Source organism: Lysobacter dokdonensis DS-58, assembly GCF_000770795.1.
In the GTDB taxonomy this organism is placed as follows: domain Bacteria; phylum Pseudomonadota; class Gammaproteobacteria; order Xanthomonadales; family Xanthomonadaceae; genus Noviluteimonas; species Noviluteimonas dokdonensis.
In genome coordinates this window covers 1-113,254 of record NZ_JRKJ01000006.1, presented here as the reverse complement: position 1 = coordinate 113,254, position 113,254 = coordinate 1, and the positions used below count along the sequence as shown (strand labels likewise).

102 protein-coding genes (1 of these 102 cut by a window edge) are annotated in these 113,254 nt (G+C 67.9%); 39 read left to right on the top strand and 63 right to left on the bottom strand.

From position 1 onward, the window contains the following. The 19 genes from LF41_RS06100 to rlmE form a co-directional block, all read right to left on the bottom strand. A protein-coding gene (locus LF41_RS06100) for an AfsR/SARP family transcriptional regulator (protein WP_036167346.1) crosses the window boundary here: on the bottom strand, window positions 1-1,029 show its 5' portion. The gene continues 2,133 nt to the left of window position 1, outside the view; only the first 1,029 of its 3,162 coding nucleotides appear in the window; it begins with the start codon at window positions 1,027-1,029; its stop codon lies off the left edge, out of view. A gap of 40 nt (window positions 1,030-1,069) precedes the next feature. After that, window positions 1,070-3,157 carry a mechanosensitive ion channel domain-containing protein gene (locus LF41_RS06095; protein WP_036167343.1) on the bottom strand — a complete coding sequence of 696 codons (2,088 nt, stop codon included), beginning with the start codon at window positions 3,155-3,157 and terminating at the stop codon, window positions 1,070-1,072. Then, the gene (locus LF41_RS06090) at window positions 3,154-3,627 is read right to left on the bottom strand and encodes a GNAT family N-acetyltransferase (protein WP_052116188.1); all 474 of its coding nucleotides are present in this window, start codon (window positions 3,625-3,627) and stop codon (window positions 3,154-3,156) included. The genes LF41_RS06095 and LF41_RS06090 overlap by 4 nt, the downstream gene beginning before the upstream one ends. A gap of 114 nt (window positions 3,628-3,741) precedes the next feature. Beyond that, a complete protein-coding gene (locus tag LF41_RS06085; protein ID WP_036167340.1) occupies window positions 3,742-6,396 on the bottom strand; it encodes a M1 family metallopeptidase in 2,655 nt (884 codons plus the stop codon). A 91-nt stretch (window positions 6,397-6,487) separates the two neighbouring features. Beyond that, on the bottom strand, window positions 6,488-9,142 hold the full coding sequence (locus LF41_RS06080) for an excinuclease ABC subunit UvrA (RefSeq protein ID WP_052116187.1): 2,655 nt from the start codon (window positions 9,140-9,142) through the stop codon (window positions 6,488-6,490). Between the two features lie 44 nt (window positions 9,143-9,186). Further along, a complete protein-coding gene (locus tag LF41_RS06075) occupies window positions 9,187-10,398 on the bottom strand; it encodes an NAD(P)/FAD-dependent oxidoreductase (RefSeq protein ID WP_036167337.1) in 1,212 nt (403 codons plus the stop codon). A gap of 36 nt (window positions 10,399-10,434) precedes the next feature. Then, window positions 10,435-11,727 carry an adenylosuccinate synthase gene (locus tag LF41_RS06070; protein ID WP_036167597.1) on the bottom strand — a complete coding sequence of 431 codons (1,293 nt, stop codon included), beginning with the start codon at window positions 11,725-11,727 and terminating at the stop codon, window positions 10,435-10,437. 114 nt (window positions 11,728-11,841) lie between these two features. Then, the gene (hflC, locus tag LF41_RS06065; RefSeq protein ID WP_036167334.1) at window positions 11,842-12,705 is read right to left on the bottom strand and encodes a protease modulator HflC; all 864 of its coding nucleotides are present in this window, start codon (window positions 12,703-12,705) and stop codon (window positions 11,842-11,844) included. After that, entirely contained in the window at window positions 12,702-13,793 is a 1,092-nt protein-coding gene (hflK, locus tag LF41_RS06060) for an FtsH protease activity modulator HflK (protein ID WP_036167331.1), read from the bottom strand. The genes hflC and hflK overlap by 4 nt, the downstream gene beginning before the upstream one ends. 75 nt (window positions 13,794-13,868) lie before the next feature. Continuing rightward, a complete protein-coding gene (hflX, locus tag LF41_RS06055) occupies window positions 13,869-15,197 on the bottom strand; it encodes a ribosome rescue GTPase HflX (RefSeq protein ID WP_036167328.1) in 1,329 nt (442 codons plus the stop codon). Window positions 15,198-15,239: 42 nt separating this feature from the next. Next, window positions 15,240-15,518, bottom strand: a complete 279-nt coding sequence (gene hfq, locus LF41_RS06050; protein ID WP_036167326.1) for an RNA chaperone Hfq — start codon at window positions 15,516-15,518, stop codon at window positions 15,240-15,242. Window positions 15,519-15,704: 186 nt separating this feature from the next. Next, complete coding sequence (miaA, locus tag LF41_RS06045; RefSeq protein WP_036167323.1) at window positions 15,705-16,652, bottom strand: tRNA (adenosine(37)-N6)-dimethylallyltransferase MiaA; 948 nt, start codon at window positions 16,650-16,652, stop codon at window positions 15,705-15,707. A gap of 3 nt (window positions 16,653-16,655) precedes the next feature. After that, window positions 16,656-18,161, bottom strand: a complete 1,506-nt coding sequence (gene putP, locus LF41_RS06040; protein ID WP_036167320.1) for a sodium/proline symporter PutP — start codon at window positions 18,159-18,161, stop codon at window positions 16,656-16,658. A gap of 76 nt (window positions 18,162-18,237) precedes the next feature. Continuing rightward, complete coding sequence (locus LF41_RS06035) at window positions 18,238-20,796, bottom strand: TonB-dependent receptor (RefSeq protein WP_052116186.1); 2,559 nt, start codon at window positions 20,794-20,796, stop codon at window positions 18,238-18,240. Between the two features lie 45 nt (window positions 20,797-20,841). Beyond that, entirely contained in the window at window positions 20,842-22,869 is a 2,028-nt protein-coding gene (locus LF41_RS06030; protein WP_036167316.1) for a tetratricopeptide repeat-containing sulfotransferase family protein, read from the bottom strand. Window positions 22,870-22,993: 124 nt separating this feature from the next. After that, window positions 22,994-23,893 (bottom strand): dihydropteroate synthase, encoded by a 900-nt coding sequence (gene folP, locus LF41_RS06025; protein WP_036167313.1) that lies wholly within the window; start codon window positions 23,891-23,893, stop codon window positions 22,994-22,996. A 26-nt stretch (window positions 23,894-23,919) separates the two neighbouring features. Continuing rightward, window positions 23,920-25,548, bottom strand: coding sequence for a tetratricopeptide repeat protein (locus LF41_RS06020; protein WP_036167311.1), 1,629 nt, complete (start codon window positions 25,546-25,548; stop codon window positions 23,920-23,922). Window positions 25,549-25,622: 74 nt separating this feature from the next. Continuing rightward, on the bottom strand, window positions 25,623-27,512 hold the full coding sequence (gene ftsH / locus LF41_RS06015; protein WP_036167308.1) for an ATP-dependent zinc metalloprotease FtsH: 1,890 nt from the start codon (window positions 27,510-27,512) through the stop codon (window positions 25,623-25,625). Window positions 27,513-27,543: 31 nt separating this feature from the next. Beyond that, window positions 27,544-28,212 (bottom strand): 23S rRNA (uridine(2552)-2'-O)-methyltransferase RlmE, encoded by a 669-nt coding sequence (gene rlmE, locus LF41_RS06010; protein WP_036167305.1) that lies wholly within the window; start codon window positions 28,210-28,212, stop codon window positions 27,544-27,546. A 68-nt stretch (window positions 28,213-28,280) separates the two neighbouring features. Here rlmE and yhbY point away from each other — a divergent pair, with 68 nt between their 5' ends. Further along, entirely contained in the window at window positions 28,281-28,592 is a 312-nt protein-coding gene (gene yhbY / locus LF41_RS06005) for a ribosome assembly RNA-binding protein YhbY (RefSeq protein ID WP_036167302.1), read from the top strand. A gap of 12 nt (window positions 28,593-28,604) precedes the next feature. Next, complete coding sequence (locus LF41_RS06000) at window positions 28,605-28,979, top strand: Mth938-like domain-containing protein (RefSeq protein ID WP_036167299.1); 375 nt, start codon at window positions 28,605-28,607, stop codon at window positions 28,977-28,979. Here the strand turns inward: LF41_RS06000 and LF41_RS05995 are convergent. From LF41_RS05995 to surE, 4 genes are read right to left on the bottom strand one after another with little or no spacing between them, the layout of a single operon-like run. After that, on the bottom strand, window positions 28,976-29,740 hold the full coding sequence (locus tag LF41_RS05995; protein ID WP_052116204.1) for a peptidoglycan DD-metalloendopeptidase family protein: 765 nt from the start codon (window positions 29,738-29,740) through the stop codon (window positions 28,976-28,978). The genes LF41_RS06000 and LF41_RS05995 overlap by 4 nt on opposite strands. Continuing rightward, entirely contained in the window at window positions 29,740-30,354 is a 615-nt protein-coding gene (locus LF41_RS05990; RefSeq protein ID WP_036167296.1) for a YqaA family protein, read from the bottom strand. The genes LF41_RS05995 and LF41_RS05990 overlap by 1 nt, the downstream gene beginning before the upstream one ends. Window positions 30,355-30,358: 4 nt before the next feature. Continuing rightward, window positions 30,359-31,054 carry a protein-L-isoaspartate(D-aspartate) O-methyltransferase gene (locus LF41_RS05985; RefSeq protein WP_036167293.1) on the bottom strand — a complete coding sequence of 232 codons (696 nt, stop codon included), beginning with the start codon at window positions 31,052-31,054 and terminating at the stop codon, window positions 30,359-30,361. Continuing rightward, on the bottom strand, window positions 31,051-31,848 hold the full coding sequence (gene surE / locus LF41_RS05980) for a 5'/3'-nucleotidase SurE (RefSeq protein ID WP_036167290.1): 798 nt from the start codon (window positions 31,846-31,848) through the stop codon (window positions 31,051-31,053). Before surE ends, LF41_RS05985 begins: the two co-directional genes overlap by 4 nt. Before the next feature lie 62 nt (window positions 31,849-31,910). Here surE and LF41_RS05975 point away from each other — a divergent pair, with 62 nt between their 5' ends. Then, the gene (locus LF41_RS05975) at window positions 31,911-32,468 is read left to right on the top strand and encodes a Smr/MutS family protein (protein WP_036167287.1); all 558 of its coding nucleotides are present in this window, start codon (window positions 31,911-31,913) and stop codon (window positions 32,466-32,468) included. On the opposite strand, the gene truD is transcribed toward LF41_RS05975, so the two are convergent. From truD to LF41_RS05935, 8 genes are all read right to left on the bottom strand, one after another. After that, window positions 32,465-33,475 carry a tRNA pseudouridine(13) synthase TruD gene (gene truD / locus LF41_RS05970; protein WP_036167284.1) on the bottom strand — a complete coding sequence of 337 codons (1,011 nt, stop codon included), beginning with the start codon at window positions 33,473-33,475 and terminating at the stop codon, window positions 32,465-32,467. The two genes, LF41_RS05975 and truD, sit on opposite strands and share 4 nt — an antisense overlap. After that, the gene (gene ispF, locus LF41_RS05965) at window positions 33,472-33,951 is read right to left on the bottom strand and encodes a 2-C-methyl-D-erythritol 2,4-cyclodiphosphate synthase (RefSeq protein WP_036167282.1); all 480 of its coding nucleotides are present in this window, start codon (window positions 33,949-33,951) and stop codon (window positions 33,472-33,474) included. Before ispF ends, truD begins: the two co-directional genes overlap by 4 nt. Beyond that, entirely contained in the window at window positions 33,948-34,661 is a 714-nt protein-coding gene (ispD, locus tag LF41_RS05960; protein WP_036167277.1) for a 2-C-methyl-D-erythritol 4-phosphate cytidylyltransferase, read from the bottom strand. The genes ispF and ispD overlap by 4 nt, the downstream gene beginning before the upstream one ends. Next, entirely contained in the window at window positions 34,658-34,984 is a 327-nt protein-coding gene (gene ftsB, locus LF41_RS05955) for a cell division protein FtsB (protein ID WP_338037848.1), read from the bottom strand. The genes ispD and ftsB overlap by 4 nt, the downstream gene beginning before the upstream one ends. Before the next feature lie 26 nt (window positions 34,985-35,010). Further along, a complete protein-coding gene (eno, locus tag LF41_RS05950; protein WP_036167273.1) occupies window positions 35,011-36,294 on the bottom strand; it encodes a phosphopyruvate hydratase in 1,284 nt (427 codons plus the stop codon). 5 nt (window positions 36,295-36,299) lie between these two features. Then, the gene (gene kdsA, locus LF41_RS05945; protein WP_036167271.1) at window positions 36,300-37,130 is read right to left on the bottom strand and encodes a 3-deoxy-8-phosphooctulonate synthase; all 831 of its coding nucleotides are present in this window, start codon (window positions 37,128-37,130) and stop codon (window positions 36,300-36,302) included. Beyond that, window positions 37,127-38,809, bottom strand: coding sequence for a CTP synthase (gene pyrG / locus LF41_RS05940; protein WP_036167269.1), 1,683 nt, complete (start codon window positions 38,807-38,809; stop codon window positions 37,127-37,129). Before pyrG ends, kdsA begins: the two co-directional genes overlap by 4 nt. 135 nt (window positions 38,810-38,944) lie before the next feature. After that, a complete protein-coding gene (locus tag LF41_RS05935) occupies window positions 38,945-39,418 on the bottom strand; it encodes a hypothetical protein (RefSeq protein ID WP_036167267.1) in 474 nt (157 codons plus the stop codon). Between the two features lie 174 nt (window positions 39,419-39,592). Between LF41_RS05935 and parE the strand changes: the two genes are divergently transcribed. Both parE and LF41_RS05925 read left to right on the top strand, forming a co-directional pair. Beyond that, window positions 39,593-41,491 carry a DNA topoisomerase IV subunit B gene (gene parE / locus LF41_RS05930; protein ID WP_036167265.1) on the top strand — a complete coding sequence of 633 codons (1,899 nt, stop codon included), beginning with the start codon at window positions 39,593-39,595 and terminating at the stop codon, window positions 41,489-41,491. A gap of 115 nt (window positions 41,492-41,606) precedes the next feature. Beyond that, entirely contained in the window at window positions 41,607-43,571 is a 1,965-nt protein-coding gene (locus tag LF41_RS05925) for an alpha/beta hydrolase family protein (protein WP_036167263.1), read from the top strand. A 52-nt stretch (window positions 43,572-43,623) separates the two neighbouring features. On the opposite strand, the gene hutG is transcribed toward LF41_RS05925, so the two are convergent. Further along, window positions 43,624-44,406, bottom strand: coding sequence for an N-formylglutamate deformylase (gene hutG / locus LF41_RS05920; RefSeq protein ID WP_036167261.1), 783 nt, complete (start codon window positions 44,404-44,406; stop codon window positions 43,624-43,626). Window positions 44,407-44,423: 17 nt separating this feature from the next. Further along, window positions 44,424-45,686: an NAD(P)/FAD-dependent oxidoreductase gene (locus LF41_RS05915; RefSeq protein ID WP_036167259.1), complete on the bottom strand. Its 1,263-nt coding sequence runs from the start codon at window positions 45,684-45,686 to the stop codon at window positions 44,424-44,426. 197 nt (window positions 45,687-45,883) lie between these two features. Here LF41_RS05915 and LF41_RS05910 point away from each other — a divergent pair, with 197 nt between their 5' ends. Continuing rightward, window positions 45,884-47,488 (top strand): M4 family metallopeptidase, encoded by a 1,605-nt coding sequence (locus tag LF41_RS05910; protein WP_036167256.1) that lies wholly within the window; start codon window positions 45,884-45,886, stop codon window positions 47,486-47,488. 57 nt (window positions 47,489-47,545) lie between these two features. Here the strand turns inward: LF41_RS05910 and LF41_RS05905 are convergent, their stop codons facing one another. Further along, window positions 47,546-49,015, bottom strand: a complete 1,470-nt coding sequence (locus tag LF41_RS05905) for a DUF418 domain-containing protein (protein ID WP_036167253.1) — start codon at window positions 49,013-49,015, stop codon at window positions 47,546-47,548. Between the two features lie 107 nt (window positions 49,016-49,122). Then, window positions 49,123-49,617, bottom strand: a complete 495-nt coding sequence (locus LF41_RS05900; RefSeq protein ID WP_036167250.1) for an FKBP-type peptidyl-prolyl cis-trans isomerase — start codon at window positions 49,615-49,617, stop codon at window positions 49,123-49,125. 61 nt (window positions 49,618-49,678) lie between these two features. On the opposite strand from LF41_RS05900, the gene LF41_RS05895 reads away from it, so the two are divergent. Then, window positions 49,679-50,263: a C40 family peptidase gene (locus LF41_RS05895; RefSeq protein ID WP_036167247.1), complete on the top strand. Its 585-nt coding sequence runs from the start codon at window positions 49,679-49,681 to the stop codon at window positions 50,261-50,263. A gap of 208 nt (window positions 50,264-50,471) precedes the next feature. Further along, the gene (locus LF41_RS17355; protein ID WP_425599468.1) at window positions 50,472-51,074 is read left to right on the top strand and encodes a C40 family peptidase; all 603 of its coding nucleotides are present in this window, start codon (window positions 50,472-50,474) and stop codon (window positions 51,072-51,074) included. Between the two features lie 53 nt (window positions 51,075-51,127). On the opposite strand, the gene LF41_RS05885 is transcribed toward LF41_RS17355, so the two are convergent. After that, window positions 51,128-51,589 carry an acyl-CoA thioesterase gene (locus LF41_RS05885; RefSeq protein WP_036167242.1) on the bottom strand — a complete coding sequence of 154 codons (462 nt, stop codon included), beginning with the start codon at window positions 51,587-51,589 and terminating at the stop codon, window positions 51,128-51,130. Window positions 51,590-51,706: 117 nt separating this feature from the next. Here LF41_RS05885 and LF41_RS05880 point away from each other — a divergent pair, with 117 nt between their 5' ends. Together LF41_RS05880 and bla are read left to right on the top strand one after the other, a co-directional pair. Beyond that, a complete protein-coding gene (locus tag LF41_RS05880) occupies window positions 51,707-52,138 on the top strand; it encodes a hypothetical protein (RefSeq protein WP_036167240.1) in 432 nt (143 codons plus the stop codon). Window positions 52,139-52,160: 22 nt separating this feature from the next. Then, window positions 52,161-53,048, top strand: coding sequence for a subclass B3 metallo-beta-lactamase (gene bla, locus LF41_RS05875; protein WP_052116200.1), 888 nt, complete (start codon window positions 52,161-52,163; stop codon window positions 53,046-53,048). A gap of 712 nt (window positions 53,049-53,760) precedes the next feature. Here the strand turns inward: bla and LF41_RS05865 are convergent. Further along, window positions 53,761-54,231 (bottom strand): GNAT family N-acetyltransferase, encoded by a 471-nt coding sequence (locus LF41_RS05865; RefSeq protein WP_084073421.1) that lies wholly within the window; start codon window positions 54,229-54,231, stop codon window positions 53,761-53,763. Next, the gene (locus LF41_RS05860) at window positions 54,228-55,568 is read right to left on the bottom strand and encodes a dicarboxylate/amino acid:cation symporter (protein WP_036167233.1); all 1,341 of its coding nucleotides are present in this window, start codon (window positions 55,566-55,568) and stop codon (window positions 54,228-54,230) included. Before LF41_RS05860 ends, LF41_RS05865 begins: the two co-directional genes overlap by 4 nt. A gap of 119 nt (window positions 55,569-55,687) precedes the next feature. Between LF41_RS05860 and LF41_RS05855 the strand changes: the two genes are divergently transcribed. Further along, window positions 55,688-57,304, top strand: a complete 1,617-nt coding sequence (locus LF41_RS05855; RefSeq protein ID WP_036167231.1) for an alkaline phosphatase — start codon at window positions 55,688-55,690, stop codon at window positions 57,302-57,304. Here LF41_RS05855 and LF41_RS05850 read toward each other — a convergent pair. Continuing rightward, window positions 57,301-57,891: a methyltransferase gene (locus LF41_RS05850; RefSeq protein WP_036167229.1), complete on the bottom strand. Its 591-nt coding sequence runs from the start codon at window positions 57,889-57,891 to the stop codon at window positions 57,301-57,303. The two genes, LF41_RS05855 and LF41_RS05850, sit on opposite strands and share 4 nt — an antisense overlap. An 18-nt stretch (window positions 57,892-57,909) precedes the next feature. On the opposite strand from LF41_RS05850, the gene LF41_RS05845 reads away from it, so the two are divergent. After that, window positions 57,910-58,329, top strand: coding sequence for a CopD family protein (locus LF41_RS05845; protein WP_036167227.1), 420 nt, complete (start codon window positions 57,910-57,912; stop codon window positions 58,327-58,329). Window positions 58,330-58,344: 15 nt separating this feature from the next. On the opposite strand, the gene LF41_RS05840 is transcribed toward LF41_RS05845, so the two are convergent. From LF41_RS05840 to LF41_RS05830, 3 genes are all read right to left on the bottom strand, one after another. Next, window positions 58,345-59,319, bottom strand: a complete 975-nt coding sequence (locus LF41_RS05840) for a sensor domain-containing protein (RefSeq protein ID WP_052116185.1) — start codon at window positions 59,317-59,319, stop codon at window positions 58,345-58,347. Beyond that, complete coding sequence (locus LF41_RS05835) at window positions 59,316-59,696, bottom strand: PadR family transcriptional regulator (protein WP_036167224.1); 381 nt, start codon at window positions 59,694-59,696, stop codon at window positions 59,316-59,318. Before LF41_RS05835 ends, LF41_RS05840 begins: the two co-directional genes overlap by 4 nt. 86 nt (window positions 59,697-59,782) lie before the next feature. After that, window positions 59,783-60,481, bottom strand: coding sequence for an arylesterase (locus LF41_RS05830; protein WP_237577657.1), 699 nt, complete (start codon window positions 60,479-60,481; stop codon window positions 59,783-59,785). 66 nt (window positions 60,482-60,547) lie between these two features. Between LF41_RS05830 and LF41_RS05825 the strand changes: the two genes are divergently transcribed. The 4 genes from LF41_RS05825 (at window position 60,548) to LF41_RS05810 (ending at window position 65,062) form a co-directional block, all read left to right on the top strand. After that, complete coding sequence (locus LF41_RS05825; protein WP_036167221.1) at window positions 60,548-61,234, top strand: ABC transporter ATP-binding protein; 687 nt, start codon at window positions 60,548-60,550, stop codon at window positions 61,232-61,234. Beyond that, the gene (locus LF41_RS05820) at window positions 61,231-63,729 is read left to right on the top strand and encodes an ABC transporter permease (protein WP_036167218.1); all 2,499 of its coding nucleotides are present in this window, start codon (window positions 61,231-61,233) and stop codon (window positions 63,727-63,729) included. Before LF41_RS05825 ends, LF41_RS05820 begins: the two co-directional genes overlap by 4 nt. 43 nt (window positions 63,730-63,772) lie before the next feature. Continuing rightward, window positions 63,773-64,687, top strand: a complete 915-nt coding sequence (locus tag LF41_RS05815; RefSeq protein WP_036167215.1) for a peptidylprolyl isomerase — start codon at window positions 63,773-63,775, stop codon at window positions 64,685-64,687. Between the two features lie 81 nt (window positions 64,688-64,768). Beyond that, window positions 64,769-65,062, top strand: coding sequence for a hypothetical protein (locus LF41_RS05810; RefSeq protein WP_036167212.1), 294 nt, complete (start codon window positions 64,769-64,771; stop codon window positions 65,060-65,062). A 32-nt stretch (window positions 65,063-65,094) separates the two neighbouring features. On the opposite strand, the gene LF41_RS05805 is transcribed toward LF41_RS05810, so the two are convergent. After that, window positions 65,095-65,979, bottom strand: a complete 885-nt coding sequence (locus LF41_RS05805; RefSeq protein ID WP_036167208.1) for a DUF2785 domain-containing protein — start codon at window positions 65,977-65,979, stop codon at window positions 65,095-65,097. A 97-nt stretch (window positions 65,980-66,076) separates the two neighbouring features. On the opposite strand from LF41_RS05805, the gene LF41_RS05800 reads away from it, so the two are divergent. Further along, window positions 66,077-67,885 carry a DUF885 domain-containing protein gene (locus LF41_RS05800; RefSeq protein WP_036167207.1) on the top strand — a complete coding sequence of 603 codons (1,809 nt, stop codon included), beginning with the start codon at window positions 66,077-66,079 and terminating at the stop codon, window positions 67,883-67,885. A 9-nt stretch (window positions 67,886-67,894) separates the two neighbouring features. On the opposite strand, the gene LF41_RS05795 is transcribed toward LF41_RS05800, so the two are convergent. Beyond that, window positions 67,895-69,526 (bottom strand): serine hydrolase, encoded by a 1,632-nt coding sequence (locus LF41_RS05795; protein WP_084073416.1) that lies wholly within the window; start codon window positions 69,524-69,526, stop codon window positions 67,895-67,897. Between the two features lie 91 nt (window positions 69,527-69,617). Between LF41_RS05795 and LF41_RS05790 the strand changes: the two genes are divergently transcribed. The 3 genes from LF41_RS05790 to LF41_RS05780 are packed head-to-tail and all read left to right on the top strand — an operon-like array spanning window position 69,618 to window position 74,533. Continuing rightward, entirely contained in the window at window positions 69,618-70,460 is an 843-nt protein-coding gene (locus tag LF41_RS05790) for a DUF72 domain-containing protein (protein WP_036167205.1), read from the top strand. Window positions 70,461-70,490: 30 nt separating this feature from the next. Then, window positions 70,491-73,172, top strand: a complete 2,682-nt coding sequence (locus tag LF41_RS05785; RefSeq protein WP_237577655.1) for a DUF2339 domain-containing protein — start codon at window positions 70,491-70,493, stop codon at window positions 73,170-73,172. Beyond that, a complete protein-coding gene (locus tag LF41_RS05780) occupies window positions 73,169-74,533 on the top strand; it encodes a DUF3999 domain-containing protein (protein ID WP_036167203.1) in 1,365 nt (454 codons plus the stop codon). Before LF41_RS05785 ends, LF41_RS05780 begins: the two co-directional genes overlap by 4 nt. Window positions 74,534-74,539: 6 nt before the next feature. On the opposite strand, the gene LF41_RS05775 is transcribed toward LF41_RS05780, so the two are convergent. Continuing rightward, complete coding sequence (locus LF41_RS05775; protein ID WP_052116182.1) at window positions 74,540-75,433, bottom strand: DMT family transporter; 894 nt, start codon at window positions 75,431-75,433, stop codon at window positions 74,540-74,542. 111 nt (window positions 75,434-75,544) lie between these two features. Between LF41_RS05775 and LF41_RS05770 the strand changes: the two genes are divergently transcribed. Continuing rightward, on the top strand, window positions 75,545-76,429 hold the full coding sequence (locus LF41_RS05770) for a LysR substrate-binding domain-containing protein (protein ID WP_036167197.1): 885 nt from the start codon (window positions 75,545-75,547) through the stop codon (window positions 76,427-76,429). Here the strand turns inward: LF41_RS05770 and LF41_RS05765 are convergent. After that, window positions 76,426-76,779: a TfoX/Sxy family protein gene (locus LF41_RS05765; protein ID WP_052116181.1), complete on the bottom strand. Its 354-nt coding sequence runs from the start codon at window positions 76,777-76,779 to the stop codon at window positions 76,426-76,428. The genes LF41_RS05770 and LF41_RS05765 overlap by 4 nt on opposite strands. Before the next feature lie 17 nt (window positions 76,780-76,796). Between LF41_RS05765 and LF41_RS05760 the strand changes: the two genes are divergently transcribed. The 6 genes from LF41_RS05760 (at window position 76,797) to LF41_RS05735 (ending at window position 83,826) form a co-directional block, all read left to right on the top strand. Further along, window positions 76,797-77,780 (top strand): DMT family transporter, encoded by a 984-nt coding sequence (locus LF41_RS05760; RefSeq protein ID WP_036167194.1) that lies wholly within the window; start codon window positions 76,797-76,799, stop codon window positions 77,778-77,780. A 35-nt stretch (window positions 77,781-77,815) separates the two neighbouring features. Continuing rightward, the gene (locus tag LF41_RS05755) at window positions 77,816-79,420 is read left to right on the top strand and encodes an ExeA family protein (protein ID WP_036167192.1); all 1,605 of its coding nucleotides are present in this window, start codon (window positions 77,816-77,818) and stop codon (window positions 79,418-79,420) included. A 6-nt stretch (window positions 79,421-79,426) separates the two neighbouring features. Then, window positions 79,427-80,068, top strand: a complete 642-nt coding sequence (locus LF41_RS17265) for a general secretion pathway protein GspB (protein WP_036167190.1) — start codon at window positions 79,427-79,429, stop codon at window positions 80,066-80,068. 172 nt (window positions 80,069-80,240) lie between these two features. After that, a complete protein-coding gene (locus LF41_RS05745) occupies window positions 80,241-80,636 on the top strand; it encodes a DoxX family protein (protein WP_036167186.1) in 396 nt (131 codons plus the stop codon). Window positions 80,637-80,647: 11 nt separating this feature from the next. Beyond that, entirely contained in the window at window positions 80,648-82,861 is a 2,214-nt protein-coding gene (locus tag LF41_RS05740) for a M1 family metallopeptidase (protein WP_161786932.1), read from the top strand. Further along, entirely contained in the window at window positions 82,858-83,826 is a 969-nt protein-coding gene (locus LF41_RS05735; RefSeq protein ID WP_052116180.1) for a hypothetical protein, read from the top strand. Before LF41_RS05740 ends, LF41_RS05735 begins: the two co-directional genes overlap by 4 nt. An 85-nt stretch (window positions 83,827-83,911) precedes the next feature. On the opposite strand, the gene LF41_RS05730 is transcribed toward LF41_RS05735, so the two are convergent. Next, window positions 83,912-85,705: a DEAD/DEAH box helicase gene (locus LF41_RS05730; protein ID WP_052116179.1), complete on the bottom strand. Its 1,794-nt coding sequence runs from the start codon at window positions 85,703-85,705 to the stop codon at window positions 83,912-83,914. 77 nt (window positions 85,706-85,782) lie between these two features. Here LF41_RS05730 and LF41_RS05725 point away from each other — a divergent pair, with 77 nt between their 5' ends. Then, window positions 85,783-86,001, top strand: coding sequence for an RNA-binding S4 domain-containing protein (locus tag LF41_RS05725; RefSeq protein ID WP_036167183.1), 219 nt, complete (start codon window positions 85,783-85,785; stop codon window positions 85,999-86,001). A gap of 33 nt (window positions 86,002-86,034) precedes the next feature. Here LF41_RS05725 and LF41_RS05720 read toward each other — a convergent pair whose 3' ends face one another. Together LF41_RS05720 and LF41_RS05715 are read right to left on the bottom strand one after the other, a co-directional pair. After that, complete coding sequence (locus tag LF41_RS05720; RefSeq protein WP_036167181.1) at window positions 86,035-87,471, bottom strand: hypothetical protein; 1,437 nt, start codon at window positions 87,469-87,471, stop codon at window positions 86,035-86,037. Window positions 87,472-87,521: 50 nt separating this feature from the next. After that, window positions 87,522-88,670 (bottom strand): COG3904 family protein, encoded by a 1,149-nt coding sequence (locus LF41_RS05715; protein ID WP_052116178.1) that lies wholly within the window; start codon window positions 88,668-88,670, stop codon window positions 87,522-87,524. Window positions 88,671-88,842: 172 nt separating this feature from the next. On the opposite strand from LF41_RS05715, the gene LF41_RS05710 reads away from it, so the two are divergent. After that, on the top strand, window positions 88,843-90,144 hold the full coding sequence (locus LF41_RS05710) for an aminotransferase class V-fold PLP-dependent enzyme (RefSeq protein WP_052116177.1): 1,302 nt from the start codon (window positions 88,843-88,845) through the stop codon (window positions 90,142-90,144). A gap of 3 nt (window positions 90,145-90,147) precedes the next feature. Here LF41_RS05710 and LF41_RS05705 read toward each other — a convergent pair whose 3' ends face one another. Next, entirely contained in the window at window positions 90,148-90,612 is a 465-nt protein-coding gene (locus tag LF41_RS05705; protein WP_036167179.1) for a hypothetical protein, read from the bottom strand. Between the two features lie 159 nt (window positions 90,613-90,771). Then, window positions 90,772-90,966 (bottom strand): hypothetical protein, encoded by a 195-nt coding sequence (locus LF41_RS05700; protein WP_152599909.1) that lies wholly within the window; start codon window positions 90,964-90,966, stop codon window positions 90,772-90,774. A gap of 223 nt (window positions 90,967-91,189) precedes the next feature. On the opposite strand from LF41_RS05700, the gene LF41_RS05695 reads away from it, so the two are divergent. Then, window positions 91,190-91,714, top strand: a complete 525-nt coding sequence (locus LF41_RS05695) for an EF-hand domain-containing protein (RefSeq protein ID WP_052116176.1) — start codon at window positions 91,190-91,192, stop codon at window positions 91,712-91,714. 7 nt (window positions 91,715-91,721) lie between these two features. On the opposite strand, the gene LF41_RS05690 is transcribed toward LF41_RS05695, so the two are convergent. Beyond that, window positions 91,722-92,945: an alkaline phosphatase family protein gene (locus LF41_RS05690; RefSeq protein WP_084073413.1), complete on the bottom strand. Its 1,224-nt coding sequence runs from the start codon at window positions 92,943-92,945 to the stop codon at window positions 91,722-91,724. 129 nt (window positions 92,946-93,074) lie between these two features. Between LF41_RS05690 and LF41_RS05685 the strand changes: the two genes are divergently transcribed. The 4 genes from LF41_RS05685 (at window position 93,075) to LF41_RS05670 (ending at window position 96,708) form a co-directional block, all read left to right on the top strand. Further along, window positions 93,075-93,611, top strand: coding sequence for a YybH family protein (locus LF41_RS05685; protein WP_084073429.1), 537 nt, complete (start codon window positions 93,075-93,077; stop codon window positions 93,609-93,611). 39 nt (window positions 93,612-93,650) lie between these two features. Further along, complete coding sequence (gene hutU, locus LF41_RS05680; RefSeq protein ID WP_036167174.1) at window positions 93,651-95,315, top strand: urocanate hydratase; 1,665 nt, start codon at window positions 93,651-93,653, stop codon at window positions 95,313-95,315. Window positions 95,316-95,339: 24 nt separating this feature from the next. Next, entirely contained in the window at window positions 95,340-95,801 is a 462-nt protein-coding gene (locus tag LF41_RS05675) for an OsmC family protein (RefSeq protein WP_052116175.1), read from the top strand. 76 nt (window positions 95,802-95,877) lie between these two features. After that, window positions 95,878-96,708 (top strand): DUF4349 domain-containing protein, encoded by an 831-nt coding sequence (locus tag LF41_RS05670; RefSeq protein WP_052116174.1) that lies wholly within the window; start codon window positions 95,878-95,880, stop codon window positions 96,706-96,708. On the opposite strand, the gene LF41_RS05665 is transcribed toward LF41_RS05670, so the two are convergent. Next, window positions 96,638-97,654 (bottom strand): transglutaminase family protein, encoded by a 1,017-nt coding sequence (locus tag LF41_RS05665; RefSeq protein WP_036167170.1) that lies wholly within the window; start codon window positions 97,652-97,654, stop codon window positions 96,638-96,640. The genes LF41_RS05670 and LF41_RS05665 overlap by 71 nt on opposite strands. Before the next feature lie 177 nt (window positions 97,655-97,831). Between LF41_RS05665 and LF41_RS05660 the strand changes: the two genes are divergently transcribed. Beyond that, on the top strand, window positions 97,832-99,295 hold the full coding sequence (locus LF41_RS05660) for an amidohydrolase family protein (protein ID WP_036167168.1): 1,464 nt from the start codon (window positions 97,832-97,834) through the stop codon (window positions 99,293-99,295). Window positions 99,296-99,300: 5 nt separating this feature from the next. Here LF41_RS05660 and LF41_RS05655 read toward each other — a convergent pair whose 3' ends face one another. The 3 genes from LF41_RS05655 to LF41_RS05645 all read right to left on the bottom strand — a co-directional run bounded on the left by LF41_RS05655 (window position 99,301) and on the right by LF41_RS05645 (window position 102,554). Beyond that, complete coding sequence (locus tag LF41_RS05655) at window positions 99,301-99,957, bottom strand: dioxygenase family protein (protein ID WP_084073411.1); 657 nt, start codon at window positions 99,955-99,957, stop codon at window positions 99,301-99,303. Window positions 99,958-100,020: 63 nt separating this feature from the next. Further along, window positions 100,021-101,160, bottom strand: coding sequence for an App1 family protein phosphatidate phosphatase (locus tag LF41_RS05650; RefSeq protein ID WP_052116172.1), 1,140 nt, complete (start codon window positions 101,158-101,160; stop codon window positions 100,021-100,023). Between the two features lie 50 nt (window positions 101,161-101,210). Beyond that, window positions 101,211-102,554, bottom strand: a complete 1,344-nt coding sequence (locus LF41_RS05645) for a formimidoylglutamate deiminase (protein ID WP_036167165.1) — start codon at window positions 102,552-102,554, stop codon at window positions 101,211-101,213. 44 nt (window positions 102,555-102,598) lie between these two features. On the opposite strand from LF41_RS05645, the gene hutI reads away from it, so the two are divergent. Together hutI and LF41_RS05635 are read left to right on the top strand one after the other, a co-directional pair. Beyond that, a complete protein-coding gene (gene hutI / locus LF41_RS05640) occupies window positions 102,599-103,825 on the top strand; it encodes an imidazolonepropionase (RefSeq protein WP_036167161.1) in 1,227 nt (408 codons plus the stop codon). A 28-nt stretch (window positions 103,826-103,853) separates the two neighbouring features. Further along, a complete protein-coding gene (locus LF41_RS05635) occupies window positions 103,854-105,029 on the top strand; it encodes a dipeptidase (protein WP_036167158.1) in 1,176 nt (391 codons plus the stop codon). Between the two features lie 58 nt (window positions 105,030-105,087). On the opposite strand, the gene LF41_RS05630 is transcribed toward LF41_RS05635, so the two are convergent. Together LF41_RS05630 and LF41_RS05625 are read right to left on the bottom strand one after the other, a co-directional pair. Then, window positions 105,088-105,282 carry a 30S ribosomal protein THX gene (locus tag LF41_RS05630; RefSeq protein WP_036167154.1) on the bottom strand — a complete coding sequence of 65 codons (195 nt, stop codon included), beginning with the start codon at window positions 105,280-105,282 and terminating at the stop codon, window positions 105,088-105,090. A 70-nt stretch (window positions 105,283-105,352) separates the two neighbouring features. Beyond that, complete coding sequence (locus LF41_RS05625; RefSeq protein ID WP_036167151.1) at window positions 105,353-105,760, bottom strand: MerC domain-containing protein; 408 nt, start codon at window positions 105,758-105,760, stop codon at window positions 105,353-105,355. A gap of 97 nt (window positions 105,761-105,857) precedes the next feature. Here LF41_RS05625 and LF41_RS05620 point away from each other — a divergent pair, with 97 nt between their 5' ends. Beyond that, a complete protein-coding gene (locus tag LF41_RS05620; protein ID WP_036167148.1) occupies window positions 105,858-107,846 on the top strand; it encodes a TonB-dependent receptor in 1,989 nt (662 codons plus the stop codon). On the opposite strand, the gene LF41_RS05615 is transcribed toward LF41_RS05620, so the two are convergent. Then, window positions 107,847-108,332: a Fur family transcriptional regulator gene (locus LF41_RS05615; RefSeq protein ID WP_036167145.1), complete on the bottom strand. Its 486-nt coding sequence runs from the start codon at window positions 108,330-108,332 to the stop codon at window positions 107,847-107,849. A 9-nt stretch (window positions 108,333-108,341) separates the two neighbouring features. Further along, on the bottom strand, window positions 108,342-109,748 hold the full coding sequence (gltX, locus tag LF41_RS05610; RefSeq protein ID WP_036167142.1) for a glutamate--tRNA ligase: 1,407 nt from the start codon (window positions 109,746-109,748) through the stop codon (window positions 108,342-108,344). A gap of 63 nt (window positions 109,749-109,811) precedes the next feature. Here gltX and LF41_RS05605 point away from each other — a divergent pair, with 63 nt between their 5' ends. After that, window positions 109,812-110,534 (top strand): UDP-2,3-diacylglucosamine diphosphatase, encoded by a 723-nt coding sequence (locus LF41_RS05605; RefSeq protein ID WP_036167140.1) that lies wholly within the window; start codon window positions 109,812-109,814, stop codon window positions 110,532-110,534. On the opposite strand, the gene LF41_RS05600 is transcribed toward LF41_RS05605, so the two are convergent. The 3 genes from LF41_RS05600 to LF41_RS05590 all read right to left on the bottom strand — a co-directional run. Further along, the gene (locus tag LF41_RS05600) at window positions 110,531-111,343 is read right to left on the bottom strand and encodes a ferritin-like domain-containing protein (protein WP_036167137.1); all 813 of its coding nucleotides are present in this window, start codon (window positions 111,341-111,343) and stop codon (window positions 110,531-110,533) included. The genes LF41_RS05605 and LF41_RS05600 overlap by 4 nt on opposite strands. A 4-nt stretch (window positions 111,344-111,347) precedes the next feature. Continuing rightward, entirely contained in the window at window positions 111,348-112,817 is a 1,470-nt protein-coding gene (purF, locus tag LF41_RS05595) for an amidophosphoribosyltransferase (protein WP_036167134.1), read from the bottom strand. 21 nt (window positions 112,818-112,838) lie between these two features. Then, window positions 112,839-113,254, bottom strand: a 416-nt coding sequence (locus LF41_RS05590; RefSeq protein ID WP_036167132.1) for an SPOR domain-containing protein, incomplete at its 5' end; no start/stop codon positions are given.

Here is a 113,254-nt window from a genome sequence, read left to right as displayed (position 1 = left end):
CTGCGACAACAGCACGATGGCCGCGCGGCGCACTTCGGCCAACGCCTCGGGCGGCATCGCGTGCTGCAGGCGCTCGAGAAGGAACGCGCGGAACAGATCGTGGAACTGATACGCCTCGCCGCGGCGCTCGACGAACAGGCGCCGCCGATACAGCGAATCGAGCAAGTGCCCTGCCCCGGGGTCGCCCGCGATCATCGCCGCCTGCGCGGCGGTGGCCCGCGGCAGGAGTGCGATGCGCATCAGCTGCACCTGCACCGCCGGCGACAGTGCATCGAGGATCTGGCCGGCGAAATAGCCGAACAACACTTCGCGGCCCTGCGATTGCGCGGCGCTCGCATCGACGTGTCCGCGCTTGACCTGTTCGAGGGTCAGCACGAGGCCGACCGGCCAGCCATCCGACTGGGCGTGCACCGCGCGCAGGGTCGTGTCGTCGAGGTGCTGGCGCAGCGCGGCGATGCCGCAGGTTTCGTCGAACGTCAGGCGCAACTCGTCCCAGTCGAGCAGCGCGACGCGGTCCATCGCGCGCAGCGCCGCGCATTCCGGCGGTGGTTCGCCGCGACTGGTGGCGACGATGACGACACGCTCGGGGATCTCCCGCGCGATCGCATCGAGCAACGCATGCAATGGCGCGCCCGCGGGGAGCTCGTGGTAGTTGTCGAACACCAGCGCAGCCGGCGGCTTGAACCGCTCGAACAGCGCGCGGAAATACAGCCGCGCGAACGCCGCCGGATCGGCGCCATGCTCGGGCGTGAAGGTGGGCAACGGTGCATCGCGCTTGCGCGCGGGCGGCGCGGCGCGACCGAGGTAGTGGAAGAACGTGGACAGGTCGCGGTCGCCCGCGTCCACCTGGTACCAGACGCCGCCGACCTTGTGCTGCTGCAACCAACTGGCGACCAGCGCCGTCTTGCCCGCACCGGGCGGGCCGACGACCCAGACGATGGGCCGCGCGGCGTCATCCAGGCGCGCGAACAGGCGCTCGCGCGGCAACACCTGGTGCAACTTCGGGCGCGTGAGCTTGGCGAGCGGCACCGGCGCAGCCTCCTTCCAAACGCGGATCGATTGTACGCCTCTAACGCACGATGGGCGGCGGCGGTGCCATCTTGATGCCGGCGTCCTCGAACGCGCCGAGGATCATCATGCGCAGGTCGCTCGACACGCGCCGCCGGTCCATGCCAGGCACCAACTCGATCCAGTAATGCAGCACGAAGCGCAGCCCGTTGTCGGCGAAGTCTTCCAGCAGCACCGTCGGCTCGGGATCGTCGACGAGTTGGCCATGGCGCTGCGCCGCGGTGCGCATCGCCTCGATGACGGCGCGCGGTTCGGAATCGCCATCCACCACGACGGGCAGCGTCTGGCGCTGCATGCGGGTGCGGTAGGTGACGTTCTTGACGTTCTCCTCCATCAGCACGGAATTGGGGATCAGCGTGTCCGCGCCATCGGCGTCGCGCACGACCGACGTGCGCAGGTCGATGTCGACGACCATCCCGCGCATCGTGCCGACTTCGATCACATCGCCCAGGCGGAAGGGGCGCTCGATCAGCACGAGCACGCCGCTGATGAGGTTCTTGAACAAGGCCTGCATCCCGAAGCCGATGCCGATGGCCACGGCGCCGCCGATGAACGCGAACGCGGCGAGCGGGATGCCCGCGATTGCGAGGCTTGCAAGCACGCAGGCCGCGACGAGCAACGCCAGCGCCCAGCGCCGCAACAATCGCGCGCGGCCTTCGTCCATGCCACGGCGGCGATGCAGCCAGCGCTCCCACCACGACGTGAGCTTGGCCGCGAGGAACAGGCTCAACACCAGCAGCAGGGGCGCCTTCACGATCTTGCCGACCGTCACGCCGCGCGGCACCTGCGTCTTTCGGCCGTCGACCTCGACGGTCTGGTTCACGGTGAAGACCTCGAAGTTCCACGCGCGCAACACCGCATCGCGGACGAAGGCCCACGCGAGATTGACGCGCTCGCGGAATCCGTATGCGCTGGCGCGCGCGTCGAAGTCCTCGCGCATGCGCGCGATCAGATCGATCAGGCGGGATTCGTCGAAGCGCGCCCGCTGCACCATCTGCAGGCGCTGGTCGAAGACGTCGCGCAGGGCGCGCTTGTCGGCGGCGTCCGAAGCGCCCGGGTTCTGCGCAAGCTCGGTCGAGAGCATCCCGCTGCGCATCAGGATCTGGTCGGACATCGAGGCGAGGAAATCGCGACGGCGTTCCAGGCGTTCGACCAGCATCGGCCCATGTCGCCGCGCTTCGACGATCGCGCTTTCGTCGCGATCGCGGTAGATGCGGACCGCCGTCTGCCAGGCGAGTTGTTCGGTCGCGAGGTTCGTGCGCGCTTCGCGCGTGAGCTCCATGTCGATGTCGGCGTTGGCGACGCGCTCCTTCATCGCTTCCAGTTGCAACGGCGTCGCCGTCGCGCCGTTGCGCGCGAGTTCGGCACGCGCGCGTGCGCGCTGCGTCGTCGCGGCCGCCATCTGGCGCGCCAGGGCTTCGCCGCGGGCGCGCAGTCGGGCGTTGACGTCGGCCGCATCGCGGTCGGTCACCGTGACGTCGCGGGTACTCGATGCCGCCAAGGCCGTCGCAATGGCATCGCGCTGCGCCTGCGCGAACGTCTGCTGCACGCGCAGCAGGCGCAGCATCATGTCGGTCTCGGCGGTGACCGATTCGGTGAGTGCGGTTTCGAGCTTTGCCATCGCGATGGCGTCGGGTTCGGCGCGTGCGTCCAGCAACGTGCGTTCGGCCGCCACTTTCTCCGTGAGTTGCGTGGCCATCACGGTGCGTTCCTGCTCGAGCAGCGACATGCGGCGCCGGCCGCTGTCGAGGTCCGCATCGAGGCGCTGGATCTCGCGACGGAGGTCGTCGAGCGCGAGCAGGCTCCGGGGCGCGGCCACGCGCGCGGGTTGGCCCGAGAGGCGCTCGACATCGTGGATGGCGCGCACCATGTCCTGGCGACGATCGAGCGAGGCGAGCAACTGGCGCCGCAGGAAATCGGCGCGGTCCTCGGTGATCGACTCCGTGGCCGTGCCCAGTTGCGCGCGGATGGCGTCGGCCTGCGCGGCGAGCGCGCGCGTCGAATTGGGCGCCTGCGCGAGCGATACGCACGCGCACAGCGACAACACGCCGGCGGCGAGCAAGCGCAGCGCCGACGCGCGCCCGGTCATGGCGGTGCGCCGTCGCGGACGAGGTGGAGGATCGGATACGGTTGGCCCTGGCCGTCGAGCGGTGAACGCGACGACAAGCGGAAACCGAGGCGGCGATAGAAGCCGACGCCCTGTACGTTCTGCTCGTTCACGTCGACCCGGTCGGCCGACAACGCGTCCAGGGCGTGTTCGACCAAGCGCCGCCCCGCGCCGCATCCGCGATGATCGGCATGCACGAAGAGCATTTCGATGCTGCCTTCCGCCACGCCGAGGAACGCGAATACCTGCCCGCGCGCATCGCGCAGGACATGCAGTGGTTCGAAGGCGCCCAGCGCATCGCGCACCAGGGGACGCAAGCGGTCGATCTCGCCCGCGGGCAGGAAGTCGTGGGTGGCCCGCACGGCGGTCTCCCAGACCTCCAGCAAACGCGGGAGGTCGGCGGGCGTGGCGCGGGTGATGGCAGTGGTGCTGGCGGTGGCGACGGCGTTCATGACAGGAGCGTGGACCTGCCCAGGAACGGATGGACTATTTATTCCCTAACGCAGGGCCAGCGCAGCCCCGGCCGGAAGGAGGGCGCGCCGTCCGGCGCACCCTCCGGTCTTGCATCAACCGCCGTTCTTCGCCAGCCATGCATCGATCTGCGCCAGGCGGTCCTTGCGGATCTTCAGGCGGTACTCGATGTTGGCGATGGCCGTGTCGGTCGGGCGGCGCGAGCTGGCGGCGATGTGCTTGTCGGCGTACGAACGCAACTTGCCGACCATCGCCGGGTCCAGCGAGGAACTCGCCAGACTCGGGTAATAACGGCTCTGCGACGTGGTGTCGACGCGCTTGCCGACCTGCGCCTGGTGCGCCAGCGCGAAGTCGAACGCCTTGTCCGGGTGTTGCTGCGCGACGTACGAGATCATGCTCGCGCTGTTGGTCTCGCCCGGTTCGTCGGTGAGCGCCAGGTCCAGCGCACGCTGCGCGACGTCCGGATCCTGCGCGATCGAGAGCATCGTGTAGAGCTGGTCGCGCACGAGCGGCGTCTTTTCGTTCTTCGCCATCGTGTGCAGCTTCTCCCACGTTTCGGCATCCGCGTGCGCGGCGACCACGCCGAGGATCGTGCGGCGCAGCGGCGCGGGCATCGCATTGGCATCGGTTTCCGACGCGGCGAAGCGACGGCGCGCTTCGGCGATCACCTGTTCGTCGCCGAGCTGCGAGAGCGTGCCGATCAGCGTCGTGCGCTGGATCGCGACCGGGTCGGCCTCGCCCGGCTTCGCTTCCCAGCCCACGCGTGCCATCACCGGCTGCAAGGTCTTCACCGCGAACTTGCGGAAACGCGCCTGGCGCTGCGCATCGCCGCGGTAGTAGTTGTCGAGCGAGGCGAAGCTGTCGGCGATGTCGCCCCAGATCTGCGGGTCGGCATCGGCCGGCACGCGCATCGCGAGGTCGAGGTAATCGGACGACGACTGCAGGCCGGCCATGCCGAGCGCCCACACGTCGTTCATCACGCCGAGCTGGTCGATCGGCGCGACCTTCGCGAAGCCGTCGCGCAGCGTCGCGAACTGCTGCGGCGTATACAGCGTGCGGTAGTAACCGCTCTGGCCCGCGTTGACGACCACCGGCCCGCACCCCGGCACTTCGAGCGAACCCGCGCCGCCCTGCACCAGCGTGCGCGCCGGCTGTCCGCCGACGCTCTGCGCGATGACCGGCACGCGCCAGGTCAGCGGCTGCTTGTCGGCGCGGTCGCGCGTGAATTCGCCCTGCTTGAACTGCAGCGTGGTCTTGCCCGCGCTGCACGTCGCCGATTCCACGCGGATCAGCGGGATGCCCGGCTGCAGCGTGAAGTCGTGCGCGATGTCGAGGATCGGCACACCCGAGGCGTCCTGCACTGCGCGCCACAGGTCGTCGGACTTCGTGTTGCCGTACGCGTGCGTCTTCATGTATGCGCGCACGCCGTCGCGCCACTTGTCGCCGCCGACGTAGCCTTCCAGCATGCCGATGACGGCGCTGCCCTTCTGGTAGGTGATCGAGTCGAACGCCTGCGCGGCCTGTTCGACGGTCTCGACCTTCTGCACCACCGGGTGCGTGGTGGCCACCGCGTCCAGGCCCATCGCCGCTTCGCGCTGACCGACCTTGCCCAGCACCGTGTTCCATTCCGGATGCAGCTTCTGCGTGGTGCGCGCGGCCATCCACGTGGCGAAGCCTTCGTTGAGCCACAGGTCGTCCCACCAGCTCATCGTCACCAGGTCGCCGAACCATTGGTGCGCGATTTCATGCGCGGCGATGGAGAACACGCCCTGCTTGTCGGATTGCGTGGAGATCGACGGATCGAGCAGCAGCGCGTATTCGAAGGTGTAGATCGCGCCCCAGTTCTCCATCGCGCCGAAGAATTGGCTGCGGCCGGGGGAGGCGACGTTGTCGAGCTTCGGCAGCGGATACGGCGTCGCGAAGTAGTCGTTGTATTCCTTCAGCACGTCGGCCGAGGAATCCAGCGCAAACTTCGCCTGGTCCGTCACGCCGCGCTGCGTGACCACGCCGACTTCGGTCGGGCCCTGCATCTTCGTCGCGCGCTCGAAATCACCCACGCCGAAGAACAACAGATAGGTCGACATCTTCGGAGACGTCTGGAACTTCACGCGCTTCAGGCCATTGCCGAGATCCTTCGAGTCGGCGACCGGCATGTTGCTGACGGCCATCTGGTCGGACGGCACGTCGGCGCTGAGGTCGAACACCGCCTTGTGGTTCGGCTCGTCGAACGACGGGATGAACTTGCGGGCATCGGACGCCTCGAACTGCGTGTAAAGCGCTCGCTGCTTGCCGGCCTTGTTTTCGTAGTCGATCGCGAACAGGCCGTTGGCCTGCGTGCCGATCTTGCCGGTGTAATCGGTCGACAGCAGGTACTGGCCAGCGGGCAGCGGCGCGTCGAAGGTGAACGTCACGGTCTGCGAAGCGGCGTCGATGGCGACCTTCGGCTTCTGCACCTTGCCGTTGCGCGGGTTGAGCACCGTGTTCGCGAACGTCATGTCGACCGCGTTCAACACGATCTTGTCGGTCGGTTCCAGCACGTCGACCGCGATGGCGATCTTGCCATCGAAGGTCATCTTGTCGGCGTGCGGCACCACCGCGATGGTGTAGTTGGTGGGGCGCACGTTGCGCGGCAATTGCGTCGTCGCATCGGTGACGGGCGGCGCGACGTGGGGCGTGGCCGATTGCGCGGCGACGTCGAGGGTGGCGCCGGCGAGCGCGAGCGCAATGGCGGAAACGAGGAGACGACGCATGCGTGGATCCCTGATGAGTGCCGCCCCCTGCGGGCGGATTCGCCGATGGTGCAGGCGCAGGCGACCGCGCCCCACCGCCGGAAGTCATGATTCACGTCGCCGTCATGCGTAAGTGCTTGTTCGGTTTGGCGCCGACCGACAGCACGGCGCGCAGGTACGCGGCAGTACGGCTGTCTTTCGCCTTGGCGACGGCCTCGGGCGTGCCTTCGGCGACGATGCGCCCGCCTGCCTCGCCCGCCCCGGGCCCGACATCGACGACCCAATCGGCGTCGGCGACGACGCGCATTTCGTGTTCGACGACGACGACCGTGTTGCCCGCATCGACGAGCCCGTGCAGTTGGCGCATCAGCCGATCGACGTCGGCAGGATGCAGGCCGGTCGTCGGTTCATCGAGCACGTACAACGTATCGCCGCGCTGGCTGCGTTGCAGTTCGGTGGCGAGCTTGATGCGCTGCGCTTCGCCGCCGGAGAGTTCGGTCGCGGGTTGCCCGAGGCGCAGGTAGCCCAGTCCGATATCGTGCAGCAAAGCGAGCGGGCGATGCAGGGCCGCTTCGTTTTCGAAGAACGACAGCGCTTCATCGACCGTCATCCCGAGGATCTGCGCGATGTTCTTCCCGTTGAATTCGATCTCGAGCGTCTTCGCGTCGTAGCGCGCGCCGTGGCACGTCGGGCACGGCGCGAACACGCTCGGCATGAAGAGCAGCTCGACGCTCACGAAGCCCTCGCCTTCGCACGTCGGGCAGCGGCCCTTCGCGACGTTGAAGGAAAACTGGCCGGCGTCGTACTTGCGCGCCTTCGCGGCTTTCGTCGCGGCGAAGAGCTTGCGCACGTGGTCGAACAGGCCGGTGTACGTCGCCAGGTTCGAACGCGGCGTGCGGCCGATGGGCTTCTGGTCGACATTGACCAGGCGACGAATGGCCTCGGCGCCCGAGGCGATGCGGCCCGTCGTCAGTTGCACGACCGTGGGAACTTCGCTCTCCTCTTCCTCGGCTTCGGGCGCGGTGCCGAGATGCGCGCAGATCAGGTCGACCAACGCCTGGCTCACGAGGCTCGACTTCCCCGAACCGGAGATGCCGGTGACCGCGGTGAATACGCCGAGCGGGAAGCGTGCGTCCAGCGCATGCAGGTTGTTGCGCGAGACGTGCGCGAGTGCGAGCCATCCCGCGGGCGCACGGCGGTCGCGATGCACGGGCGCGGCTTCGCCGAACAGATAACGGCGCGTGCGCGATTCGTCGATCTTCGACAGCCCGTCGGGCGGACCGCTGTAGAGGATCGTGCCGCCATGCTGGCCCGCTTCGGGCCCGACGTCGATGAGCCAGTCGGCGCGCCGCATCATCTCCAGATCATGTTCGACGACGAAGATCGTGTTGCCCGCTGCGCGCAGTTGATCCAGCGCGGTGTGCAACGCCTCGCTGTCCGCGGGATGCAATCCGGCGGAGGGTTCGTCCAGGACGTACACGACACCGAACAGGTGCGAGCGGATCTGCGTGGCCAGGCGCAGGCGTTGCAGTTCGCCGGGGGACAGCGTCGGCGTCGTGCGATCCATCGCGAGGTATCCGAGGCCGAGCGCCTGCAACGTGGCGATGCGGTCCACGAGGTCTTCGCTGAGGCGTTGCGCGGCGATGCGCTTTTCCTCCGAGAGATTGGGCGTGCGCCGGACGTCCGAAGAGCCGGTGTGTGCCGAACCGCCGGCGGCGACGCGGCGTGCGGTGTCGCGCTTGGCGCTCGCGCGATCGAGCGTCTTGCTCGACACTGCTTCGTTGAAACGTCCTTCCGCCGCAGGCCGCAGGACATCGGCCATGCGATCGAGCGACAGGGCGGTGAGTTCGGCGATGTCGAGCCCGGCGAACGTCACCGACAGCGCCTCGCGCTTCAACCGCTTTCCGTCGCACACCGGACAGACACTGCCGACCATGAAACGCGCCACGCGCTTTTTCATCGTCGCGCTCTGCGTGGTCGCGAACGTGTGCCGCACATACTTGCGCGCACCCATGAACGTGCCCATGTACGCGGGCTCTTCCTTGCGACGCACCGCCGCACGCGTTTCCTTCGGCGTGAAGCCGGGATACACCGGCACCGTCGGCTGCTCTTCGGTGAAGAGGATCCAGTCGCGGTCCTTCTTCGGCAGGTCGCGCCACGGCGTGTCGACGTCGTACCCGAGCGTCACCAGGATGTCGCGCAGGTTCTGCCCATGCCATGCGGGCGGCCATGCGGCGATGGCCTTCTCGCGGATCGTCAGCGACGGATCGGGCACCATCGACCGCTCTGTCACCGCATACACGTTGCCGAGGCCGTGGCACTCGGGGCACGCACCGTTGGCCGTATTGGGCGAGAAGTCCTCGGCGTAGAGCATCGGCTGCTTCGGCGGATATTCGCCTGCGCGCGAATACAGCATGCGCACGAGGCTCGAGAGCGTCGTGACGCTGCCCACCGACGACCGCACGCTCGGCGTGCCCCGCTGCTGCTGCAATGCCACCGCGGGCGGCAAGCCTTCGATACTGTCGACATCGGGGATGCCGACCTGGTCGATCAACCGCCGCGCATACGGATTGACCGATTCGAAATACCGCCGCTGCGCCTCCGCGTACAACGTGCCGAACGCGAGCGACGACTTCCCCGACCCCGACACCCCCGAGAACACGACGAGCGCGTCGCGCGGAATGTCGACGTCGACGTCCTTGAGATTGTGTTCCCGCGCCCCGCGGACGCGGACGAAGTCGTCGGGGGTGCGTTTGCGTTGGGCCATTGGCCAATGCAAACAGCCGGGGGTGGGAGTTGGGGTGAAGAGACTTAGCTCAGCCGCCCAAACCCGAACAATCGCTTCAACGGATGCGCACGCCGCTCCACGTGCGCGCGCAGCAACCCCGCGCCGATCATCGAATACGTGATGCCGTTGCCGCCGTAGGCCATCGCGAATTGCACGCGCGGGCCGTGTTGTGCGTGCGGGCCGAAGAACGGGAGGCCGTCTTCGGTTTCGGCGAAGGTGCCGGCCCAGGAGAACGCCGGGCGCGGGTCGAGGTGCGGGAGGAGTTCGCGGGTGCGTTCGACGAGCTTGCGGGCCTTCTTGTCGACGCGCTTGTCGCGCCGCGACGGCACATCGCACGCATCGTCTTCGCCGCCGACGAGCAGGCGGCCGTCCTCGGTGTTGCGCAGATAAAGATATGGCCGCGCGGTCTCCCATGCGATGGTGTCGTCGAACGCGCCCAGCATGCCCGCATCGAAGGGGTCGGTGATGTACGCATAGCTGCTGCGGTTCTTCGCCACGCGTTTGTCGAGCCAGTGTTGCGAGGCATAACCGGCGGCGATGACGACGTGCTTGGCGTCGATGCGTGCGCCGCAGTCGCAGTCGAGCACCACGCGGCGCGACGTCGGGTGCATCGCCGTCACCACGGTGCGGTCGTGGATGCGCACGCCGCGTTTTTCTAGGCGCTTGAACAGGCGGCTCGCGAGCCGATACGGATCCACACGGCCTGCCTGCCTGCTGAGGATCGCCGCGGGCGAGTCGAATCCGTAGCGTTCGCGGATCGCGCCGGCGTCGAGCCATTGCACGTCCAGGCCGATGTGTGCGCGCGCCGCATGTTCGTCGCGCATCGCGGGCACGTCGCGCTTCCGGCTCGCGTAGTAGAGGCTCGCGACGCGGGCGAAGCCGACGTCACGCACTTCGTGCGCAAGGTCCGTCAATTGTTCGACGGCGGTGTTGCATGCGCCGTAGGCGAGGATCGCCGCGTCCGCGCCGTAACGTTCGGCGAGATCCACCAGGTGCGTGTCGATCTCGTACTGCAACAGCGCGGTGCTCGCCGCCGTGCTGCCCCACGCGATGTCGCGTTGTTCGAGGACGAGCGTGTCGTAACCGTGCGCCGCGAATTCGCGCGCGATCAGTGCGCCGGTGATGCCGCCGCCGATGATGGCGACGTCGCACGACGCGTCGTCGCGCAGCCGCGGGAACGTCGCCATCAGGCCGTTTTTCACGGCCCAGTAGGGATATCCGGATTTCAGGTCCATCGGCAGAGCCTGCTGGCCCTGCCGTGAGGACGATGCTTACGCGAAGGGATCGCGCAGGATCATGGTGTGGTCGCGGTCCGGGCCGGTCGAGACGATCGCGAGCGGGCAGCCGGCGAGCTCTTCCAGTGCGCGCAGGTAGGCGCGCGCGGCGGCGGGCAGCTTGTCCCATTCGGTGACGCCGTGCGTGTTCTCTTCCCAGCCGGGGAATTCGAGGTACACGGGCGTGCATTCTTCCCAACCGCCGGCGTCGAGCGGTGCGTACTCGGTGCGCTTGCCGCGGTATTCGTAGGCGATGCAGATCTTCAGCGTCTTCATCCCGTCGAGGACGTCGAGCTTGGTGATGCACAGGCCCGTGATGCCGTTGATGGCGACCGCGCGCTTGAGCGCGACGATGTCCATCCAGCCGCAGCGGCGCGGGCGGCCGGTGGTGGCGCCGTATTCCTGGCCGCGGTCGCGGATGCCCTGCCCGACTTCGTCGTTGAGTTCGGTCGGGAACGGGCCGCCGCCGACGCGCGTGGCGTACGCCTTCGCGATGCCGAGCACGTAGTCGATCGCATCGGCGCCCACGCCGGTACCGGCGAGCGCGCCGCCGACCGTGGTGTTCGACGAGGTGACGTACGGATAGGTGCCGTGGTCGATGTCGAGCAGCGACCCCTGCGCGCCTTCGAACAGCACGCGCTTGCCCTGCTTGCGCAGCTCGTGGAGGATGCCGGCGACGTCGGACTTCATCGGTTCGACGTATTCGCCGAACGCGAGCGCTTCGTCGAGCGTCTTCTGGAAGTCGACCGCTTCGACCTTCAGGTAATTGGTCAGCACGAAGTTGTGGTAGTCGAGCGTTTCGCGCAGCTTCTCCGCGAGTTCCTTCGGATAGCTGAGGTCGGCCACGCGGATGCCGCGGCGCGCGACCTTGTCTTCGTACGCCGGACCGATGCCGCGGCCGGTGGTGCCGATGGCCTTGCCGCCGGCGGCCTTTTCGCGGGCCTGATCCAGCGCGATGTGGTACGGCATGATCACCGGCGTGGCCGGGCTGATCTTCAGGCGCGAACGCACGTCGACGCCGGTGGCTTCGAGCTCGTCGATCTCCTTGCGCAGCGCGCCCGGATGCAGCACGACGCCATTGCCGATCAGGCACAGCGCGTCGGCGCGCAGGATACCCGAGGGGATCAGGTGCAGGACGGTCTTCTTGCCGTTGATGACGAGGGTATGGCCGGCGTTGTGCCCGCCCTGGAAGCGCACGACGGCGCCGATTTCCTCGGTGAGCAGATCGACGATCTTGCCCTTGCCTTCATCGCCCCATTGGGCCCCGAGAACGACGACTGACTGGCCCACGGTTTCGCTCCTGTCCATTGACGGAAAAAGCCGGAGGGCTGGGGGCCCGTCCGGCTTTTGTGGATTATCCGGGATTCGGCGGCTCGCCGGAACCCCGGAAGATGTGAAGGCGACTCAGCGGTCGTCCCGCATGTACTGCAGGAAGGGGTCGTCCTTGTCGAGCGCGATCACCGTCGAGCCATCGCGGAAGGCCGCGCGGTAGGCCTCGAGGCTGCGCTGGAAGGCGTAGAACCCCGGATCGCGGTTGGCGGCCCCGGCGTAGATGCGGGCGGCTTCGGCATCGCCTTCGCCGCGCAGCTTCTGCGCGTCGCGCTCGGCGTCGGCCACCAGGACCACCTGGTCGCGGTCGGCGTTCGCCTTGATCTGGCGCGCCTGCTCCTCGCCCTCGGCGCGCAGGCGGCTGGCGACCTGCTGCCGTTGGGCCCGCATGCGGCTGTAGACGTTGGTGATGACGTCGCTGTCGGTGGGCAGGTCGATCTTCTTGATGCGCAGGTCGACGATGCGCACGCCCAGCGCGGCGGCGCCGCGGTTGATCGCCACGAGCTGCTTGCCGACGATCTGCGTGCGGTCGCCCGATACCACCTGCGAGAGCGTGCGCGCGTTGATCTCGTTGCGCAGCGAGTCGCGGATGATCGGCGCAAGGCGCAGGACCGCGGTCTGCTCGTCGCCGTTGGTCGCGCGATAGAACGTGCGCAGGTCCTCGATGCGCCCGATCGCGAAGAAGTCGACGCTGATGTCCTTCTTCTCGGCGGTGAGGTAACGCTCCGGCTCGGAGTCGAGCACGGTCAGGCGGCGGTCGAAGATCAGCTTGGACTCGACCAGCGGCCACTTGAAGTGCAGGCCGGGGCCGATGTCGGCGCGCGCGACGCGGCCGAGGTTGAGCACCAGCGCAGCCTCGCCTTCGCGAACGGTGTAGACCGAACCGAGCAGCGCGAGCACCGCGACGACGGCCACCGGGATCCAGATGGGGTACCTCATCGCGATTCCTCCTCGCGGCCGCGCGGATTCCGCGTCGGGCGGCCCTCGGGGCCGAGCGTTTCGACGGTGGGCGCCACCGATTCCATCGGCACGATGGCCGGCGCGGCCGTGCTGGCCGGTGCGTTCGGCGCACCCAGCGGCACGTACATCAGCTGGCGGCCGTCGCCGACGATCTTGCGGTTCTTCGCGAAGACCTCCTGCAACGTCTCCAGCCACAGGCGCTTGCGCGTGACGTCCGGCGCGCCCTTGTATTGCTCGACGAGCAGCGAGAAGCGCTCGGCGTCGCCCGTGGCGCGCGCGATGATCGCGGTGCGGTAACCCTGCGCGCTGGTGCGGATCTGCGCCGCCTGGCCGCGCGCTTCGGGCACGACCTTCGCAGCGTAGGCCTGCGCTTCGCTCGTCGTGCGGTCCTTGTCCTGCTGCGCGCTGTTGACGTCGTCGAAGGCGGGCTTCACTTCATCCGGCGGACGCGCGTTGGGCAGGTTGAGTTCGGAGACGAACAAGCCGGTCTTGTAGGCGTCGAGCGAGGCCTGCAGGCGCTGCTTGGCCGCGACCGACAACGCGCTGCGCGCACCGAGCACGGTGTCGAGCGTGGAGCGGCCGACCTGTTCGCGCACGGTGCTCAGCGCGGCCTGTTCCAGCACCTGGGCGGCGTCGCGCGTGCTGAACAGGTACAGGCGCGCGTCGGCGACGGTGTACTGCACGTTGATTTCCACGCGGACGATGTTCTCGTCGCGGGTGAGCACCGGCACGGTCTGCGTGAAGGTGCGGACCTGCGTGGCCTCGACCTTGCTGACGCGCTCGATCGGCCAGGGCCACTTGAAGTGCGGGCCCGGCTGCAGCACGCGGGCGAACTGGCCGAAACGCAGCACGACGCCGCGCTGTTGTTCGGTCACCAGCACGAATGTGTTGAACGCGAGCCACAGGACGAGCAGCACGGCGATCCAGCGGCCGATACCGCCGCCGTTGCCCCCGAAGAGGCCGCGCAGCGGTTCGAGGAAGCGGTCGATCCCGCCGCCGCCGCCGCGTTTTTGCCAGGGGTTGCGGCCGTCCTTGTTCGACGAACCGCCGGGGGTATTCCAGGCCATGCACGCTCCTGTGGGGCCGCGGGGAGACTCCCCCGCAAGAGGCCGGCGCGAATTGCGCGCACGAACCGGTCGATTCTAGGTGGGGGCCGACGCCCCCTCAAGCAAGAGCGGCCGTAGCGGTTCGCCGTAGGCGTGGGCCACGATGCGCGCGGCATCGGCCTCCGCGAGGTCCAGGCTCAGGGTCCAGCCGTGTTCGTCGTGGTGTTCGGCGAGCACCGCGCCCAGTTCGTGGAGGCGCGCGCGCAGGCGGCCCGCCCCCGGCGGAAGCTGCACTTCGCCCGAGACGCGCCGCAGGCCCAGGCGCGCGCCGAGGGCGTCGCGCAGCAGGCCCAGGCCGTCGCGATCGCGCGCGGAGAGCCAGACGCGTTCACGCGCGGCTTTCGGATGCGCGTGGTCGTGGCCGTCGGTCGGCAGGTCGTGGCGCGCTTGGGCGCCTTCGATCCGATCGATCTTGTTGTACACGAGCAATTGCGGGATCTCGCCTGCACCGATTTCCTCGAGCACGGCGTCGACCTGCGCGATGCGCTCGTCGCGCAGCGGGTCGGCGGCGTCGATGACGTGCAGGAGGAGATCGGCCTCTCGCGCTTCGGCGAGGGTGGATCGGAATGCGGCGACCAGCTCATGCGGCAGGTCGCGCACGAAGCCGACGGTGTCGGCGAGCACGACCGATCCGCCGGGCAACGCGATGCGGCGCACCGTGGGATCGAGCGTGGCGAACAGCAGGTCCGCGGCGTATGCATCGGCGCCGGTGAGTGCGTTGAACAACGTCGATTTGCCGGCGTTGGTGTAGCCGACCAGCGCGACGCGCGGCAGCTCGCTGCGCACGCGCGCACGGCGCATCTGCGTGCGCTGCACTTCGACTTTTTCCAGGCGCCGCTGCAATTGCTCGACGCGCTTCTGCAGCAAGCGCCGGTCGGTTTCCAGCTGCGTTTCGCCGGGGCCGCGCAGGCCGATGGAACCGCCGCGCTGGCGCTCCAGGTGGGTCCACCCGCGCACGAGGCGCGTGGCCATGTGGCGCAACTGCGCAAGCTCCACCTGCAACTTGCCTTCGTGGCTGCGCGCGCGCTGCGCGAAGATGTCGAGGATCAGGCCCGTGCGGTCGACCACGCGCCGTTCCAGCGCCTTTTCCAGGTTGCGTTCCTGGCCGGGGCTGAGCGGATGGTTGACGAGGATGAGATCCGCGCCCGTCGCATCGGCCGCGGCCTTCACTTCCTCGAGCTTGCCGCTGCCGATGAGCGTCGCCGGGTTGGGCCGGTCCACGCGCGCGGTGAGCATGTGCGCGACCGTGGCGCCGGCCGAGCGCGCGAGGTCCGCGAACTCTTCCACGGCGCCATCGTCCGGCGGGCCGCCCGCATGGGGTTGGATCAGCAGGGCGGTCTCGCCCTTCTTGCTACGTTCGAACATGCCCGCCTTTTACACCACGCCGCGCGAAATGCGCGGATGGGTTCATTGTTCCTCGTCGGAACCGGCGCCTTCGCTGCCATCGGCGGCCTGCACGTAGCCGCCGCCCGGGCCCACGCGCACGTTGCGCGCCGGCACGACGGTGGAGATCGCGTGCTTGTAGACCATCTGGCTGACGGTGTTGCGCAGCAGGACGACGAATTGGTCGAACGACTCGATCGTGCCCTGGAGCTTGATGCCGTTGACGAGATAGATGGAGACCGGGACGCGCTCGCGGCGCAGCGCGTTCAGGAAAGGATCTTGCAAGGACTGGCCCTTCGACATGGGTGTTTCCCCAATTGTTGTTGTGGTGTGCCCAACGCGGCGGACCGCGCATCGCCCGACCCGCACTCCCCGCGGCGGCGACAGGCCGAATCGTACACGGCCCGTGGGCCGGGGCGCGCATGACGGAGGTCCCGGTTCGGGGGCGGCGGCGTCATCCCCGCGAATGCGGGGATCCAGGCAAGCGCGTCAGCCCAGGAAATGTTCGGTGAGGGCGCGCAGGTCGCGCTGGTCGCTCATCGGATCGCGCCAGACGGCGTCGAGTTCGCCGCGCAGCCAGGTCCATTGGCGTTTGGCGAGTTGGCGGGTGGCGGCGATGGCGCGTTCGCGGAAGTCGGCGGCATCGCCCTGCCCGTCGAGGAATTCCCATGCCTGGCGGTAGCCGACGGCGCGGATGGCAGGGAGGTCGAGGGGCGCGGGGTGGCACCGGAGTTCGGGCAGCGCGCGCAGGGACCGCACTTCGTCGAGGAAGCCGGCCTCGAGCATCACATCGAACCGACGCGCGATGCGTTCGTGCAGCACCGCGCGATCGCGTGGGGCGAGCGCGAGCTTCAGCACGCGCACGGGCGCGCGGTCGCGCACGTGCAGGCGTTGCCATTCGGAAATCGTGCGGCCGCTGGCGCGATGGACCTCGAGCGCGCGCTGGATGCGCTGCGGATCGGTCGCATGGATGCGGCGCGCGGCGTCGGGGTCGATGCGCGCCAGTTGCGCGTGCATCGCGGGCCAGCCAACGCGCGCGGCTTCCTCGGCGATCTGCGCGCGCAAGACCGGATCGGCCTCCGGCATCGGCGCGAGGCCATGCAGCAGCGCATGGAAATACAGGCCCGTGCCGCCGGCGAGGATCGGCGTCTTGCCGCGCGCGATGATGTCGTCGATGGCGGCGCGGGCATCGCGCGCGAAATCGGCGGCCGAATACGTCTGCCACGGATCGCGCACGTCGATGAGGTGATGCACGACCTGCGCGCGTTCGTCCGGCGTCGGTTTCGCGGCGCCGATGTCGAGGCCGCGATAAACGAGCGCCGAATCCACGCTGACGATCTCGCCGTTCCACCGCGTCGCGCATTCCAGCGCGAACGCGGTCTTTCCCGACGCCGTCGGCCCCGCGATGGCGAGCGCGCGCGGGCGCCGGTCTTCCATCGGTCAGTAGCCGTTCTCGCCGAGTGCGGCGTGGACCTGCGCGTGCGTGGCGCGCACCGAGTCGACGGGCAAGCGATCCAGCAGGCTGGCGGCGACGATGGCCACGCACGCCGCGGCGAATCCCGGCACCATTTCGTACAGCTTGCTGCCGTAGACGTCGACGGCGAACTGCTTCCACAGCATCACCGTGACCGCGCCGACCACCATGCCCGCGAGCGCGCCGTTGCGCGTCATGCGCGACCAGAACAACGAGAACAGCACGACCGGCCCGAACGCGGCGCCGAAACCTGCCCACGCATAGCTCACCAAGCCCAGCACGCGCGATTCGGGATCGCGTGCGATCCAGATCGCGAGCAACGAGACCGCGAGCACCATCGCGCGGCCGAACCACACCAGTTCGCGCTGCGAGGCCTTCGGCCGCAGGAAGCCCTTGTAGAAGTCTTCCGTCAGCGCGCTCGAGCACACGAGCAACTGGCACGACAGCGTGCTCATGATCGCCGCGAGGATCGCCGACAGCAGCACGCCCGCGACCCACGGATTGAAGAGCAGGTTCGACAGCACGATGAACACGCGCTCGGGGTTCGCCGTCACCGGTTCGACGCCCGGGTGGTGCGCGAAGTACGCGATGCCGAAGAAGCCCACCGCCATCGCGCCGAACAGGCACAGGATCATCCACGTCATGCCGATGCGGCGCGCCTTGGGGATCGACCGCAGGTCGTCGGCGGCCATGAAGCGCGCCAGGATGTGCGGCTGCCCGAAATACCCCAGGCCCCATGCGAGCAGGGAGATGATGCCGACGAAGCCGAGCGTGCCGCCCTTGAACGGATCCAGGCGCGCCGGATCGATGGCGCGGATGGCGGCGATCGATTCGTCGAAGCCGCCGGTGCTCATGATCACGACGACCGGCGTCAGCACGAGCGCGAATATCATCAGCGAGGCCTGTACCGTGTCGGTCCAGCTCACCGCGAGGAAGCCGCCGATCAGCGTATAGAGGATGGTCGCCGCCGCGCCCCACCACAGGGCTTGCGCATACGGCACGCCGAAGACGCTTTCGAACAGGCGCGCGCCGGCAACGATGCCGCTCGCGCAATACACCGCGAAGAACACGAGGATCACCAGCGCCGAGAGCACGCGCAGGATGCGCGAGCGGTCGTCGAAGCGATGCGTGAAGTAATCGGGCAGCGTGAGCGCGTTCTTCGTGCGCTCGGTGTACACGCGCAGCGGGCCCGCGACGAATTTCCAGTTGGCCCACGCGCCGAGGATCAGCCCGACCGCGATCCAGCCTTCCGACAGCCCGCCGAGGTACAGCGCGCCCGGTAACCCGAGCAGCAACCACCCGCTCATGTCGGAGGCGCCGGCGGACAACGCGGTGACGTAACTGCCCAGCGAACGCCCGCCGAGGATGTAGTCGTCGAAACTCTTGGTCGAACGCCACGCGACGAAGCCGATGACGACCATCGCGAGCAGGTAGATGGCGAAAGTGACGACGAGCGGTGTGCTGGCGGTCATGCGTGGCTCCCCTGTGATTGGGGGAGTGTAGCCGGGGGAACCCCGCCGGCAACGCCGGCGGGGCCCGATCCTGACATCAGAAGTCGCGGGACCAGCGCACGCCGAACGTCCGCGGCGGCGTGCTTACCGTGTACGGCTGGCCGCCGCAGGTGCCGATGTTGCACTCGGCGAAGTGGGTCAGGTCGCCCAATTCGTTCGTCGCGTTCCGGACGAAGAAATCGAGTTTCCACGACCCGCGTTGCCAGCCCATCGACACGTCGAGCGTCGTGTAGGCGTCGAGGTGCTGGTACGGCGTGTAGTTGATGCTCGGGTCTCCGAGGATGCCGCGCTCGAGGTCGCGCAGGTCGACCGTGCGATCGCCCACGTGGAAGACCGCGCCCTGCACGTACGCTTCGTACTGGCCGACATCCCACGTGTAACGGCCCGTGAGGTTGCCCTTGAAGCGCGGCGTGATCGGCAACCGGTCGCCCTCGACCGCCTGCGGGCCGACGGTGTTGATGTCGCCCGTCGTCGGAATGACCGAGCCCGCCGGACACACCGTGATCGGATTGCCCGCGAGATCGCCGTAGCCGCAATAGTCTTCGGTCAGCTTCGCGTCGTACCAGGCGACGCCACCGGTGAGCCGGAAGTTGTAGGTCACGGCCCACTGCAGTTCCATTTCCACGCCATCGATGCGCGCGGCGCCCGCGTTGCGGATTTCGGTCAGGCCGTTCGCGCCGAGATAGGAGAACTGGAAGTCGTCCCAATCCTGGCGGAACACCGCGCCGTTCCACGCCAGGCGGTTGTCGAGCCACATCGTCTTCCACCCGAACTCGTAATTCTTCAGGTAGTCCGACACGTACGGCGGCACCGTGCCGCGGCGATTGATGCCGCCCGGGCGATAGCCTTCCGAATACGTCGCGTACAACAACTTGGTGTCGCTGAGGTCCCACGTGACGTTGAAGCGGCCGAGCGAACCGGACTCGCGCACCTGGCGATCATTGACCAGGCACGGTGCGCCTTCGTACGGGATCCAGTTGGCCTTGTCGGCGCCGTATTGGGCGACGCACGCGCCTTCGCCGTACGGCGGATCGCCACCGTCGGAATAGCCGTAGCCGAACCCGTAGTAGCCCTTCAGGCTGTTGTTCGCGCGGAACCAGCGCCCGCCCGCGGTGACATGCCAGGCATCGGTGATGTCGAAGGTGAGTTCACCGAAGACCGCCTCGTCCTTGTCCTGCCGGTCCTGCTCGGTCAGCCAGATCGTGTCCGGCCATCCCGTGTTTTCCAGGTCGGCCGCGAGGCCATCGATGCGGTAACGCTGTTCGATGTCGTGCTTGTTCTGCTGCCAGAACAAACCGCCGACGAACCGCAGCCGCGCATCGCCGGGCGAGGCCACGCGCAGCTCGTGGCTGGTCATGCGATAGGCATCCTTCGCCTGGATGTATTGCGAGGGATTGACGAAGTTGCCGTTGTCGTCGACGAAAGTGTACCCGGCCAGCGTGTCGTACCAATACCCGTAATCGCTGTAGTCGGCTTCCGACTCGACGTTGCGGTTGAGGTGGCCGAAGGCGTAGGTGATGTCGAAGTTGCCGATCTTGCCCTGCACCGTCAGCGCGGCCTGGTTCCAGGTGTCGCGCGAGGATTCGGGATACGCGTGGTTGACCTGCAGCTCGCCCACGCTCGGGTCCCAGCCGGTGCTGCCGCGCGCCGTCTGGCGCTGTCCCATGATGCTCGGCGTGATCGACCACTCGTCGGTGATGTCCCACTTCAACGCAGCGCGCGCGCCGGTGGCGTTGGCGGTGTTGTAGTTGTCGTCGGCGAGGATGTCGTTGTTCTGCGTGATGCCCGAGTTCGGGAAGAAGCGCGTGCCCGGCCGGTTGTCGACATAGCCCGCGTCGTGGCGGTTCCAGCCCACCACGCGCACGGCGGCGTTGCTGGCGAGCGGGATGTTGACCATGCCTTCTAGCACGTGGCCGATGCCGCCGTCCTCGATCGCGCTGACCTCGGCCGCGGCGCTGGCGGCGAAGGCCGACGCATCCGGCTTGTTGGTGATGATGCGCAGCGTGCCCGACTGCGAGCTCGCGCCGTACAGCGTGCCCTGCGGGCCGGCCAGCGCCTCGACGCGGGCGATGTCGTACATGTGCACGTCGAGCGCGCCGGTGATCGTGGTGATCGGTTGCTCGTCGAGGTACACGCCGACGCTGGGCTGCGGACCGGAATGGTTGCCGTCGCCGCCGCTGGCCACGCCGCGCATGTACACCTGCAGGAAGCCCGGGCCGGAGAAGACGCCGCCGCCCGCGGTGCCGAAGGCGACGCTCGGCAACAGCTTCACGTAATCCTGGAAGTTCGAGACCTGGTGTTGTTCCAGCGTCTCGGCGCTGACCGCCTGGATGCTGATCGGCACCTTCTGCAGGTCTTCCGTGCGCTTCTGCGCGGTGACGGTGACCGTCTCCAGCGTCGCGGTGCGCGGCTTGGCTTGCGCGGGCTGCGTCTGTTGCGCCGCCTGGTCGGCCTGCGCCTGCGCCGCTTGCGCGGCTTCAGCCGGATCCTGCGCGAGTGCGATGCCCGACTGGCACCCGATGATCACCGCCATTGCGAGCGCGTGCCTGGCCAGCGGACGGCGCGTGTTCGCGCGCCGGGTCTTCGAAATTCCCATTTCCCCTTCCCTCCCTTGGTGTGGAATGCAAACTTCTGTTCGAACTCAGTCCAGCAGGCGCGGCGGGACGGACGGATACGCCGCCAGCACCGGGCCCAACGCAGCCTCCAGCGGCCCCAACCACGGCGCGTAATGGCGCCATTGGTCGAGGCCCTCGCGATAAATCGGTTGGCGCACCTGTTCCGAGCTCGCCGTCCGGACCGGGCGGTCGTTCTCGAAGAAGCGCAGGCACGCGGGATCGAAGGACAGCCCGCAGTAATCGAGCAGGCGACGCACTTCCTGCTCGGTGTCCTCGACCATCGTTTCGTAATGCACGCGATGCACCCGGCCGGGCAGCACGGCGTCGAAATGGGCCATCAGCGCAACGTAGTCGCGGTAGTACGCGCCGATGTCCTCCAGCCGGAAGCTGAAGTCCTGACCGCGCGCGAACTGTTGCTTGAACAACGAGAATCCGCAGGCCAGCGGATGACGGCGCGCGTCGATGATCTTCGCGTTGGGCAACGCGAGGTGGATCAGGCCGACGTGCTGGAAGTTGTTCGGCATCTTGTCGATGAACAACGGCGCGCCGCCCTTGCGATGGATCCGCGTGCGCTCCAGGTAGTCCTCGCCGATGGCGCGCAGTTCATCGAGATCCAGCGACGGCACCACGTCGTGGTAGTGCCGCGCGCCCGAGGCTTCGCCGCGGCGGCGCAGGTCGCGCGTCAACGACAGCAAGTCCGGCAACTCCATCGTCCCTTCGACTTCGGGATGACTGGAGAGGATCTGCTCGACGAGCGTGGATCCGGCGCGCGGCATGCCCACGATGAAGATCGGGTCGCGCGCATCGGCGCCGCTGCCTGCCCGTTGCGCGAAGAAGTCCGGCGTGTAGGTCGCGATGGCCTTGCGCACGCGCGCGGTGTTGTCCACGGCGAAATACGGCACCTGTGCGACGCGCTGCGCGTTGCCGCGCCGGTAATGCTCGAACGACGCAGCGTACTCGCCCGCGTCTTCCAGCGCCTTGCCGAGCGCGAAGTCCAGGTGCAGGCGGTCTTCCGGCGCGACATCGGCGCGCGCGAGCTGCGTGCGGATGGTGGCGATGTCGTCGGCCGTGAAACGGAACGTCTTGAGGTTCGCCAGGCTCCACCATGCATCGCCGAAGCGCGGTTCGATGCGCGCCGCTTCGCGGTAAGCGGCGATGGCGCGCGCGGTGTGGCCTGCGGTTTTCAGCGCGTGGCCGAAGCTGAGCCACAGGCGGGGCTGGTGCGGGTATTCGCGGACGAGCGCGTCGTAGACGGGGATTGCGGCGTCGTAATCGCCGACGCGGCACAGCACCACTGCGCGCAGGTTGCGAAAGCCGGCGTTGGCCGGATCTTTCGCGAGCAGCGCATCGACTTCGGCAAGCGCTTCGACGGGTTTGTTGGCGCGATGCAGGACCATCGCGTAGTGATGGCGTGCGGCGTCGAAGCCGGGCACGAGCTCGACGCACCGCGCGAGGAGCGACTCGGCTTCTTCGATGCGGCCCATGCGCGCCTGCGATTCGGCGAGCATGCGCAGTGCCGCGGCATCGGTGGGCGATGTGCGCAGATGGTCGCGCAACAGCGATTCGGCTTCCGGCAGGCGGTTGGCCTGCAACGCGTTTGCGGCGCGCAGCAGCCGCGGGTCGCGCACCGAATGCACCAGGTGCGTGGCGTAGGCGGCTTCGGCGGCGGCGCGGTCGCCGACCGCGGACAAATGGTCGCCGAGCGCCAGCCATGCGCGCGGCAGTTCGGGCTTCAATGCGACCGCGCGGCGCAGGGCCGCCACCGCATCGTCGCCGCGGCCGCTGCGGCCCAGCGCGATCCCGAGTTCGAGTTGCACCGCCGGCGCGTTGGGTTGCTCGCGCGCGAGGGGTTCGAGGATTTGCGCCGCGCCTTCGGCATCGCCGCACGCGCTGCGCGAGGCGCCGAGCAGCAGGCGGGCCACGGGGTGGTCGCCGATGACACGCAGGACTTCCGCGGCCTGCAGTCCCGCCATGGCCGGATCCGACGCCAGCAGCTTCGACGCGTGCGCCAGCGCGGCTTCGACGGAAGCCGTGGGCTCTTGCGCGTGCGTCATGCGTCGACCGTGGCCATGCGACCCCCCAACCGGGTGAAGCCTGAGACTAGGCTGCGTACGGCGGCGCACGCAAGGGTCGGAAGCGGTTACAGGCCGCTTTTGTCGCGCGATTGCCGGGAAGTGCTCATTCGTCGTCGGGCCAGCGGATCGCGGGCCCGGCCTCGCGCGCCCGCACCGCCGGTTGTGCAGCCACCGCAGCCCAGACCTTCAGCGCATCGACGGTTGGCGCGACATCGTGCACGCGCACCAGCTTCGCGCCGCGCTGGGCGGCGACCAGGTGCGCAGCCACGGAACCGGCGACGCGTTCGTGCGGGTCGTCGCGCCCGGTCAGATCGCCGATGGTGCGCTTGCGCGACAGCCCCGCGAGCACGGGCACGCCGAGTTCGGCGATGGCCTCCAGGCGTGCGAGCAACGCGATGTTGTGCTCCCGATTCTTGCCGAACCCGAATCCGGGATCGACGACGATCCGCGACTTCACGATGCCCGCCATTTCCGCCGCGAAGATCCGCTCGGCGAGGAAGCGATGCACGTCCGACACGACATCGTCGTACTGCGGCGACTCCTGCATCGAGCGCGGTTCACCGAGCATGTGCATCAACACGACGGGGACGCCGAGCGACGCGGCCGCATCGAGCGCGCCTTCGCGACGCAACGCGTACACGTCGTTGATCATGCCCGCCCCCGCGGCGACGGCGGCACGCATGACTTCGGGCTTGGAGGTATCGACGCTGATCGGAACCGACGTCGCGGCCACGAGGCCTTCGATCACCGGGATGACGCGATGCAGTTCTTCTTCGACGGACACTTCATCGGCGCCGGGCCGCGTGGACTCACCGCCGACATCGAGCACATCCGCGCCCTCCTCCGCCAAGCGCACGCCGTGCGCGATGGCGGCTGCGGTGGTCGCATGCTCGCCGCCGTCGGAGAACGAGTCCGGCGTGACGTTGACGATACCCATGACGCGCGTGCGGTCGAGGCGCAGCACGCGGCCGTTGCAGTCGAGCTGGGGGGTGGTGTCGAACATGCGCGGAAGCGTACCCCACTCCGGCCCTACTTCTGCAATCGCGCCACGATCGCCTGGAACCGCGGATTGCCGCGCAGCACCCACAGGTCCGAATCATGTTCGATCCACTCCAGCGAGCCTTCACCGTGTTGCACGGCGCGCTCCAGCAGGTCGATCGCCTTTTCTCCGTCGCCGTCGAGTGCATGGAAGCACGCGCCGTTGTAGAGCACGTCGAAATCGTTCGGGCGGATGCGCAGCGCGTATTCCATTTCCGAGTGGCCGTGGTCGCCGACGCGCAGGTGCTGCATCAGGCCGGCGGTCATGTAGTGCGCGCGCGCGTTCTCGGGATCGATCTGCGCCTGGTGGCTCGCGCAGGCCAGGCCTTCGATGGCGAGCTTCTTCTTGCGATCGTCGTCGCCGGCGGCGTCGGCGGCGTTGACCGCGAGCGCAAGCGCCTGGAATTCGTCGGGTTGCACGCGATGCGCGGCGACGAACAGATCCACCGCGCGTGGATAGTTGCCCTGCGTGAAGCAGTGTCGCCCGTAGAAGTAGTACGCGACGTACAGTTCCGGGTCGAGCGTGATCGCGTGTTCGAACGCTTCGGTCGCGCCGTCGTGGTCGCCGGCGATCATCAGCGAATGGCCCTTCGCGACGTGCGCCTCGGCCAGGTCCGGGTCGAGTTCGAGCGCTTTGTGCGCGGCGTCGCGCGCTTCTACCAGCGCACCGCCCTTCGGGTCGGCCATGCGCCAGAGCATCAGTTCGCACAGCGAATCCGACAGCCCCGCGTACGCCTGGCCGTATTCGGGATCGAGCTCGATCGCGCGGCGGAACATCGTGGGCGCCTGCTTCATCGTGATTTCGGTCATGCGCGCGCTCGCCTGCCGCCCCCGCAGGTAGAACTCGTATGCGCGCATGTCGCGCGGTGCGCGCTTCTGCAGGTCGAAGGCGACGGGCGCCTGCAGCGCGGGCCGCACCGCGTTGACGACGTTGCGCGCGATCTCTTCCTGGATCTCGAAGATGTCTTCCAGGTTGCGGTCGAAATTCTCCGACCACAGGTGATAACCGTTCGACGCGTTCACCAATTGCGCAGTGACGCGCACGCGGTCGCCGGACTTGCGCACGCTGCCTTCCATGATCGCGGCGACGTGCAGCTCGCGGCCGATGTCGGACGGCGTGGCGGTGCCGTCGCGGAAGCGGAACGACGCCGTGCGCGAGGCCACGTGCAGGCCGCGCACTTTCGCCAGGGCGTTGAGGATCTCTTCGGCCAGGCCGTCGCAGAAATAATCCTGGTCGCCGGCTTCGCTCATGTCGGAGAACGGCAGGATCGCGACCGACGCATCCGGCGGCGGCAACGCGACCGGTTGCGGCGCGAGGTCGCTGGCGCGGCGCGACGGGGTGTCGCCATCGCGCGCGTCGGGCAACGCGGGCGTGCGTTCGATCCCGTGCGGCTGGATGTCGTAGATCCACGCCAACGCCATCGCGAGCACGAAGCCCAGGAGCAGCAACACGATCAGCAGGCGCGGCGCCCATTGCGGCAGGCCCAGCGGTTCGAACGTCGCGTCCGCGACCTGCACGAGCAACCAGCCCACGACCGCGTACACCACCGCCACGCGGAACACGCGCCGACGACGGAATTCGGAGAACGTAGTGCGCAGGCGGGCGGCGATGTCGGGCATCGAACCTCCGAAACGACAAGGGCCCCCGAAGGAGCCCTGTCTTGGTTGCAACGCATTTCCCGCAGGTTTGCGGCCTAGGTCTGCGCCGCCGGACCGCCGATCGGCGGCAGCGGACGCGCCTCGCCCTTGCTGTTGCGGGTCCAGCCCTGCGGCGGCGGCGGCTCGCGGCCTTCCATGATCGCGTCGATCTGCGGCACGTCGATGGTTTCGTACTCGAGCAGCGTCTTGGCCATCACGTGCAGCTTGTCGAGGTTCTCGGTCAGGATCTGCTTGGTGCGGTTGTAGGCCTTGTCGAGGATGCCGTGCACGACTTCGTCGATCTTGCGCGCGGTGTCGTCGGAGACGTTCTTGTGTTGCGTGACCGAGCGGCCCAGGAACACTTCGTCTTCTTCCTCGCCGTACGCGATCGGGCCGAGCTCATCGGACAGGCCCCACTTCGTCGCCATGTTGCGCGCCATCTTGGTCGCGCGTTCGATGTCGTTCGACGCCCCCGTGGTGACCTTGTCGTTGCCGAAGATCAGCTCCTCGGCGACGCGCCCGCCGTACAGCGAGCACAGCATCGATTCGATGGCAGTGCGGTTGTACGAATACTTGTCGCCTTCGGGCAGGTACATCGTCACGCCCAGCGCGCGGCCGCGCGGAATGATCGTGACCTTGTAGACCGGGTCGTGCTCGGGCACGAGGCGGCCGACGATGGCGTGGCCGGCTTCGTGGTAGGCGGTGAGCGTCTTTTCCTGCTCGCTCATCGCCATCGAACGGCGCTCGGTGCCCATCAGGATCTTGTCGCGCGCGCGGTCAAAGTGGTCCATGCGGACGTCCTTGCCGTTCTCGCGCGCGGCGAACAGCGCCGCTTCGTTCACGAGGTTGGCGAGGTCCGCGCCGCTGAAGCCCGGCGTGCCGCGCGCGATGGTCATCGCGTCGACGTCGTCGGCGAGCGGCACGCGGCGCATGTGCACGCGCAGGATCTGTTCGCGGCCCTTGACGTCCGGCAGGCCGACGGTGACCTGGCGGTCGAAGCGGCCCGGGCGCAGCAGCGCCGGATCGAGCACGTCGGGGCGGTTGGTCGCGGCGATCACGATGACGCCTTCGCCGCCCTCGAACCCGTCCATCTCGACGAGCAACTGGTTGAGCGTCTGCTCGCGCTCATCGTGCCCACCGCCGAGGCCCGCGCCGCGATGGCGGCCGACCGCGTCGATTTCGTCGATGAAGATGATGCACGGCGCGTGCTTCTTGGCCTGCTCGAACATGTCGCGCACGCGGCTGGCGCCGACGCCGACGAACATCTCGACGAAGTCCGAGCCGGAAATGGAGAAGAACGGCACCTTGGCTTCGCCGGCGATCGCCTTGGCGAGCAACGTCTTGCCGGTGCCGGGCGGGCCGACCATCAGCACGCCGCGCGGAATCTTGCCGCCGAGCTTCTGGAACTTGCCCGGGTCGCGCAGGAATTCGACGAGCTCGGCGACTTCTTCCTTCGCCTCGTCGCAACCGGCGACGTCCGCGAAGGTGGCCTTCGTCTGGTCTTCGTTGAGCAGCTTGGCGCGCGAACGGCCGAAGGACATCGCGCCCTTGCCGCCACCTTGCTGCATCTGCCGCATGAAATAGATCCAGATGCCGATGAACAGCAGCAACGGACCCACGTTGAGCAGGATGCTGAGGAGCGAGAAGCCGCTGGACGGCGGCGCCTGCTTGATCTCGACCTTGTGGTTGATCAGGTCGTCCATCAGGCGGCTGTCGCGGCGCGGGGCGACGGTCTTGCCTTCGGTGTTGTCCTTGCGCTGGAACTCGATCGTCGTCTCGTCGTTGCCGATCGCGACGGACTTGACCTTGTCGTCGACCACTTCCTGCTGGAACTGGGAATAGACGACTTCCTTGCCGCCCGTGGACGGCTTGAAGCTCTGGAACACCACCATCAGCACGACGGCGACGACCACCCACAACATCAGATTCTTGGCCAAGTCGTTCATCCTGTACTCCACCCGGGAGTCGTCTCTCTCTTTATCCGTCGGTGACCGGCCTTCCGGCCAGCTTGCCCTGCGCCAGGGCGTAAACCTCCGGCGACCGCTTGCGCGATGCCGCCGGCTTGCGGATCACCACCTTGGCATAACGCCGCCGCAGCTGCCGCACGTATTCGTCGAAGCCCACGCCCTGGAACAGCTTGATCAGGAACGTACCGCCGGGCTTCAGGTGGCCGTCGGCGAAGTCCATCGCCAGTTCGGCCAGGTGCATGGCCCGCGGCTGATCCACCGCGTCCACGCCACTCTTGTTGGGGGCCATGTCGCTCAACACAAGGTCGACGGGCTTGCCCCCGAGGGAGTCTTCCAGTGCCGATAACACGGCATCCTCCCTGAAATCGCCATGAAGGAACTCCACCCCGGCGAGCGTCGGCATCTCCAGGATGTCCAGCGCGATCACGCGGCCGGGGTCCTGGGCGCCGCCGTGCGACAGCCGGTCGAGCTCCGCGCGGACCCACTGCGACCACCCGCCGGGCGCCGCGCCGAGGTCCACCACCACCATCCCCGGCTTCAGCAGCCGGTCGCGTTCCACCAGCTCTTCGAGCTTGTAGGCCGCGCGCGACCGCAAGCCTTCGGCCTGGGCCTTCTTCACGAAGGGGTCGGAAAAATGTTCCTTCAACCAGCGCTGGCTGGACTTGCTGCGGGTCGCCATGCGTGGAAGGTCCTCTCGGGCGGCCATGATACCCTGCCCCTCCCCCGTTCATCCCCGCCACTTCCCCAATGCCGTCCGCAGTTCAGTTGACCAGCGCGCAAGTCCGTTTCCTCCGCGGCCAGGCGCACGACCTCCACGCGATGCTGCAGGTCGGGGGCAAGGGCATCACGCAGTCCCTCGTGGCGGAAGTCGCCAACGCCCTGGAGCAGCACGAGCTGATCAAGGTGAAGGTGGCGGCCGAGGATCGCGAGGCGCGCGACGCGATGATCGGCGAGCTCGCCGCCCAGGCCGGCGCCGCGCTCGTGCAGCGCATCGGCCATGTCGCCGTGCTGTACCGCCCCAGCAAGGACAAGCGGCAGATCGTGCTGCCCCGCGCCTGATCGACGCGCTGCATGCAGCTGAACCTCGAACGCCCGGACTACACCTGGTACCTGCGCGGCGCCGACGGGACGCATGCCCTCGTCAATGAACGCCAGATCAGCAGCAGCTTCGCGATCGCGCCGGAAGCCTTGATCGAAGACTGGCCCGTGACCGACGCCAAGGCGATGACGCCCGGCGACCTCGCTCCGCTGATCGCATTGCAACCCGAATTGATCGTCCTCGGCACGGGCGCGCGTCAAACCTTTCCCGCGCCCGCCGTCCTGCATGCCTGCCTGTCGCAGGGCATCGGCATCGAAGTGATGGACAACGCCGCAGCCGCGCGCACGTACAGCGTGCTGGCCGGCGAAGGGCGGAAGGTCGTCGCCGGATTCCTCTTCCCGCTCTAGCGCTTCGGCAGATAGAACTGCGGGTCGACGGGCTTGCCGTTGTAGCGGATCTCGAAGTGCACCATCTCGCGTGCGGCGCCGGTGCGGCCGAGTTCTGCGATCTGCTGGCCGGCTTTCACGATCTGGCCTTCGTTGACCAGGCGCTTGCGGTTGTGGCCGTACGCGGACAGCCACGCGTCGTTGTGCTTGATGATGATCAGCTCGCCGTAGCCGACGAGGCCCGCACCGGAATACACGACGACGCCATCGCCGGCCGCGCGCACGGGGTCACCGCTGCCGCCGCCGATGTCGATGCCCTGCTTGGTGGGTTCACCGGCGACGTAACCGTTGAGGATCGGGCCGTTGGCGGGCCACGTCCATGCGATGGGGCTCGCAGCGGGCGGTGGCGGCACGGGACGCGGTGCGGGCGTGACGGGTCTCGGCGTCGTCGGCTTCGGCGTGGTCGGCTTCGCAGGCGTGGTCGTCGCGACCGTCGAAGACCCACCCTTCGAGTACAGCTTCAAATGCTGCCCCGGGTAGATCGTGTACGGCGGGCCGATGCCGTTCCACGACGCGAGGTCGCGCACGTCGATGCCATTGCGGAACGCGATGCCGTACAGCGTGTCGCCCCGGTTCACGACGACGGTTTGCCCCGGCTTCGGCACCGACACACGCGGCGGCGCCGCCGATGGCGCGTTGCTCCGGTACACGGTGCTGCTGCCGCACGCGGCGAGCGCGAACGCGCAGGCCGCTGTCATCGCGACTCGAATCGTCGAATGCATCATCCGCCGCGCGCCTTCCACACGAGGAATCCGACCAAAGCGGCGAGCAACACCAGTGCGAACCAACCGATGGGCTCGATGTATTTGTGCAGCATGCGCTCGGCGCGCTCGCCGCCGAGGCGGATGATCAGCGCGAGCAGGAACACGCGCTTGCCGCGCCCGACGAACATGCTGGCCAGGTAAGGCAGCATCGGCACGCCGACGACGCCCGACGACCAGGTGAACACCTTCATCGGGATCGGCGAGAACCCGGCGAGCACCAGCATCCAGAACACCGCCCACGGCGACTCGAGCATCTTCGCCTGCACCAGCGCGATGCCCGATTCGATGCCGTGCAACATGCCGAGCGAGGCGAACATCGGCTTCAACGCCTCGAACGCGTAATGGCCGAGGTAGTAGCCGACCACCGCGCCAACCATCGAACCGGCCAGGCTCAACGTCGCGAACCAGAACCCGCGCCGCGGCGCCGCCACGCACATCGGCAGCAGCATCACTTCCGGCATGACCGGGAAGATGATGGCTTCGAAGAACGACAGCACCACCAGCCACGCCTGTGCGTGCTTGTGGCGCGCGAGCGCGATCGTGCGTTCGTAGAGCGGCCCGAACAACTTCATGCGTTCAATCCACCATCCCTGGCAACAGCGGTACGAATACCACGGGCGCGAGTTGCGCCTCGTCGACGGTGCCCGCTTCGTCCTTGCGCAGCCGGATCAGCGTCTGCCCGCCGCTGCCACCGACCGGGCACACCAGCGTGCCGTTGGGCGCGAGCTGCGCGGTGAGCGCATCGACCAGCGCGGGCGCCGCCGCGGTGACGATGATCGCGTCGAAGGGCCCGAGTTCCGGCCAGCCGATGCGGCCGTCGTCGTGCTTGCTGCGGATGTTGAAACCGAGCGAGCGGAAGCGCTTGCGCGCGGTGCGCAGCAATTCGCCGATGCGCTCGACGGTGAAGACTTCCAGCCCCAGGGCGGCGAGGATCGCAGCCTGGTACCCCGAGCCGGTGCCGATTTCCAGCACGCGCATCGGCGGCGCGCCGGCGGGGCGCGGCGTCTCGAGCAATGTTTCGGTCATCTTGGCGACGACCCACGGTTGCGAAATCGTCTGCCCGTGGCCGATGGGCAATGCGGTGTCTTCGTACGCGCGCGTGGCGAGCGCTTCGTCGACGAACAGATGGCGCGGCACGGCGCGGATGGCGTTGAGCACGCGGTCGTCGGAAATGCCGGTCGATTGCAGGCGTTCGATCAAGCGGTCGCGCACGCGCTGCGACGTCATGCCCATGCCGATGGCCTCGGGCTGCAAACGGATGCGCGCGGTCACTTGCGATCCTCCTGCAACGCATGCGCCAAACCGCCGACCCAACTGGCGACCTGGTCGAGCGCCTGGTAGCGCGTGAGGTCGACGTGGATCGGCGTGATCGAAATGTGGCCGGTGCGCACCGAATGGAAATCCGTGCCGGGGCCGGCGTCCTGTTCCGGGCCGGCCGCGCCGATCCACCACCACGTGCGGCCGCGCGGATCCTTCTGCGGCACGCACGGTTCGGCGCGATGGCGGTTGCCCAGGCGCGTGACTTCGAAGCCGCGCACGGCATCCCATGCCAGGTCGGGCACGTTGACGTTGAGGATCGTATCGGCCGGGAGCGGATCGACCGCCAGGCGCGCGATGATTTCCACCGCGGCGCGCGCGGCGGTTTCGTAATGCTTGCCGTCATGGTCGGCGGCCGCGAGCGACATCGCGACCGCGGGCAGGCCGAGGAAGCGGCCTTCCATCGCGGCGGCCACGGTGCCCGAATAGATGACGTCGTCGCCCATGTTCGCCGTCGTGTTGATGCCCGAGACGACGATGTCGGGCTCTTCTTCGAGCATCCCGGTGATGGCGACATGCACGCAGTCGGTCGGCGTGCCGTACACGCGCCAACGCTGGATGGCACCGGGGCCGTCCTCCATCTTCAGCACGCGCACCGGCCCGTCGAGCGTGAGCGAATTGCTGGCGCCGCTGCGGTCGCGGTCGGGCGCGACCACCGTGACGGTGTGCCCCGCGTCGCGCAGCCCCTGTGCGAGGATCCGGATGCCGGGGGCGTCGACACCGTCGTCGTTGCTGACCAGTACGCGCAATGCAGTTGTCCTTCCGGCGACGTGAGCATCATAGCCGATGACTCGCGCTAGGCTTGGCACGCATGGCACGAAAGCCGCCCGACCCGCCGCCAGCCGAGGATCCCGACGACGCCGCGTTGTTCCGCGACGCGATCGGCCCCGTGCGCGAACTGCCCGCGCCCCCGTTGCCGCCGTCGAAACCGCGCCCCCGCCCCACCCCGCGCATGGCCGCGCGCGACGAGGCCGAGGCGGTGAGCGAGTTCCGCCGCGCGATGACGGCCGACGCGCTGGAAGCCGGCGATGCGTTGTCCTATCGCCGGGATACGGTCGCGCCGCGCACCCTGCAGCGCTTGCGTCGCGGTGAATTCGCCGCGCAGGAAGAACTCGACCTGCATTGGGCAGACGCGAAGACCGCCGAGGCGATGCTGCGCGAGTTCCTCGTGCACGCGCGGCAGCATGGCCTGGGCTGCGTGCGGATCATCCACGGCAAGGGGCTGAACAGCGACAGCAAGACGCCGATGCTCAAGAACCTGGTGGACCGGATGCTGCGGCATCGGTCGGAGGTGGTGGCCTTCGCGAGTGCGCCGGCGAACCAGGGCGGCACGGGCGCGGTGTTGGTGTTGTTGGCGCAGAAGCGCTAACCCGCGTCCCCGAGCTGCTCGACGACGGTCGTCGCGTAACTCCCCGGCGGGAGTTCGAATGCGAGGCGCAACACATCGTCCGCCACCCATTCCCACTGCATTTCCTTCGGCAACAACCGCAACCCGCGGCGTTCCTGTTTGAGCCGCGCCGCTTCGAGTCCCGCGCGCAACGCGCGCGACTCCGCGTCATCCAACACCGCCGATTCCAGCGCGCGCGCCTCGCCCGTCGTGCGCAGCTCGCCTTCGCCCCACAGCGGCCCGGTCGGATGGATATCGAACGCCGCAAGCCTGGCCGCGAGCGCATCGTCGAACGGTTCCGGCCCGAAAACGCTGCGCGAGCCATCGAGCATCCAGACCTCGCCGTCGATCGCGCGATCCCACGTCCCGTCGGCCACGCGCTGTTCCAGCACGCGGTTGAACAACGCCGATCGCGCGGCCGACAGCAACATTGTCCGCTGCTCGCGCTTCACGCGGCGCCCGGCGAACATCTGCAGCGCGTGTGCGACGTTGCCGCCTTCGCGGCCGAAGCGTTGCTCGCCGAAGAAATTGGGTACGCCGCGCGTCTGGATCGCGCGCAGGCGTTCATCGATCGCATCGCGTTCGCCTTCGACTTCACGCAGCGTCAGCACGAAGCGGTTCCCCGCCAGCGCGCCGCGCGGCAACTTGCGCGAATGCCACGTCGAATGCAGGACGCGCATCTCGTCCGACTCGAGCGCCGCAAGATCGGGGGCCACCTTCTTCGGCAAATGCACGCTGAAACGTTGTGTCGTCACCGCGTGGCGATCCTTCAGCCCCGCATAGCTCACGCCCAGTTCGGGAATCCCCGCCCACTGCGCGAGGCGCTTGGCGGCGAACGCGGTGTTCATGCCGCGCTTCTCGATCGTCAGCAGCAGGTGTTCGCCGGCGCCGCTGGCTTCGAATGCATCGATCTCGTCGACGCGGAAATCGGCCGGCGTCGCGCGCATCCGCGCCCGCAGCACGGGCGCGCCGAAGGCATGCACGCTCACTCGCGCACGAGCAGGCACACGGCCTGCGCGGCGATGCCTTCGCCGCGGCCGGTGAACCCGAGGGTTTCGGTGGTCGTCGCCTTGATCGAGATCGCATCGACGGCCACGCCCAGGTCGGCGGCGATCAGCCCCCGCATCGCACCCGCGTGCGGGCCGATGCGCGGCCGCTCGCAGATCACCGTGATGTCGGCATTGCCGAGCGTCCAGCCATGTTCGGCGAGCAGGGCTTTGCAATGGCGGACGAACACGCGGCTGTCCGCATCCTTCCAGCGGGGATCGCTCGGCGGGAAATGCTTGCCGATGTCGCCGAGCGCCATCGCGCCGAGCATTGCATCGCACAGCGCGTGCAGGACCACGTCGCCATCGGAATGCGCGATCACGCCGCGGTCGTGCGGCACGTGCACGCCGCCCAGCATCACATGGTCGCCCGGCCCGAAGGCGTGCACGTCGAAACCGCTGCCGATGCGGCAATTCATGGACGTGCTCCCGTCATGTCGCGTTCGCGCGCCAGGCGCAGGAGGAATTCGGCCAGCGGCAGATCGGCCGGCGTCGTCACTTTCAGGTTGTCGTCGCTGCCTTCCACCAACAACGGCCGATGGCCCTGGCGCTCCATCGCCATCGATTCGTCGGTGACCACCACGCCCGCGTTGCGCGCCGCTTCCAGCGCGCGCGTGAGCTGCAGGCGGCGGAACAATTGCGGCGTCAATGCGCGCCACAGGCGCTCGCGCGATTCGGTGCCGTCGACACCGCCATCGTTGCCCGCGCGTTTGAGCGTGTCGCGCACCGGTGCGGCGAGGATCGCGCCGACGGGATCGCCGCGGCCGAGATCGAGCAGGCGTTCGAGATCCGATGCGCGCAGGTGCGGACGCGCCGCATCGTGCACGAGCACGAACTCGTCGGGACGCACGTCGTCGGGCAGCGCGGCCAACCCCGCCAGCACCGAATCGCAACGCTCCGCGCCACCGATGCACGTGCGCACCGGCTTGCCGTCGATTTCGGTGTAGCCCGGCCACGAGGCGTCGTCTTCCGACAACACGACCATTGCGCCGCCGACCGACGGATGCGCGAGTACCGCGCGCAGCGAATACGCGATCAGCGGCAGGCCCGCGATGTCGAGGTATTGCTTCGGCACGTCGCCGCCGTAACGCGAGCCGCGCCCGGCGGCGGGCACGATGGCCCAGATCATTCGCCGTCCTCGTCGGCCGCCGGCGGCGCCGCGGCCGTGGATTGCGAAGCGGGCTCCACCACCCGATAGAACGATTCGCCCGGCTTAATCATGCCCAGTTCGCTGCGTGCGCGTTCCTCGACGGCGGCTTCGCCGGACTTGAGGTCCTCGACTTCCGCGGCCACCTCCGCATTGCGCTGGCGCAGGCCCGTGTTGTCGCGGGCCTGGTGTTCGACCTGCGTGGACAGCGCCTGCACCTGGCCTGCGCCGCCCTGCCCGAACCACAACTTGTATTGCAGCCACGCGAGCAGTGCGAGCAGCAGCACGATCAGCGCCGCGATCACACGCGAGGTGCCCACGCGCATCGCGTTCAGCGCCTGAGGGACACGAAGGCGTTGCGGCCGGCGTAACGCGCCGCGCTGCCGAGTTGTTCTTCGATGCGCAGCAGCTGGTTGTACTTCGCCACGCGATCGGAACGGCACAGCGAACCGGTCTTGATCTGCGTCGCCGTGGTGGCGACCGCGATGTCGGCGATCGTCGTGTCCTCGGTTTCGCCCGAACGATGCGACACGATGGCCGCGTAGCGCGCCTTGTCCGCCATCGCGATGGCTTCCAGCGTTTCGGTCAGCGTGCCGATCTGGTTGACCTTGATCAGGATCGCGTTGGCCACGCCCTGCTCGATGCCGTCCTTGAAGATGCGCGGGTTGGTGACGAACAGATCGTCGCCGACCAATTGCACCTTTTCGCCCAGGCGCTGCGTGAGCTGCTTCCAGCCGGCCCAGTCGTGTTCGCCCATGCCGTCTTCGATCGTGATGATCGGGTACTGCGCGCACCAGCCGGCGAGGAAGTCGACGAACTGTTCCGACGTCAGGCGCTTGCCTTCGCCGGTGAGGTTGTACTTGCCGTTCTCGAAGAATTCGCTGGAGGCGACATCGAGGCCGAGCAGCACGTCTTCGCCCGCCTTGCAGCCGGCCTTGCCGATCGCTTCGAGGATGGTTTCGAGCGCTTCTTCGTTGGAACGCAGGTCCGGCGCGAAGCCGCCTTCGTCGCCGACGGCCGTGCTCAGGCCGCGGCCTTTCAACACCGACTTGAGCGCATGGAAGATCTCGGTGCCGGCGCGCAGCGATTCGGCGAACGAATCGAAGCCCACGGGCAGCACCATGAATTCCTGCAGGTCGACGTTGTTGTCGGCATGCGCGCCGCCGTTGACGATGTTCATCATCGGCACGGGCAGCTCGACGTTGGTGCCGTTCGACAGCCAGCGCCACAGCGGCATCTTGTTCGACTGCGCGACCGCGTGCGCGTTTGCCAGCGAAACACCGAGCAGTGCGTTGGCGCCCAGGCGGCCCTTGTTCTCGGTGCCGTCGAGGTCGATCAGGCGGCGGTCGAGCGCTTCCTGGTCGCCGTCGAAACCGTGCAGCGCGTTGGCGATCGTCGTGTTGACGTTGGCCACCGCGGTCTTGACGCCCTTGCCGAGGTAACGCGTCTTGTCGCCGTCGCGCAGTTCGACGGCTTCCTTCGTGCCGGTCGACGCGCCCGAGGGCACCATCGCGCGGCCGAAGCTGCCGTCGGACAGGGTGACTTCCGCTTCGAGGGTGGGATTGCCGCGGCTGTCGAGGATCTCGCGCGCGTGGATCTTGCTGATCGTGGCCATGTAGGTCAGTTGGTTTCCAGAAATCCGTTTTTCTTGGTGATCTGGTCGAGCGCCTTCAGCGTCTCGAGCAGCGCGCGCATCTTCGGCAGCGGCCACGCATTGGGGCCGTCGCTGAGCGCCTTGTCGGGATCGGGGTGCGTTTCCATGAAGATGCCCGCGATGCCCACGGCCATCGCCGCGCGCGAAAGCACGGGGACGAATTCGCGCTGCCCGCCGCTCTTGCCGTCCGCGCCGCCGGGCAACTGCACCGAATGCGTCGCGTCGAACACCACGGGGCAACCGGTATCGCGCATCACCGACAGCGACCGCATGTCGCTGACCAGGTTGTTGTAGCCGAAACTGGCGCCGCGCTCGCAGACCATGATCTGCTCGTTGCCGGTCGCCTTCGCCTTCGCGGCGACGTGCTTCATTTCCCACGGCGAAAGGAACTGGCCCTTCTTGATGTTCACCGGCTTGCCGGCGCGCGCGACGTTCTGGATGAAGTCGGTCTGGCGGCAGAGGAACGCAGGCGTCTGCAACACGTCGACGACGCTGGCGACTTCGTCCATCGGCGTGTACTCGTGCACGTCGGTGAGCACGGGCACGCCGAGCTGGCGCTTCACTTCGCTCAACACCTTCAGGCCTTCTTCCAGGCCCGGGCCGCGGAAGCTCGTGCCCGAGGTGCGGTTGGCCTTGTCGAAGCTCGACTTGAAGATGAAGGGGATCCCGAGTTCGCTCGTGATTTCCTTCAGCGTGCCGGCGGTGTCGAGCTGCAACTGCATCGACTCGATGACGCAGGGACCCGCGATGAGGAAGAACGGTTTGTCGAGGCCAGCCTCGAAATGCGCGAGCTTCATGCGCTCGCCTCCTTCAGCAGGCGGCCGCCGGCCTTGTGTTCGCGCGCGGCGCGAATGAAGCCGACGAACAGCGGGTGGCCGTCGCGCGGCGTGGACAGGAATTCCGGATGCGCCTGGCACGCGAGGAACCAGGGATGCGCGGACTGCGGCAGTTCGACCATTTCGACCAGCAGGTCGTCCATCGACTTCGCGCTGATGACCAGGCCGGCATCCTCGAGCTGCGTGCGATAGCGGTTGTTGAACTCGTAGCGGTGGCGATGGCGCTCGCCGACGACGTCCTTGCCGTAGACCTTGTGCGCGAGCGTGCCCGGCTTGATGCGCTGGTCCTGCAAGCCCAGGCGCATCGTGCCGCCGAGGTCGCTCTCTTCGCTGCGGCGTTCGACGTCGCCCGTCGCCGTGCGCCATTCGGTGATCAGGCCGATCACCGGGTGCGCGCTGCGCTTGTCGTTCTCGGTGGAATTGGCGTCCGGCAGGTTGAGCACGTGGCGCGCGTAATCCACCACCGCCGCCTGCATGCCGTAGCAGATGCCGAAATACGGGACCTGCTTTTCGCGCGCGTACCGCGCGGTCATGACCTTGCCTTCGAACCCGCGGTCGCCGAAGCCGCCCGGCACGAGGATGCCGTCGACGCCTTCGAGCGCCTTGCCGCCGTCCTTCTCGACGTCGGAGGATTCCATCCACTTCAGGCGCACGCGCGTGCGCTGGCGCAGGCCGCCGTGCTTGAGCGCTTCGGCCAGCGACTTGTATGCATCCTGGTGGTCGACGTATTTGCCGACGACCGCGATGGTGACGTCGTCCACCGGATGTTCGGCGGCATCGACGACGGCTTCCCACTCGGAGAGGTCGGCTTCGGCCGCGGCCTTGGCCAGGCCCAGGCGCTCGACGACGATGCGGTCGAGGCCCTGCGCGTGCAGCCACATCGGGATCTTGTAGATGTTGTCCAGGTCGACGGCCGAGATGACCGCCTTCTCCGGCACGTTGGTGAACAGCGCGATCTTGCGGCGCTCGCCGTCGGGCAGCGGTTGCTCGCTGCGGCACAACAGGATGTCCGGCTGGATACCGATCGACCGCAGTTCCTTCACCGAGTGCTGCGTCGGCTTGGTCTTCAACTCGCCGGCGGCGGCGATGAAGGGCACCAGCGTGAGGTGCATGAACTGCGCGCACTCGGGGCCGCGCTCGGTGCGGATCTGGCGGATGGCCTCGAGGAAGGGCAGCGACTCGATGTCGCCCACCGTGCCGCCGATTTCCACCAGGCCGACGTCGAAGCCGGCGGTGGCCTCGTCGATGCAGCGCTTGATTTCATCCGTGATGTGCGGGATGACCTGCACGGTGCCGCCGAGGTAGTCGCCGCGGCGCTCCTTGCGGATCACGTTCTCGTAGATGCGGCCGGTGGTGACCGAATGCGCACGCGAGAGGCGCACGCGGACGAAGCGTTCGTAGTGGCCGAGGTCGAGGTCGGTCTCGGCGCCGTCGTCGGTGACGTACACCTCGCCGTGCTGGAACGGGCTCATCGTGCCCGGATCGACGTTGATGTAGGGGTCGAGCTTCATCATCGTCACGCGCAGACCGCGCGCTTCGAGGATGGCGGCCAGCGAGGCCGCGGCGATGCCCTTGCCGAGCGAGGACACCACGCCGCCGGTGACGAACACGAGCGGCGTCCTGGAAACTGGAGGCGTCATGGGAAACAGGGCTTCCGGAAAGCCGTAGTCTACCGGGAGCGGCCCGAACCCGCGACCTTCATCGAAAAAATGGGGACGCCGAAGCGTCCCCAATCCCCTTGCGGGCGCTCGGCGTCAGGGCGCCGATGCGGCTTCTCAACGGGCCGGCTTGCCGGCGCCATCGCCCTTCGCGCCCGCCCCGACTTCGGCCGAAGCCTTGCCCGAGGCCTTCACGTTGGTGTCGACCGCGTCCGTCGCGGCCTTCGCATCCACGGCGCCCTTGGCACCGGCGTCGACGGAACGGCTGGCGACGTCGACCGACGCGGCGGGGGCGGCCGAGGCTTGGGCCGCCGCCTTGGCGGCGGCATCCAGGCGCGCGGCTTCCGCGGCCTTGGCGCGGGCGGCGGTGGCCGAGTTGCGCACCGAATTGCCGACGCCGTCGAGCGTCCGCGTGCTTTCCGTGAGGCCGCCGACGTTGCCCCCGACATTGCCCGACCCGTGCCCGCCGACGTTCACCGGGCCGGCCTGGATCCCGCCACCGCCATTTCCGCCGAGGCCGAGGACCTGGGCATGGGCGGCGGGCATGGCGAAGACGCCTGCGAGTGCGAGGAGCAGAAAGGAATTGCGCATTCGTGTATCTCCGGTTGTGGCCGCATCGATGCGACGCAACCGACCGTAGGAACGTGCGCCACTCCGGGAACTGAATTCACGCATGGGGAAAATCACCCACGCACGGGGCCCATGATCACCGGCCGTTCACGCTATCCTGCGCGGACGACGCACGACTGAGCGAACACGCACGCGATGAATTCCCGCTACAACGCCGCAGACATCGAAGTCCTGTCCGGGCTCGATCCGGTCAAGCGCCGCCCCGGCATGTACACCGACACCGCGCGCCCCAACCACCTCGCGCAGGAAGTGATCGACAACGCGGTGGACGAAGCGCTCGCCGGCCACGCTGATTCGATCGACGTCGTGCTGCACGCCGACGGCAGCGCCGAGGTGGCCGACAACGGCCGCGGCATGCCGGTGGACATCCACCCGGAGGAAAAGATCCCGGGCGTCGAACTGATCCTCACGCGCCTGCACGCGGGCGGCAAGTTCAGCAACAAGAACTACACCTTCTCCGGCGGCCTGCACGGCGTGGGCGTGAGCGTGGTCAATGCGTTGTCCAAGCGCGTGGATGTCTTCATCAAGCGCGAAGGCAACGAATACAAGATGGGCTTCGCCGACGGCGACCGCGTCTCGAAGCTCGAAGTGGTCGGCACTGTCGGCAAGAAGAACACCGGCACGCGCCTGCGCTTCTGGCCGGACGCGAAGTATTTCGATACGCCGAAGTTCAACCTGCGCTCGCTCAAGCACCTGCTGCGCGCCAAGGCGGTGCTGTGCCCCGGCCTGAACGTCTCGCTGTTCGACGAAGCCACGGGCGAGCGCGCCAACTGGCTGTACGAGGATGGCCTGCGCGATTACCTGCGGGGCGAACTCCACGCTGAGGGCCAGCGCGAGATCCTGCCGCCGGAGTTGTTCGTCGGCGCGCTGAAGAAAGAGAACGAAGTCGTCGATTGGGCGGTGGCCTGGGTGCCCGAAGGCGAGCTCGTGCAGGAAAGCTACGTCAACCTCATTCCCACCGCGCAGCACGGCACGCACGTCAACGGCCTGCGCACGGGGTTCACCGATGCGCTGCGCGAGTTCTGCGACTTCCGCAATCTGTTGCCGCGCGGCGTGAAGCTCGCGCCGGAAGACGTGTGGGACCGCGTCGCTTTCGTCCTGTCGGTGAAGATGACCGACCCGCAGTTCAGCGGTCAGACCAAGGAACGTCTGTCGTCGCGCCAGGCCGCCGCGTTCGTCGAAGGCGCCGCGCACGATGCGTTCTCGCTGTGGCTCAACCAGCACGTCGAGATGGGCACGCGCATCGCGCAGCTCGCCATCGAACGCGCCAGCGCACGGCTGAAGACCGAAAAGCAGATCGTCCGCAAGAAGGTCACACAAGGCCCCGCACTGCCCGGCAAGCTCGCAGACTGCATCTCGCAGGATCTGTCGCGCACGGAGTTGTTCCTCGTCGAAGGCGATTCGGCCGGCGGCAGCGCGCGCCAGGCGCGCGACAAGGATTTCCAGGCGATCCTCCCGCTGCGCGGCAAGATCCTCAACACGTGGGAAGTCGCCTCCGGCAGCGTGCTCGCTTCGACCGAAGTGCACGACCTCGCGGTCGCCATCGGTTGCGACCCCGGCAAGGACGACATCACCGGCCTGCGCTACGGCAAGGTGATCATCCTCGCCGACGCCGACTCCGACGGGTTGCACATCGCCACGTTGCTCACGGCGCTGTTCCTCAAGCACTTCCCGGCGCTGGTGGCCGCGGGCCACGTGTTCGTCGCGATGCCGCCGCTGTTCCGCGTCGACGTGGGCAAGCAGGTCTTCTACGCGCTGGACGAGGAAGAAAAACGCCTGCTGCTCGAAAAGATCGAACGCGAAAAGATGAAGGGCGCCGTGCACGTCACGCGTTTCAAGGGCCTGGGCGAGATGAACCCGCAGCAGTTGCGCGAGTCCACCATCCACCCCGACACCCGCCGCCTGGTGCAACTGACCGTGGACGACGACGGCGAAACCCGGTCGCTCATGGACATGCTGCTGGCGAAGAAACGTGCCGGCGATCGCAAGACATGGCTCGAAGCCAAGGGCGATCTCGCTACCCTCGAGGTCTGATCCGCCACCGGAAGCGGACAACCACGCGGAAAGGACCTTCGACACGTGGTGCGTGACGCGGGGCTTCGGTAACCTGCGCACGCCTCGGGGAGAGGCCAAGCACAGGAAGTACGCAATGCAACGCAAGCAATTCGCGCGCTGGCTCGGCGCGCTCGCGCTCGTCGCCGCCGCACCCGCGATGGCCCAGACCAGCGCCAACGATTTCGCCAAGCGCCCCGAGGCGTGGGGCGCCAGCCTCTCACCGACCGGCGAGTACGTCGCGATCGAAGTGCCGTCGGCCGACGGCCTCGAAACGCAACTCCAGATCGTCAAGCTCGATGGCAGCGGGAAGACGCAGACCTTGCGCTTCGGCCGCATGGAACACGTCTCCGACGTGACGTGGACGGCCGACGACCGCGTCGTCGTCGCGCGCGCCAAGATGGCGCCGCTCGACCCGCGCCCGTATTCGACGGGCCAGCTGATGACCTCCGACGTCAACGGCAAGGGCCAGGACACCCTGTTCGGCTACGTCGCCGACAAGGGACAGATCCGCGGCCGCCGCAAGGACGAAGGCTGGGCGAACCTGGTCAAGGTGCTCGACCAGGAACCCGGCATGGCGCTGGTGGACTTCACCTGCGGCACGTGCGGTGAAGAACCCGACACCGTCATCTACCGCGTCGACACGCGCACCGGCGTCCGCAAGGAAGTCGAACGCGGCGGCGAATTGGCGTGGTACCAGTTCGACCGCACGGGCGAAGCGCGCATCCGCCGCACGCTCGATAACCAGGACGAACCCGTGCTGGCCTACCGCCCCGTGAAGGGCGGGCCGTGGCAGCCGATGCCCAAGTCGATCGCCGGTCGCTCGATCTGGGGCTCGGTGTGGGAGGCGGACAACAACGTGCTGTACGCCTTCGTCGCCGATGGCATGGAAGCGAACAAGCCGTATCGCATCGACCTGGCCGCCGGCACGCGCACCAAGCTCGACGACCGCGAGGGCATCGAACCGTCGGGCTGGTTCCGTGAAGGCCGCGAAGGCGTGCCGTTCGCCGTGTACTACAACACCGACAAGCCGTCGCTGAAGATCGTCAAGCCCGAGTCGGAGTACGCCAAGCTCTACACGAGCATCCTGAAGTCCTTCCCGGGCCAGATGGTGTACTTCCAGAGCTTCAGCCGCGACAACGACCGCGTGTTGTTCTCGGTGTTCTCCGACCGCAATGCCGGCGACTGGTACTTCTACGACCGCACCGCCAAGAAAGCGCAGAAGGTCATCGAATACCGTCCGTGGCTGAAGCCCGAATCGATGGCGCCCACGCGCCCGATCACCTTCACCACGCGCGACGGTACCCAGTTGTACGGCCTGTACACGGCCAACGGCACGGGCCCGAAGCCGACGGTCGTCATTCCGCACGGTGGTCCGTACGGCGTCGCCGACCAGTGGGGCTTCGACAGCGATGCGCAGTTCTTCGCCAGCCGCGGTTACGCGGTGCTGCAGATCAACTTCCGCGGCTCCGACGGGCGCGGCGAAGGCTTCATCAAGTCGGGCTGGAAGGGCTGGGGCGACAAGATCCAGAACGACATCACCGATGGCTTGAAGTACGCGATCGACAACAAGCTCGTCGACCCGGCGCGCGTGTGCATGTACGGCGCCAGCTTCGGGGGCTACTCGGCGCTGATGCAGCCGGTCCTCAACCCCGGCATGTACAAGTGCGCGATCGGCTACGTCGGCGTGTACGACCTGCCGCTGATGCGCAAGACCGACATCAACCAGGGCGAATCCGACCGTGGCGAGCGTTGGTGGACGCGCACCGTCGGCACCGACATGGACGCGCTGGCGAAGATTTCCCCGGCGCTGCGCGCGAAGGAAATCAACGTGCCGGTGATGCTGGTGCACGGCAAGGCCGACAACACCGCCGACTTCAACCAGTTCAAGGTGATGTCCGCGGCGCTGAAGAACATCGGCCGCCCGGCCGAGGAAATGGTGGTGGAAGGCGAAGGCCACGGCTTCGTGAAGCCGGAAAACGTGGCGGAGCTGTACCGCCGCATGGAAGCCTTCCTCGACAAGCACATCGGTGCGAAGTCCAACGTCGCGGCCACGCCGTAACGTTTGCACCCGCGTTACGAAAAGGGCGGCCCCGTGGCCGCCCTTTTTCGTTTCAGCCGATCGCCGCCTGCAGCAACCGGGCGATCACCGCCTGTGCGCGCGGGGCTTTGTCTTCGTCGTAATCGAACGACGCCTCGTCCATGTACAGGCGCTGGCTCATCTCGAGCTGCACGGCGTCGATTTTGTCGTCGGGCGCGGCGTAGTGGCGCGTGATGTAACCGCCCTTGAAGCGCCCGTTGCTCACCCAGTCGAATTCCTGCTGCGCGGCGAGCACGCCTTCGAGTCTGGCCTGCAGCGCCGGCGAACAACTCGCGCCCGCGGACGTGCCGAGATTGAGGTCCGGCAATCGCCCCTCGAACAGGAAGGACAGGTCGCTGCCCTTGATCGTGTGGCCTTCCCACAACACGGCGCGTCCGTGGCGTTCGTGGATGCGGTACAGCTCGTCCTGCAACGCGTCGTGGTACGGACGCCAATACTTGTCGACGCGCAGCGCGATTTCCTCCGCGTCCGGCGCCTGCCCGTCGAGATACACCGGCTCGCCGGTGAACTGCACGGCGGGACACAGGCCCGTCGTGTTCTGCCCCGGATACAACGAAACGTCATCCGGCGGCCGGTTGAGATCGACGACGTAGCGCGAATAGCGCGGCCGCAGGATCGACGCACCGAGGCCGCGCGCGACTTCGTACAGGCGCGACACGTGCCAGTCGGTATCCGGCGCGATGCGCGCGCGCTCGACCATGCGCGCGGCCAGCGCCGGCGGGATCTCGCTGCCGTCGTGCGGCAGGCTCACCAGCAGCGGCGCGGTGCCGCGATGCAGCTCGTACATGCCTTTCATGGCACGGGAGTGTAGGCCTAGGCGAAGCGGGATGGGGCGTAGGGAGCCGGATCGATCGCGGGCGCGCGGCCGGTGACCAGGTCCGCGACGAGCTGCCCCGTCCCCGTACTCATGCCGATGCCCATCATGCCGTGGCCCGTCGCGAGCCAAAGGCCCTCGCGATTCGGTATCGGACCGATGATCGGAATGTCGTCGCACGTCATCGGGCGCCAGCCGAACCAGCGTTCGCGCACGACGGGGCCGACGGGTTCGTGCAGGTATTGCGCGGCGCCGCGTTCCAATGCCGACAGGCGTCGTTCGTTGAGCGTGTCGTCGAAGCCGGAGAACTCCATCGTGCTGCCAAGGCGGTAGCCGCTCGGCCACGCGGTCACGCACACCTGGCGTTCGCGCAGCACCAGCGGATGTTTCGGCACGCGCGCCGGCGGATCGTAGGTGATCGAGTAGCCCTTGCCCGGTTGCATCGCACCGCGCAGGCCACGCAGGCCGATGGCGTCGGCCATGCGCGCCGACCACGCGCCCATCGCGAACACGACATGGCGCGCACGCACCGTGCCCGTGGACGTGCGGGCGCGCCAGGCATCGCCGTCGCGTTCGATCGCCTGCAGTGCGACGCCTTCGAGGATCTCGCCCCCCTTCCCGCGCAACGCGCGCGCGAGTTCATCGACGTAGCGATCGGGCCGCAACGCCGCATCGCCCGCGAAACGGATCGCACCGGCGACGCCGGGTTTCAGCGCGGGCTCGATGGCTTCGTAGTCGCGGCCTTCGAACACGTCGACCTGCACGCCGAGATCGCGCAGCAGCGGCGCCTCCGCGTAGTCGTGCGCCATGCGGCGCGCATCGCGGAACACGTAGTCCTCGCCGGATTCGACGAACTCGCAGTCCAGCGCGAGATCGCGGATCCACTCGCCCAGGCGGACGCGTGAATCGTTCAGGAGCGCGCCCTTCGCGCGCGCGCTGGCTTCGAAGTCGCGCACGTTGCAACGCGCGGCGAAGCGCATCAACCAGCGCCACAGCACCGGATCCACGCGCGGCTTGATGTACAGCGGCGCATCGGGCTGCAACATCATGCGCATCGCGGTCTGGATCATCCCCGGCTGCGCGAGCGGGCCCGCATGGCTGGGCGTGATCGTGCCGCAGTTGCCGTGCGAAGCGCCGGCGCCGACGTGGCTGGCTTCGATCAGCAGCACGTCGCGCCCTGCTTCGCGCAGTGCGATCGCGCAACACAGCCCTACCGCACCGCCCCCGACGACGAGGGTGTCGACCGCCCTGGTGTCCTGCATTGGAGTGACGCCACCGAGAATTCGTGTGTGGAAGCGCGTTGACCGACGTGAAGGCTTCAGCGCGATGTTGTCTTGCAGCATGACATCTGCGCGCTTTGCGCAACAGAGTCGGCGACCGGGCGCGCCACAGGCCCGGCACACAGGCCCGGACCACGAACCGGGCCCACATCGCAAATCGACTCAGGGGTTCCAACCGAATGCAAAGCAACGCCCGTGTGCTCCACCTGGCCGTGCTCGCCGGCCTGACCGCCCTCTCCGCCCCGGCCTTCGCCGGCAAAGCCAACCCCGCCGCCACCCTCCGCGCCAACGACCTGCTCGCCTCGCACGGCACCGCCGCGCAGCGTGCGACCGACGACGCCTTCGCGGTGCGCGACATCGTCGTCGACAACGACGGCACCGAGCACGTCCGCTTCGATCGCACCTTCCGGGGCCTCCCCGTGATCGGCGGCGACGTCGTGATGCATTCCCGCAATGGCGCGTTCAAGGCGGCGTCGCTGTCGCTGAAGACGCGCGAACGTCCCGGCCTGCGCGCTACCAAGTCCGCCGACGACGCGATCCTCGCCGCCGGCGCCGACTTCAACGGCACGCTTTCGGACATCGGCAGCCTGGGCCTGGTGGTCTACGCCCGCGGCGCGCGCCCGGTGCTTGCGTACGAAATTCGCGTGCGCGGCGTGTCGAAGCGCGACGGCGAAGCCGACATGCGCTACTTCGTGGATGCGAAGACCGGCAAGGTGCTCGACAAGTGGAACCGCATCCACACTGCCGCGGCGACGGGCGTGGGGCAGACGCTGTTCCTCGGCGATGTGTCGATGGTCACCAACTCGGTCAGCGGCGGCTACCAGCTCGTCGATCCGACCCGCGGCAGCGGCAACACGCGCGACGGCAAGGGCAAGGTGATCGACACCGTGTACAACACGGCCGCGATCATGACCGACACCGACAACAATTGGGGCAACAACGCCGAGTCGAGCGTCGCGTCCGAAGCCTCCGACGCGCACGTCGGCGTGGCCACCACGTGGGACTTCTACAAGACGGTGTTCAACCGCAGCGGCATCTACAACGACGGCGTCGGCGTGAAGAGCGTCGTCAACGTGACCTTCCGCAATGGCGGCCCGGCGACGGGCGGCAACGCGGCGTGGTATGGCGCCCCGTACAAGTTCATGGCCTATGGCCTGGGCACGTCGTCGTGGTTCCCGGTCGTCGCCATCGACGTCGCCGGCCACGAGATGACGCACGGCGTGACCGAAGCCACGTCCAATCTCGCCTATTCGAACGACGCCGGCGGCCTCAACGAAGCCTCCTCCGACATCATGGGCACGATGGTCGAGTTCTTCGCCAACAACGCCGCCGACACGCCGGACTACATGATCGGCGAGAAGATCTACCGCTCGAACCCGACCGGCAAGACGGCGCTGCGTTACATGTTCCGCCCGGGCGATGCCGACGGCGGGCGTTCGTACAACTGCTATCCGGCGGCCACGTTCGCCGGCGTGGATCCGCACTACTCGTCCGGCCCGGCGAACCACTTCTTCTACCTGCTGGCGGAAGGCGCGGTAAACCCGTCGGGCTTCAGCTACACGCCCTCGCAACTGGTGTGCAACGGCGACACCGGCGTGACCGGCATCGGCCGCGACGCCGCGCAGCGCATCTGGTACCGGGCGCTCACGGTGTACTTCAACTCCAACGAGACGTATGCGCAGGCGCGTGCCCATACGCTGCAGGCCGCGACCGACCTCTACGGGTCGGGCTCGACGCAGTACAACGCCGTCGCGCGTGCGTGGAGCGCCGTGTCGGTCAACTGATCGAAGACGATGCGAAACGGAAACGGCCCGCGATCGCGGGCCGTTTCTCTTGCGGCCTCAGGCGGGCTGCAACCGTTCCTGCTTCATCGACGGCGCGCGCAGGTAGGTGATCGCGCGCCACGCCCATTCCAGCGGGCCGTAGCGGAAGCGCTTGAACCACAGGTTCGCCAGCACCAGCAGCACGGCGAACACCGCCACGCACCACAGCAACTGCCATGCGCGGCCCATGCCGTAGTTCCCCAGGCCGTAACCGTAGAAGTACAGCGTGCCGATCAGCGACATCGCGATGTACACGGTGAGCGCCATGCGCCCGGCCTGCGCGAACGGCGCGACCAGCCCGCGGAAGCGCGGCGAGTGGAACAGCAGCACCACCGCCGCCACGTAGCCCAGGCACGCCGGCACCGAAGCGACGAGCATCAATCCCTGGGAAAAGGTGAACAACGCATCGTTGGCGCCGCGCACGTGCGTGGTCGCGATGGCCGCGGCGACGATGGTCAGGCCGATGCCGAACGGGATGCCGAACAAGGCCATCTTCTTGTAGAAATCCAGATGCCTGTGCGGCTCGGTCATCAAACCGGATCGGATGAACCACGCACCGAGCAGGAACATCCCCAGCACGAAGGTCAACGAGAACGGCACGTGCCCGCCCGCATTCTTCGGCCAGTCGGCCAGGCGGAAGGCGACGTTGTCCGCGTAGGTGCCCGTCGAATTGAGTCGGCGCTCATTGGCGACCTTCGCGTCGTGTTCCTTCAGCTTCTTGTTGCGCTCGGCCAGGCCTTTCTGCACCTCGGCCCGTTCCTTCGGCGTGCTCGCCTCGGCGAGCGCCGCGCGGTCGCGTTCTGCCTGCGTCGTCTGCGGCGTCACCGCACCGCCGATCAGCAACCCGATGCACGGCAACAGGAACAGCGTGAGGCCCGCATTGCGCAAGCCGTTCGCGGGCCACTTGCGGATCGCCCACGCGAGGATGCCGAGGATGAGCACGAGCCCGCCGATCGCCAGGCACGGCGCCCAGATCATCTGCTTGTAGCCCGCGATGGCCGCGCCGCCGGCGATGGCCGCGATGCCGAGCGCGACACCGGCGATCCACAGCAACACCTTCGGCTTCGAATGGAACACGACGAGCAGGAACGCCGCCGCCATCGCGTAATCGAACAGGATGTCGCCGTTCCAGATGAACACGCAATGCAGGAAGCCGAACAACGCCAGGCCCAGCGTGCGGCGCACGTATGGCGCGAGGAACGGGCGGCCGGCGGCGTGCGCGCGGCCGAGCATCACCGCGAAGCCCATGCCGAACAGCAACGAGAACATCGTCCAGAACTTGCTGCGGACGAACACCGCGACGAACCAGCCGGCCCAGTAGTCGATGCCGTGGATGTTCGGCGGGAGACCGATATCGAGTTCGCTGATCGGGCGGTTGAAGAACTCGACGTTCATCAACAGGATGCCGAACAGCGCGACGCCGCGGATGACGTCGAGCGTCGTGATGCGTTCGTTCGCCGCGATGGGCGCGAAGCGGGTGTCGGTCATGGGGCCTCCGTGTGGCGCGAATTACGCCACTTCAGGCCCCGGATCGGTCAGGGCCGGAAGTCACCGGGACCAAAAGCCGGCCCGGCCCGCCGCTTCAGGCATACACCTTAGTGGTGATGGCCGCCGTCGCCGTGCACGTGGCCGTGCTCGAGCTCTTCGGCGGAGGCTTCGCGCACTTCCACGATCTCCACGTCGAAGTGCAGGTCCTTGCCGGCCATCGGATGGTTGAGGTCGACATCGACCACGCTCATGCCGACCTTCTGGATGGTCACCGCGCGCGGGCCGAAGTTGGTGTTGAGCACGACCTGCATGCCCGGGGCCAGGCGCTGCGCGCCGAAGTGCTTCTTCGGCACGCGCTGGCTCAGGCCTTCGCGCACTTCGCCGTAGGCATCGGCGGCCGGGACGTCGGCGCCGAACGACTCGCCGGCTTCGCGGCCTTCCATCGCCTTCTCCAGGCCCGGGATGATGTTGCCGTGGCCGATCAGGATGGCGAGCGGCTCGCGGTCCTTCGACGACTCGATGGCTTCGTCGCCGGCTTCGTGGGCCGCGCGCTCGTTGACGGAATAGTGGAAGCGGACGACGCGGTCTTTTTCGATCTTCATCGGGGTTCCGGAAGCAGGGGCGCTTGCTAGCGCCGCGTGAAAGCGGCCACACTCGCCGACGATGAACGCCGAACGCAGCACGACCCGCGGGGTCGCGCATTATCCGGGCATCCCGGCACACGCGCCAGTTCGGGCGCGTTTCCTTCTCCTGTCCTGCGCCCTCGCGCTGCTGGCGGCCTGCGGCGGCGGCGAAGCGGTGCGCGCACCCGCGCCGAGCGCGCGCGTGGCGATGCCGCGCACGTGGCCCGTGGTCGAGCCGGCGGATCCGGCGCGGGCCAACTCGGTCCTGATGCGGGCGATCGGCCTGGTCGGCACGCCCTATCGATACGGCGGCAACACGCCCGAGGGCGGGTTCGACTGCAGCGGCCTGGTGAACTACGTCTTCCGCGACATGGCGGCCGTCGCACTGCCGCGCACCTCGCGCGACCTCGCCTCGACTAGCGGCCGCAAGGTGCCGGTCGACGGGTTGGCGGCGGCGGACCTGGTGTTCTTCGCCAACGGCGGGAGCGTCACGCACGTGGGCATCTATGTCGGCGAAGGGCGGTTCGTGCATGCCCCGAGCACCGGTGGAACGGTGCGCCTGGATCATCTGGATGGCCCTTATTGGGCCCAGCATTACGCCGGCGCGCGCCGCGTCCTGCAGTAAGGCCCATTCACGAAAGTCAGCGGCCGTACGGGGCGAATGAATACGCAGGGCGGTCACGATTCTTGCATGCGTTCACGCCGCCCTAACGCTTTTTGAACCTTCACCTGGTCTTCAGCCGGTAAGGTCGCCCGGTCCCTGATTCAGTGATGACCTCGTGACGAAAGACGACCTGACAACAGGCCAGCCCGCCGCCACCCGCTCCGCGGCCGTGCGCATTCGCGCCGCCTCGCTCAAATTCCTGTGCGCCGCCGCCCTGTGCGTCGCCGCCAGCAGCGCCTTCGCCCAGGACGCCACCGTGGCGACCTCGGGCATCCAGTCCGCCGTGCAGCTCGATACGCCGGTGACCGCCAAGCACACGCAGGTCCGCCCGATCTTCGGCGACCTGGCCGAACTCGATCCCAACGCCGTCCTCGACCAGCAGAAGAAGCCCAAGCTCACCGAACGCATTTCCGGCGTCATGAGCAAGGCGATGTCGCTGCTCGGCACGCCCTATCGCTGGGGCGGCGAGTCCACCGAAGGCTTCGATTGCAGCGGCCTGGTCGGTTACGTCTACCGCAGCGTGCTCGGGATGGAACTGCCGCGCGTCTCGCGCCAGATGGCCACCACGGGCGAAGCGGTCGAGCGTTCGGCGCTCGTGCCGGGCGACCTGGTGTTCTTCGGCCTGCGCGGCCGCGTGAACCACGTCGGCATCTATGTCGGCGAAGGCCGCTTCCTGCACGCCCCGAGCCGCGGCAAGGACGTGCGCGTGGACAGCCTGTCGTCCACGTATTGGTCGGGTCGTTACATGCAGGGCCGTCGCGTCGCGATGTAACCCCGCGCCACGCGCAGAGATTCGAAGGCCGCCGGAAGGCGGCCTTCTGCGTTTCAGGGCTTCGCCGGCTCGCGCACCGCCTGCATCACCCGCTCGCCCTCCTCGGCCATCGCGCGGTCTTCGTCCGTCTGCGGCACCCACGGCGGCACCGGCACCGGTGTGCCTTCGACGCCATCGAGCGCGACGAACACGATGATGCAATGCGTGCACAGGCGCCCCTCGCCGCCCATGGGGTCGCGGGCGCGGACGTCGACCGCGAACTGCATCGAACTGGTGCCCGTGCGCACGAGCGTCGCGGCCACCGTCACGAGATCCCCGATGCGCACCGGCGCGACGAAGCGAATCCCGCCGACGGCGACGGTCACGCAGTACTTCCCCGCCCATCCCACCGCCGCGGCGTAGCCGGCCTGGTCGATCCACTTCATGACGACACCGCCGTGGACCTTGCCGCCGTAGTTCACGTCGGAGGGTTCGGCGAGGAACCGCAGGTTGAGCGTGCGCTGGTGTCCGGCCATGGCGTGGCGTCCGACGACGGGGGCGCGGGCGAGTCTACGCCGGCGCGTGCGAAGACGTCTTGCGAGCCGCGCGCACGCGGGCGCATGCTCTTGCGAACGCGTCGGGGAGGCACGTCGATGGGCAAATCGATCCTGCAGTTGGTGCTCGGCATCCTTGCCGGCCTTGTGGTGATGTACGTGCTGATCTCCGGCATCGAATTCGTCAGCCACCAGATGTATCCGCCGCCGCCGGGCCTCGACCCGAAGAACATGGAACACCTCGGCGCGATCATGGCCGCGGCGCCCGTGGGCGCGATGGTGATGCTGGTCGTCGCGTGGGCGGTCGGCGCATTCGCCGGCGGTTGGACCGCCGCGAAGATTTCGCGCGCATGGCCGCGCACCGCCGCGATCGTCGTCGCGGTGTTCGTGCTGCTCGGCGTGATCGGCATGATCCTGATCGCGCCCGGCCACCCGAAGTGGGTCGCCGCGCTCGGCATCGTGTTGCCTGTTCCGCTCGCCCTGCTCGGCGCGCGCTTCGCGCGCCCGCGGGTCGTCCTTCCCGTTCGCTGACCTCCCCCATCTTCCAATGCCCATGCACTCGCGCGCGACGCGTTTGTCCGTCGCCTTGCTGTCAATTTCGATCCTGCCCTGCTTCGCCTCGGACGCACCCCGCGAGAAGCCGTTGCCGCAATCCGGTGCGTACGAAGTGCCCGATGCTTGGCGGCAACCCATCGCGCCACTGCAACTGGCCGACCACACCTGGTACATCGGGACGGAGTCGATCAGCGCCGTGCTGATCGTGACGCCCGAGGGCGCGCTCCTGATCGACGGCGGCATGCCGCAGGCGGCCGACATGTTGTTGTCGAACATGCGCACCGTCGGCGTGGCGCCGAACCAGTTGCGCTGGCTGCTCGTCTCGCACGCGCATGCCGATCACGCCGGCCCGGTCGCCGCGCTGAAGCGCGCCACCGGCGCACGCATCGCCGCGAATGCGGAGTCCGCCGCGATGCTCGCCAAGGGCGGCACCGACGACATCCATTTCGGCGACGGCATCACCTTTCCGCCGGCGCAGGTCGATCGTTACCTGCAGGATGAGGAGGTCGTCGAAGTCGGCGCGATGCGACTCACCGGGCACTTCACCCCGGGCCACACGCCGGGCAGCACGTCGTGGACGTGGACCGACACGAAGAACGGCAAACCGGTCCGCTTCGCCTACGCCGACAGCCTGAGCGCGCCCGGCTACAAGTTGATCGAGAATGCGCGGTTTCCGCGGATCGTGGAGACGTACAAGCACACGTTCGAAATCGTGCGCGGGTTGCCGTGCGATGTGCTGCTGACGCCGCATGCGGATGGCAGTGGCTGGACGCCGGCGGATGTTGCCAATCCGCATCCGAAGCCGATCACGTGTCGCCAGTATGCGGATGACTTCGAAGCCAAGTTCGATGTCGAGCTTGCGAAGCAGAAGCAAGCAGCGCAGTAACGTCATCCCCGCGGGAGCGGGGATCCATGGTCGCGCGACGGCGCGCGCTTCTACTTCTAGCTCGTCTCCCTCCGGAGAGGCCCCGACGTCAGCGCGCCTGACCCTGCGCATCGGACGACCAATAAGTAGCCTTCAAAATGCGACCCGCGTTTCGCGCGCAGCGCTTTAACTGCCCGTTCGCCACGGGACAGTTCCTTCGCCTCACAGGACAGCGAAGGCCGTCGGGATCACTCGAAGGATTCGCAGTGCTTGCGTTAGGGCTTCCGGCGCTTGCGTTAGGACCGCCAGCGCCCTAGCTAGGGCTTCCAATGCTTGCGTTAGGACTGCCAGCGCCCAAGCTAAGGCCGCAAACGCTTGCGCTAGGGCCGCCAGCGCTTGCGTTAGGACCGCCAGCGCCCTGGCTAGGGCTTCCAACGCTTGCGTTAGGACTGCCAACGCCCTGGCTAGGGTTCGCAGTGCTTGCGTTAGGGCCTCGAGTGCTTGCGTTAGGGCCTCCAGCGCTTGCGTTAGTACCGTAGACCCAGAAGCGCGCGCCGTCGCGCGCAAACCATCAAACCGCGCGTAGGCGCCTCGTCCGAGAGAGGACATCGCGCTACGGGCGGCTCCGTCCGACTATCGCCGCGATGTCCTCGACGGACGAGGGCCGCCCGTCTGGTGTGCTGGCAGTTGGGATCCCCGCTTCCGCGGGGATGACACCAGTAGGCGCGACGCCTTAATGATCCCTCGCGGGCTTCCCGGACGTATCCAAGTGCGAGGTGCTCTTGGAACCATCAACGCCCATGATGTATTCCATGTTCACCGCCACGGGCGCACTCTCGACAAACCCGAACTTCTCGTACAGATACTTGGCATCGCCATCCGCCACGAGCGACACGTACGCAGATGGCGGCACGTTCGCACGCAGCCACGCATCCAACGCACCCATGATCCGCTTCCCGAGCCCCTGCCCCTGCAACTCGGGCGCAACGGCAATATCGACGATCAGGAAGAAACATCCGCCATCGCCGACGACGCGCCCCATCGCGACGACTTCGCCATCGCGCGAGAGATGCACGCCGTACACCGTCTTCGGCAACCCACGCACCGCGCACGCCTGCGAAAACGAATGCATCCCGGCCGCCTTGCGCAACCGAAGATAATCCTCGACGCCAGGAAACCGCTCGACCAGGACGACCTCGCTCATGTCGGCTCCCGCGCCGGCTCCGCATCGGAATGCTCCACACCGACGTTGCTGGAGGCCGCCTCGTAAACCGCGCGATCCAGCAACCCCGTCTCCTTCGCCACCAACACCGGCACCAACATCTGCCCGGTGACATTGGTCATCGTCCGCATCATGTCGAGCACCCGATCGATCGCGTACAGATACCCGATCGCCTCCAACGGCAACCCCGCCGCACTCAACACCACCGTGGCCATGATCACCGCCGTCCCCGGCACGCCCGCCGTTCCGAAACTCCCGAGGACGGAAGCCAACGCGATGGTCACGTACGTGCCCGCGTGCAACTCGATCCCCGAATACTGCGCGATGAACACCGCCGCCAACGCCGGATAGATCGCACCGCACCCGTCCATCTTGATGCTCGCGCCCAACGGCACCGCGAACGACGCGTAGTTCTTGTCGACGCCATGATTGTGCTCGACCGCCCGCAACGACACCGGCATCGCGGCGAAACTGCTGGAGGCCACGAACCCGACCTGCATCGCCGGCGCCGCCCCGCGGAAGAACTTCAGCGGGTTCAACCCGTGGACCAGCAACAACGCGCTGTACACCACGACGATCTGGATCCCGCACGCCACGAACAACGCGATGACGAAATTCCCGAGCGGCAACAACTTTTCGAACCCGTACGCGCCGACCAATCCCGCGATCAACCCGAACGTCCCGAGCGGCGTGAATTCCAACACGAACCGCGTGACCTGGATCATCGTGTCGTTGGCCTCGCGCGCCAGCGTGCGCAGGTTCGTCGCCTTCTCGCCGAGCTTGACGAACGCGAAGCCGATCAACCCCGCGAAGAAGATCACCTGCAGGATCGTCGAATTGCTCGGCACGATGACGCTCGTGCCATCGCCGGTCTTGCCCGCCGCCGTCGCCGACAACGCGCGGAACGGGTTCTGCGGCACGATGTTGAGCAGCACGTCGAGCGGCCCGGGCACGTTCTTCGGCGAATAATCCGACGCGATCGCGAGCGCACCCACGCCCACGCCCGGCTTGATGATCCACCCCACCGCCAGACCGACCGCCACCGCGAGCACCGCGGTGATCGCGAACCACGCGAACGTGCGCCCCGCGAGCGCGGCGATCGATTTCTGCCCGTGCAACGCACCGACCGCATTGATCACCGCGAACAACACCAGCGGGATCGCGATCATCTTGATCAGGTTGACGTAGACATCGCCCAGCGGCTGGAACCACGTCTCCGCAGCCGGCCCGAGCAACCAGCCGGCGAGCGCGCCGAGCACGAAACCGCCGAGCACGCGCTGCCAGAAAGGAATCCGCAACCAGCCCGCCACCAATGCCATCGCAACACCCGCCGGAAAGTCGATCCCCGACCTTAGCCGAGCGGCCGTCGTCGTCGCGAGTGCATGGGCGGAACACCGGCGTTCCGTATCATCCCCCTTCCCTCATGACCCGACGTCCCATGCGCCTGACGACCCTCGCCCTCGCCACGCTCCTGACCGCCTGCGCCAGCGCACCGGCGCCGCACACCGTGGCGGCCGCGCCGCAGCCCGTCGACGTCCCCCAGGTCGCCCGCCCCGACGGCGAAACCGCCGCCTGGTGGTATCGCGCCGGCGCCGCGCGCGCCGCGGGCAATGGCGCGATGCAGGGCCGCGCGCGCAACGTCATCATTTTCCTGGGCGACGGCATGAGCCTGCCGACGGTGGCCGCCGCGCGCGTGCTCGCGGGCCAGCGCGCGGGCAATCCGGGCGAAGAGACGATGCTCGCCTTCGAACAGTTCCCGAACACCGCGCTCAGCCGCACGTACAACACCGATTACCAGACGCCCGATTCCGCGGGCACGATGACCGCGATCGCCACGGGCGTGAAAACGCGCTTGGGCGTGATCGGCATCGGGCCGGGGAACAAACGCGGCGATTGCGCGGCGGTGGCGGACAACACACTGCTGAGCATCATCGAGCTCGGCGAATCGGCGGGCCTGTCGACCGGCGTCGTGACCACCACGCGCCTGACGCACGCAACGCCCGCGTCGGTGTTCGCGCACGGGCCGGATCGCAATTGGGAAGACGACAGTTACCTGCCCGCCGCGAAGGCCGCCGCCGGGTGTCGCGATCTGGCGGCGCAATTCGTCGACTTCGGATTCGGCGACGGCATCGATGTCGCCCTCGCCGGCGGCCGCGCGAAGTTCACGCCGAACACGCTGGCCGATGCCGCGGATCCGAAGCTGAAAGGCATGCGCAAGGACGGCCGCAACCTCGTCGACGAATGGAAGGCGAAGTACGCCGACGGCACGTATGTTTGGAATTCCGCGCAATTGGCGCAAGCCGCGAATGCGCCGCGCGTGCTCGGCCTGTTCGCGCCGCAGCATTTGCCGTACACCGCCGATCGCAAGGCCGATGCGCAGGAGCCGCCGCTCGCGGAGATGACGCGCGCGGCCATCGCGCACCTGCAGCGCAACGACAAGGGCTTCGTGTTGCTCGTCGAAGGCGGCCGCATCGACCATGCACACCACGACGGCAATGCACGCCGCGCGCTCGAGGAGACGATCGCGTTCTCCGACGCCGTGCAGGCCGCGGACGAAGCCACCGGCGACGACGACACGCTGATCCTCGTCACCGCCGATCACGCGCACACGATGTTCTTCGCCGGCTATCCCAAGCGCGGCAATCCGATCCTCGACAAGGTGCGCGGCATCTCCGGGGAGGACTCCAGCGGCAGCGAATACGCGGTCGACAAGAACGGGCAGCCGTACACGACGCTCGGTTACGCGAACGGCCCCGGCGCGCCGAAGGCCGGCGAACCGCGACCGGATCTCGACGATATCGATACCGAAGCGGTCGATTACCTCCAGCAGGCCCTCGTGCCGCTCGGTGCGGAAACGCACGGCGGCGACGATGTCGGCGTGTGGGCGAAGGGACCGGGTGCCGACGCGGTGCGCGGCAGCGTGGAGGAGAACGTGTTGTTCCACTTCCTCGTGCAGGCCACGCCGACGTTGCGCGAACGCCTGTGCGCGGCGGGAACGTGCAATGCCGATGGCGTGCCCGTCGAACTGCCGAAGCCGGCGGACTTCAAGCCCTAGCCGATCTCCAGCGCGGTCGCCCGCTCCTTCAACGCGGGCGACAGCCACAGGTGCGAGCCCAACTGCGCGAAGCCGAGTGTCTCGAAGCGCTTGCGATAGAAGGCCGCGGGGCGTTCCTGGAAGTCGTGTTCGTCGCCGACGGCGTGGTCTTCGCGGGCGAAGGTTTCGAGGAACGCGACGCCGCCGCACAGTTCCGCCACGCCCGGCAGGCCGCGGTCGATTTCGCGCTTGGACAGGTAATGCAGCACGTCGCTGCAGATCACCAGGTCGGCCGGCGCGCACGGGCGCAGGTGTTCGAATTCGCCGAACGTCGCCATGTGCAGGTTGCGGCGGCGGCCATACCGGCGCACCGCGTACTCGCTGGAATCGAACGCGAGGTACTTCAGGCCGGGCCGCAGTTTCAGAAGCGGCGCGCGCCAGACCGCTTCGCCGGCGCCGATGTCGAGTACGGTGCGGATCGGACGCTCCAGGTGGTATTCGGTCGTGGCCACGGCCAAGGCCACCTTGCGCGCCAGGCGGGCGCGGTCGCCGATTCCGCCCCGGCGGTACCAGCGGTCGAAGTATGCTTGGTCGTATCGCTTATCCATTCGGGAATGCTAACCGCCATGGCCTACTTCTGGACGAAGACCGCCCACCTCGTGTTCGTCATGGCGTGGATGGGCGGGGTGTTCTACCTGCCGCGCATCCTCGTGAACATCGCCGAGGCCGGCGACGCGCCCGCCGTGCGCGAGCGCCTGGTGCTGATGGGCAAGCGCCTCTACCGCTTCGGCCACATCATGTTCGGCATGGCCTTCGTGTTCGGGCTGGTGTTGTGGTTCTACTTCCACATGAGCGGTGGCTGGCTGCACGCGAAGCTCGCACTCGTCGTGTTGATGCTCGCGCACTTCACCGTGTCGGGGCGCTGGCTGAAGGGCGTGGAGAAGGGCAAGGCGTTGCCCTCCTCCACTGCGCTGCGCTGGTTCAACGAAGTGCCGGTGTTCCTGCTGATCGGCATCGTGTTCTTGGTACTCGCCAAGCCCTTCTGAACCCGTCGACGTGGATCACGCGTACTGCGCGCTCTTCACCAGCAGGTGCTTGGCGAACAGGCCGTGCAGCTTGCCGATGCCGCGCGCCAGGTGCAGCGTGCCGAACAGCAGCACCACGCCGGTGACGAACACGAACGGGTACGACCACCAGCCGAGCGTCGAGCCGACGTAGAAATCGTTCAACACGATCGGACCGATGTCGTAGTTGTTGAGCCACCAGCCATCGAATGCGCCGAACCCGAGCAGCACGGGCGCCGCGATGCACGACACCGACACGGTCATCAGCGTCACGATCAGCGTGAAGTACAGGATGCCCAGCGGCAGCATCGCCACCATGTACAGCACCGTCGACCACGTGCGCGGGTCGACGAACATGTCCTTGATCCGCTCCATCCATCCCTTGCCGCGCGCCGAGTACAACGGGCGGCGGGGCATGCGTTCACCGAGCATGGTTTCGACGATGCGGCCTTCGACGAGCGAGAGCACGCGCACCGAGCCCAGGAACAGGATCGCGAACGGGATGCCGATGATCAGCACCGCGAGCCCCGCCGATAGCGAAAGGCCGGTGACCACCCACGTGAAGTAGAAGATGCCCGTGGCGAGCGACAGCACCGAGTAGAACAACGCGCCGTACGTGCGCGGGTCGGCGGCGACGCCGAAGAACTTGCCGAGCAGCGATTCGCGCGGCGCGGGTTTGGGCTGGCGCAGCGCGCTCTGCACGCGCACTTCCGTGTCGCGGTAGATGTCGGCGACTTCGTCCGGCGCGCCGTAGCTGCCCGCGACCGACGCGATGACGTCGGCTTCGGCCATGCCCGGGTTTTCGGAGAGCTCCGAGCGCAGGTATTCCTCGGCGTCGTACAGCGCGTCCTGCACGAGCGCGGGATCCGCACCCGCGAGCGCCGCACGCAACTGGTCGAGGTATTCGGGGATCGAGTGCGGGAGCGTGGCGCTGGAGGTGCGGGGCGCGTCGCTGCTGGAATGCACGTTCATGGCAGGAGTCCTTCGAGGACGGAATCGACGGAAGTGCGGGTGGCGCGCCAGGCGGCCGCCCATTCGGAAAGCGCGGTGCGGCCGCTGGGCGTGATCGCGTAATAACGGCGAGGCGGTCCGGCGACGGAAGGCTCGACATGGCTGGCGAGGAACCCCGCGCCTTCCAGGTTGCGCAGCACCGGATACAGCGCGCTCTGCTTGCCGCTGAGCACGCCCTCGCCGCTGCGCTCGAGCGTCTTGGCGATCTGGTACCCGTACATCGGCCCCGGCGCCGTGGCGAGCACGGCCAGCAGGGCGAGCGAAACGGTGCCCGCGCTCAGCTCGCGCTGGAACTTGCGCAGGGCCGAATCGAGGGCGTCACGGTCGGGGGAGTCCATGCACTGGCCGGAGGATCACTAGATTGAGGTAAAGACTAGTGTGACCTTCAATCTAGTGCATATGCCAGTAGTCACCCCCGGCGGGGCTACTTCAACATCGGCCCCAGGGCCTTCCACACATGGTCGCGGAGCTTCGGCTGCGCGCTGGCCACCGGATGGATGTTGTCGTCCTGGAAGTTGGCGCGGTCCTTCGCGATCGGCTCCAGCAGGAACGGGACCAGCGGCACCTTGTATTGCTTCGACAGCGCCGTGTAGTTGCCTTCGAAGCCTTGCGTGTATTCGCGGCCGTAGTTCGGCGGGATGCGCATGCCGAGCAGCAGCACCTGCGCACCGCTGGCTTGCGCGGCCTTGATCATGCGTTCGAGGTTGGCCTTCGTCTGCGGCAGCGGGAGGCCGCGCAGGCCGTCGTTGCCGCCCAGGGCGATGACGACGAGTTTCGGCTGCACGCGCTTGAGTTCAGCGGCGATGCGCGCAGCGCCGCCAGCGGTGGTTTCCCCGGTGATACTCGCGTTCACGACTTTCCAGCCGGGTTTCTCCTTCGCGATGCGGCCGGCCGTGAGCGCGACCCACCCTTGCGACGCCGACAATCCGTAAGCGGCCGAAAGCGAGTCGCCCATCACCAGCACCGTGCGCTGCGCCACCGGCGTCTTCGCGGGGGCCGCCGCGTGCAGCGGCGCGATGACGGCCAGGCACACCAACAACGACGCGAACACGCGGGCGACGCCACGCATGCGACCGATGGCCCATTGATTCACCCGCGCCGCTCCCGCATAAGGTTGGGACATCCCCCGCTCCTGAAATGGTTCGCCCCCAGCATGGCCGATTCAATTGGACTGCGCGCTGAAAGCCGCATGCACGCCCCCACCTCCCCCGCCATCGCACTCGACGTCCGAACCCTGGGCAAGCGCGTGACGTTGCCCGACGGCGCGCTGACGATCCTCGAGGACGTGACCTTCACCGTCGAACGCGGCGACGCCGTGGCGATCGTCGGCGCATCGGGTTCGGGCAAGAGCACGTTGCTGTCCTTGCTCGCGGGGCTGGATACACCGACGTCGGGCAGCGTGCACCTCGATGGCCAGTCGCTCTCGACGCTCGACGAAGACGGCCGCGCGCGCGTGCGCGGCGAGAAGGTCGGCTTCGTGTTCCAGAGCTTCCAGTTGCTGCCGACGCTCACTGCGCTGGAAAACGTGATGCTTCCGCTGGAACTGCGCGGCGATGCCGATGCGCAGGCACCCGCGAAACGCATCCTCGAAAAGGTGGGCCTGGGTGCGCGCCTAGGCCACTACCCGCGGCAATTGTCGGGCGGCGAGCAACAACGTGTCGCGCTGGCGCGCGCGTTCGTGACGGACCCGGCGTTGCTCTTCGCCGACGAACCCACCGGCAACCTCGACACGCACACTGGCCAGGCGATCATCGACCTGCTCTTTTCGCTCAACGCCGACGCGGGCACGACGCTCGTGCTGGTCACGCACGACGAACACCTCGCCGCGCGATGCCGCCACCAGATCCGCCTCGACAGCGGGCGGCGCATCGCATGAACCCGCTGGTCCTCGCCTGGCGCCAGTTGCGACGCGATTTCGCCTCCGGCGACGTGCGCATCCTGTTCGTCGCGCTCGTGCTCGCCGTGGTCGCCATCACCTCGGTCGGTTTCGTCACGGATCGCGCCGGCCGCGCGCTTGCGCAGGAAGCCAACCGCCTGCTCGGCGGCGATGCGGTGGTGCGTTCGGATTCGCCGATTACCGGCGCGGTGCGCACTGCCGCGAACGCGCCCGGCCTGCAACACGCCGACACGCTCGACATGCGCAGCATGGTGCGCGTGGGCGAGCAATTGCAGCTCGGCGAACTGCGCGCGATCGACGGCAGCTTCCCGCTGCGCGGGACGTTCCGCATCGTCGATCGCATCGGCGGGCCCGAGCGCGATGCGCGCGGCGGCCCGGCGTCCGGCAACGCCTGGATGAGCGTCGCGGGCGCGCAGACGCTGGATGCGAAGGTCGGCGACACGTTGTCCGTCGGCGATGCACGCTTCACGCTGGTCGCACTCGTGGCGCAGGAGCCCGACGCGGCGTTCGACTATTTCAACACCGCGCCGCGCGTGATGATCAATCTCGCTGACGTGCCCAGGACCGGCCTGGTGCAGGAAGGCAGCCGCGTCGGCTATCGGCTGATCATCGCCGGCGACGCGCCGGCGGTCGCGCGTTTCCTCGATACCGCGCGCACGCAGCGCGGCCGCGGGCAGCGCATCGAAACCATCGAGGATGCGCGCCCTGAAATGCGCTCGGCGCTCGATCGCGCAGGACGGTTCCTCGGCCTCGCGGCGCTGGTGTCGGTGATCCTCGCGTCGATCGCCGTGGCGATGGCCGCGCGTCGGCACAGCGCGCGGCATCTGGATGGCAGTGCGGTGATGCGATGCCTCGGCGCGCAGCAGCGCACGCTCGTCGTCGTGCATCTGGGCGAACTGCTGTGGCTCGGGTTGATCGCGTGCACGGTCGGTGTCGCGGTGTCGTTCGCATTGCAATGGGCGATCGGCGAATGGCTCGCGCGCGCGCTCGCGATTTCGATCCCCGCGGCCGGTTGGCTGCCCGCGTTGCAAGGCTATGCCGTGGGCCTGGTGGTGTTGATCGCCTTCGGTGCGCCGCCGGTGCTTGCGTTGCGGCGCGTGCCCGCGTTGCGCGTGCTGCGGCGCGACCTGGACCCGACCGAGCCGAGCGCGTGGATGGTCGGCGTCGCCGCGTTCGCCGGGCTCGCGGCGTTGCTGTGGTGGAAGGCCGAATCGCCGGCGCTCGCCACCGCGATGCTCGGCGGCGTCGCGGGCACGTTACTCGTGCTGGCCGCGTTGGCCTGGGCGATGATCCTCGGCGTGCGAAAAGTCCGCACACGCTTGCGCGGCAGTTTGCGTTACGGGCTGGCGAACGTCGGGCGACGCGCCGGCACGGCGGTCGCGCAGGTGTCCGCGCTCGGGCTCGGGTTGATGGCGCTGCTGCTGCTGACGTTCGTGCGCACGGACCTGCTCGACCGCTGGCAGCTCTCGCTGGCGGAGAACGCGCCCAACCGCTTCGTCATCAACGTGCAGGACGACCAGGTCGCGCCGGTGCGCCGGTTCGTCGAGAGCCAGGGCCTCGCGTCGCCGACGTTGTACCCGATGGTGCGCGCACGCCTGCTCGAACGGAACGGCAAGGCCGTCAGCGCGAAGGACTACCCGGACGACCAGCGCATGCAGCGCCGTGCCGAGCGCGAGTTCAATCTCTCGTTCGGCAGTGCGTTGCGCGACGACAATCGCTTGTCGGCCGGTACGTTCTGGGGTGATCGCAAGCCCGCGTCGCCGGAGATCTCGGTCGAACAGAAATTCGCCGACTCGCTCGGCTGGAAACTCGGCGACCGCATCACCTTCGACATCGCGGGCCAACCGCTCGCCGCGACGATCACGAGTTTCCGCGAAGTCAGCTGGGACAGCTTCCGGCCCAACTTCTTCGTGCTCGTCTCGCCGGGTGCGCTCGATGGTTATCCGGCGAGCTGGATCACCGCGGTGAGCGTGCCGAAGTCGCAGCCGCGCTTCACCGCGAAGCTGGTCGAGCGCTTCCCCAACCTCTCCGTCATCGACGTCGAAGCCACGCTCGCGCAGGTGCGCGCGACGGCGGACCAGGTGTCGGTGGTCGTGCAGGTGGTGTTCTGGTTCTCGCTTGCGGCCGGCATCCTCGTGTTGCTCGCGGCGATCAGCGCAAGCCAGGACGAGCGCCTGCTCGAAGGCGGCGTGATGCGCGTGCTCGGCGGCAGCCGCCGGCAGTTGCGCTTCGCGCAGGCCTCCGAGTTCGCGGCCATCGGGTTGCTCTCGGGGCTCGTGGCGGCCATCGCGGCGTCGGTGCTCGCGGGCGTCGTCTCGGTGCGGGTGTTCGGCTTGCCCTGGGAACCCAATTGGGCGCTGGCGGCCGCGGGTGGCGGCATCGGCCTGCTGGCTGCGCTCGTCACCGGGCTGGTCGCGACGCGGCGCGTGGTCGACGTGCCGCCGTCGGTCGTGTTGCGGGAACTGCAGCAGTAGCTTGTAGACTCCGGCGGACACTTTCTTTTCGCCGGAGTCCTGCATGGCCTCGCACGTCCGCTCGCTCGCCCTCGCGCTGTCCGTCGCATTGGTCTCCGTTGCGGCGTCCGCCGCCGACGAGAAACCGAAGGTGCCGTCGATGCAGGAGATCCTCGATGCATCGCCGAAATCCGACTGGCGCACGCTCGATCCGGATCGCACGCTGTACATGCAGTTGCCGGCCGGCCGCGTGGTGATCGAACTCGCGCCGACGTTCGCGCCGCAGCACGCCGCCAACATCCGCACGCTCGCGAAGGAAGGCTACTGGGACGGGTTGTTCGTCATTCGTTCGCAGGACAACTATGTCGCGCAGTGGGGCGATGCGGAAGAAGATGCGGCCAAGCAACGCAGCCGCGGTTCGGCGAAGACGAAACTGCCGGCCGAATTCGAACGAAAGGCGGCGGGCGTGCCGTTCGTGGAACTGCCCGACAGCGACGGCTGGGCGCCGGAAGTCGGCTTCTCCGATGGTTTCCCCGCGGCGCGCGATCCGAAGTCCGGCACCGCGTGGCTCGCGCATTGCTACGGCATGGTCGGCGCGGGGCGCGATGTCGCCGCCGACAGCAGCGACGGCACGTCGCTGTATGCGGTGACGGGACAGTCGCCGCGCATGCTGGATCGCAACATCACGCTGGTGGGGCGCGTCGTGCAGGGCATCGAGTTGCTGAGCGTGCTGCCGCGCGGCACCGGGCCGCTCGGCTTCTACGAAGACCCGAAACAGTACGTGCCGATCACTTCGGTGAAGCTGGCAAGCACCGTGCCGGAGGCCGAGCGCGCGAAGATCGAGCTGTTGCGTACCGACAGCAAGACCTTCGCCACCGTGGTCGAATCGCGCCGCAACCGCCGCGATGAGTGGTACAAGCGCCCGGCCGGCCACATCGACCTGTGCAACGTGCCCTTGCCGGTGCGCGAAGCCAAGTAGCTGCCGGCCCCGGTTTCGTCACGCCGATTTAGCTTCGCGCTGCCTAGCCTCATCGGCGTCCCCCACCGCCGAGAAGCTGCGATGCCTACCCTGCGACTGCGTGTCACCGGAAGCGACGACGACGCGCGCGCGATCATCAACCTGCTGCAAAGCATCGATGGCATCGAACACGTCGAGGAAGTGGCGGACCTGATGCCGCACATGGACGATGCCGACTCCAGTTCCGCGGGCCTCAGCGACCTGCGCAGCGGCGCGGACATCCATGAAGTCGAGATCGAGGCGCCCAACGAATCCACCGCGCGAAAGGTGCGGGAAACGGTGGAGGCGCTGGCGTTCGACCTGGACGTGCTGGCCGAGTTCGAAGGCGAGGAGTGAGCGTCAGTCGAGGGTGATGTCGAGCCCTGACGTCACGGCACGGCTTTCAATCCCGCGACCACCGGTGCTTCGAGCGCCTGCAGTTGCGGATCGTCGCTACGGTCCGCTTCGAGGTACAGCGCGGTGAGGAACGCGAGCAGGTCGTGGCGGCGCAAAAGCCAGCCGTTGTCGTTGTATGCCTTCGCATCGCCGAGCTTGCGTGCAAGCGCGGTGAACCACGCCTCCCACTCCGCCTGCGTATGCAGCGCACGCTTGGCGATGAACAAGACGGGGCGCGCGAGGCGACCGGGCTCGCCATAGACGTAAGCATGCGACGTCGACGGCACGACTTGCGTGGCGATCGCCGCGAGCATGCGATCGAGCTGCTTGCGCTCCAGCGCCGGATTCAACGCGAGTTGCATCAGCCAATCGCTGCCGTGCGCGACGCCATGCCGCCAGCCTTCCGCATCGTCGAAGCCGCGATAATCGGTGACCGATTCCAGGTAACGCGATGCCGTTTCGACCATCGCGCGGCGTTCCTTCGCCGACATCCACGGCTTGATGCGATCGGTGCGAGCGACTTCCGAAAGCACCAGCGCGGCGAAAGGCCTGCGGAAGCCATCGGGATCATCGGCCTTCAACGCCGCATACAACCTGTCGCGAAGCGCACGCAGGCCCGCTTCGTCGATCTGCTCGGCACGCATCCAGTGCGACAGCGCCTCGTACGCGATGCCATCGCGCAGCGTGGGATCGGCATCGCCCAGGCAATCGACCAAACCTTCGGCCAACTGTTGCCGTTCGGCGGCATCCGGCACGGTCCACTCGAGGACCTTGAGTGCTTCGAGTTGCTCGCGCGTCCGGCCTTCCGGCGGGCAATCGGCGCGCGCGGGCGCCACGACTGCAAGGAGCAACACGACGACGGCCAGCACTGCGCGCATGGAAGTCTCCCGATGTGTGGCGCCAGCCTAGCAGGCCCATGCGCGCCGGCGCGCGGGACCGTATGCTCGGCCCCTCCCCAATCGCCGGCCTGATCCCATGCGCCACAGCCTGCTCGCCGCAGCCCTGCTCACCGCCACCCTCGCCGCCTGCCAGCCGCAGGCGCCGACCACGCCTGCCGAAGGCACCGCCGCGCCCGCCGCGGCGACGCAGCAAGCCGACGCGAAGTTCGATGCCATTTCCAAGCGATGGCTCGACGAATGGATGCGCCTGAACCCGGTGAGCGCCACGCAGATCGGCGACCACCGCTTCGACGCGAACCTCGACGACTACTCGGCCGCCGGCCCCAAGGCGCAGGTGGACTTCAACACCAAGCTGCTGGCCGATCTCGATGCGATCGACCAGAAGACGCTGTCACGCGAGAAGCAGGTCGACCTGCTCATCCTGGAGAACCAGGTGCGCGGCGATCTGTTCGCGCTCGACACGTTGCAATCGTGGGCGTGGGATCCGCAGCTCTACAACGGCCTGGCCGGCGGTGCGCTGTACAACCTGATGGCGCGCGATTTCGCGCCGATGCCCGAGCGTCTGAAGTCGGCCACCGCGCGCATGGAAACACTGCCCGCGTTGTTCGGCCAGATGCGCGCGAACCTCGATCCGGCGCGCGTGCCGAAGATCCATGCCGAAACCGTGGCCAAGCAGAACGCCGGCGTGATCGGCCTCGTCGAGCAATTCATCGTGCCGGCGGCCGACCAGCTGCAGGGCGAAGACCGCAAGCGCCTCGACGCGGCCATCGCCGGCCTGCGCACCGCGGTCGACGAACAGCAGAAGTGGCTCGACGGCACGCTCGTGCCCAACGCCAAGGGTGACTTCCGCATCGGCGGAAAGCTGTATGACCAGAAGTTGCAGTTCGCGTTGATGTCGTCGTTGTCGCGCGCGGACATCAAGCAACGCGCGGAGTCCGAGCTCAAGCGCGTGCGCGGCGATATGTACGGCATTGCCCGTACGGTCTTGAAGGACAAGCCCGGCGCACCGGCGCTGCCGGATGCACCGACCGATGCGGAACAGCAGAAGGCCATCGAAGCCGCGCTCGAGCTTGCCTACGCCGATCGCCCCAAGCGCGAGGACGTCGTCGATTTCGCCAAGCAGACGCTGGCGCAGGCCACTGCGTTCGTGCGCGAGAAGCAGCTCGTCACCGTGCCGAACACGCCGGTGAAGATCATCCTGATGCCGGAATTCCAGCGCGGCGTGTCGGTGGCGTACTGCGATTCGCCCGGGCCGCTCGACAAGGGGCTCGATACGTACTACGCGATCTCGCCGATCCCCGACGACTGGTCGCAGGAACAAGTGGATTCGTTCCTGCGCGAATACAACAGCCGCATGATCCACCTGCTGTCGATCCACGAAGCGATGCCGGGCCATTACCTCGAAGGCGCGCACTCGGGCGAAAACAAGGACCTGCTGCGCGGCGTGCTGCGCTCGGGCCTGTTCGCCGAAGGCTGGGGCGTGTACAGCGAAGACATGATGGCCGACGCCGGTTACATGGACAACGATCCGCTCTTCCGCCTCGTGCAGCTGAAGTTCTACCTGCGCACCATCGCCAACGCGATCCTCGACCAGGGCATCCACGTGGACAACTGGTCGCGCGAACAGGCGATGGACCTGATGGTTCGCCAGACCTTCCAGCAGGAGCGCGAAGCGTCGGGCAAGTGGGTGCGCGCGCAGTTGACGTCCGCGCAACTGCCGACCTACTTCGTCGGCGTGCAGGAACATTTCGACTTGCGCAAGGCGTGGGAAGCCAAGCAAGGCGACAAGTTCAACGCCAAGGCCTACCACGACCAGGTGTTGTCGTATGGCGCCCCGCCGGTGCGCTTCGTGCGCGAGTTGATGCTCGACGAAGAGATCAAGTAGCCGGCGGCGTCATTCCTTCTCGACGGGCTTCAGGCGCAGATCCTGGAAGTCGAAACTGAAGTCCGTCAGCGGCGACATCGGGTCCATTCGCACTTCCTGGATCTTGCCGTCGGGATCGAGCTGGAAGTTCACGAACGCATCGGCGTTCAACCAGCGCTGGCGCCAGCGGACGACAAAGGTGTCATGCTGCCACGGCGCCATGTCGCCGACCAGTTCCGGCGTCTTCGTGAAACGCATCACCAGCTTGCCGCCTTCGTTCTTGATGTCGATGTCGCCGTACCACGGATCGCGATACGTGCCGGCGTAGGCAGCGATCGGCAACGACGGCTTCGCGTTCGCATCGCGCGCGGCGTTGTGCTTGTCCATGTCTTCGTCGGCCTTGGCCTTCGACTTGGCCACGGCCTTGGTGTACGCATCGAGCCAATCGTGCTTCGGCGTTTGCAGCATCGCATCGAGCGCCTGCATCGTCACGGCGTTGAACGCCGCGCCGACTTCCTGGCTGGTGAGTACGATCACGCCGATCTTCCTGTCGGGCACGAGCGTGAGGCGCGAGACCATGCCGGGCCAACCGCCGGTGTGCCACACCAGCTTGTTGCCGCTGTAATCGGACAGCTGCCAGCCTTCGCCGTAGCCGAGGAAGTTCGGCTTGCCGGGCTTGAGTTCGGGGACCGACGGATCGTTCACCGGGATCGGCGTGACGATCGTCCACATGCCTTGCTGGCGCTTCTTGCTGACGAGCTGGTGCGCGTTGCCCTTGGCGTCGGTGTAGGTGCCGCCGGCCAGGTGCATGTTCATCCACTTGCTCAGGTCGTGGACGCTGGAATAGATGCCGCCCGCGCCCGACACGTTGTGCCACGTCATGCGCGGCGCCGGCTGCAGGTCCTTGAAGTCGGCCAGTGCGTAACCGGTGGCGACGTTGTCGCTCGCCTTCAGGCGATCGCTGTTGAAGCGTGTTTCGTTCATGCCCAGCGGCGCGAAGATGCGCTGGCGCAGGAAGTCTTCGTACTTCATGCCGCTGGCTTGCTCGATCACCAACTGCGCGACGCCGAACAGGATGTTGTCGTACGCATACTGACCGCGGAACGAGCCGCCGAGCGGCACGTCCTTCAGGCGACGCGCGACTTCTTCGGTGGTGTACGTCGTGGTGGGCCAGTACAGCAGGTCGCCGGCGCCGAGGGTGAGGCCGCTGCGATGCGCGAGAAGATCCTTGATGCGCATCTCGCGCGTGACGTACGCGTCGCTCATGCGGAACCACGGCAGGTGGTCGATCACGCGGTCGTCGAGCGAGAGCTTGCCTTCGTCGGCGAGCATGGACAGCGCGGTGGATGTGAACGCCTTGGTGTTGGAAGCGATGGCGAACATCGTGTGCTCGTCGATCGGTGCCGGCTTGCCGACTTCGCGGGGACCGAAGCCACGTTCGTAGACGATGCGCCCGTCCTCGACGATCGCCACGGCGATGCCGGGCACCTCGAACTGCTTCATCACCGCCTGCACGTGCGCGTCGAACCCGGCCAGGCGTGGATCTTCGGCAGTCGCGGCGGCCGCGGGACGCGCGGCGGCGGCCTGCGCATGCGCCAAGGTCGGCAGCGCGAGCGCGGTGGCCAGGGCGAGGCAGAGGGTCGAGCGGGTGATCAGGGTCATGGCGGATCCGGGGAAACGTGAAGCGACGAGTCTCCCGCAGCGTGGAGGCCGCGTCGATGCCCCGGTCGTCATGCCGCGCTACCCTCATCCCATGGCCACCCCGCGCGCGAAGGATGCGGACCTCGGGCTCACGCCCCCGGGCGCGATCGACGGCATCCGCGTGGGCGTCGGCGGATGGACCTACGCGCCATGGCGGGAGACCTTCTTCCCCGAAGGCCTGGTGCAGCGCCGCGAACTGGAATACGCCAGCCGCCGCCTGAGCGCCATCGAGATCAACGGTACGTACTACAGCGCGCAGAAACCCGACACCTACGCGCGATGGCGCGACGAAACGCCGGACGGGTTCGTCTTCACCGCGAAGGCGCCGATGCGCATCGTGCAGGCGAAGGCATTGGCGAACACGCTCGGGCAGGTCGAGGCGTTCGTCGGCGGCATCGCGACACTCGGCGCGAAGCTCGGTGCGATTGCCTGGCAATTCGAGCGCAATCTGGATCGCGAGGATTTCGCGCGCTTCGTCGACGGCTTGCCGATGTCGGTCGATGGTCGCCCGCTGCGGCATGCGCTCGAGGTGCGCGATGCGACATCGGTCGACACGACGCTCGTCGATCTGGCCCGCAGGAAGAACGTCGCGCTCGTCTTCACCGATTCGACGGAGTGGCCGTCCTTCGCCGACATCACCGCGGATTTCGTCTACGCACGGCTGATGCGCGCGCGCTCGAAAATCACCACCGGTTATGCGCGCCCCGAATTGGTCGCGTGGGCCGAGCGCGCGCGCCTCTGGGCCGGGGGCGGCGAGCCGAAGGACCTGCCGCGCCTGGGCGGGCCGTCGCCGAAGGCCGTGCATCGCGACGTCTTCGTGTTCTTCATCAACGCGGACAAGGAACGCAACCCCGCCGCGGCCACCACGCTGATCGAGCTGCTGGGCGACCCCTGAGATTTGCCATTCGGCCTGCGCGCTGATCGAATGCGCGGGTCCGTCCAGGGCAAGGGGATGTCCGTGGAGAATCTGCTGGGGTTGGCCGCGCTCGTCCTGGCCATCATCGCGTTGACGAACAACGGCAACGCGACCAAGCGCCTGGCCGCGCTGGAACGGGAGCTGCAGCGGCTGCGCGAGATGCTGGCGCAGCGCGGCGCACCGCCCGCGCAAGCCCAAGCCGAGGCGGCCCCCACGCCCGCGCCGCGCGAAGCCGCGCCTCCGCCTCCTCGCCCCGTGCCTGCCCCGCCTTCGCCCACCCGCGCGGTGTTCGATGTCGACGGGCCGTCGATGGAAACCACGCCCGGCGCACCGATGCCGCCGCCGCAACCCGCGCCGCCGCGCCCCACCCTGCCGCGCGAACCCGATGTCGTCAGCCAGGGCATCGAGAAGATCAAGCGCTGGTTCACCGAAGGCAACGTGCCCGTGAAGATCGGCGTGCTCGTGTTGTTCGCGGGCGTGGCCGCCTTGTTGAAGTACGCGACGGACCAGGGCTGGCTCAATGCGCCGATCGAATTGCGCCTGGCCGGCGTCGCTGCCGTGGCGCTCGCGGCGCTCGTGTTCGCATGGCGCAAGCGCGAGTCCAACCGCGCATTCGCGCTGAGCCTGCAGGGCGGCGCGATCGGCATCCTGCTGATGGTGGTCTTCGCCGCCTTCAAGTTGTACGGGTTGATGCCGGTGGGCGTGGCGTTCGCGATCAGCATCGTGCTGGTGTTCGGCGCAGGCGTGCTCGCGGTGTTGCAGGATGCGAAGGCGCTGGCCTTCTTCGCCGTGCTCGCCGGTTTCCTCGCGCCGCTGTGGTTGTCGACGGGCAGCGGCAACCACGTCGCGTTGTTCTCGTACTACGCGGTGCTCAACGCGACGATCTTCGCCATCGCGTGGTGGAAGTCGTGGCGCGTGCTGAACCTGCTGGGGTTCCTCTTCACCTTCGGCATCGGCGGCGCGTGGGGCGTGATGGACTACGCGCCCGAAAAATTCGGCACGACCGAACCCTTCCTCCTGCTGTTCTTCGCCTTCTACCTGCTGATTCCGCTGGTGCACGCGATGCGCCAGCCGATGGAGCGGCGCGATTACGTCGACGGCACGCTCGTGTTCGCGACGCCCCTGGTCTGCTTCGCGATCCAGGCCGGGCTGCTGCACGGCGCGCGCATGCCGTTGGCGTTCAACGCGCTGGGGCTCGCGGCGATCTACGCGGTGCTGGCATTGATCGTGTTCCGCCGCGGCGCCAACCGCGTGCTCGGCGATGGGTACGCGCTGCTGGCGGTGGGTTTCGCCACGCTCGCCGTCCCGCTCGCGTTGTCGGCGCGCGCGACCGCCAGCGTGTTCGCGCTCGAAGGCGCGGCGCTCGCGTGGCTTGGTGTGCGACAGCAGCGGATCGTGCGGCAGTTGGCGGCGTTCGCGCTGCATGCGATCGCGGCCGGTGCATGCGTGATCGGCTTCGACCACACGGCGGTCGTCACCGGCACGCCGATCGCGAACGCGCAGTTCATGAGCCTGCTGATCGTCGCCGTCGGTGCGTTGGCGACCGCGTGGGTGTATCGCCGCGCCGATTCGATCCCGCAGTTCGCCGTGTACTACGCGTGGGGCCTGGCCTGGTGGTTGGTCGCGATCACGCGCGAGATCCTGGAGTTCGCACCGGGCGACAGCGAGCCCGACCTGCTGCTCGTCGCATACGCGGCCACGGGGTGGATCGCGGCCGAAGCACATCGCCGCCGCCCGACCACGCTGCTGATCCTCACCTCGCTGTTCGCGATCCTCGCGGCCTTCCCGTTGTCGTTGTTGCAGACCATCACGCACGATCATCCGTTCGGCGACGCTGGCGCGCTCGCGTGGCTTGGTTATGCGGTCCTCGGCATCCGCAGCCTGCAGTGCCTGCGCACGGGCGAACATCGCCTCGCGCCCTGGGCGCAGTTGCTGTGGTGGCTGGTGTGGCCGTTCGTCGCATCGCTGATCTTGTACTGGCTGATCGACGACGTGCTGCATCTCGCGCAAGGCTGGGGCGTGGCGGCCATCGCGTTGCCGTGGCTCGCGATGGCGACCATCGCGGAGTGGCATTGGGAATGGCTCGCCGTGCCGTTGCGCGAACGCTTCGACGACATGATGACGCTGCTGCCGGGCCTGGTGTTCCTCGCGCTGGCAGCCCTGTGGGTCGTGAGCCTCGGATTGCCCGGCGGCAGCCACCCGCTGCCGTGGGTCCCCGTGGTCAATCCGATGGAGATCGTGCAGCTGGCGACCATCGCGTTGCTGTGGCATTGGTGCGCCTACGGCACCGCGCCCGAATGGCTCAATCGCGTGCGCGTGCTGATGACGGCGCTCGCGGGCTTCGCGTGGATCACCTCCGTCGTGCTCCACGCGGTGCATCATTGGGGCGGCATCGCGTGGGATGCGCATCTGATCGGCACGAGCCTGGCGCAGACGTCGCTCACCGTGACATGGAGCATCCTCGGCGTGATCGGCTGGGTGCTGGGTTCCAAACGCGGTCAACGCACCTTGTGGCTGGCCGGCGCTTTGCTGATGGCGGTGGTGTTGCTCAAGCTGCTCGTCGTCGACCGCCACAATCTCGGCAACGGCCTGGGCATCGCGTCGTTCATCGCCTTCGGCCTGTTGTGCACGGTGGTGGGTTACTTCGCGCCGGCGCCGCCGCGCGAACCGGCTTCGGAGGCCACGGCATGAGGCGTTGGGTCGGATTGATCGCGTTGCTGCCGGCGCTCGCCGTCGCACAGGTGCGCACGGATTACGCGCGCGAATGGTCGATCGCGTTGCCGGATGCGGACGCGGGCGCGTATCGCGTCGAGCTGGACGGCAACGTCTATCGCGCGATCGCTTCGCCGTCGTTGCGCGATATCGATGTCGTCGATGCGAAGGGCAACGCGGTCGCGGCCGATGTGTTCGGGCCCGATGCGCCGCTGGCGTCGCCGCCGCGGTTCGCGGCCGTGCCGTGGTTCGTCGTGCGCGCACCGCGCGGCGAGGACGATGGCGGGCTGGCGTTGATCGCGCGCCGCGACACCACAGGCCGGATCCTGTCGCTCGAAGCGCAGGCCTCGCCGCCGAACGGTGCGGCGCCGCGCGCCTTCCTGTTCGACCTGAGCCGCTGGCCGGACGGCGTGGAAGCGCTGATTTTCGATTTCGCGATGAACGCCGACGTGCAGGCCGCCTTCCGCGTGGAAACCAGCGACGACCTGCAGGTGTGGCGCACGCTGCATCCGCGCTTGCAGTTGCTGGACCTGCAGCAGGCCGGCAGCCGCCTGGCGAAGAACGACGTACCGCTCGGCATGGCCGTGAAGTACGTGCGCCTGGTGCCGCTCGGCGACGACGCGTTCGCATTCGACGCGGTGCGCGCGCGCATCGGCATGCCCGAGAGCGAACAGACGTGGGCGTGGGAAACCCTCCCGCAAGCCCGCGACGGCCGCGACCACGGCAAGGTCGCCTATGAATTCGAATCGCCGGGACGCTTTCCCGTCGAGCGCGCGGATGTCATCGCCGGCGGCAACGCGGCCGTGGAATGGCGCCTGGAAAGCCGCGACGACGATGATGCGCCGTGGACGTGGCGCGCAGGACCGTGGGTCGCGTTCCGCGTCGGCGCGCGCGATGGCGCGACCGCATCGGCGCCGGCATCGATCGGCGGTGCGCCGGTGCGCGATCGCCATTGGCGGCTCGTTGCGCAAACCGGAACGCCGTCCGCGCCGCCGGCGTTGAAGCTCGGGTATCGGCCGGAGGTCGTGGTGTTCCTCGCGCAGGGCACGCCGCCCTATTCGCTGGTCGCGGGCAGTGCGCGGGCAGCGCGCGGCGATGCACCGTTGCCGAGCCTGGTCGACGCGATGCGCGCGTCGAAGGGGGAGTCGTGGCAGCCGATGCGCGCCACGCTCGGCGAGGCGAAGGAACTCGCAGGCGATGCGGCGCTGGAACGGCCGACGACGCCGGAAGACTGGAAGCAGTGGCTGTTGTGGGCGTTACTGGTCGTCGGTGCGGCGGTGGTCGCCGGATTCGCGATCGTGTTGTTGCGTCGGCCCGGGCCCCCGCCTTCGCGGGAATGACGGGCGTTACTTCGCCTTCTGGCTGAAGGCGACGCTGCCCAGGATCAACGCACCCGACAGCAACATCGTCGCCGTCACCGCTTCGCCCAGCAGCATCCACGCCCACAGCACGGCGAACAGCGGCACGAGATACGTGGTCGTCGCCGCGCGCGCCGGCCCGACGCGGGCGATGAGGCGGTAGTAGAAGACGAACGCGAAGCCGGTGCACATCACGCCGAGCGCGGCCGCCGCGCCCCACGCCTTCGCGGAGATCGCGTGGTCCGGCCATTGCGCGATCGCGAAGGGCAGCATCAGCAACGCCGACGTGCCCAGCGTGGAAGCCGCCACCGCGGCCGCCGGCAACCCGGTGACGTGGCGACGCACGAGGTTGATGCCGAATCCGTACAGCACCGCCGCGCCCGTGCCGGCCGCCACTGCCCAGCCGATGCTCGCACCTTCGGTCTTGCCGCTCGCCAGCACGACAACGCCCGCGAACCCGACGAGCAAGGCCATCGTGCGGCGCAAGCTGATCTTCTCGCGGAAGAACAGGAACCCGACCAGCGCGGTGAACAGGACCGTCATCGAGTTGCAGATCGCGCCCACGCCGGCGGGCGAACGTTGCGCGGCCCACGCGAACAACACGAACGGCACGGCCGAGTTGATCGCGCCGATCAGCGCCAGCTTCGGCCAGATGCGCAGCGGAAACTGCGCCCGCGCGCGCCACAGGAACGGCAGCAGCACGAGCGCACCGAGCGCGAGGCGCACGTCGACCAGCGCCGCGGCGCCGAACTCGGGCGCGGCCACGCGCATGAAGAGAAAGGAGGCGCCCCAGACAGCACCGAGCAGGCCGATCTCCGCGGGGGTGATCCAGGCCGGCGTGGTGCGCGCTTCGAAAACGGGGGAGGACGCGAGCGTGTTCATCCGGGGCAGCCTCAAAAGGGGCTCTTGTCAGGCAGGCCATTGTCCGGGCGCGCAACCCCATGACAAGCGCATACTTTCAGCGCCAGACACAAACCAGATTTGAGGCTCGCCATGGTCCTGCGCCCCGATTGGCTCCCTGCCCTGTCCGCCTTCGAATCGGCCGCCCGCCACCAGAACTTCGCCCACGCCGCCGAGGAACTGAACCTCACCGCCAGCGCGGTCAGCCACCACGTCCGCAAGCTCGAATCGCGGCTGGGCGTCTCGCTGTTCCAGAGGCACGCCCGCGGGGTGACGCTCACGGCGGAAGGCCGCCGCCTCGCCGACGCCTCGGGCAGCGCGCTGGCCGACATGGAAGGTGCCCTGCGCACCCTGCGCGGCGACCGCGACGAGGAACACCGCGTCCGCATCACCACCCTGCACTCGCTGGCCTACACCTGGTTGCTGCCGCGCCTGCCCGATTTCGCCGCGAAGCATCCGCGCATCCGGCTGGCGTTCGATACCGAAACCGCGTTGACGCGCTTCGACGAAGGCGGCCCCGACCTCGGCATCCGCCACGGGCCCGGGCATTGGAGCGGCCTGTCGTCCCATCGGCTGATGGACGAGACGCTGTTCCCCGTCGCCTCGCCGCGCATGGCCGCCTTCGAGACGATCAAGGCGCCGGCGGACATTGCGCACGTGCCGCTGATCCTCGACCACGCGCGGCAAGGCTGGCACGACTGGTTCCGCTTCGCCGGCGTCCACGGCGCCGCGCTCAACGAGCATTACAGTTTCAGCGACACCACCGATGCGCTGCAGGCGGCGGTGGTCGGGATCGGCGCCGCGCTCGCGCGCGAACACGTCGTCGTGCCCTACCTCCGCGATGGACGCCTGGTCGAACTCCCGGGCCCGCGCATGTCCGCGCGCTGGGGCTACCACGTCGTGTATCCGTCGCACCGAAGGCTGCGGCCGGCGGCGCAGGTGTTCGTCGACTGGTTGCTGTCGGCGCCGGTCGACTAACGCGCGCGCTTTTTTCGTGCCGGTTTGATGGGCTTGCGCAGCGCCGCCTCGTTCGCGCGGCGCGCCCAGGGCGTGAACGCCTGCGGCGAATCCATCGCATCGGCCGGCAAGGACCAGTACGACATCGGCACGACCTTGCCGCGCGATTCGTAGACGAACGGGGCGCACCCGGCAGCTTCGAACGCGGGCTTCGTCTCGTCGTCCGCCTTCAGGTAGAGCGCGTCGTCGATGACGATGCCGATGATCCGCCCGTCGAAATACACGCCGTGGCCGCCGAACATCGCGCGCGTGGAAATCGGCCCGAAGTCCGAGAACAACTCGTGCAGGTAGTCGAAGAAGTCGTCGCTCATCCACGCATAATAGCCGCATGCCCGAGTCTCCCGCCCTGACGCCCGATGCGCGCGCCGCGCGTTCGAAGGCGTTCTTCCAGATCCACCTGTGCGTCGTCCTGTGGGGCTTCACCGCCATCCTCGGGAAAGCGATCACGCTGCCCGCGTTGCCGCTGGTGTGGTGGCGCATGTTGCTGGTCGTCGTGGCGTTGTTGCTGGTTCCGCGCGTGTGGCGCGGATTGCGCGCGATGTCCTGGCGCCTGCGAGGCGCGTATGCGGGTATCGGTGTGCTGGTCGCGTTGCACTGGCTGACCTTCTACGGCTCGATCAAGTTGTCGAACGCCTCCGTCGGCGCGACGTGCATCGCGCTGGCGACGGTGTTCGTCGCGATGATCGAACCCCTGGTCGCGCGCACGCGCTTCTCCAAGCGCGACTTGATGCTCGGCATCGCGGTGTTGCCCGGCGTCGCGCTCGTCGTCGGCGGCGTGCCGCCGGGGATGCGCGCGGGCATCGCGGTGGGCGCGCTGTCGGCGATCTTCGTCGCCATTTTCGGCGCGCTCAACAAGCGCCTCGTCGAACACGGCGATCCGCTGACCGTCACGACGCTCGAACTCGGTGCGGGCGCGATCGCGCTCACGGCGCTGATCCCGGTGATGCCGCTGGTCCCGGGCACGGCCGGTGCGTTTTCCGGCGACGTGTTCGCGGTGCCGGGCATGCGCGACCTCGGGTTGCTGATCGCGTTGTCGCTGGCGTGCACGCTGCTGCCCTTCGCGCTGTCGCTGGCGGCATTGCGGCACATGAGCGCGTTCGCGCAGCAATTGGCCGTCAACCTTGAGCCGGTGTACGCCATCGTGCTGGCGATCCTGCTGCTGGGCGAACAACGCGAGCTCACCCCCGCCTTCTATGCGGGCGTGGCCATCATCCTCGGGGCCGTGTTCATCCATCCGTTGATGGGCAAGCCCAAGCCGCTGTCGCACCCCGAGGTCCTGGCGGCCGCCGAGAACAAGGGCGCCGCCGAATAGCGCACCGCGCCCCGGTTTCTGGCACGCTGCGCCGCATGTACCTCGAGCATTGGTCCCTGCGGGAACCGCCGTTCTCGATCACGCCCGACCCGCGCTTCGTGTTCCTCAGCGAGCGCCACCGGGACGCGCTCGCGCACCTGTTGTTCGGCATCGGCCAGGGCGGCGGCGGCGGGTTCGTGCAGCTCACCGGCGAAGTGGGCACCGGCAAGACCACGCTGTGCCGGCTGCTGCTCGAACAACTGCCGGAGAACACCCGCGTCGCGCTCGTCCTCAATCCGCGCCTGTCCGCGATCGAACTGCTCGAAACGCTGTGCGAGGAACTGCATCTCGACATCGCCAACGCGCGCGGCAGCACCAAGGCGCTCGTCGATGCGCTGAACGGCTACCTGCTCGATGCGTACGCCAAGGGCCTGCGCGTCGTGTTGATCATCGACGAGGCGCAGAACCTCTCGGTCGACGCACTCGAACAAGTGCGCCTGCTCACCAACCTGGAAACCGACACGCAGAAGCTGCTGCAGATCATCCTGCTCGGCCAGCCGGAACTGCGCGAGATCCTCGCGCGCGGCGACATGCGCCAGCTCGCGCAACGCATCACCGCGCGTTATCACCTGATGCCGTTGGATGCGAACGAGACCGGCGCGTACGTGCGCCATCGATTCCGCATCGCGGGCGGTTTGCATTCGCCATTTTCCGCCGGCGCCATCGCGCGCATCCACAAACATTCCGGTGGCGTGCCGCGCCTGGTGAACGTGATCGCCGAGCGCGCGTTGCTCGGCGGCTATGCGCACGATGCAACGACGATCGAAGCGGCCGACATCGATCGTGCCGCGCGCGAGGCCCTGGCGCCGAAGCGGCACGAACCGCATCCGCTGCGTTGGGCCGCCGCGGCGAGCCTCGTGATCGCAGGCGCGGCGGCGTGGTTCTTCTGGCCGCGCACCCCGCCTGCCGACGTACGCGCGGCGCCGGTGGTGAAAACCACGGTCGCGAAACCGTCGAAGCCCGTCGTCGCGCAATCGCCGTTCAAGCCGGTCCCGGTCCCGGTGCTCGCGGCCGATGCGCTCGCAGCGCGCGTGCAGGCGATGGAACCGGACGATGTATCGGCGTGGCAAGCGTTGCTGACGCAATGGCAATCGAAGGCGGATGCGACGCTGGCCGCGACGTGCCCGCCCGCGGTCGAGGCCGGGCTGTATTGCCTGCGCGGTACGGCAAGCCTCGACAAGTTGTTCGCGCAAGGGCGGCCTGCGCTGTTGCGCCTGCGTACGCAGAAGGCCTCCACGTGGGCGCTGCTGCTCGGCGCCGACGCGGTGCGCGCGCGGGTGATGGTCGGCGCGAACACGTACGACATCGACCGCGTCGCGTTGCAGCGCACGTGGACCGGCGAGTACGCGGCGTTGTGGCGCGGTCCGGAGACGCTCGTCGATGCGCCGTCGGCCGATGGCCGCGGCCCCGCGGTCGATTGGGTGCATGCGCACCTGCCCGACTACACCGGCCCGGCGATTCTCGATGACGCGATGCGCAACGCCGTGCGCAGCTTCCAGCAATCGCGCGGCCTGGCCGCCGATGGCGTCATCGGGCCGGAAACCTTGCTCGCCTTGTCGGCGCGCGACGCCGGCCCCCGCCTTCGCACGTCCCTGGACTGAACGCCGATGTCGCTGATCCTCGAAGCGCTGCGCAAGTCCGAGGCCGAACGCCGCCGCGCGGTGGTACCCGATCTGTTGGCCGAACCGGCGGTGGCGACGCCGATCGCCACGACGACACCGCAGCGCTGGCCCTGGATCGCCGGTGGTCTTGCGATCGCCGCGCTGCTGACGTGGTTCGCGATGCGCGGCCGCGCGCCTGCGCCGATCGAAGTGGCGCCCGTCGTGCAGGCGCCCGTCGCCGAACAACCCGTGCGCGCCGCCGCCGAGGACGCGACGCCGCGCCCCGCGCCCGCCCTGCGCAAGCCGATCGTCGTCGCGCCGCCCGCGCCTGCGAAACCCGAACCGGTCGCGGCAACGCCCGCGCCACCGCCGCGCCTGGAGCCGAAGCCCATGCCCGCGCCGGCGCCCGTCGCAATCGACATGACGCCACGCGTCTCCGACCTGGGCAGCGAGGAACGCAAGCAGTTGCCGCCGCTGAAACTCAGCATGCACATGTGGAACGACGTGTCGGCGCAACGCTTCGTCATCATCGACGGCACGCGCCTGCGCGTCGGCGACCGCCTCGGCGCGGTGGTCGTGGCGGACATCCTCCCCGATGGCGTGCTGCTCGACTGGAACGGCCGCGAATTGAAGCTGCCGCTGCGCTAGCGCCGCGCCGCATTGCGCCCATCCGCCGGCCTGGATACGGGGCCGCGATCCCGCACGCGCCGTCGGGCCCGGTGCATGCGACATCGGGCGCGCCCGCGGCTATGCTCGGCATGCGGCCGATCCCGACAGGGGCGTTGGGGGTCGGTTCCGACATTCCATCCACGGGGGAACGATGAACACGAACACCCAGAACGATCTGGCGCGCCTGGTCCTGCGCGTCGTGCTCGGCCTGCTGATCCTTCTGCACGGCATCGCGAAGTTGCGCGGTGGCATGGGCGGCATCGTCGGCATGGTCGAAGCGCATGGCCTGCCCGGCGTGCTCGGCTACGGCGTGCTGCTCGGCGAAGTGCTCGGGCCGCTGATGCTGATCGCCGGATTCCATGCGCGCATCGGCGCGCTGCTCGTCGCGGTCAACATGCTCTTCGCCTTCGCGCTCGCGCATACCGGCCAGCTTGGCCAGCTCAACCAACAAGGCGGTTGGGCGCTCGAACTGCAGGGCATGTTCCTGTTCTCCGCGATCGCGCTGGCCCTGCTCGGGCCGGGGCGTTACAGCGTCAACGGCCGCTGAGGGCGCACACGATGACAACGAAGATCCGCATCCAACGCTGGGCCGTCGGCCTGGCGCTCGCGAGCGCATGCGTGCTCGTCGCCACCGCGCAGGTCGCACCGGCCACGGCGCCGGCCGCCGACGCGCCGGTCGTGGACGACATCCCGTTCGCTTCCCCGAACCCCACCGCCGTCACCGTGCCGAGCGATCCCAACGCCTGGGGCGGCCCGCGCACCGGCAGCGAAGAAACGCTGTCCGACCGCGTGGTGACTTACAAGATCGACGCGACGCTCGATCCGAAGAAGCACACCATCGACGGCAAGCAGCAACTCACCTGGCGCAACCGCAGCGCCGTCCCGGTGAAGTCGGTCTACCTGCACCTGTACCTCAACGCGTTCGAAGGCCCGGGCAGCACGTTCAACACCGAGAAGCGCAACAACGCGTTCGGTTTCCGCAGCGGCGTCGAGACCGAAGACGGCGGCTACGGTTACACGCGCCTGACCAAGGTCGCGCAGAACGGCGCCACCGTGCCGTGGACGTACGTGCATCCCGACAACGGCCCGTCGACCGACCGCACCGTCGTGCGCCTCGACCTGCCCGAAGCGGTCGCCGCCGGCGGTTCGACGACGATCGACATGGACTTCTTCAACCAGCTGCCGCGCGTGAGCGCACGCACCGGTTACTACGGCACGTTCCACCTGGTCGGCCAGTGGTTCCCGAAGATCGGCGTGCTCGAACTGCCCGGCGAGCGCGGTGCCACCGCCCCGCGCTGGAACGTGCACGAGTTCCACCTGCACAGCGAGTTCTACGCCGACTACGGCCTGTACGACGTCTCGATCACCGTGCCGAAGGACTACACCGTCGGCGCCACGGGCGAGCTGCAGGGCACGCCGGTCGAGAAGAAGGGCCTGGTCACGCACCGTTACGTGCAGGGCGACGTGCACGATTTCGCATGGACCGCCGACAACCGTTACGCCAAGCCGCTCGACGGCGTCTACAACGGCGCCAACGGCCCTGTGAAGGTGCGCGTGCTCTATCACCCGGAATACGCGAACAACGCCAGGCCGGTGCTCGATGCGACGATCGCGTCGCTGACGTACTTCTCCAAGACGCTCGGCGACTACCCGTACAAGACCGTCACCGCCGTCGTGCCGCCGTACAACGCGGACGAAGCCGGCGGCATGGAATACCCGACGTTCTTCACCGCGTCGAGCTACAAGGACGTGCGCGAAGGACGCCTGGAGCGTTATGCGCTCGACTTCGTGACCATCCATGAATTCGGCCACGGCTATTTCTACGGGATCCTCGGTTCGAACGAATTCGAAGAGCCCATGCTCGACGAAGGCCTGAACGAGTACTGGGACCACCGGATGCTCGTCGCCAACAAGCAGACCGCCACCGCGCAGACGTGGCTGACCAAGCTCGTCGGCGTCGACATCGCGCTGGGTGAATTCGAACAGCAGCGACTCGGCGCGATGACGGGCGAGCCGGCCGATCCGGTCGGCAACAGTTCGTGGGACCGCATGTCGAGCAACAGCTACGGCACGGTGTACGCGCGCACGGCCACCGTGATGCACGACCTCGAACAACAGGTCGGCAAGGACGCGCTGGAACGGGCGTTCAAGCAGTACTACGCGCAGTGGAAGTTCCGCCACCCGTCGATCGCCGATTTCCGCGAATCGATGGCCGTCGGCACCGGGCAGCGTGCGCTGGTCGAGAAGGTCTTCGCCGAGCAGGTGTATTCGACGCGCAAGGTCGATGACCGCATCAGCGAGTTCTCCAGCGACGAGATCCTGCCGCAGCCGGGCCTGGCCGAGGTCAAGGGCAAGGTCGTCGAGCGCAAGTCCGAGGAAGTGGACAAGTCCATCGACGATGCGCGCGAGGCGTTCAAGAAGGCGCATCCGAAGGCGAAGGACGGTGAGGGTCCGTTCGAGTACGCCACGCGCATCATCGTGCGCCGCGATGGTGCGGTGGTGCCGCAGACGTTGCTGGTGCGGTTCGAAGACGGCACGTCGCAGACGCTGCGCCTGCCCGACAGCGGCGACAAGCGCTGGGCGCGCTGGCGCCTGGTGACGAAGAGCCGCGCGGTGTCGGCGGAGCTCGATCCGGAGCGTCGCGTGTTCCTCGACAAGGACAAGCTCGACGACAGCCGCACGATCGAAGCCGACGGCAGCGCCTCGCGTCGCTGGTCGGCGGACATCGCCGCGTTCTTCCAGTCCCTCTTCGCCCTGTTGGTGACCGTATGAACACGAACGATCGCAAGTTGGGCGGATTCGCCGCCCTGTTCGGTGGCCTGGGCCGTGCGCTGCAGTGGCGCCTGCTCGTGCTGTGGGCCGTCGCGTTGTTGATCCCGACGTTGGTGGCGGTGCTGCCGATTTCGATGGCGCTGTCGGAGCGGCTCGATCACTCCGTGCATGCGAAGGAAATCGCGGCGCGGTTCGACCTGGCGTGGATGCTCGAAGTGTTCGCGCCGATCGTCAAACAGCAGAGCGCGGCGATCAACGCCGCCGGGATCATGGGCATCGTGATCGCACTGCTGTTGTCGCCGTGGTTGACGGGCATGGTGGTGGCGTCGATCCGCGCGGGGCAGTCGTTGCGTTTCGGCAATCTGTTGCAGTTCGGGTTGCGCGAGTACGGGCGCATGGCGCGCATGTTGCTGTGGGCGGTGGTGCCGCTGGGCATCGCGCTCGGGGCGAGCGCGCCGGTGTCGAAGTGGGCGGAGAAGGTCGGCGATACGGCCATCGTGCCGTCGGCGGTCGAGAATGCGTCGTTGATCGCGACGATCGTGCTCGCGGTGCTGGTGGTGTTCGCGCATGCGACGCTGGAATCGGGGCGCGCGATGTTGGCGGTCGATCCGTCACGTCGTTCGGCGGTCAAGGCGTGGTGGCGCGGGGTGAAGTTGTTCTTCCGTCGTCCGGTCGCGGTGTTGGTGGTCTACGTCGGCACGGTATTGGTCGGCGAAGGGTTGGCCGTCGCGCTGGGCCTGGTGCGGACGAACGTGAGCGCGGCGTCGGTCGGCGGGACGGTGCTCGGGTTCTTCGTGATGCAGTTGGTGGTCGCGGCGATCGCGTGGGGCCGCGTGGCGCGCCTGTACGGCTTGTCGGCCATCGCGCGCGACACGCTGGAGCGCACGGTGAAGAAGGTGCCGAAGGAGGTCCCGGCGCCGGTGGCGGCCGAAGAGGCCGCGAACGAATCGATGGCGGTTGCCTGAGATTGAAAAAAACCCCGCGAAAGCGGGGTTTTTTTTGCGCGTCATTCCCGCGCAAGCGGGAATCCAGATACGCCGATGACACAGGTCAACGACGCGGCGGCGGGCCCTTGCGGTGCGGTTTCGGGCCCGGGCGATGCGCGGGGAGCGGTGAATCGCCGGCCTTGCTCAATCGCATCATCTGGCCGGCGACACGCACCTTCTGCAGGTGCGACATCAAATCCGGCGGCATGCCTTCCGGCAGATCGAGCAACGAGTAATCGTCGTGGATGTCGATGCGGCCGATGAACTTGCTCTCGAGATCGGCCTCGTTCGCGATCGCGCCGACGATGTTGCCCGGCTTCACCCCGTGGCGATAACCGACCTCGATCCGATACGTCTCCATTCCTTCGGCCGGCGCTGAACGCGGACCGACGTCGCGCTTCTCGCGTGGCGCACGCTCCGGACGATCGCCGCGGTCGAACGACGGCCGCTGCGGACGCTCGGCGCGCTCGCCGCGCTCGAACGCAGGCCGGTCCACGCGAGCGGGCTTCGCCTTCTCGGGCGACAACAACAACGGCGAACGCCCCTGCACCATCTTCGCCAACGCCGCGGCGATATCGCCCACCGGCACGTCGTGTTCGCGCTGGTAACGCAGCACCAGGTCGCGGAAGAGGTCCAGCTCGTTGCCGTCCACCGCCAACGCATCGGTGATGCGCCCGAGGAACTTGGCGACGCGCTTGTCGTTCACCGCGTCGACGCTGGGCAACTGCATCTCTTCGATCGGCTGCCGCGTCGCACGCTCGATGGCGCGCAACATGCCCTTCTCGCGCGGCGTCACGAACAGGATCGCCTCGCCGCTGCGGCCCGCACGACCCGTGCGGCCGATGCGGTGCACGTAACTCTCGGTGTCGTACGGAATGTCGTAGTTCAACACATGGCTGATGCGCTCGACATCGAGGCCGCGCGCCGCGACATCGGTGGCCACCAGCACGTCGAGCTCGCCGTCCTTCAACTTCTGGATCGTCCGCTCGCGCGTCTTCTGCTCGATGTCGCCATTGATCGCCGCGGCGGCCAGGCCGCGCGCCTGCAACTTCTCCGCGAGCTCTTCGGTCGCCATCTTGGTCCGCGCGAACACGATCATCGCGTCGAACGGCTCGGCTTCCAGGATGCGGGTCAACGCATCGAGCTTGTGCATGCCGGCGACGAACCAGTAACGCTGGCGGATGTTGGCCGCCGTCGTCGTCTTCGCCTGGATCGTGACTTCGACCGGATCCTTCAGATACGTCTGCGCGATGCGGCGCACCTGCGAGGGCATCGTCGCGGAGAACAGCGCGATGCGGCGGTTTTCCGGCGTCTTCTTCAGCACCGTCTCGACATCGTCGATGAAGCCCATCCGCAGCATCTCGTCGGCTTCGTCGAGCACGAGCGAGCGCAGGTTCGACAGATCGAGCGAGCCCTTCTCCAGGTGATCGATCACGCGGCCCGGCGTACCGACGACGACATGCACGCCACGGCGCAGCGCCGACAGTTGCGGCATGTAGCTCTGCCCGCCGTAGATCGGCAGCACGTGGAAGCCGGGCATCTTCGCGGCGTACTTCTGGAACGCTTCGGACACCTGGATGGCCAGTTCGCGCGTCGGCGCGAGCACCAGCGCCTGCGGCTTGGTCTGCGTGAGATCCACCTGCGCGAGGATGGGCAGCGCGAAGGCGGCCGTCTTGCCGGTGCCCGTCTGCGCCTGGCCGAGGACATCGCGGCCCTGCAGCAGTGCGGGAATCGTTGCGGCCTGGATGGGCGACGGGGATTCGTAACCGACCGCATCGACGGCGGCCATCACGGCGGGGGGCAGGCCGAGATCGGCGAATCGCAGGGTCGCGGCGGCTTCGCCGGCGGGGGTCGACATGGGCACTCCGGCCTCTTCGGGGGGCGCTATTGTGCGCCCTTGGCCGTGAGGCCGCTCTCCAGACCAGAAGGACCCCGATGCAACGCCTCGAATTCGCCCTCGACGGGCACGAATACGTCGAACTCCACCAGCTGCTCAAGCTCGTCGGGCTGGTCGACAGCGGAGGGGCCGGGAAGCACCTGGTGGCCGAGGGGGCCGTGGCCGTCGATGGAGCCGTCGAGTTGCGGAAGACGTGCAAGGTGCGCGCGGGGTCGAAGGTGACCGTCGGCGATGTCGTGATCAGCGTTGTGGCGTAAGCCTCGATCCCCGCCTTCGCGGGGAGGACGGCGTTACTGGATCAGCGTCGCGCGCAGGAAGGCTTCGCGCGAAATCCGATAGTCGGCGTGGCCGCCGGGCATGCGGGCGCGCACGTGCGCTTCGTTGGCGTCCACGGAGATCAGGGTCGCGGTGCGCGGTGCGTTGTGCATCGTGAACACCTGCACCAGGTGGCCCTGCAGCGCCGGCAGGTCGTCCCATTCCAGACGGCCGCCCGGGGCCATCGCCGGTGCGGCGCTCGGCAGCGAGGAGGCGTATTGGGGACGCACGGGCGTGCCGGCGGCCACCGTCGATGCGGGAATCGCGGATTTGGGCGTCGACACGCTGCCGCCCACGGGCGTGGCGCCACCGTTCTCCTTCGTCATCGCGGCGAACGTCGCACCGCCGGCGGTGTCCAGCGCGCGCGGCGCGGTGCCACTGAAACGCACGTCGTTCGTCTGGCTGCCGTGTTCGAGCTTGGCGTCCATGCGCAACAGCGCGCTACCGTTGGCGCGCGCCTGCCCGCGTTCGCTGCTGTGCAATGCCGTCGCATAAGTGCCGCCGAACGCGAGCTGCCCGCCGTTGGTGGCGAAATCGCGATATGCGGCGATCGTCGCGTCGTCGGCCAGCAGGCCGCGCGTCTCCAGCAGACGCTGCACCGACATCACGTGGCGCGCGACGAACGTCGCCTCGTCCACGCCGTCCTGCCTCGCGCACGCGGTATTGCGCGCCTTCACGAATCCCTGGTCGCTGACGTCCCAGCGTTCGGAAACGGTGGAGGTCGCGGCTTTGTCGACCTGCAGCAGGCTCGTCGGCGAAGCCAGCGTCTCCACGCGGTCGTATTGCAGGCGCGAGACCGCGGGCGTGCTCAGCACGATGCGCGTGGCCACGCGGTTGCCGTCTTCGCGCAGCGTCACTTCGAAATCGGTCTGGCCCGGCTTGAGTCCCATGTTGCCGAGCTCTTCGCGCATGAAGTACGCATGCCGCGCGCAGCCTTCGCTTTCGAACGGCGAGGCGCTCATCGCGCCGATCGGCCCGAGCGTGCCCAGGGAAGGGTCGATGCCCGCGCGCGAGGTGAAGCCTTCGAAGGCGATGCTCCATTCCGCGATCTGCGCCTTCTCGAGCTTCATGTCGATCAGGTTCCGCGCGTAGAACATCCAGCCCTCCGGCGCACGCACGCGCATGCGTTCGAAACGCAGCGTGTTGGCATCGGGGGCATCGGAATCGGCGAGCGCCGTGGGCGTGCTCAGGTAAACGACGACATCGCTGGCGACGACGTCGCCATTGGCGTCGAACCACGTGTGGCCGATCCGCGAATCGCCGGACGGAAACGCATGGGCAAGGCTGCGCGCAGCGAGTTGTTTCGCTTGTGCGTGCGCGAGCCAACCGGCGGCGCCGATGGCCACCACGCCCGCCAGCAGGATCCAGCGCATGCGCGGACCGCGCGCGCCCGTCGTCGACTTCCGCCCCATTGCTGCATTCCCCCCGGACGTTCCCCCCGGAACGCGGCACAACCTAGCATTTATTGGCGGCGCTTGGCGGGCCTGGCTGCGCGCTCCCGCGCATCCTCAGCCTTGGTCGCGACGTCGATTGCGCCTTCCTCGGCGGCCGCGTCCGCGGTCTGCGCCGGCTTTACGTCGAGCGCCGCGAGCGGGCTGTCGGCCGGGCACTTGTCGTCCGGGAAGCCGTACTTCGGACGCAGCGCGCGCCCGCAGTCGTTGATGGCGTCCACGCCGGTGTCGAGCGAGGCGCATTGCTGTTCGTACGCGCGATAGAAGCCATCGAGGCGGCGCGCGAAGTCCAGGCCGCAGCGCCGCACGAGGCGGATGCGGTCGAGGTCTTCCTGCGCGGCGTTGCGGCCGACCAGGCCGTATTCCGACAGCTCTTCCGGCGTGAGCAAGCGCAGCGAGCGGTTGGGCACCGTCATCATGAAATCGGCGACCGCCACGCCGGCGCCGTTGCGCTGGAGGTAATCCTTCATCGCCTCGTGCACTTCGTGCAGCTCGGCGCTCAATTCGGCGCGCGAGGAGGCTTCGGACTGGATGCGGATGATGCGGTGGATGCCGACCGCACCGGAGATGACGCGGTCGTCGCCGCCGGCGAGCAGCAACACGCAGGCGCTGTGGCACACCGCGTTCTCGCGCACCCAGATCGTCCAACCCGCTTCGGCCATGATGTCGCCGGCGCGGATCGCGTCCTCCACCTGGCCGCCGCTCGAATCGATGTCGAGGATCCGCTGGTGGATATCCATGCGCGCGGCCATGTTGCCGACGCGTTCGATGAGCGTGGTGAAGTCGCTGGCGACGCGGCCCCGATAGCGCAGGCGCACGACGCCCGCGTCCTTGCACGGCAGCATCGCATCGAGTACGGAGAAGAACGCCAGGTCCTTGAATTCCTTGCCGTCGCCCTGCTCGACGTAGTCGGTGCTGCAACTGATCGACGCGGTGCCCGATTCCAGCGTGGCGTCCGGCCATTCGGTGGTATGCGCGATGTCCGTCTTCTTCTTCGGCGGGGGCGGCACGTCGGACGACACCGCGCCGAAGTCGGCCGTGTTGTCCGCGCTGGTCTGCGTTTTCAGGACCTTGGGCGCGGGCGCCTGCTCGGCCGTGCACGCTGCGGCGAGCAGCGCGGCGCCAAGGACCGCGATCAGGGGCAGACGAGGGAATCGCATGGGCGGATCGACAACCGGAAACGGGATGTTGCGATGCAGTGTAGGCGCTGGGCGCGGCGATGGATCGAATGTCCGATTAACCGGCGTGCCCACCGCCGTGACGATTGTCCGCTCCCGCACGAAGCGCGCGTTGCCCCGGAAGGGCCTTCCCCCCGCCCGCCGGAGCGCGTTCATGGACCTCACCCGCCGTCGCTTCCTCGCCGCCCCGGTCGCCCTCACGGGCGGTCTGTCGCTGCTCGCCGCGCTGGAAGCCCACGCCAGTCCCCTCCCCGATCTGTCGACCTGGGACGCCGTGCGCGCTCAGTTCTCGCTCGACCCGGCGTGGGCGCACTTCGCGAGCTTCTTCATCGCCAGCCATCCGGCGCCCGTGCGCGATGCGATTGAAACCTGGCGCCGCGCGATGGATCGCGACCCGTTCCAGGTCATCGAAAGCGGCATGTTCGAGGAAGAGTCGAAAAACGTGCCGCTGAAGGTGCAGACCGCGATCGCGCATTACATCGGCGGCCGTGCCGAAGACGTCGCGCTGACGCGCTCGACGACCGAAGGCCTCGCGTTGATCTACCACGGCTTGCCGTTGCGCGCGGGCGACGAAGTCGTCGTCACCACGCACGATCACTACTCGCACCACGAATCGATCCGCCTGGCCAATGAACGCAGCGGCGCGACGATGCGCAAGATCAAACTCTACGACGATGCGAAGGACGCCACCGTCGACAGCCTCGTGTCCAACCTGCTCGCGGGCATCGGGCCGAAGACGCGCGTAGTGGGGTTGACCTGGGTGCATTCGAGCACCGGCATGCGTTTGCCGATCCGCGAAATGGCGAAGGCGCTGAAAGCCAGACACCCCGACGTGCTGCTGGTGATGGACGGGGTGCACGGCATTGGCGCGGTCGACGAAACGATCGCGACAATGGGCCCCGATTACATCGCGGCCGGCACGCACAAGTGGATGTTCGCCCCGCGCGGCACGGGGATGCTGTGGGCGAACGCCGACGGTTGGGGACGACTGCGCCCGGTGGTGCCGAACTTCACCGAGTGGGAGTCCTACACCGCATGGACCGAAGATCGCGCGCCGAACGGCCCGACGAACGCCGCGCGCGTCGCGCCCGGCGGGTTCCATGCGTTCGAACATCAATGGGCGATGTCGGCGGCCTTCGAGATGCACGAAGCGATGGGCCGCAAACGCGTGGCCGACCGCATCGCGGAGCTCAACACGCGCATCAAGCAACAGCTCGCGGGGCACGCGAAGATCCACGTGCATACGCCGCAGTCGCCGGCGTTGTCGGCGGGCCTGGTGGCATTCGAGATCGACGGCATGAAGCCGGAGGATGTCGTGAAGCGCTTGCGCGAGGAGAAAATCGTCGCGAGTACGAGCCCTTACGCGGTCGTCTACGCCCGGCTCGCGGGGAGCCTCGTCAACACGCCGGAGGAAGTGGACCGCGCGGCGCAGGCGGTGGTGCGCCTGGCCGGTTGAGCGTCAGGCGACCCAGCGGCCGCTGCGCAGGCCCGCGAGCAGCGTCACCGCGTCGGGCTGCGACTGCGGCCCGATCGCCGGCGCGGACTTGATGCGGGTCGGCGGCGAGAGCAGCCAGTCGAGCGCTTCGGTGGTGGTGGTGAATCGGCGGAACTTGAAATCACGCGCCTCCGCCAGGCGCTCGACCGACAGGTTGATGCGCGCATTGTCGGGATACAGATACGCGATGCGGCAGCCCTTGAGCTTGCGCTCGGTGGCCAGGCGTTGCGCGAATGCGCTGCTGGTGGCGAACGAATCGTTCGCGCAGCTCGCGCCGATCATGTCGACGAGGATGCGATAGGGACGTCCCTCTTCCATCTCCGCGATGACTTCGTCGAGCGCAGCCTGACGTTCTTCCACCCACACCAGGCCCCAGAGCGTGCACACGGTCAGGCCCAGGTACTGGTTGACGTCGACTTCGTACGGCATTGCGAAAACCCCCGATGCGCGTCGGCCGCCCCCTGCGGACGCTGGCGCCGGCATAGTGTCGGGGTGGCATGGGGTGAATTGCGGGAGCGTGCCGGGCGGCTTTCCGCAAACGTGGCGGGGCGCACGCTTTTGGATGAACCGGATTCAGCCGGCAGCAGGTCAGTGCGTCGCGTCGCCTTCTTTCTCGGCGACCTGCTGCATCAGCGACTCACCGGCGGGCGTGAGGCTGATGCCTTGTGCGCTGACGTCGACCAGGCCCGACTCCGCAAGCGCCTTGACGATGAACGGGAAGATCGGTTCCTTCCGTTCCAGCGCATCGAGGATGAACAGGTATTCGTAGTCGGTCGGCGACATGTCGGGATCGTCGGCTTTCATTGCTGGGGTCGAATGCTAGAACCGACGGGGTGACAGCGAAGTGAGACGAAAACGTCGTAAGCGACTGATATCCATCCTGAACACGCGAATTCACGAAGCGGCTTGCCCACTGAACGGAATGAACGTTGCGTCAACTGCGACGAGCGGCAGGCGTTATCGGGACCACGCGCGGCGCCCTTGCCGCGCCCATCCCGGAGTTCCCATGAAGATCCAAGCCCTCGCCGCGGCCCTGCTGCTTCTGCCGGCCTTGTCCTTCGCACAGGCGCCCGCGGGCGCTGCACAGCATCACCGTGGCATGCACGGTGGCGGCATCGAACGTCTCGATACCGACAACGATGGCCGCATCAGCCGCGTCGAATTCGACGCCGGCAACGCGAAGCGCGAGCAGATGCGCCAGCAGCACCCCGAACGCGCCGCGCGCATGGACGACAAGCGCAGGCACGACAAGCCGACCTTCGCCGCGCTCGACGCCAACCGCGACGGTTACATCGTGCGTGCGGAAATGACCGCGTACCGCGACCGCATGCGCCCGCAGATGGAAGCGCAGCGCAAGGCCGAGTTCGAAGCGAAGTTCCGCGAGGCCGACCTCAACAAGGACGGCAAGCTGGGACGCATCGAAGTGCAGGAAAAGATGCCGCGCCTGGCCGACCGCTTCGCGTGGATGGACGACAACCGCGACGGCTTCCTGACTCGCGCGGAACTCGAAGCGGGCCACCACCGCCGCTGATGCGGCCTCAACGCAGCGCGGGCGTGAATACCTCCGCGCTGCCGTCGTTATCGCGCGGCGCGATCCGCAACAGCCGCGCGAGCAACGGATAGACATCGACGTTGTCGAACACCGGCAACCGCGCGCCCGGCACGAACGCCGGGCCCTGCGCGATGAACAACGCACGCATCGACGCCGCGTCCGGATCGTAACCGTGCGACCCGCGCGCATGCGGCGGGCGTTGGGCGACCGATGCGCGCGCGATCGCATCCCAGCCTTCGTCCATCTGGCACACGATCGCGGGCACGCGCGGATGCGTGCCGAATTTCCAGCGCGGCGGCAATTCGGACTTGCGCCAGCATTCGTAATGCGCGTGGCGGCCGAGCAACCGGCGCTCGGCCGCTTGCCCATGGCCGCGTTTCGGCGCGAAGCCGACGTTCTGGCCGGTCGAGATGTTCTCCGCATCGCGCGGATCGACCATGTCTTCGATCGCGACGACGTGGCCGGGTGGCACTTGCGCCATGCCGTGATCGGAAACGATCACGAGGTTGACGCGGCCGGCCAGGCCGTTCGCGCGCAGATCGTCGAGCAGTCGGCCGATCGACGCATCGATCTGCGCGAGCGATTGCTGCATCTCCGGCGAGTCCGGGCCGTGGTCGTGCCCGGTCTTGTCGAGCAGTTCGAAGTACAGCGTCGCCAGGCGGATGCGCGGCGCGGGTTGCGCGAGCCATTCGACGACCTGGTCGACGCGCGCGTCGTTCGCCATCGACGCGTCATAGGGGCGCCAATGCGTCGGGCGCACGCCGTGGATCGCGGCCTGCGAGCCGGGCCAGAACATCGTCGCGCTGTGCACGCCGCGCTTTTCGGCCGTCACCCAGATCGGTTCGGCGCCGTTCCACCAGCGCGCATCGCCGGCCTGCGCCTCGTCGCTCGACTTGAACGGCCCGAGTTCCGGATCGCGCATCGTGTTGTGCACGACGCCATGGCGATCGGGCCGCAGGCCGGTGACCAGCGTGTAGTGGTTCGGGAAGGTGAGCACCGGATACGACGGGCGCATGCCATCGGCGCGCACGCCTTCGTTCGCGATGCGAGAGAGGTTCGGCGTCACGCCGCGGTCGAGGTAGTCGGCGCGGAAGCCGTCGATCGAGACGAGCAGCACCGGCGGCGCATCCCCCGTGCGGGGGGCCGACGTGCAGGCCGCGAGCGTTGTGCACAGCAACAGGCCGATCAAGGCCCGGAACGGGATCCCCATGCCGCCATGATACGGGCGCGGCAAGGCGCGCCCGTGACGCAGGCGCCTCGTGACTTTCGTCTACTGGCTCTTGGCCGGGACGCGGCGCATGGTGCAGCGTCACGGGTTCGCCCCACCATGGAGTCGGTCATGCGCATTCGTCTTGCCGTTGCAGCCCTCGTCCTCGCCGCGCCCGCCTTCGCGCAGGAACCCGCGAAGCCCGCGCCCCGCCCTGCGCTGGGCAAGGACGAATGCGCGGTGTGGGCGCGCGAGCTCGCGTTTTCCGACAGCGTCGCCGCGCACGATGCGAAGGCGTTCGGTGATTTCGTCGCCGAAGGTGCGGTTTTCAGCGCGAACCTCCCCGTTCCGGTGCGCGGCCGTGCGGCGATCGCGAAGGAATGGGCCGGGATCATCGATGGCTCGCAGTTGCGCTTGACGTGGTACCCCAAGGCAGTCGCCATCGGGGGCGAGCCCGACATCGCGTACTCGACCGGCCCAGCGCTGATCGAGCTCCCCGATCCCAAGGCCCCGAACCGTTACGCGCTCACCACGTTCTTTTCCACCTGGCACCGCGACAAGGACGGCACGTGGCGCGTGCTGCTCGACGGTGGCGTGGGCGCCAAATCCGCGACGGAGGCCGACGTCGCCGCTTTCCGTGCGGGGCGGAAGACCTGCCCGGCGGGGTGAGGGATAATCGCGGGTCCCCACGCGCCGGAGTTGCTTTCGATGTCGACCCGCAAGGATCCCAGCCGCACGGTCCGCGCCCCGCGCGGCACCCAGTTGTCCTGCCCGTCGTGGCTGTCGGAAGCCCCCTTCCGCATGCTGCAGAACAACCTCGACCCCGAAGTGGCCGAGAACCCGGCGGAACTGGTGGTCTACGGCGGCATCGGGCGCGCGGCGCGCGATTGGGAATGCTTCGACGCGATCCTCGCATCGCTCAAGTCCCTGCGCGACGACGAGACCCTGCTCATCCAGTCGGGCAAGCCCGTGGGCATCTTCCCGACGCACGCCGACGCCCCGCGCGTGCTGCTCGCCAACTCCAACCTCGTGCCGCACTGGGCGACGTGGGAGCACTTCAACGAGCTCGATAAGAAGGGCCTGATGATGTACGGCCAGATGACGGCCGGCTCGTGGATCTACATCGGCTCGCAGGGCATCGTGCAAGGCACGTACGAGACCTTCGTCGAAATGGGCCGCCAGCATTACGACGGCGACCTCACCGGCAAGTGGATCCTCACCGCGGGACTCGGCGGCATGGGCGGCGCGCAGCCGCTCGCCGCGTCGCTCGCCGGAGCGTGTTCCCTCAACATCGAATGCCAGCAGTCGCGCATCGACATGCGGCTGCGCACGCGCTACGTCGACGAGCAGGCCACCGACCTCGACGACGCGCTCGCGCGCATCGAGAAGTACACCGCCGCCGGCGAGGCGAAATCGATCGCGCTGCTCGGCAACGCGGCCGAAATCCTGCCCCAACTCGTGCAGCGCGGCGTGCGCCCGGATGCGGTGACCGACCAGACCTCCGCGCACGACCCGGTGCATGGCTACCTGCCGATCGGCTGGAGCGTCGAGCAATGGCTGCGCATGCAGTCCGAGGACCCGGGCCGCGTGCGCGACGCGGCCAAGAAATCGATGCGCGTGCATGTCGAAGCCATGCTCGCCTTCGAGGACATGGGCATCCCGGTGTTCGACTACGGCAACAACATCCGCCAGATGGCGAAGGACGAAGGCTGCGCGAACGCGTTCGACTTCCCGGGCTTCGTGCCGGCGTACGTGCGTCCGTTGTTCTGTCGCGGCGTGGGGCCGTTCCGCTGGGTCGCGCTGTCGGGCGATCCGGAAGACATCTACAAGACCGATGCGAAGGTCAAGGAACTCATTCCCGACGACGCGCACCTGCACCGCTGGCTCGACATGGCGAAGGAGCGCATCAGCTTCCAGGGCCTGCCCGCGCGCATCTGCTGGGTCGGCCTGGGCCTGCGCCACAAGCTCGGTCTGGCGTTCAACGAAATGGTGCGCAGCGGCGAGCTGTCGGCGCCGGTCGTCATCGGCCGCGATCACCTGGACAGCGGCAGCGTCGCCTCGCCCAATCGCGAAACCGAAGCGATGCGCGACGGCAGCGACGCCGTCAGCGATTGGCCGCTGCTCAACGCGATGCTCAATGTCGCCGGTGGCGCGACGTGGGTGTCCCTGCACCACGGCGGCGGCGTCGGCATGGGCTACTCCCAGCACTCGGGCGTGGTGATCGTGTGCGACGGGTCAGAGGAAGCCGACAAGCGCATCGCGCGCGTGCTGTGGAACGACCCGGGCACCGGCGTGATGCGTCACGCGGACGCGGGCTACGAGATCGCCAAGCAATGCGCGAAGGAACAGGGATTGAAGTTGCCGATGGTGTGAGTGTCGTCGCAAGGAGAACGGTGCATGACTGACGTCGCAATCCCCGCCACGCTCGCCGAAGGCGCGGCGCTGGCCCATTCGGACAACACCGGCTTCCGCACGGCGCTCGACATCGCCGGGCACCCGATGATCGCCGACGAGCCCGTCTCCGTCGGCGGCACCGACGCCGGCCCCTCGCCCTACGGGCTGCTCTCCGGCGCATTGGCCTCGTGCACGGCGATGACGTTGCACGCCTACGCGAAGCTCAAGGGCCTGGCGGTCACCGACATCCGCGTGCACGTCCGCCACGACAAGGTGCACGAGGTCGACTGCGAGAACTGCGAGAGCGACGCGGGCGCGAAGGTCGACTGCCTGGCGCGCACGATCTGGATCGAGGGCACGCTCGACGACAAGGCGCGTGCGCGCATGCTGCAGATCGCCGACAAATGCCCGGTGCACCGGACGCTGGAAGGGCAGATCCGGATCGTCACCACGACCGGGGGCTGACCCGACACGTGTAACCCCACTGCCCGCCCTCGCCCGTCTCCGGTTCCATCACCGTCACGGACCGGAGGAGAGCGACATGCGCATGGGCAGGGGGATCGGGTGGTCGTTGTTCGTCGTCGTTGCGCTGGTCGGATGCAAGCGGGACCGCACGGATACCGCCCTGGAGGCAGCGAGGGTCGAGCTGCCCTCGGCGAATTTCCTGAAGTACTCGCCCCCGATGCAGATGCGGGCGCCGCGGGGCACATCGCTGGCGTACGAGCACGAGGTCGAGATCCGCATGGCGGCCCGGGACATTCCGGCGCGCGTGACCACGGTGCAGCAGGCGTGCTTCGCACAGACCGTCGGCGACTGCGCGGTACTCGACGTGCGGCAATCCGGTGGCGACACGCCTTCGGCGTCCATCACCGTGCGGGTCGCGCCAGACGGTATCGACAAGCTCATCGGCAGCGCGTCGCAGGGCGGCGAAATCCGTTCGCGTTCCACGCATGCCGAAGATCTGGCCGAGCGCGTCAGCGCCAACGCATTGATCCGCTCGCGCCTGGAGAAGGAACACGCGCGGTTGATCGCGTTCCAGGACAAGCCGGACGTGAAGCTCGGCGACATGCTGAAGTTGTCGGAGCGCCTCGCGGAAGTGGAAGCGTCCCTCGACATTGCGAAGCAGGAACAGGCGCAGCAGCGCCGGCGCATCGACACCAATCGATTGACGATCGATTTCTCGACCACGGCCGCCGAAAAGGGCGGTTCGGCGATCGGCAACGCCTTTCGGGATTCGGGCGCGATCATGGCCGATGTGGTCGCGTGGCTGATCCGATTCGTGGCGGGGGCGATTCCGGTCGTCATCCTCCTGTGGGGGGCGTGGGCGGCGCTGCGCCGGATGCGTCGCGCGTGGAAGGCGCGCCGCGCGTGACAGCGGCCCGAGCGCTGTCGATCGCACGCAGGTAAGCCGCCGCAGCCTCGGGCGTCGGCTCACGCCAACCGAGTTGTTCGGCCCGGGCGAACAACTCGGCGTTCGCCGCGCTGCGCATCCGATACTCGGCGTGTCGCTCCGGAGGCACGTCAATGGGGTTTGGCCAGCGCGCGTGGAAGTCGCGATCCAGGATCCTCGCGTGCAGGGACGCGACGCGCAGCATCGCGTCGACGTCGCGCGGATCGACTGCGTGCAAGCGTTCGCCCAGCGCCAGCGCCGCATCGAGCTCGCCGCGCCGTTCCAACGCGCCCACGACATCCCCGGCCAATGTCGCGATCGTTTGCGTGGGCGTCAGCGGCCGCAGGTACGTTGCGTTGGCGAGTGCCTGCGCTGAAATCCCCGTGTCGCGCACGTAGCTGGCATCTGCCTTCAGGCCCCCGCCCGTGGCCTCGACGTTGAACCAAGTGCCGTCGTCGTCCCGCACCTTGACCAACAAATGCTGCGGCGCCTTCGCCAGCGCGAGCGTCAAGCCCAGGCGTTGCCCGAGGATCGCGAACAGCACCGGCATCGTCACGCAATTGCCGCGACGCGTTTCCAGGTACGTCGACAGCAGGCGATTGCTCGGCGCGCGCGCGAATGGATCATCGAAGTCATAGGCGAAGGCACGGCCACCGTTCCAGGCACCGGCGACGTACAACACGCGCAGCAGGCCGTCGACGCGCGCGCGAACCGAACCTTCGGCCCGCACATGCGCGAGCACGACACGCGACCACGCCTCCACGTCATGCGACACGCGTTCGCCATCGACAGTAGCGTCGACCAGCGCATCCAAAGCGACCTTCGATTCCAGCAATCCGGCCTCCGCCGCAAGCAATGCATCGACGCGCGCCACCGCCGCCTCCGCCGGCATCGCGACCAACATCCACAGCAGCAGCAACAAGCGCATGGCCGCAGGCTACCTGCCGTCAGCGAAACCATTTCCCGACCGGGTTGGCGAAGAGACCTTTCCGCCTCACACCGAGGCCTCGTCTGCGACCGCTCGTCGCTTCATGCCCAACGGCACATGGCCGGATTCCCACCCTGCCCTAGCGTCGCCCAACGACTCGCGTGCCGGAGGTCCACCATGCCCCGCTATCGCAACGACCCCGACGGCCTGCGCCTGCCGATCAAGCTCGACAGCACCAGCAACGGCGAGTTCGAACCGGTCCCGCTCGACCCGATCCACCACCACGCCCGCAACCTCGCATTCGCCAACGCCACGACGAATGCGCGGCGCCTGGGTATCGCGCGTCGCGATTTCCTCGTCTCGATGTGCGGCGCGGCTTCCACGCTGCTCGCCATGAACACCGCGTTCCTCGCCGGCTGCAAGCGCGGCGCCTCGTACAACGTGCCGCCCGAAGCGGCGATGGAACCGGCCGCGGCGGAAAGCGCACTCGCGGGCAACGAGTTCATCTTCGACGTGCAAGGCCACTTCGTGAATCCGACGGGCAAGTGGACGCGCGACCTGCCGCCGGAGGCGCGCCCGTTGTCGTTCGTCAGCACCGAAGGCTGCTCGGCCGCCGACGAAGCGGGCCTGGCCTACCTGCGCTGCGTGGGCCGCGACGAATTCATCAAGGACATCTTCCTGGACTCCGATACCGACCTCACCGTCCTGAGCTTCGTGCCCTCCACGCGCGAGGGCGAGCCGCTGACGATCGAGGAAGCGACCGCGACCGCGGCGCTCGTCGAAAAGATGGAAGGCACGCACCGGTTGTACCTGCACGGCCGCGTGAATCCGAATCAGCCGGGCGATGTCGAGGACATGGAACGCCTCGCGAAGAATTTCAGGATCGCCGCGTGGAAAACGTACACGCAGTGGGGCCCCGACGGCCGCGGCTTCTTCATGGACGACGCCCCCGGCTTGCGCATGATCGAAGAAGCGCGGCGCCTGGGCGTGCGTAACATCGCGATCCACAAGGGCCTGCCCTTCGGTCCGCACTCCTACGAACACAGCACGTGCGTCGACATCGGCCGCGTCGCGAAACGCTATCCGGACGTCAATTTCCTGATCTACCACTCCGGATTCGTGACCGGGCAAGGCGAAGGCGCATACGACCCGAAACGCACCGACGGCATCGATGCGCTGATCACCAGCCTGCGGGAGAACGGCATCGGCAAGGGCGGCAACGTGTACGCCGAACTCGGCTCGACGTGGCGCTTCCTCATGCGCGACCCCGACATGGCCGCGCACGCCCTCGGCAAGCTCATCGCGCACGTGGGCGAAGACAACATCCTGTGGGGCACCGACTCCATCTGGTACGGCAGCCCGCAGGACCAGATCCAGGCCTTCCGCACGTTCCAGATCTCGCCCGAGTTCCGCGACAAGCACGGCTACGCCGAGATCACTCCGGCGATGCGCGCGAAGATCTTCGGCCGCAATGCGCTCAAGCTGTATCCCGTGCACGAAGACGTGCTGTCGAAGCACTTGGCGAAGGATGCCGTCGCCCGCGAGCGGGAGAACTATCGCAACGCGCCCGACCCGCGGTTCGTCACGTATGGGCCGAAGACGCGGCGGGAGTTCATGAATCTCAAACGCTGGGGCGCTTAGCTGCGCTACGCCAGCACGATGTCCCACCCGAACAACAGCTCGGTCGACGCCATGTCGTCGGTCGACGGCAGTTTTGTAGCGATCGCGACGGCGCCGCTCGGGCCGAGTGCGCCGAAGATGATGTCGCCGGCATTGAGCGCTTCGCCCGGGAAATACATCTGCGTGACCAGGTGCGTCTTCGCGCGGGCGACGTCGAAATGGATGTGCGGTGGTCGCACGGCGCCCGGGTTCACCGGGTTGATCGGATACGCGCCGGGTTTGACGGTCTTGAAGCGATAACGGCCTTCGTCATCGGTGCGCAGGCGCGCGTAGCCCTGGAAATTGGGATCGAGCGGCGCGGGATTGATGTCGCGTGGATGGTCGTAACGCCCGTGCGAGTTGGCTTGCCAGACTTCGACCGTGGCGCCACGGATGGGCTTGCCGTCGACGTCCAGCACGCGGCCGGCGACCTGGATGATCTGTCCGCTCGCCTGCCCCTTGGCGCCCTTCACCAACGTGAGATCCGAATCGCTCTCCAACGGACGCAACGGCCGGAAGGGCCCCGCCGTCTGCGCAGGCGTCGCCGCGAGTGCGGCGAAGGCGCTGCGTGGCATCACGAACGCAAGGCTGCCGATACCGCCGAGCTGACCGAGCAACCGACGACGGGATGTGAGCGTGACCATCGCACTTCTCCGCGCACGAGCGACTCCGGGTGGAACGCACCGCAGCGACAAGAACGGACGCGCCTACTTCGGCTTGGCTTGCTCCACCGTCTCCTCCACCGCGGCCTCCGTCGGCGTCGGGCGCGCCGCGTCCTTGCGGACTTCGGCGACGATCGCAGGAATCGCGGCGGGGTCGAGCAGGCCGATCGACGCGGCGTGCTCCGCGATGGCGACGCTGTCCTTCGCACGCAGCATCGGCACCTTCGTACCGGCGACCTTCTCGATGTAGGCATCCACGCCGATGTCGAGCGGACTGTCGGTCTCGGGGTCGACATCACGGATGTAGATCGCGGCGATCCGCTCGCCGAATTCCTGCGCGGCTTCCGAGTACAACTCGGCGTCCGCCTGCCCCGAGTCGCCCAGCAGGATCCATCGCAATTGCGGGTTGCGCGCGATCAGCGTGCGCGCGCGTTCGAGCTTGTGCCCGTGGCCCGGCGTCTTGATGAACTTGCCCGTATCGGTGCCGATGTCGCGCAGGAAGATCGGGCCTGGCGGAATCGCGTTGAGCTCGAGGAAGTCATCGAGCAGGTCGTAGAGATTCCAGGGCGAGCTCGACACGTAGAACAACGGGTTCGTGCCCGACTGCAGCGCGGCGTACAACTTCGCGACACCGAGCAGCGGCTTGCGCGTGCGCGCGTTGCCGAGGAAGGTCAGCTGCGCAGCGATCTTCCAGTCGGTGATGCTGCTTTGCAGGATCGTGTCGTCGATGTCGGAAATGATGCCGAAGCCGGCGTTCGGCAGGACTTGCAACACCGGTTGCACGGTGTCGAGCGTGTCGTCCTGCAACGCGATGCGCGCTTGCGCCCACAGGGTGTCGGTGGCGGGCGCGGTCGGCACGAAGCTCGCGGCGTAATACCCCTCGTGATCCGTCACCGTCTCCTGGCGCATGCCACGGAACGTGGCGGCCAGCGGCACGCGCGGCACCTCGTCCGTATCGAACCGGCGATAGGTGTTGAGCAGGTTGTCCCACCAATCGTCGTGCTCGCCCGGGCCGCCGAGCGGCTTCTGCGCGAGCACGCGGCCGAGGAGCTCGACGCCCTGCGCATCCGCGAACCCGCGATATGCGGCGATGTGCCGCGGACGATTGCGCTTGAATCGCGTGTTGAGCCGATCGAACGCGGCGTCGACCCAATCGTCGCCGCGGATGATCGAGTTCTCGAACACGCGTCGCGAGCGGGTGCGAAATCCCTGCTTCGATTTTCCGTCGCCGTGCGTCACGCAAGCAGCGTATGCATCGCCGCCTTGAACCGCGTGAAGATCGCTTCGCGGTCGCGATGGCGGCCTTCGTGCACGGTCTGCTTGCCCGCGACGTGCACCTCGCGGATATGCGGTGCGTTGCCGGCGAACAGCCAGCGGTCGATTGCGTCGTCCGTCGTCGCGCCGATGAACTGCGGGGCGTCGCGGTCGAGGACCAGCCAATCGGCGCAGGCGCCCTCGTAGAAGCAGCCGATGGCTTGCCCGGTCGATGGATCGGCGCTCGCCATCGTGTCGTGCAGCATCGATTCGCCGGCGCTGGTCGTCGCGGTGCCGACGGACACGTTGCGGTGGTGCGTGACCAGGCGCTGGCCGTATTCGAGCCAACGCAATTCTTCGACCGGGGAGACCGACACGTGCGAGTCCGAGCCGATGCCCCACGAGCCGCCCGCTTCGAGGAAGGCGCGCAAAGGGAAGAGGCCGTCGCCGAGGTTGGCTTCGGTGGTCGGGCAGATCGCCACCGTCGCGCCGCTGTTCGCGATGCCCCTGATTTCCGCGGCATCCAGGTGCGTGGCGTGGACGAGGGTCCAGTTGCGGTCGACCTTCGCGTTGCCGAGCAACCACTCGACCGGTCGCGCGTTGCGCAACGCCTGGCAATCGACGACTTCGGGCAGTTGCTCCGCGATGTGGATGTGCACGGGCGTCTCGGCGGGCAATTGCGCGAGCACGGCGCGCATCGCGTCGGGCGGCACCGCGCGCAGGCTGTGCAGCGCGACGCCGACGCGCAGCGTGTCGTTTTCTTCGCCGCGCAGCATGTCGAACAGGCGCAGGTACGCATCGACGCCGTGGCCGAAGCGCTTCTGCCGATCGGTCAGCGGACGTCCGTCGAACCCGCCGGTCATGTACATCACGGGCAGCAACGTCAGCCGGATGCCGGTCTCGCGCGCGGCGGCGATCAGCGCGTGCGACATCGCGGACGCGTCGGTGTAGGGGCGGCCATCGGGCGAGTGGTGCAGGTAATGGAACTCGCAGACGGTCGTGTAGCCTGCTTCGAGCATTTCGGCATACAGCTGCGCGGCGACGGCCTGCAGCGTATCCGGATCGAAGCGCGCGGCGAAGCGGTACATCGTCTCGCGCCAGGTCCAGAACGAATCCTGCGGATGCGTCTGGCGCTCGGCCAGGCCCGCCATCGCACGCTGGAAGGCATGCGAATGCAGGTTCGCGATGCCCGGCACCACCCAGGCCGCGCCTTCGCTGGGCTGCGCGCCGGTGCATTCGACGATGCGCCCCGCGTCGTGGGTGAAGCCGGCGTCGATCCGCCAGCCGCCGGGGGTCCAGAGGCGTTCCGCGTGCAGGGTCTCCATCCCGGCATTCTCGCCCCGGGGCCGTGACCCTACAATCCACGTGGATGACCGCCCCTTCCCGCCCCTTCGATGGCCTGCTGATCGGCGCGTCGCTCGCGACGATGGCGGCGCCGTCGGGTTATGGCGAGATCGCCGATGGCGCGCTGGCATGGAAGGACGGTGTGCTCGCCTTCGTCGGGCCACGCTCGGAATTGCCGGGTTCGCCCGCTTCTCTCGCGAATGACGTCATCGAAACGCGTGGCTGGGTGACGCCTGCGTTGGTCGATGCGCATACGCACCTGGTGTTCGCGGGCGATCGCGCACGCGAGTTCGAGATGCGGCTGCAGGGCGCGACGTACGAGGCCATCGCACGCGCGGGCGGCGGGATCCTCTCCACTGTGCGCGCGGTGCGCGACGCCGACGAAGCGGCGTTGCTCGCGCAATCGCTGCCGCGTGCGCAAGCGTTGCTGCGCGATGGCGTGGCGACGATGGAGATCAAGTCGGGCTACGGCCTCGATTTCGACAGCGAGCGCCGCATGTTGCGCGTGGCACGCGCGATCGGCGACACCCTCGGCGTCACGGTGCGCACGACCTACCTCGCCGCGCATGCGTTGCCGCCGGAGTTCAAGGACGACGCCGACGGCTACGTCGCGGCGTTGTGCGCGTGGCTGCCGCGCCTGCATGGCGAAGGCCTGGTCGACGCAGTCGATGCATTCTGCGAAGGCATCGGCTTCACGCCGGCACAGACGCGGCGCGTGTTCGAAGCCGCGCGCGCGCTCGGCCTGCCGGTCAAGTTGCACGCCGACCAGTTGAGCGATCTCGGCGGCGCGGGCCTCGCGGCGGAATTCGGCGGCCTGTCGGCCGACCACGTCGAACATACGAGCGACGCCGGCGTGCGCGCGATGGCCGCCAAAGGCACCGTCGCGGTGCTGTTGCCCGGCGCGTACCACGTCTTGCGCGACACCAAGCTGCCACCGCTCGCGGCGTTCCGCGAACACGGCGTGCCCATGGCGGTGGCGACCGATTGCAATCCGGGCACGTCGCCGTTGTTGTCGCTGCGCCAGGCGATGCAACTGGCCTGCACGCATTTCCGGCTCACGCCCGAAGAAGCGCTGCGGGGCGCGACGGTCAACGGCGCGCGCGCGCTGGGCTTGCAGGATCGCGGCGTGTTGCGCGTCGGCCTGCGTGCGGACTTCGTCGCCTGGAACATCCGCCATCCGTCGGAGCTGTGCTACTGGCTCGGCGGCGATCTTGTCCAAACCGTCCACGCAGGCGGCGCCCGCCTTGCGTGATCCTTCGTTCGACCGGGGAGTGTTCCGCATGCGTCGTATCGCTTTCGCCCTGCTTCCGTTGTGCATGATCGGCGTGTTGCACGCCGCCGAACCGTCCGCCAGGGCGCGCCAGCTCGCGCAGGACGCGATCATCGTCGACACGCACATCGACGCGCCCGAAAACGCCATCGGCGATTGGAACGACCTCACCGGGTCCGTGCCCAAGCGGGAGTTCGATTACCCGCGCGCGAAGGAAGGCGGCCTGGACGTGCCTTGGATGTCGATCTTCACCTCCGCCGAGGAAGACCAGGCAGGCAAGGCGTGGACGATCGCGAACCTGCAGATCGACTTCGTGCGGTCGCTGGCCACGCGCGCGCCGGACAAGTTCGCGCTGCTGCTCTCGCCGCAGGACGTCGAGAAGAACATCGGCAAGATCATGTTGCCGATGGGCATGGAGAACGGCGCGCCGATCGGCGATGACCTGTCGAAGGTGCAGTTCTTCTTCGACCGCGGCATCCGGTACATCACGCTGTGCCATGGCGAAGACAACCGCATCGCCGATTCGTCGTACGTGGACACGGCCAAGTGGGGCGGGCTGAGCCCGTTCGGCGAAAAGGTCGTCGCCGAGATGAACCGCCTGGGCATCATCGTCGATGTCTCGCACATTTCCGACGACGCCCTGCGCGACGTGCTGCGCATCACCGACGTGCCGGTCATCGCCAGCCACTCGGGCTTCCGCCATTTCACCCCGACGTGGAAGCGCAACCTGCCCGACGACCTGGCGAAGGACATCGCAAAGGAAGGGGGCGTGATCCAGATCGCGTTCGGCACGGTGTTCCTCGATGCGAAGCAGTCGAAGGAATGGGGCGAGAAGCGCGCGCAGATGGGCGCGATGAAGAAGGCGGGCAAGTCGCAGGCGGAGATCGAAGCCTTCGACAAGCAGTTCGCGAAGGATCACCCGGCGCCGGTGCTGCACGTCGACACGGTGCTGGACCACATCGACTACGCGGTGAAAGTCGTGGGCATCGACCACGTGGGCATCGGCTCGGACTTCGACGGCGTGTCGGGCGAGCTGCCGGTGGACCTCAAGTCGGTGAAAGACTTCCCGGTGCTGGTGGATGGGCTGCTCAAGCGCGGCTATTCGGAAGCCGATATCCGCAAGATCCTCGGGGGGAACATGCTGCGTGTGTGGACGGCGATCGAGGCGAAGGCCGAAAAGCACTGACCTGGAAAGCAGAAGCCCCGCGATTGCGGGGCTTCTTTCGACCGGCGCTGGCGAAGGATCACTCCTTCGAGGCGGTCTTCTTGGCAACGACCTTCTTCGCCGGGGCCTTGGCGGCCGCCGTCTTGGTGGCGGTCTTCTTCACCGCCGGCGCGTTGGCCGTGCCCGAGGCCTTGGTGGCCGAACTGGAACGCGCGTTGCCATAGCTCGCGTTGTAGCGCTTGCCCTTGGCGGTCTTGCGGTCGCCCTTGCCCATCGTGTGCTCCTGGTATTCGTATCGAAATCTGCGCGCACGCTGCGCGCGAGGGCGCAAAGCCTAGCAGATATCAATGGGCGCAACTGGCGTCGTGCACGTGGACGAGCCTGAGGTTGGCCAGGTGCGCCATGCCGACGAGCGATCCGCCCAAGGTCATCACGATGGCGTGGGCGACCAGATTGTGGTGCAGCGGCGGGAACGCGATCCCGGCCCACAGCGCGCCCAGTCCCGGGATCAAGAGGCCCAGCGCGCGCACGTAGCCGTGGCGGCGATAGCCCCAGAACACGCTGAAGCACCCGACGAGCGAGGCGAACGCCACGAATGCCCGTTCGAACCCCTCGTACCGCGCCGATGCCAGGCCCAGCGCCGGCAACGCGACGATCGCCAGCGGCAGCAACGCGCAATGCACGGCGCACACCAACGAACCGGCGGCGCCGAGGCGGTCGAGCAAACGATGGGAGCGTTGGGCAGGCGACATCTGAACGATTGCGCGGGGTGACTTATGGGCCACGTCGGCGAGGCGGTGAAACAATATAACATTCCTCGTCAACGGAATTTCACCCCTCCCCGCCCCGATGCCCATGACCCGACCCCGCGTTCATCCCCTTGCCTGCGCACTGCTGCTGAGCCTCTCGTTCCCGGCGCTTGCAACCGACCCCCCGGCGCCCGAGCCGCAGGACCACCACACGCAGGAACTCAAGGCCGTCGAGATCCAGGGCGCGGTGCTGCCGACCACGGCCGACGAGATGTCGCGCCCGGTGTCGGTGCTGTCGGGCGAGAAGCTGGACGAGGCGAAGGCCGGCACGCTGGGCGAAACGGTCGGCAAGTTGCCGGGCGTGCAGTCTTCCTACTTCGGGCCCGGCGTCGGGCGGCCGATCGTGCGCGGCTTCGATGGCGCGCGCGTGCAGGTGTTGAGCGACGGCCTCGGCTCGGGCGACGTGTCCACCGTCAGCGCCGACCACGCGGTGTCGATCGAACCGTTCCTCGCCGACCAGATCGAAGTCCTCAAGGGCCCGGCCACGCTGCTTTACGGCAGCGGCGCGATCGGCGGCGCGGTGAACGTCGTCGACGGCCGCATCCCCGAAGCACTGACCGACGACCCGCTCGAAGGCCGCGCCGAATTGCGCGCCGGCACGGTCAACGACGAACGCACCGGCATGGTCCGCGTCGACGGAAGCACCGACAACTTCGCATTGCACGCCGACGCGGTGCATCGCGAAACCGGCGATACCGACACCCCGGCCGGCACGTTGACGGGCACGGCGATCCGCACCGACAGCGCCGCGCTCGGCGGCGCGTGGATCGGCACGCGCGGGTTCTTCGGCGCGAGCGCGAGCCTGTATTCCACGCTCTACGGCATCCCGGGGACGCAGGACGAAGGCGGCGTGCGCATCGACATGGACCAGCGCCGCACCGAAGTGCGCGCGGGCATCGACGATGTCGGCCCCTTCGCCAGCGTTCGCCTGAAGATGGGCCGCACCGAATACGAACACGCCGAACTCGAAGGCAATGAAGTCGGCACGCGCTTCGACAACACCAGCAACGAAGGCCGCTTGGAACTCGTGCACAAGCCGGTCGCCGGCTGGAACGGTGCATTCGGCGTGCAATGGGGCGTGCGCGATTTCGAAGCCGTCGGCGAAGAAGCCTTCGTGCCGAGCACGCATGCGAAGGACGCGGGTCTGTTCTGGATCGGCAATCGCGACTTCGGCAAGGCCTGGCGCCTGGAACTCGGCGCGCGCGGCGATCGCAACGAAATCGACGCCGACGCAGCGACGGCTATCGGCCCGGATCGCACGTTCGATACGTCGAGCTTCTCCGCGAGCCTGCGGTGGAACGCGAGCGAAGACCTGCACTTCGACTTCGGCCTGGATCGCGCGCAGCGCGCGCCCACCGCGGAAGAGTTGTATTCCAACGGCACGCACGTGGCGACGCAGAGCATCGAGCGCGGGCAGCCCGACCTGGATGCCGAGACCGCGAACCGTGCGGAACTCGGCGTGCATTGGCATGCCGGTCCGGTGGAACTCGCCGCGTCCATCTACCACGTGCGCTACGACGACTTCATCTATCTCCAGGACACAGGCGAAATCGGCGACGAAGACTTGCCGATCCGCCAGTGGTCGCAGGCCGACGCGCGTTTCAACGGCGCGGAAGGCGAAGCGACCTGGCACATCGTCGAGAACGCGTCGGGCGATTGGGATTGGCGCCTGTACGGCGATCTCGTGCGCGCCTCGCTGGCCGACGGCGGCGATCTGCCGCGCATCGCACCGGCGCGCTTCGGTTCGGAATGGCGCTGGGAGAAGGGCGACTGGCGTGCGTCGCTCAACGCCGTGCGCGTGGACAAGCAGGACCGCGTGGCGGCGTTCGAAACACCGACGCCGGGCTACACGCTCGTCGATGCCCACTTCGCGTGGCACATCGACACGAAGCACGCGAATGCACTGGAACTCTTCCTCGACGGCACCAACCTGCTGGACGAGCAGGCGCGCGCGCATACCTCGTTCCTGAAGGACGTCGCGCCGTTGCCGGGACGTGGATTCGCGTTCGGGGTTCGCGCGTTCTTCTGATTACCTGCGCGGGGCGCAATTCGCGCAGACGCCGTGCACTTCGAGCGTCTGCGCCTGCGGTGCGAAGCCCAGTGCGCGCGCGGAGGCATCGAGCGACGACACGATGGAGTCGTCCTCGAGTTCCGTCGCCGAGTGGCATTCATCGCAGATGAGGAACGGCACCGCGTGCGCTTCGCCGCCGGGGTGGTGGCAGCCGACGAACGCGTTGATCGACGCGAGCTTGTGCACGAAGCCGTTGTCGACGAGGAATTCCAGTGCGCGGTAGACCGTCGGCGGCGCCGCGCCTTCGTGCGTCGCCTTCATGCGGTCCAGCAGTTCGTACGCCTTCAGCGGGCGGCCCGCATCGGCGATCAGGCGCATCGCGGTGGCGCGGATCGGCGTGAGGTTGAGGCCGCGCGCCTCGCACGCCCGCTCGACCTCGTGCACGAAGGCATCGCCATCGTGGACGTGGTGCTTGGGGTCGGTGCAAGCGTCGTGGTGGCCCATGGCCCTGAATTAGTCCCCGGAAGGCAGTTTTGCAAGGGCCGCATCGATGCGGGCCAGCGCCTGCTCGCGCCCGGCCAGGTACACCGTGTGCGAGATGTCCGGGCTGACCTGCGTGCCGGTGATGGCCACGCGCATCGGCTGCGCGACCTTGCCCATGCCGATGCCGAGCGCCTCGGCGGTGGCGTGCAGCGCCTGGCTCACGCTATCGGCGGTCCATTCCGGCAGCGCGGCGAAGCGTTCGCGCGCATCGGCGAGCGGCGCGCGCGCACCGGCGACGAGGTGCTTGGCGACCACCGCGTCGTCGTACTCCGTGAGCGGGCCGAACCACACGGCCGCGCGTTCGGCCATGTCCTTGAGCGTCTGCACGCGGTCGCGCATCGCGATCACGATGTCGGCGGGCCTCGGGCCGTGCGCGAGGTCGTAACCGGCGTTGCGCAGGTGCCATTCCAAATGCTTGCCGACTTCATCCGGATCGTCGGACTTCAGGTACTGCTGGTTGAGCCAGCCGAGCTTCTGCGAATCCAGGCGCGAGGCCTTCGCGTTGACGTCCTTCAGGTCGAACAGGGACTTGAGTTCGTCGATCGAGAAGATTTCCTGGTCGCCGTGCGACCAACCCAGCCGCGCGAGGTAATTGAGCAACGCATGCGGCAGGTAGCCCGCCTCGCGATATTGCATGACGTCCGCCGCGCCGGTGCGCTTGGACAGCTTGGCGCCCTGCTCGTCCAGGATCATCGGCAGATGCGCGAAATGCGGCACCGGCTTGCCGAGCGCGCGATAGATGTTGATCTGGCGCGGCGTGTTGTTGACGTGGTCGTCGCCACGCACGACATCGCTGATCTGCATGTCGATGTCGTCGACGACGACGGCGAAGTTGTACGTCGGATAGCCGTCGGAGCGGAAGATCACCAGGTCATCGAGTTCGCTGTTGGCGATCTCGATGCGGCCCTTGACCTTGTCGTCCCAGGCCACGGTGCCGTCGAGGGGATTCTTGAAGCGGATCACGCGGTTGGGATCATCCTTGTAACCCGCGTTCGCTTCGCGATACGCGCCGTTGTAACGCGGCTTCTCGCCGGCGGCCATCGCGGCTTCGCGCATGGCTTCCAGTGCGTCCTTCGTTTCGTACGCGTAGTACGCCGTGCCGTCGGCGACCATCTGTTCGGCGACTTCGCGATAGCGCGCCAGGCGCTGCGTCTGGTAGATCGGGCCTTCGTCGTAGGACAGGCCCAGCCAGTCCATCGCTTCGAGGATTGCGTCGATTGCCGCCTGCGTGCTGCGCTCGCGGTCGGTGTCCTCCACGCGCAGCACGAAGGCGCCGCCGTGGCGGCGCGCCTCCAGCCAGCAATACAGCGCGGTGCGTGCGCCGCCGATGTGGAGGTAGCCGGTGGGACTCGGGGCGAAACGGGTGCGGACGGCCATGGGGGTCGCGAAGCTGGGCGAAAGACCGGCGATTTTACGCCTGCGCCGTCTAGAATGGCGGCAATGGCGACTTTGTTCATTTCCGACCTCCACCTCGACGCCGAACGGCCCGCGATCACCGAATTGTTCGGCCGGTTCGTCGAGGACCAGGCCCGTGGCGCGGATGCGCTCTACATCCTGGGCGACCTGTTCGAAGCGTGGGTCGGCGACGACGATCCGTCGGATGTCGGCGCATACGTGGCCGATCGGCTCGCCGCACTCGACCGCGCGGGCACGCCGTCGTATTTCATCCGCGGCAATCGCGACTTCCTGCTCGGCAATGCGTTCGCGCGGCGCGCGCGCATGCGCATCCTGCCGGATCCGGCGGTCGTCGTGATCGAAGGCGCGCCCGCGGTGCTGATGCACGGCGACACCTTGTGCACCGACGACAAGGCCTACCAGGCCTTCCGCGCGCAGACGCGCGACCCGAAGTGGCAGGCGCAATTCCTCGCGCAACCGTTGCCCAGTCGCCTCGCGTTCGCGCAGCAGGCACGTGCGGCGAGCCAGGCGCAGCAAAGCGAACTCAAGCGGCAAGGCCTGATGGAAGCGATCACCGATGTCGCGCCGGCGACGGTCGATTCGACGATGGCGCGCTTCGGCATCCCGCGCCTGATCCACGGCCATACGCATCGCCCGAAGGTGCACGACGAAGCGCACGGCACGCGCATCGTGCTCGGGGATTGGTACGAACAGGGGTCGATGTTGCGCGTGGATCGCGACGGGGCGAGGTTGTCGGCGTTGGCCTAAGGGTGCTTCGCGTCCAGTTGCTGCAGGGACGCCAACTCTTCTTCATCGAATCCCGCGGCGCTGCGCGCCTCCAGGTTGAACGGCCCGTGCAACACCGGCCGCGCGTACTCCGCCAGCAATTCCCGGAACTTCGCGCGCGGCTCGATGCCGTGGAATTCGCAGCACCAGCGGTACCAGCGCGAGCCGGCGGCCACGTGCGCGACTTCCTCGCGCAGGATGACCACGAGGATCTCCGCGGTCTTGTCGTCGCCGAGCGCGCGCAGCTTCTCGATCATCCCCGGCGTGACATCGAGCCCGCGCGCTTCCAGCACGCGCGGCACCAGCGCCATGCGCGCGAGCGCATCGTGCGCGGTCTTCTCCGCCATTTCCCACAAGCCGTTGTGCGCGTCGAAGTCGCCGTAGTCGTGCCCGAATTCGCGCAAGCGTTCGCGCAGCATCGCAAAGTGGCGCGCTTCATCCGCCGCCACGCCGACCCAGTCGCGATAGTAGTCGGCCGGGAAATGGCGGAAGCGATACACCGCGTCCCACGCCAGGTCGATCGCGTTGAATTCGATGTGCGCCACCGCATGGATGAAGGCCGCGCGGCCCTCGTTGCTGCCGAAGCCACGCCGCGGCAATTCGCGTGGATGCACCAGCCGCGGGCGCGGCGGGCGGCCCGGCATGCGGATCGGTTCGGGTGCGCGTTCGTCTTCCAGCGTGGCGAAGACACCGTCGGCGAAATCCGCCGCAGCTTGCGCCGTCAAAGCGAGTTTGGCCTCGGGCGTGTCCGCGTCGAGGCACGCGCGCGCTGCGTCGAACAGCGAGGCCATGGCGTCAGGACGCGATGCGGCGTTTCTTCTTCGCGTCGTCCGAGCGCAACTGGCGGATGCGCTCGAAGTAGTCGGGGTCGATGCCGGTGACGTACTCGCCGCTGAAGCAGCTGCTGTCGAACTTGCGGCCGACGTGCTTCGGGCCCGCGACCGCGGTCTCGAGATCGGCGAGATCCTGGTAGATCAACCAGTCGCAGCCGAGCATCTGTTCGATCTCCGCCTCGGTGCGGCCGTGCGCGATGAGTTCTTCCGACGAGGGCATGTCGATGCCGTAGATGTTCGGATAACGCACCGGCGGTGCGGCGGACGCCAGGTAGACCTTGTTGGCGCCGGCGTCGCGCGCCATCTGCACGATCTGGCGCGAGGTGGTGCCGCGCACGATGGAGTCGTCGACGAGCAACACGTTGCGGCCCTTGAACTCCAGCGGGATCGGATTGAGCTTGCGCTTCACCGACTTCGCGCGCTCGCCCTGCCCCGGCATGATGAAGGTGCGGCCGACGTAGCGGTTCTTGATGAAGCCCTCGCGGTACTTCACGTTGAGTACGTTGGCGATTTCGAGCGCGGAGTCGCGCGAGGTATCGGGAATCGGGATCACCACGTCGATGTCGTGGTCCGGGCGCAGGCGCAGGATCTTCTCGCCGAGCGTGACGCCCATGCGCATTCGCGCCTTGTGCACCGAGATGTCGTCGATCATCGAGTCGGGACGCGCGAAGTACACGTACTCGAAGATGCAAGGCGTGAGGTCCGACGGCGCGGTCTGTTGCGTGAACAGCTCGCCGCGCGCGGTGATGACCACCGCTTCGCCCGGCGCGATGTCGCGCACGCGGTCGAAGCCGAGCACGTCGAGCGCGACGGACTCGGACGCGATGCAGAACTCGTCACCGGCCGGTGACGTGCGCTTGCCGAGCACCAGCGGGCGGATGCCGTGCGGATCGCGGAAAGCGACCAGGCCCAGTCCCAAGACCGCAAGCACGACGGCGTAGCCGCCCTTCGCGCGGCGGTTCACGCCTTCGACGGCCTTGAACACGGACTGCGGCGTGAGCGCCTTCTGCGTGTCGAGCTCGTGCGCGAACACGTTGAGCAGGACTTCCGAATCCGATTCGGTGTTGACGTTGCGGCGGTCCTGTTCGAACACCTCGCGACGCAACGCGTCGGTGTTGATCAGGTTGCCGTTGTGCGCGAGCGCGATGCCGTACGGCGAATTGACGTAGAAGGGCTGCGACTCGTCGGCACCCTCGGAACCGGCGGTGGGATAGCGGCAATGGGCGATGCCCACGCGGCCTTCGAGCAGGCGCATCGACTCGGCGTCGAACACGTCGCGCACCAGGCCGTTGCCCTTGTGCACGCGCAGCTTGTGGCGGTCGGTGGTGGCGATGCCCGCCGCGTCCTGCCCGCGGTGCTGCAGCACGGTGAGGCCGTCGTACAGCTGGGCTGCGACTTCCGAGGTTCCGACGATTCCGACGATGCCGCACATGGGATGGGGGATTCCTGTCGCTTAAGGATGCGGACGGACGACGCCGTCCAGGCCGACTTTGCTCTTGACCTGCGCTTTGAGTTGGTCCGCTTCGCCGCGATTCAACACCGGACCGACGCGCACGCGAGTGAGGGTGCCCTTGTCGGTGGACACGGCCTCGGTAAAGGCGCTGAACCCGGCGGCGCGGAGCTTGTCGCGCAGCGCGGCCGCATCGGCCGACTTGCTGAACGCGGCGAGCTGGACGGCGAAACCGGTGTTGGAAGCGGCGGGCACGGATGCAACGGCAGGCTTGGCGGCGACGGTGCGCGGCGCGGCGGGCTTGGTGGCGGGCTTCGCGGTGGTGGCGACGGGCTTTGCAGCCTCGGCGTCTTCGGCATCCAGCGCGACCACGCGCGGCGACGCCGCGCCCTTCACCTTGGCGGCGCGCAGGCGCGCGT

What these genes read in the sequence shown, in the direction of transcription:
- LF41_RS05880 (WP_036167240.1), top strand. Translation starts at nt 51,707, where the DNA reads ATGGGCAAATCGATCCTGCAGTTGGTGCTCGGCATCCTTGCCGGCCTT.
- LF41_RS05630 (WP_036167154.1), bottom strand. Translation starts at nt 105,282, where the DNA reads ATGGGCAAGGGCGACCGCAAGACCGCCAAGGGCAAGCGCTACAACGCG.
- LF41_RS05905 (WP_036167253.1), bottom strand. Translation starts at nt 49,015, where the DNA reads ATGACCGACACCCGCTTCGCGCCCATCGCGGCGAACGAACGCATCACG.
- LF41_RS05835 (WP_036167224.1), bottom strand. Translation starts at nt 59,696, where the DNA reads ATGGACTCCCCCGACCGTGACGCCCTCGATTCGGCCCTGCGCAAGTTC.
- LF41_RS05975 (WP_036167287.1), top strand. Translation starts at nt 31,911, where the DNA reads ATGGCACGAAAGCCGCCCGACCCGCCGCCAGCCGAGGATCCCGACGAC.
- LF41_RS05620 (WP_036167148.1), top strand. Translation starts at nt 105,858, where the DNA reads ATGCCCATGACCCGACCCCGCGTTCATCCCCTTGCCTGCGCACTGCTG.
- hflC (WP_036167334.1), bottom strand. Translation starts at nt 12,705, where the DNA reads ATGAGGTACCCCATCTGGATCCCGGTGGCCGTCGTCGCGGTGCTCGCG.
- LF41_RS05910 (WP_036167256.1), top strand. Translation starts at nt 45,884, where the DNA reads ATGCAAAGCAACGCCCGTGTGCTCCACCTGGCCGTGCTCGCCGGCCTG.
- LF41_RS05765 (WP_052116181.1), bottom strand. Translation starts at nt 76,779, where the DNA reads ATGAGCGACGACTTCTTCGACTACCTGCACGAGTTGTTCTCGGACTTC.
- LF41_RS05795 (WP_084073416.1), bottom strand. Translation starts at nt 69,526, where the DNA reads ATGACCCTGATCACCCGCTCGACCCTCTGCCTCGCCCTGGCCACCGCG.
- LF41_RS05915 (WP_036167259.1), bottom strand. Translation starts at nt 45,686, where the DNA reads ATGCAGGACACCAGGGCGGTCGACACCCTCGTCGTCGGGGGCGGTGCG.
- LF41_RS05730 (WP_052116179.1), bottom strand. Translation starts at nt 85,705, where the DNA reads ATGTCGACCCCCGCCGGCGAAGCCGCCGCGACCCTGCGATTCGCCGAT.
- LF41_RS05800 (WP_036167207.1), top strand. Translation starts at nt 66,077, where the DNA reads ATGCGCCACAGCCTGCTCGCCGCAGCCCTGCTCACCGCCACCCTCGCC.
- LF41_RS06020 (WP_036167311.1), bottom strand. Translation starts at nt 25,548, where the DNA reads ATGCCCGACATCGCCGCCCGCCTGCGCACTACGTTCTCCGAATTCCGT.
- LF41_RS05925 (WP_036167263.1), top strand. Translation starts at nt 41,607, where the DNA reads ATGCAACGCAAGCAATTCGCGCGCTGGCTCGGCGCGCTCGCGCTCGTC.
- LF41_RS05830 (WP_237577657.1), bottom strand. Translation starts at nt 60,481, where the DNA reads ATGTCCCAACCTTATGCGGGAGCGGCGCGGGTGAATCAATGGGCCATC.
- LF41_RS05855 (WP_036167231.1), top strand. Translation starts at nt 55,688, where the DNA reads ATGCGCCTGACGACCCTCGCCCTCGCCACGCTCCTGACCGCCTGCGCC.
- LF41_RS06075 (WP_036167337.1), bottom strand. Translation starts at nt 10,398, where the DNA reads ATGGACCTGAAATCCGGATATCCCTACTGGGCCGTGAAAAACGGCCTG.
- LF41_RS05605 (WP_036167140.1), top strand. Translation starts at nt 109,812, where the DNA reads ATGGCGACTTTGTTCATTTCCGACCTCCACCTCGACGCCGAACGGCCC.
- LF41_RS05900 (WP_036167250.1), bottom strand. Translation starts at nt 49,617, where the DNA reads ATGAAGATCGAAAAAGACCGCGTCGTCCGCTTCCACTATTCCGTCAAC.
- LF41_RS05710 (WP_052116177.1), top strand. Translation starts at nt 88,843, where the DNA reads ATGGACCTCACCCGCCGTCGCTTCCTCGCCGCCCCGGTCGCCCTCACG.
- yhbY (WP_036167302.1), top strand. Translation starts at nt 28,281, where the DNA reads ATGCCGTCCGCAGTTCAGTTGACCAGCGCGCAAGTCCGTTTCCTCCGC.
- LF41_RS05685 (WP_084073429.1), top strand. Translation starts at nt 93,075, where the DNA reads ATGCGCATTCGTCTTGCCGTTGCAGCCCTCGTCCTCGCCGCGCCCGCC.
- LF41_RS06035 (WP_052116186.1), bottom strand. Translation starts at nt 20,796, where the DNA reads ATGGGAATTTCGAAGACCCGGCGCGCGAACACGCGCCGTCCGCTGGCC.
- LF41_RS05990 (WP_036167296.1), bottom strand. Translation starts at nt 30,354, where the DNA reads ATGAAGTTGTTCGGGCCGCTCTACGAACGCACGATCGCGCTCGCGCGC.
- LF41_RS05740 (WP_161786932.1), top strand. Translation starts at nt 80,648, where the DNA reads ATGACAACGAAGATCCGCATCCAACGCTGGGCCGTCGGCCTGGCGCTC.
- eno (WP_036167273.1), bottom strand. Translation starts at nt 36,294, where the DNA reads ATGGCCACGATCAGCAAGATCCACGCGCGCGAGATCCTCGACAGCCGC.
- LF41_RS05735 (WP_052116180.1), top strand. Translation starts at nt 82,858, where the DNA reads ATGAACACGAACGATCGCAAGTTGGGCGGATTCGCCGCCCTGTTCGGT.
- LF41_RS05625 (WP_036167151.1), bottom strand. Translation starts at nt 105,760, where the DNA reads ATGTCGCCTGCCCAACGCTCCCATCGTTTGCTCGACCGCCTCGGCGCC.
- LF41_RS05615 (WP_036167145.1), bottom strand. Translation starts at nt 108,332, where the DNA reads ATGGGCCACCACGACGCTTGCACCGACCCCAAGCACCACGTCCACGAT.
- LF41_RS05850 (WP_036167229.1), bottom strand. Translation starts at nt 57,891, where the DNA reads ATGGATAAGCGATACGACCAAGCATACTTCGACCGCTGGTACCGCCGG.
- hflX (WP_036167328.1), bottom strand. Translation starts at nt 15,197, where the DNA reads ATGTTCGAACGTAGCAAGAAGGGCGAGACCGCCCTGCTGATCCAACCC.
- LF41_RS05755 (WP_036167192.1), top strand. Translation starts at nt 77,816, where the DNA reads ATGTACCTCGAGCATTGGTCCCTGCGGGAACCGCCGTTCTCGATCACG.
- LF41_RS05635 (WP_036167158.1), top strand. Translation starts at nt 103,854, where the DNA reads ATGCGTCGTATCGCTTTCGCCCTGCTTCCGTTGTGCATGATCGGCGTG.
- LF41_RS06080 (WP_052116187.1), bottom strand. Translation starts at nt 9,142, where the DNA reads ATGGCCCAACGCAAACGCACCCCCGACGACTTCGTCCGCGTCCGCGGG.
- LF41_RS05840 (WP_052116185.1), bottom strand. Translation starts at nt 59,319, where the DNA reads ATGAACGTGCATTCCAGCAGCGACGCGCCCCGCACCTCCAGCGCCACG.
- LF41_RS05695 (WP_052116176.1), top strand. Translation starts at nt 91,190, where the DNA reads ATGAAGATCCAAGCCCTCGCCGCGGCCCTGCTGCTTCTGCCGGCCTTG.
- miaA (WP_036167323.1), bottom strand. Translation starts at nt 16,652, where the DNA reads ATGGAAGACCGGCGCCCGCGCGCGCTCGCCATCGCGGGGCCGACGGCG.
- LF41_RS05895 (WP_036167247.1), top strand. Translation starts at nt 49,679, where the DNA reads ATGAACGCCGAACGCAGCACGACCCGCGGGGTCGCGCATTATCCGGGC.
- LF41_RS05700 (WP_152599909.1), bottom strand. Translation starts at nt 90,966, where the DNA reads ATGTCGCCGACCGACTACGAATACCTGTTCATCCTCGATGCGCTGGAA.
- hutI (WP_036167161.1), top strand. Translation starts at nt 102,599, where the DNA reads ATGACCGCCCCTTCCCGCCCCTTCGATGGCCTGCTGATCGGCGCGTCG.
- parE (WP_036167265.1), top strand. Translation starts at nt 39,593, where the DNA reads ATGAATTCCCGCTACAACGCCGCAGACATCGAAGTCCTGTCCGGGCTC.
- pyrG (WP_036167269.1), bottom strand. Translation starts at nt 38,809, where the DNA reads ATGACGCCTCCAGTTTCCAGGACGCCGCTCGTGTTCGTCACCGGCGGC.
- LF41_RS05845 (WP_036167227.1), top strand. Translation starts at nt 57,910, where the DNA reads ATGGCCTACTTCTGGACGAAGACCGCCCACCTCGTGTTCGTCATGGCG.
- LF41_RS05885 (WP_036167242.1), bottom strand. Translation starts at nt 51,589, where the DNA reads ATGGCCGGACACCAGCGCACGCTCAACCTGCGGTTCCTCGCCGAACCC.
- LF41_RS05865 (WP_084073421.1), bottom strand. Translation starts at nt 54,231, where the DNA reads ATGAGCGAGGTCGTCCTGGTCGAGCGGTTTCCTGGCGTCGAGGATTAT.
- LF41_RS05820 (WP_036167218.1), top strand. Translation starts at nt 61,231, where the DNA reads ATGAACCCGCTGGTCCTCGCCTGGCGCCAGTTGCGACGCGATTTCGCC.
- LF41_RS05690 (WP_084073413.1), bottom strand. Translation starts at nt 92,945, where the DNA reads ATGGGGATCCCGTTCCGGGCCTTGATCGGCCTGTTGCTGTGCACAACG.
- LF41_RS05935 (WP_036167267.1), bottom strand. Translation starts at nt 39,418, where the DNA reads ATGCGCAATTCCTTTCTGCTCCTCGCACTCGCAGGCGTCTTCGCCATG.
- bla (WP_052116200.1), top strand. Translation starts at nt 52,161, where the DNA reads ATGCACTCGCGCGCGACGCGTTTGTCCGTCGCCTTGCTGTCAATTTCG.
- hutG (WP_036167261.1), bottom strand. Translation starts at nt 44,406, where the DNA reads ATGAAAGGCATGTACGAGCTGCATCGCGGCACCGCGCCGCTGCTGGTG.
- LF41_RS05825 (WP_036167221.1), top strand. Translation starts at nt 60,548, where the DNA reads ATGCACGCCCCCACCTCCCCCGCCATCGCACTCGACGTCCGAACCCTG.
- putP (WP_036167320.1), bottom strand. Translation starts at nt 18,161, where the DNA reads ATGACCGCCAGCACACCGCTCGTCGTCACTTTCGCCATCTACCTGCTC.
- LF41_RS05725 (WP_036167183.1), top strand. Translation starts at nt 85,783, where the DNA reads ATGCAACGCCTCGAATTCGCCCTCGACGGGCACGAATACGTCGAACTC.
- LF41_RS05760 (WP_036167194.1), top strand. Translation starts at nt 76,797, where the DNA reads ATGCCCGAGTCTCCCGCCCTGACGCCCGATGCGCGCGCCGCGCGTTCG.
- folP (WP_036167313.1), bottom strand. Translation starts at nt 23,893, where the DNA reads ATGTTCGACACCACCCCCCAGCTCGACTGCAACGGCCGCGTGCTGCGC.
- LF41_RS05790 (WP_036167205.1), top strand. Translation starts at nt 69,618, where the DNA reads ATGGCCACCCCGCGCGCGAAGGATGCGGACCTCGGGCTCACGCCCCCG.
- LF41_RS06095 (WP_036167343.1), bottom strand. Translation starts at nt 3,157, where the DNA reads ATGACCGGGCGCGCGTCGGCGCTGCGCTTGCTCGCCGCCGGCGTGTTG.
- LF41_RS05780 (WP_036167203.1), top strand. Translation starts at nt 73,169, where the DNA reads ATGAGGCGTTGGGTCGGATTGATCGCGTTGCTGCCGGCGCTCGCCGTC.
- ispF (WP_036167282.1), bottom strand. Translation starts at nt 33,951, where the DNA reads ATGAATTGCCGCATCGGCAGCGGTTTCGACGTGCACGCCTTCGGGCCG.
- LF41_RS05745 (WP_036167186.1), top strand. Translation starts at nt 80,241, where the DNA reads ATGAACACGAACACCCAGAACGATCTGGCGCGCCTGGTCCTGCGCGTC.
- LF41_RS05775 (WP_052116182.1), bottom strand. Translation starts at nt 75,433, where the DNA reads ATGAACACGCTCGCGTCCTCCCCCGTTTTCGAAGCGCGCACCACGCCG.
- ispD (WP_036167277.1), bottom strand. Translation starts at nt 34,661, where the DNA reads ATGATCTGGGCCATCGTGCCCGCCGCCGGGCGCGGCTCGCGTTACGGC.
- LF41_RS06000 (WP_036167299.1), top strand. Translation starts at nt 28,605, where the DNA reads ATGCAGCTGAACCTCGAACGCCCGGACTACACCTGGTACCTGCGCGGC.
- LF41_RS05660 (WP_036167168.1), top strand. Translation starts at nt 97,832, where the DNA reads ATGCCCCGCTATCGCAACGACCCCGACGGCCTGCGCCTGCCGATCAAG.
- LF41_RS05815 (WP_036167215.1), top strand. Translation starts at nt 63,773, where the DNA reads ATGGCCTCGCACGTCCGCTCGCTCGCCCTCGCGCTGTCCGTCGCATTG.
- LF41_RS05860 (WP_036167233.1), bottom strand. Translation starts at nt 55,568, where the DNA reads ATGGCATTGGTGGCGGGCTGGTTGCGGATTCCTTTCTGGCAGCGCGTG.
- LF41_RS05810 (WP_036167212.1), top strand. Translation starts at nt 64,769, where the DNA reads ATGCCTACCCTGCGACTGCGTGTCACCGGAAGCGACGACGACGCGCGC.
- LF41_RS05995 (WP_052116204.1), bottom strand. Translation starts at nt 29,740, where the DNA reads ATGCATTCGACGATTCGAGTCGCGATGACAGCGGCCTGCGCGTTCGCG.
- LF41_RS05655 (WP_084073411.1), bottom strand. Translation starts at nt 99,957, where the DNA reads ATGGTCACGCTCACATCCCGTCGTCGGTTGCTCGGTCAGCTCGGCGGT.
- LF41_RS05785 (WP_237577655.1), top strand. Translation starts at nt 70,491, where the DNA reads ATGCGCGGGTCCGTCCAGGGCAAGGGGATGTCCGTGGAGAATCTGCTG.
- hutU (WP_036167174.1), top strand. Translation starts at nt 93,651, where the DNA reads ATGTCGACCCGCAAGGATCCCAGCCGCACGGTCCGCGCCCCGCGCGGC.
- hflK (WP_036167331.1), bottom strand. Translation starts at nt 13,793, where the DNA reads ATGGCCTGGAATACCCCCGGCGGTTCGTCGAACAAGGACGGCCGCAAC.
- rlmE (WP_036167305.1), bottom strand. Translation starts at nt 28,212, where the DNA reads ATGGCGACCCGCAGCAAGTCCAGCCAGCGCTGGTTGAAGGAACATTTT.
- LF41_RS05600 (WP_036167137.1), bottom strand. Translation starts at nt 111,343, where the DNA reads ATGGCCTCGCTGTTCGACGCAGCGCGCGCGTGCCTCGACGCGGACACG.
- gltX (WP_036167142.1), bottom strand. Translation starts at nt 109,748, where the DNA reads ATGGCCGTCCGCACCCGTTTCGCCCCGAGTCCCACCGGCTACCTCCAC.
- LF41_RS05665 (WP_036167170.1), bottom strand. Translation starts at nt 97,654, where the DNA reads ATGCGCTTGTTGCTGCTGCTGTGGATGTTGGTCGCGATGCCGGCGGAG.
- purF (WP_036167134.1), bottom strand. Translation starts at nt 112,817, where the DNA reads ATGTGCGGCATCGTCGGAATCGTCGGAACCTCGGAAGTCGCAGCCCAG.
- LF41_RS05670 (WP_052116174.1), top strand. Translation starts at nt 95,878, where the DNA reads ATGCGCATGGGCAGGGGGATCGGGTGGTCGTTGTTCGTCGTCGTTGCG.
- LF41_RS06030 (WP_036167316.1), bottom strand. Translation starts at nt 22,869, where the DNA reads ATGACGCACGCGCAAGAGCCCACGGCTTCCGTCGAAGCCGCGCTGGCG.
- LF41_RS05675 (WP_052116175.1), top strand. Translation starts at nt 95,340, where the DNA reads ATGACTGACGTCGCAATCCCCGCCACGCTCGCCGAAGGCGCGGCGCTG.
- LF41_RS06090 (WP_052116188.1), bottom strand. Translation starts at nt 3,627, where the DNA reads ATGAACGCCGTCGCCACCGCCAGCACCACTGCCATCACCCGCGCCACG.
- LF41_RS05645 (WP_036167165.1), bottom strand. Translation starts at nt 102,554, where the DNA reads ATGGAGACCCTGCACGCGGAACGCCTCTGGACCCCCGGCGGCTGGCGG.
- hfq (WP_036167326.1), bottom strand. Translation starts at nt 15,518, where the DNA reads ATGTCGAAGGGCCAGTCCTTGCAAGATCCTTTCCTGAACGCGCTGCGC.
- LF41_RS05805 (WP_036167208.1), bottom strand. Translation starts at nt 65,979, where the DNA reads ATGCGCGCAGTGCTGGCCGTCGTCGTGTTGCTCCTTGCAGTCGTGGCG.
- LF41_RS05720 (WP_036167181.1), bottom strand. Translation starts at nt 87,471, where the DNA reads ATGGGGCGGAAGTCGACGACGGGCGCGCGCGGTCCGCGCATGCGCTGG.
- LF41_RS05770 (WP_036167197.1), top strand. Translation starts at nt 75,545, where the DNA reads ATGGTCCTGCGCCCCGATTGGCTCCCTGCCCTGTCCGCCTTCGAATCG.
- kdsA (WP_036167271.1), bottom strand. Translation starts at nt 37,130, where the DNA reads ATGAAGCTCGCGCATTTCGAGGCTGGCCTCGACAAACCGTTCTTCCTC.
- LF41_RS05715 (WP_052116178.1), bottom strand. Translation starts at nt 88,670, where the DNA reads ATGCGATTCCCTCGTCTGCCCCTGATCGCGGTCCTTGGCGCCGCGCTG.
- LF41_RS06085 (WP_036167340.1), bottom strand. Translation starts at nt 6,396, where the DNA reads ATGCGTCGTCTCCTCGTTTCCGCCATTGCGCTCGCGCTCGCCGGCGCC.
- ftsH (WP_036167308.1), bottom strand. Translation starts at nt 27,512, where the DNA reads ATGAACGACTTGGCCAAGAATCTGATGTTGTGGGTGGTCGTCGCCGTC.
- LF41_RS17265 (WP_036167190.1), top strand. Translation starts at nt 79,427, where the DNA reads ATGTCGCTGATCCTCGAAGCGCTGCGCAAGTCCGAGGCCGAACGCCGC.
- LF41_RS05705 (WP_036167179.1), bottom strand. Translation starts at nt 90,612, where the DNA reads ATGCCGTACGAAGTCGACGTCAACCAGTACCTGGGCCTGACCGTGTGC.